The following is a 115,343-nucleotide window of genomic DNA, read 5'->3' as shown; positions in this document are numbered from 1 at the left end:
GGTATGGTAATAGCAGGGGGATGTGGTTCTGGAATTCTTATGAGAATAGGAGAAGGATTTACCCTGCAAATAGTAGTGTTGATAGGATTTATAATAGGAGCTATGAGTGCGGCAAGGAATTTTGAGTTTTGGGACAAGTTAATTATTTCGAAATCTCCTACTATATACCTTGCTAGATATCTAGGATTTCCTATGACTACAATTTTACAAATAATAGTATTAATCATTTTATATATATTAGTTAGCATATACGACAAGAAAAATAACATGATGAGGATGTAGTACTAGGAGGTATAAAATGGCTGAAGTTAGACTAGATTGCATGTATGAAGCATGTCCAATTCCACTAATTAAAGCTCATAAGGCACTAGAAAAGATGAAAAAAGGGGATATACTTATCCTAGAAACAGATCATTCTTGCTCTATAGTGAATGTAGTAGAATGGGCGAAAAAACAAGATTTAAATGTAGATTATATAGAGATAAATCAAGGAGAATGGGAAATATATATTGAAAAAACAAAATAATAGGGGTGGTAGGTTGAATCTATATAATAAGATTTTAAAAAAACCATGGCCTTACTGGGTAGGTGGTATATTGCTAGGAGTATTAAATATAATATTGCTAGCAAGTACAGGTAAAGCATGGAAAATAACCACTGGTTTTGTGTATTGGGGAGCACATATATTAGAGAAATTAGGATTTGAGCCTGCAAGTTGGTATTATTTTACGGTATATACAAATGAATTAGATGCAGGAAGAAATTTTATAAATAATTACTATACAGTTATAAATGTAGCCATAATATTAGGCTCTCTTATAGCAGCGTTATTAGCATCGGAGTTTAAACTAAAAAAAATAAAAAATAAAAAGCAGTTATTTTGGGGACTACTCGGTGGGTTCATCATGGGATATGGCAGTAGGTTAAGCTTTGGATGTAATATTGGTGCATATTTTAGTGCTATACCGTCTTTTTCTGTGCATGGATGGGTATATGCAATTTTTATGTTTGTAGGAGCTTACATAGGCTCTAAGATTTTATATAAATATATTTTATAGGAGGATTTGGTATGAAAAGATTTATTGCAATGCTGCTGATTGTATTGCTAGCCATTAGCTTTATAGGATGCAGCAAAAGCGAACAAAATGTATCTGAAAATCTAGAACAAAAAGATTGGGAAAGTATATTAGAAAGTAGTAAAGGAAGTACTGTTAACTTTTATGGTTGGGGTGGATCAGACAGAATAAATACTTGGATTGATACTTATTTAGCCCCAAGATTGAAAGAGGAATATGATATAACTCTTAATAGAGTTCCGATGAATATTGATGATATATTAAATAAGCTTTTAGGTGAAAAGCAGCTTGATGTTAAAGATGGAACTATAGATGTTGTATGGATAAATGGAGAAAACTTTTATACAGCAAAAACTAATGACCTTTTATATGGTCCATTTACTCATAAGCTTCCTAACTTTAGTAAGTATGTAGATGCAGATTCTGTAGAAGTAAAATATGATTTTGGATTTGAAGTAGAAGGATATGAAGCTCCTTATGGAAAAGCTCAGTTTGTAATGATTTATGACAAAGATAGAGTGCAGACTGTACCAAGAAATCATCAAGAATTATTAGAACTTGTAAAAGCTAATCCAGGAAAGTTCACGTATCCAGCACCACCTGATTTCACTGGAAGTGCATTTGTTAGAAATATAATATACGATATTGTGGGATATGAGCAATTTATAAATATGGAAGCTGATAAAGAAAAGATAAGAAAAGAAATCGAACCAGCAATAGAGTTCTTAAAAGAATTAAAGCCATATCTTTGGAGAGAAGGGAAAACTTACCCTGCTACAATAGCACAGCTTGACAATATGTATAGTGATAAAGAAATTTTCATGACTATGAGCTACAACCCAAATTCAGTTTCTGCTGGAATAATTTCGGGACAATTCCCAGAAACAACAGATTCATTTGTATTTGATAAAGGAACAATAGGAAATACTCACTTTTTAGCTATACCATTTAACTCTACTAATAAAGAAGGAGCACTTGCTGTTATAAACTTTATATTAACTCCAGAAGTTCAGGCTTCTAAGTATAATCCAGAAAACTGGGGAGATTTATCTGTATTAGATAATAGTAAATTAAGCCAAGAAGAAAAAAGTATATTTGAAGCTATAAAAGTAGGTAAAGGAGTAGTTTCTTTAGATGAATTATTAAGTCATAGATTACCTGAAATGCCTGCTAACCTAGTTCCTATAATTGAAGAAATATGGCTTGAGAGCATACCAGAGGGTGAGTAAAAATTGAATGAAAAACTAAAACCATACTTATTAATTATGCCAGCTACAATTATCCCTTTAGGGATATTTGTAGCTGCTGTGTTTATTGTATTAATTCAAAGTTTCGGATATTTTCCCGCAGTTGGACTTAATGAATTTACGCTTAAGTATTATATAGATGTTTTAACTGATAAATCATTCTTATCATCTCTTAGGTTTAGTTTTTATGTATCATTAGTATCATCAATAGTTTCAACTTTAGTTGGTGTAATGCTTGCATACTTAATATTAGAAAGTAATCATACAAATTTTATCAAAGATACAATATATAAACTTCCTATAATAGTTCCTCATTCAGTAGGGGTTATACTTGTTTATACTATATTTGCACAAAGTGGGATGTTGGCTAGAGTTTTACATTTTTTAGGAATGGTTAATCAAAGCTCTGATTTTCCTGCACTTATATATGATAGAAATGGAATAGGAATAATAATAGTTTATCTATGGAAAAGTATACCTTTTATAGCGTTTTCTGTATACACAATACTAGGTAATATAAATGATAAGTTATCTCAAGTTGCTTTAAACTTAGGGGCAACAAAAAAAGATATATTTTGGAATATACTTTTACCTCTTTCTATGCCTTCTATAATTTCTTCATTCGTAATTATATTTACATTCTCATTTGGTGCTTTCGAAGTTCCATACTTACTAGGGGCTACAACTCCTAGAGCACTACCTGTTAGAGCATATATAGAATATATAAATCCTGATTTAACAAATAGGCCTTATTCTATGGTAATTAATATGGTGCTTACAATAATATGTGTGTTCCTAGTTTTGATATATGAAAAGATACTGAAATCAATTTACAAAAGGTGACAAAATATGAAGAATAAACGATCCTTTATTATAAATTTGGCAATGTATTTGATGATTTTTTTATTAATATTTCCACTTACAGTTTTGCTAGTTTGGAGCTTTGCTAGCAACTGGCCTTGGCCATATATATTTCCTAGAGATTTCAGCTTAAGGGGTATAGATTACTTTTTAAGTCCAAGTAGCAATTCTATAAACATTCTTATATTTAGTGTTTGTATGTCATTAGGGGTTACTATACTAGCACTATTAGTTAGTATACCAGCTGCAAAGGCTTTAGCACTTTACAACTTCAAAGGCAAAAGACTATTCGGCTTGATGGTGCTAGCACCTTTAATAGTACCTCAAATATCTGTTGCTATGGGTATACACTTAGTGTTTATTAGATTAAGGCTTGCAAATACATGTTTAGGGGTTATGTTAGTTCATTTAATTCCATGTGTTCCATATGCTATTAGAATACTTACAAATGTATTTGAAATAATAGGAGAAACAATGGAACTTCAAGCTAAAGTACTTGGAGCAAATCCTATTCAGATATTTTTTAATATAACTTTGCCATTAATTGCTCCTGGAATCATATCTGCTGGGAGTTTGGTATTTATAGTATCACTTAGTCAATATTTCATTACCTTTTTAATAGGTGGAGGTAGAATAATAACATTTTCGATGGTTATGTTTCCGTTTATACAAAGTGGAGATAGAATGATGGCATCTGTATATAGTCTTGTATTTATAATTACTACTTTGCTGTTGTTATTTGTTATTGAAAAAACTGTAAAGGCTTATTATAAACAAGGAAATAACTTTTATATGTAAGGAGTAGATCTATGTCTAGAATAGATTTAATTAATATATCCAAGTCTTTTGATGAAAAGACAATTCTTGATAATATAAATTTATCCGTATGCGAAGGTGAAATGGTTTCGCTCTTAGGTCCTTCAGGGTGTGGAAAAAGTACAACACTTAAAATAATTTCAGGAATTATAAAGCCAGAATATGGCGACATTTTATTTAATGATGTTTCAGTTATGAATATACCTGTAGAAAAAAGGGGGGCAATAATAGTATTTCAAGATTATTTATTATTCCCTCATATGACAGTTGAAGATAATATAGGATTTGGGCTTAAGATGGCGAAAGTTAAAAAAAGCATAAGGAAAGAAAAAGTTAAAGAATTACTACATTTAGTTCACTTAAATGGTTATGAAAAGAAATATCCAAATGAACTTTCAGGTGGCCAAAAACAAAGAGTAGCTATAGCAAGAGCTTTAGCAGTTGATCCTAAGGTATTACTTTTAGATGAACCATTTTCTAATTTAGATATAAAGTTAAGAGATAGCATGAGAGAGTTTGTAATGGATATACAAAAAAGATTAAAGATAACGACAATACTCGTTACTCATGATAAAGAAGAAGCATTAATGATGTCTGACAAAATAGCAGTTATGTTAGATGGAAGAATAAAGCAGTTTGGAACACCTTATGAAGTTTATAACTATCCAGTATCTAGAGAAGTTGCTGATTTTTTTGGAGAAAAAAACTATATAAGTGGAGATATAAAAGATGGATTATTTGTAAGTGATTTTGGAAGTTATGAGCTTCATAATCAAAATGCTTTAAATATGTGTGCTATGGTTAGGCCTGAAGATATAAAAGTATTTCCTAGGGAATATAGATCAGAGTTAAAAGGAATAATCACAAAGAAGAAATTCGCAGGAGATAAAGTATATTATGATATTTTATGTAATAATAAATCTATAAAGTGTTCAGTAAATTCAGATATTCAATTTGAGATTAATGATGAGGTTTCTATTAATATAGATTTTGGTAAAGCTATCTTCTATGAAGAAGTGGAGGAATAATATGATATCTATAGTAGTTCCAGTTTTAAATGAAGAGAAATCTATAGAAAGTCTTCTTATAAATCTAATTAACCTTGATTTTGATAAAGAAATAATAGTTGTAGATGGTGGAAGTACTGATAACACTAAAGTTATAGCTAGTAAATATGCTAAAGTTGTAGATAGTAAAAAGGGTAGGGCTATACAAATGAACACTGGAGCTAAAGAATGTAGTGGAGATATAATTTGGTTTGTTCATTCAGACTCAAAAGTAGATAAAGATTCCTTAAAGCATATTAAAGAAACTATAGATCAAGGTTATATAGGTGGTGGATTTAAATTATACTTTGCAGATAATGGTTCTAAATTTATGAAATATATAGAGATTACCTCTAATTTAAGAGCTAAGTTTTTGGGACTTTACTTTGGAGATCAAGGTATATTTATAAAAAGAGACATTTTTTTAAATGCAGGAGGCTATCCTGAAATTGAAATAATGGAAGATTTTCAGTTTTCTATAGATATAAAAAAACATGGAAAGATGAAAATGGTAAATAAATATATAGGAACATCAGCTAGGAGATTTGAAAAAGGTGGATACCTAAAGACATTTGTGCTTATGCAAAAGATGAAGCTACTTTATGTTCTGGGGGTATCACCATCAAAACTTAGCAAAATGTATAGGGAGGCTAGATGATGAATGCACTGATATTAATGACAAGAGTGCCTATCCCAGGAAAAACAAAAACTCGCTTGATGGAAATTTTGACAGGTGAAGAATGTGCTAGTATACACACATGCTTTTTATTTGACATATTCAATGTTCTTAGTAAGATAAAAGATAATGTAGATGTATATTTAACTTATACTCCAGAAGATGAATTTAAATTAATGGAAAGTATTATTCCAAGTTATATAAGTGTATTTGCACAACAAGGTGAAACTCTTGGAGAAAGAATGTCAAACAGTATTGAATATTTATTAAACAATGGATACTCAAAAGTTATATTGATAGGTTCTGATATTCCAGATATTCAAAGTGATGATATTATTAAAGGATTTGATATTTTAAATAAAAATGATTTGGTACTAGGCCCAACTTTTGACGGTGGATATTACCTAGTAGGAATGAAAAACATATATAAAAGTATATTTAGTGACAATATAAAGTGGGGATACAAATCTGTACTTGAAGGAACTTTAGATATATCAAATAAACTAGGAATAAGTGTAGGACTTGCGAAAAAATATAAAGATATAGATACGAAAGAGGATTTAGTGGATTTTTGGAATAGAGTAAAAAGTGGTTATTTTGAAGATAAGATTTCTCCACAAAATACAATAAACTTTCTAAGGAAATATTGGGGTGATAATTGCTATGCTGAAAGATACATTAAAGGATAAAATAAAAAGCTATATAAAAGATAATAATATAAATAAATATATAAACATTGATGGGAATTTTGATGTTGATTTTCTAGCGCAAGGTGAATATAATGTTAACTTTATTGTGTATGATCAAAAAAATAAATATGTATTTAGAGTAAACACAAATAGTCAGCTTCAACTTGACAATCAAATAAAGTATGAATACGATGCACTCAAAAAACTTGAGATAAGTGGCGTAACACCTAAAGTATATTTTCTTGATGATAGTAAGAACTATATAAATTATGGAATCTTGATAATGGAATATTTAAATGGCAGACCTTTAGAATACAACAAAGATTTACGAAAATCTGCAAAAATCTTTTCGAATATACATTCTATAGATACAACTAAAGGAGATTTTTCAAATTTTATAATTGAAGAAAATATACTAAGTGATAGGATAAATGAAGGTGAAAGACTTTTAAATACATATATGAAAAGTGATATTGTAGATAAAAGTCAAAAAGAGTTTTTTTATAGTTTTCTAAACTGGTGTAAAGAAAACAAAGATAAAGAAAAATATTTTAGACAAGACAAGTGGCATGTTATAAATAATACAGAAGTGAATTCACATAATTTTATTATAGGAGAAAAAGAGAGCTTTTTGATAGATTGGGAAAAGCCAGTAATAAGTGATCCGTGTCAAGATATAACTCAATTTTTAGCACCTACAACTACTCTTTGGAAGGCTGACTATGTTTTAAGCAAAGAAGAAAAAGAAATATTCTTCAAAGAATATATAGCTAGGCTAGATGAAGACAAAAATATAAAAGAGAGAGTGCACTTATATACCCCGTATTTATATCTAAGAGCATTATCTTGGTGTGCATATGCGTTTATAGAATATCAAGATCCTAATAAAGATATAAAAAATATGGATACATTCAAAAAAATAAAACAATATCTAGATATAGACTTTATGAGAAACTTACTGAAAGACTATATCTAGATTATACAGAGATTGTAAAATTTAAAGTTACATTAGGAGTGATAGTAATTTCAAGTAATATACTTGCTGAAGCACTCCTTGTAGCTTGAGAGAAAGTTAAGGTAAATGGTATGTTAGCCTTAATAAGAAGACAGGTTATCACATTTAGCTGAGAAAACTTTATACCATCACAGTTAAACAAAAGTTTGAAAAGTTCCGATCCTAAAATTACTTCAAAGTCTTTATTTAAGTGTTTTAAAGTAGACATAGGGCTACCTCTCTTTAAAGAAATTTACACTATATAATATGAACTTTTTTGTATTTTGATATATGTTAATTAAAAAATGCTGCGGTAATTATCGCAGCATTTTTAACAAAAACCTCTCTTTGAAGATTTAATAAATTTTATAAATTCATTTTCGAAAGGACTTAAAGAATAGTCTTTTCTATAAGCAACATAAAATTCACAAGTTAGATCTATATTCTCTATATCTATCTTTTTAAGTGTACCATCCTTAAGTTCACGTTTTATACTAAGTTCTGGTATAAAAGATATTCCCTTTCCTGCTATAACAGAAGACTTTATAGCTTCCATAGAATTAAGTTCATATATTATGTTAAGATTGTCAATAGACAAACTATCACTTAGTCCTTTTATTATTGTGTCTCTAACTCCTGATCCTTGCTCCCTAAATATTAAAGGAAGTTTAACAAGTTCATCTAATGTTATAGTATCTTTCATAAGTGGCAAAGATGTAACTAAAAGCAATCTATCTTGAGTTATCTTAACTGTTTGTATGTTTTTTTCTTTTATATCACCATGAATAATACCGATATTTATATTTCTATTGATAAGGTTTTCTATAACTTCGCTTGTATTAGAAATCTCCATATTAATCTCAACATCTTTGTGGTCTTGCTTAAATACATATATACTACAAGGAAGTGCATATTCACCTATAGCTTTACATGATCCAATCAATAGATTCTTTCTATTTACCTTTAGGTTCTCTAAATCTCTATCTATATTTTCTTGCAAAGATAATATGGTATTAGCATAATCAAATACTATTTTACCTCCTTCTGTAAGTTCAACACCTCTATTGCTCCTATTTAATAGACTTATTCCAAGGTCCTTTTCAAGAGATTGTATTTGCATACTAAGCCCAGGTTGTGTAAGATGTAAGACTTTAGCCGCCTTAGAAATACTATTTAGCTTTACAGTTACGAAAAAAGATCTTAAATATTGCAAGTTCATATCATCACCTATAATGAGTTATTTTTGTTATTGAATATAATTATATCATAATTAATCGAAAATTAATAAATAAGTTTTTAAAATAGATGACAAGAATTGACTATGTGTAATTTTTAACGTTAATAATTTATTATTATATACTATAACTATTACTTATTATATTTTTAACATTATCTATAATATAATAAATAACAGATAAGGCACTTGACAGAATTATCATTTTGATAGATAATATGAAGTGCGTTAAGGACAAATTTCATTACATATGTCTATTATCGGGATACATATCCGTTCCGATAAAAGATAAATAATTAACCAACGAATTTAAGGAGGGTAAAAGATGAAAAAGGTTTTAGCACTAGCTTTATCTCTAATGCTTACAGTTGGAGCAGTGGGATGTAGCAAAGTAGACGTAAAGTCTGAAGAAGAATTAAAAGAACAAAAAGGAAAGTATGCTGACTACTACAATCAAGACATACTTATAAGCGCTATTGAAGCTAACGAAATACTTGAAAGTGACGAAAAAGTTGTTCTTGTTGACATAAGACCAACAGCTGAGTATGTTTTAGGACATATTCCAGGAGCTATAGATATATGGAGACCAGCATACGAAAATAAAGATCACCAATTTGGTGGAATGGCAGCAACAAGAGAGCAAATGGAAGAATTCTTAGGAAGTATAGGTGTAGATAACGAAACTTTAATACTTGCATACGATGCAAAAGGTGATTATGACGCTGCAAGACTTTGGTGGATATTAGATATGTATGGATATGACAACATAAAATTAATAGATGGTGGATTAAATGGATGGAGAGCAGCAGGACTTCCAACTAGAACAGGAGCAAGACCAGCTGTAACACCAACAGAATTCAAATTCCCTAATCCAGAAAACAAAAGTAAGTTAGCTACTATAGAAGATGTAAAAGCAGCTATTAACGATCCAAATGTAATAATACTTGATACTCGTTCATTAGAAGAAGCTACAGGTGAAAAACGTTTAGGAGATGTGCCAAGAGCAGGAAGAATACCAACGTCTGTATGGCTTGAATATGTAAATACATTAAATACAGGCGATGGAGCAGATGATACATTCAAAACTGCAGAAGAATTAAAAGCTTTATTTGAAGAACATGGAATAACTAAAGATAAAACTATAATAGCATACTGTCAATCAGCAGTTAGATCTGCTCATACTACATTTGTTTTAACTCAACTTTTAGGATATGAAAATGTTAAGAACTACGATGGTTCTTGGATTGAGTGGAGTGCAACTCAAGATGTAGAAGTAGAAACAGGAGCTTTAAAATAATAAAATAGGGGGCATGCCCCCTATTTTCATAACAAATAAGGAGGTACAATCATGAAAGGCGAAGAAAAAAAAGCTGGAAAAGGTAAGTTAATTGGAATAGTTGCAGTCTTTGCTATAGTTATAATTTTAATGAGGCAGTTTGGGTTATTCCAATATATAAGTATAGAAAATCTTCAAAACCTAAAGAATTGGATCAATGGATTTGGAATTATGGGACCTATCATATATATATTACTTTATAGTGTTGCCGCACTATTCTTTTTACCAGGATTACCTATTGCTCTTTTAGCAGGATTTGCATTTGGACCTATAATGGGTGCTTTATGGGCTGCAACAGGAGCAACTATTGGTGGTACTTTAGCTTTCTTAGTTGCTAGATATGCTGCAAGAAGCATGGTAGAAGGATGGGTTGAAGGAAACGAGCAATTCAAGAAAATAGATGAAGGTGTTGAAAAACAAGGTTGGAGAATGCTTATGATAACTAGATTAGTTCCAGTATTCCCATACAATCTTCAAAACTTTGCGTACGGATTAACTAAAATCAATTTAGTAACATATATTATAGTTTCTTTCATATGCATGCTTCCAGGAGCTGCAGCATTTACTTTCATGGCAGGATCTATTGCTAGTGGCGAAGGAGATATGAAAAAGACATTTATGTACCTAGGAATAGGAGCTATATTCTTTGTTATCGTTTCTTTAATTCCAGGATGGTTACAAAAGAAAAAGGGTGTAAATCTATAATAAAAACAGATAGGGTAATCTCTATCTGTTTTTTCTATTCAAAACATTTTTCATTTTTGCTATAATACTAACTATGATAAAAGCTAAAAAATAAAAGAGGTGAAATATTGATTATTAATATATTAGAGCAAATACCTGGTATTTTAATTGCTATTTCTGTACATGAGTTTGGACATGCACTTACAGCATATATGCTAGGAGATGATACTGCTAAAAGATACGGTAGATTAACATTAGATCCTTTCAAACATATAGATGCACTTGGTATGCTGGTTATGTTTATAGCTAGGTTTGGGTGGGCAAAACCTGTTCCAATAGATGATAGGAATTTCAAAAATAGGAGACTTGGGATATTCTTAGTTAGCATTGCAGGACCGATATTTAATATAATTACATCGATACTAATTATATATATAATTAAGATTCAGTATACTGTTTTAAATATGTATGCATTAAATAGGATATTATCTTATGCATTTAGATTTAATATTATGTTTGCATCGTTTAATCTACTTCCAATCCCACCTTTAGATGGTTCTAAAATACTATTATCAATTATTCCAAGTAATTTCAAAAGATATTACTTTAAATATGAAGAAATGGGATCTATAATATTACTACTTTTAGTTTTTACAAATAAAATAGGACTACTAATTACGCCTATATATACTGTTATAAGTGGTATAGTAGCTTTATTTATATAGGAGGAGGAAGATGGGATATAATATATCTTTAAAAGCATACGAAGGCCCACTAGATCTTTTATATGATCTAATAGTAAAAAATAAGATAGATATATATGATATATCTATCTCGCAGATAACAGACCAATATATAAGTTATATGAAAGAAATGGAGAAAATGGATCTTGAGATAGCTAGTGAATTTGTAATAATGGCATCAAAACTTCTAGAAATGAAGTCTAAATATCTATTATTTAAGAAAACTGAAGAAGATGAAATAGATCCAAGAGAAGAACTTATAGAAAGATTAATTGTATATAAGAAATTTAAAAATGCATCACAGTTTCTAAGAAATAGACAAGATGAAGGAAGTGGAGTGTTCTTTAGAAAAAGAGAAGAATTCTTTCAAGAAGAGAAAATAGATTTAACAAACCTTAGTGTAGATATGTTAATTAATTTCTTGCCGAGTCTTCTTAAAGAAAAACAAGTTAAAGATGACACATTCCCTAGGATATATAAGGTTCAAACAATATCTCTTGAGGACCAAATAAATTATGTTAGATTTAGGATAAATAAAGAAGGAAAATTATCTTTTAAAGAATTAATAAAGAGTGAAGATAAAGAGGAGATAATAGTTACATTCTTATCTCTTTTAGAACTAATAAAGACTAAAGAAATAGTAATAAATCAAGATACATTTTTTTCAGATATACTGATAAAGAGGGCAGAGTGATTGTATGGAGAATATAAAAATAAAACATGTTATAGAGTCGATATTATTTGCATTTGCAGATCCTATAAGTGCTAAGGATATAAGAAGTGTTATAGGAGAAGAAATAAATGTAAAAGATGTTGTAGAAGCTATTGAAGAGTTAAGAAGTGAATACAATGAGAATAAAAGAGGTATTCAGATACTTAAAATAGAAGAAAAATATCAAATGTGCACTAACAAAGACTATGAAGAATATGTAAAGAAAATGTTAGAGCCAAAGAAAAAGAAAAGCTTAACTCAAGCTACGCTTGAAACTTTAACAATAATAGCATATAAGCAGCCTATAACAAAGGTAGAGATAGAAGAAATAAGAGGAGTAAAGTGTGATAAAGCCATATCAACGCTTGTAGAAAATGATCTTATAAAAGAAGCGGGTAGGCTAAATAAGATAGGAAAACCTATACTATACAAAACTACTGATGAGTTTCTTAAAGTATTTGGACTTGACACAATAAAAGCTCTTCCAGATATAGAAACTTTTGAAGAAAAAATAGAGGCTTAAATTAAGCCTCTATTTTTATAAGCAAAGCAACATCTCTCTTATTATTTTGCAAGCTACAGCAGTAGACACTCCTGTAGGGTCATAATCGGGAGCAAGCTCAACAACATCTGCTCCAACTATATTTAAATTAGACATAAGCTTTATAGCGTCCATCATTTCCTTGAAAGTAATTCCGCCAGGTTCAGGAGTTCCTGTTCCAGGGAATATAGAAGGGTCTAATATATCAAGGTCTATAGTAACATAAACAGGTTTATCCTTTATTTTCTCAACAACATCTTTCAAAGTAGATGTATCAAATTTATTTAAATGAGTATGACCTTCATTAGCCCAATTAAATTCATCTTTAAGACCAGATCTAATTCCAAATTGATATATCTTGTTATCTCCAAGTAAATCCCAAGCTCTTTTTATAACTGTAGCATGAGATAAAGGCTCTCCCATATAATCATCTCTAAGATCTGTATGAGCATCAAAGTGAAGTATCACAAGGTCTTTATGTTTTTCATAAAGAGCTTTTATTGTAGATATAGAAACTAAATGCTCTCCACCTATCATTAAAGGCTTCTTATTAGCTTCTACTATCTGCTTAGAGTAATCATATATCATATCCAAAACTCTATGTTTATTTCCAAATGGAAGCTCTAAATCTCCTGAGTCACATACTTTCTTATCTAAAAGATCTTTATCTAAATAAGGGCTGTAAGTTTCAAGACCGAAAGATTCAACTCTTATTCTGTAACCTGCAAATCTTGATCCAGGTCTAAAAGAGCAAGTTCCATCAAATGGAGCACCAAACATTACTATATCAGAATCTTCAAAAGAATGTTCACATCCAATAAAACTATAGCTATTAAATAGTTCCATTTTCAAAAAACTCCTTTACAAAGTTTGGTAAAGCAAATGATCCAACATGTAGATCAGTATTGTAGTATTTAGTCTTAATACCTAATTCATTCCATTTAGCAGCATCTAAGTCTTTTATAGGATCATACTTTTTAGAAGCAAATCCAAATAACCAGTATCCAGATGGATAAGTAGGTATGCATGCTTGATATACCTTAACTAAAGGAAATATCTTCTTAAGCTTAGAATTAGCTTTCATAGCTGCATCTTGATTTGGCTCATAGAATACAGACTCATTTTGGTTTACAAGTATTCCATCTTCTTTTAATATTCTATGACAATTTGTATAGAACGAAGTAGTGAATAATCCTTCTCCAGGTCCTATAGGATCAGTAGAATCTATTATTATAAGGTCGTATTTTCCATCTTCAGATTCTTCAACAAATTTAACTCCATCTTCATATAAAAGATTTACTCTTGGATTTTCAAGGTCACAAGAAATAGTAGGGAAGAACTCTTTAGCAGCATCGCAAACTAACTTATCGATTTCAACCATATCAACATGCTCGATAGAGTTGTATCTCATAAGCTCTCTTACAGTTCCGCCATCTCCACCGCCTATAACTAATACGTTTTTGATGTTAGGATTAACTGCCATTGGAACATGTACTATCATATCGTGATAAACAAACTCATCTTTTTCTGTAACCATAACAAGTCCGTCTAATGTCATTAGTTTTCCGTACTCATATGTATCTAAAACATCTAACTTTTGGAATTCACTTTGTCCACTAAATAAATGATTCTTAACTTTAAGTGAAAAATTAACATTATCTGTATGTTGTTCTGTGTACCATAGCTCCATAGTATAACCTCCTAAAAATTGTTAATTATATTTTGCGACACAAAACCTGTACCACAGGGTACAGGTTTAATTTTCTCAAAACTATGAAATAATATCCTAAAAAACTGAAAATATATTATACAGTAGCTTTAAAGCTAGTTGGATTTATTTCTTCTTTAGAATGAAGTTTAATCTTGTCAACAATACCTCTTGGAACTTCTGTAGTTTCAGATATTTCAGCTTTTAATTTATCTTTCATATATTGGAACGCAGTCCAAGGATTAACCTCATCACCACAAGTGAAGAAGTCAACAGCAGCATATCCGTACTCTGGCCAAGTATGAATAGTTAAGTGAGATTCCTGAATTACAACAACACCACTAACTCCCCAAGGATTAAATAAGTGGAAATTGCTAGTAACAACAGTAGCCTTAGATTCTTCTGCAGCTTCTACCATAAATTTTTCGATCAGTTTATGATCATTTAATAATTCCTTATCACAGTTATAAAACTCAGCTAAAATGTGTCTTCCTAATTGTTCGATTTTCATATTAAAATTCTCCTTTCTTAATTTGCTAAAAAGACGGCGGGCTTGAAACCCACAATACAGTAGCAATCTTGTTTGAATTATTTATTATATAATGCTCCTTATGAGGAGTGAAATAAAAGCTTTCGCCTTTTTTTACCTTGAACTTTTTCTTGCCTATACAAAGGGTAATTACACCTCTTGTTACATATCCAAATTCTTCACCATTATGAGGTCTATCAATATTTGTTGTACCGTTAGGCTCAATATCTATCAATATAGGTTCCATAATGTGTTTTTGAGAGTTTGGAATTAACCAATGTATAGTATGTTTTAAATCTTCATTTGAAGATTCGTATATATCATCTTTTGTATATACTATCTTTTCTTCTGCTGATTCATTAAAAAACGATTTAAGATCAGTTCCAAGTGCCTCTAAGATATCCATAAGCGTTGCAATAGAAGGAGAAGTTATATCTCTTTCAATTTTTGATATAAATCCTTTAGTTAAGTCACACCTTTGTGCAAGCTCTTCTTGAGTTAATTCATTAAGTATTCTAAGTTCTTTGATCTTTTCTCCTATTCTCAAAATAACCACTCCTAATAAAAGGCAAAAAAATATACTTAGTAAACTCTAAGTTTATTATAAGTGCTATTTCCTAAAAGTAAACTTTTTGTTTACCATATATAATATAAACTAAATTTAAAAAAAGTCAATACTTTAAGTAAAAAATATTTTTCGTACTGATTATTTTTATATTTTTTGTAAATAATAGCTAGTATGAATACATATATAATAGTTTTTGTAGCAATTTTAATTATTGTATTTTTGATAGTAAATTCGAAAGTTAAAATGAGTATAAAATTACTAAAAAACGGAGAAAATGACGAAGTAGTAATAAACATAAGTGCTCTTTATGGTCTTGTAAGATACAAAAAAGAAATTCCATTTGTAGACTTAAATGCAAACAAGGAGGGAGTAAAGTTTAAAGTATCAAAAAGGACATCTTTAGAAGGCAACTTAGTTAATGAACAAAAAGACAGAATAGATATAAAAACCATACTAAGTAATTATGACAAGTATAAGGAAATATTTAGTTATCTATATAAGAAAATAAAAATAAAAGAAGTGATAAGCGAAATAGATATTCGTGATAATAATGTTTTTTCAACTATTATCATATTCAATATAATTCACTTTATATATAGCTTGATACATATACATATAGATGCTAAATATATGTCATTAAGAGTACATCCAGGATTTGAAAAAAAAGAATTCAAAATTTATTTCAAAGGTTCATTTGATATTAGGATTAGAAATTTTTTATATTTAATAAAACACTACAAATTATTTATTAATAATGGAAAGGTTGGTGCATAAGGCATGAATAGCAATAGTCCTATAGAAGATTTAATGAAAACAACCATGGAAAATATGAAAAATATGATTGATGTGAATACAGTAATAGGAGATCCTATAGAAACATCTAATGGTACAGTAATAATACCTATATCTAAAGTATCATTTGGGTTTGCTTCAGGTGGTGGAGAATATAGCAAAGGAAGAAGAGAAAGTGGAAGAGTAGAAGAAGTTACAAAAGAAGGATATCCTTTTGCTGGAGGTACAGGAGCTGGAGTATCAGTTCAGCCTGTAGGATTTATGATAGTAGGAAATAATGAAACTAAATTAATTCCTGTAGACCAGAATATAACAATGGTAGATACAGTCTTAAACACTATTCCAAAAGTTATGGAAAAAATTCAAAATATGATAGATAAAAATAAAGATCATAACACACCTAATCAAGACAGCATGCACTAATAAAAAGCTGCTATTAACTAAATGTTAATAGCAGCTTTTCATTTGTAACCAAAACCTTGATATCTAAATAAAATATACTAATGATATATTTTCCAAGAAGGAAGTGATTAGTATGAAGCCTAATGTATGCGTCGATGCAGGTAGTGAGTACTGTCCTTGTTACTTAGCAGAAACTAAAGACTGCATATTATGTTCTCATCTAAAAGGGGATAAGGTGTGCGACTGTTTATGGCAGGGGGTTTGTATATACAACAAATTCATAAAAAACAATGAAAAAGCTATGGAATTTAAAAAAGACATATTAGTAGATATTAAAGACTGCTATGAAATATTAGACAATGTATACCTTCTAGAACTTAATATTCCCAAAGAATTAGGAGAAGAACTGATAAATCCAGGTTCTTATGTTTTTTTAAGGGGAGGAGAAAAAGTAGAAGAAAAGTTCAATATACCTATTTCAGTTACTGATGTAGATTTAAAACAAAACATCTTAAAAGTAGTAGTAGCAATAAGAGGGCCAAAGACGAAAGAAATTTTAAGAAGTAAGAAGATATATATAAGAGCACCATACAAAAATGGAATATTTGGTCTTAAATATCTTAAAATGCTACAAGACTCAAAAGCACTACTATTATCTGCAGGGATAGCACAAGTAACTCTAATAAAGATAATAAAACAGCTTCTTAAAAACAATAATGAGGTTGTAGTGATAATAGACAAAAATAAAAGACGAGTAGAGTATATAGAAAACTATATATTATCAAATAAACATATAAAATTTATGCATCTAGACTTTAATACAGATATAGAAACTATAAAAAATGAGATAAATGATAATGTAAAGTTAGTCTATTCAGGTGGATCTAATACCTTTAATAAAAAAGTTATGGATATTGTAGACTCAATTGATGAAAGTATAAGTTTAGTAATTAGTAATAATAACTTAATGTGTTGTGGAGAAGGAATTTGTGGAGCGTGTGCAGTTAAGATAAATGATCAAGTAGTAAAAGCATGCAAAACTCAAATTGAGCCTAGATTATATCTAAAGGGGGCTTTAAAATGAAAAAAGTAGTAGTTATAGGTGGTGGATGGGCAGGATGTGCAGCAGCAATATCTGCTAAAAAAGCTGGAGCAGATGTTACATTAATAGAAAGAACAGATATGGTTTTAGGACTTGGAAATGTTGGAGGAATAATGAGAAATAACGGAAGGTATACAGCTGCTGAAGAGAGCATCTTATTAGGAGGAAGAGAATTGTTCGAAATAACTGATGCATGCTCAAGACACAAAGATATAGACTTTCCAGGACATAAACATGCAAGTTTGTATGATGTAAATATAATAGAAGGCGTTGTAAGAAGAAAACTTTTAGAAATGAAAATAAATCTTCTTTTAAAGTCTAGAGTTGTAGATGCTACACTAGAAGGAAATACAATAAAATCTGTGACACTTGAAAATGGGAAAGTAATAAACGGAGATAGTTTTGTGGAAACTACAGGAACAACAGGCCCTATGGGTAACTGTCTAAGATATGGAAATGGGTGTGCAATGTGCGTATTAAGATGCCCATCCTTTGGACCAAGAGTTAGTATAACTCAAAAATGTGGAGTTAAAGACATGATCGGAAAAAGAAATGATGGGAATTATGGAGCTTTCAGTGGATCTGTAAAATTAAATAAAGAATCATTGAGTGAGGAGATAAGAAATGAGTTAAACAAAAATGGACTAGTTGTAATTCCACTTCCAGAGGAAGAAATAAATCAAGGCAAATTAAATATAAAGGTATGTCAGCAATATGCACTTGAAGCATTTGCTAAAAACTTAATATTATTAGATACAGGTCACGCTAAGTTAATGGTGCCATATTATCCACTTGATAAGTTAAGAAAAATAGAAGGATTTGAGAATGCTAAGTACGAAGATCCGTATTCAGGAGGAATAGGTAACTCTATAAGATATTTATCAGTTGCTAAAAGAAATAACAACTTGAAGGTAATAGGAGTTGACAATCTATTTGTAGCAGGAGAAAAAAGCGGATTTTATGTAGGGCATACAGAGGCTATAGTTACAGGATATCTAGCAGGTCATAACAGTGTTAAAAATGCACTTGGAATACCACTTTTAGAGCTTCCAAGAACTATAGCTATAGGAGATTTAGTAGCATATGGAAATGAAATACTAGATAGTGAGGATGGAGATAAGTTAAAAGTAACATTTGCAGGATCTGTATACTTTGAGAGAATGAAAAAGCTTGGACTATATACAATAGATAAGAATTATCTAAAAGATAAGATATTTAAGTTAGGACTGATGAATGTGTATGATGAAAAGATAATTTAGGTTTGAAAAGGAGTAGAAGTATAATATCTACTCCTTAAACTTTTTTGGCTAAGACATAGATTTGAAGAGTAGATGAGTTAATTAGGACTTTATATATAGAGTAAATACAAAGAAAGTGATGAAAAATTTCTTAGCATGCCTAAAAGTACAGTGGTATAATAGTTAATAAATCAGAAAGGGGTAACTTTCTATTACTAAAAAATAACTAAGAAAATATATTGAAATTAGTAAAGGAACTTATATGAATAATAAAAATTGGAAAGATATATCTTATTTGAAATACGGGAGTTTAAAACAAAGAAAATCTTATGAAATACTTATAAATACAAGAATTTTAGATATATTAGGAGATTACACTCCTATATTAGTAGGAACAATACCTATAGAGATTGATATAGAAAATAGTGATTTAGACATTGTATGTAAGGTTGATGATTTTAATATATTTAAAAAAGCATTAGAAGATAATTTCAAAAACTACAAAGAGTTCAGAATTACACATAAAGAAAATGTTTTAGTGTGTAATTTTATAGTAAATAACATTGAAATAGAAATTTACGGTTCAAGTGATGATGTAGATAAATCAAACGGATATAGGCACATGCTTATAGAATATAGATTGTTGAATTTATATGGAGATAATTTTAAAGAAGAGATTATTAATTTGAAAAAACAAGGTCTTAAAACAGAGCCAGCTTTTGCAAAAATATTAAACTTAGAAGGTAACCCCTATGAACAATTGTTAGAACTTGAAATGTATAGTGATGAGAAACTATATGAAATATATAATAAATAGCTATAAATAATGAACTGAATAAGTTATGAAAGCCTAAGGGGGAAATTATGATGAAAAAGGCTTATGAAACAGAAAGGCTTATCCTAAAGTGTATAGATAAAACTTATGCAGAAAAGGATAATCAAAGCAAGATAATAGGTTCAATAGGGTTTAGCAATATTATTAGAGGCTCATTTTTATCTTGCCATCTATAGGCTACAGCTTAGATAAAGATGAAATTAATAAGGGGTATATCACAGAGGCAATTAAAAAGGGGATAGATATTATGTTTAACGAGTTTGGTATTCATAGAATAGAAGCTAATATTATGCCTAAGAACAAAAGATCATTGAGAGTTGTTGAAAAACTAGGATTTTACAATGAGGGATTGGCGTATAAATATTTAAATATGAACGGAAAATGGGAAGATCACATACATATGGTCTTGTTAAATGATAACATGCACTAAAAAGTTCTCTTGTTGAGAACTTTTAATATAGGTGCGTTTTATTTGTATTTATCGTAGCAAACAATTTCATCTAATGCTTTTCTTGGTCTTGGATTTGGATTTTCTGCAGGATAACCAAGAGGTGTTATTGCCACTACTCTAACATTTTCAGGTATTTCAAGAATATCTTTAACTTGATCTTCAAAAAAACCTCCAATCCAGCAGGTACCAAGTCCAAGTTCTTGAGCTTGTAAAATCATATAAGACATAGCAATAGACAAGTCAACAGTGTAGGCAGGCTGACCGCAAGGCATTACAAAGGATTGTTCAGTGGCACACGCAACTATTATCACAGGTGCATCTACAATGAAATTTCTTCCGTTTACTGCAGGCAAAAGTCTTTGCTTTATTTTTTTATTCCTAACAACAATGAACTTCCACTCTTGTCTATTTTTTGCAGATGGAGAAATTCTAGCTGCTTCTAGAATCCTACTTAGCTTTTCATCTTCTATAGGGGTATTTAAATACGATCTGATACTTCTTCTTTCATTTAAAGCTGTTAATACCTTCATTTTATTACCTCCATTAATAAGTTGGATATTATTTATATTATGATAAGAAAGCTAAAATGTTGATTTTTGTATTAGAATAACTTGGTCTATTGATAAAGGCTTTAAAAAAAATATATAAAACAATTCATAGTAAAGTATGCATATATAATATGTGATAAACTTATTGCATATCATATATTTAAAGGAATTATATTTTGGGGGAAGAAATGGAAACTAAATATATTGTAATTATTCAATGTGACATAGCCAAAAGAAGATGTAGCGGATCGGCATGTACAAATTCTTTTTACCAAAGAGAAGGTGAATTTCAAAGGTATCAAGATAAAGACCTAAGGTATATAGCTTTTACTTGTGGAGGATGCTGTGGAAAGGCTGTATCATCACATCTATCACATTTAAATAAAAAACTCTTATCAAAGAACAATATCAAGAAGGAAGAGGTTGTAATACACCTATCTTCATGCATGACAACAGATAATTATCACTATGACAGATGTCCAAATATAGAATATATAAAGGATATAATAAGAAAAAGAGGTTATGAAAATGTAATAGAGGGTACATATATAAGTGCTAGAGCAGAAGCTAAAAGAGAAGAAGGGATATACAATAAAAATAAACCTGAGTAATTTACCTTAGCTTAAACTTATTATCAGGATGCTCCCTATCACAGCTACAAAAGAGATTGTAGAAACTAAAGCATGATTTCTAATTTAGAAATCATGCTTTTTTATTTTAGGAGGTATTAACAAATAAATTGCATAATTCATATATTAATATATAACGATATTGACATATTTATATTCAAATAATACAATAATAAATATAGATAATAAAAAATAGGAGGAGTGTATATGGTAAAAGTTATAACTGGTAATGAATTTAAAAGTGAAGTGGAAGATTACAGTGGAGTGGCTGTAGTAGACTTTTTTGCTGAGTGGTGCGGACCTTGTAAGATGTTAGCACCTGTTCTTGACAACTTGAATGAGGAAATGAAAGATGAGGTTAAGTTCTTAAAGGTAGATATAGATAGAGAAATGGCACTTGCTCAAAGATTTAATATAACTAGTGTTCCAACTATGTTAGTATTCAAGAATGGAAAAGTTGTAGATACTATAATGGGATTCAGACCTAAAGAAATGATACAATCTCAAATAAAATCTAACTTATAAAATGGTGATTAGATGAGATATGATATAGCTATAATAGGAAGTGGACCAGCAGGATTATCCGCAGCTATAAATGCTAAGGTAAGAAATAAAAATATAATAGTTTTTGGAAGTTCAAATTTAAGTGAAAAGATAACTAAAGCACCTTCAGTTGATAATTACTTAGGTCTTTACAATCTGACTGGTGAAGAATTAAAAAATGTATTTAAACATCACATAGAAGAAATGGATATAAAAATAACAGAAGAAAGAATAAACAATGTTTATGCAATGGGAGATTATTTTGCTATAATGGCTAATGAAAAGATGTATGAGGCAAGTGCTGTTATAATTGCTACAGGAATCGAGTATACAAAGCCTATAAAGGGTGAAGAAGAATTTGTAGGGAAAGGTGTAGGTTATTGTGCTACTTGTGATGCTTCCTTATATAGAGGAAAGAAAGTTGCTATAGTATCTTATAATAGTGAAGGTGAGGAAGAAGCTAACTTCTTAGTAGAGATAGCATCTAAAGTATACTATATACCTATGTATAAGAGTGAGTATAATATAAACGAGAATATAGAAATTATAAAAGATGTTCCTTTAGAAGTAAGAGGGGATATATCTATAGATAGTCTTGTCTTGAAAAAATCTGAATTAGATGTTGATGGGATATTTTTTATAAAAAATAGTATATCACCTAAGTATTTAGTTCCAGGACTTGAATTAGAGTATGGGCATATAAAGGTAGATAGAAATATGCAAACTAACATAAAAGGATGTTTTGCAGCAGGAGATTGTATAGGCAAGCCATATCAATATATTAAGGCTGCAGGAGAAGGTCAAGTTGCTGCACTTAATGCAGTTTCTTATCTAGATAATAAAAAGCATAGCTAGGCAAAATTGCCTAGCTATTTTTAATAATGAATAGGAAATTATAGACCTCTTGAATTGTGGATAATTTATAATTTCCGTTATGAATTTCAAAAAAGTCTACCTTCAAAATCTTTCAAAGAAAGACTTTTTTATTGTTGTAATTATAAACTTAGGTTATGAATAGTATTTTAGAGGAAATCTATTTTAATAGGGTGATATATATGACTTCTTTTTTACATAATCTTGTTTATAACTGTTTGATATCATTTGGTGTAATAATAGGGGCTTCTTTGTTTGCTGGATTAGGAGCTTTGATTAATAATCATCCACCATTTAAAACTATGTTTGATGTAGCTAGTTCTATTAAAATTTGGGCGGTAGTAGTAGCATTAGGGGGAACATTCTCGTCGTTTGAGATAATAGAACAAGGTATATTCAAGGGAGAAATAAGATCTGTTATAAAGCAAATAGGATATATTTTGATAGCACTTATCGGTGCGAATTTAGGATGTGGGCTTATTAAATTAATAAGATGGTGTTCAAAATTATGGTTATCGTAAGAGGTTCTAAGTTAAAGTATATTATATTTTTACTTACGGGTACTGTGCTTGGATATATATTAGGGGTTATAAGTATAAATACTCTTATAAGTTATAGAATAGATAAATATCATGAAGAAATTACTTATCTTAATACCGTTATCGAAGATAAAGATACTAAACTTAATAAATTAGAAGAAGCTATAAATAATAGAAAATTCATACTGAAAGATATTGAAATAGTATTACTCTATGACGGAGATGATATAGAGAAACTAAAGCTAAAAAAATATATAAGGGAAAAATATAATATATTGTTAGGAAAAGAGGTAAAAAATATAGATATAGATTTGACTTGTGAGTTAATAGATAAGAGGATAATGAAAGTAGACGACAAAGAATACAAATTGACAGTAAATAAAATGGTGCTAAGTGAAATTTTGAAGCTAGTAGTAAAAATTGAAGTGCTTAATTAATGTAAAATACATACAGAATCTACCAAGTCTTATTTGATAGATTCTGTATACTTATAACCTTTTGGTTTTGCTATAATCCATTGCTGTATAGATTGATTTTTAGGCATGATATATTTGTCAAACCACATATAAAAAAATCTATGTGCAGAGAAAATATAATATCCATCTTGCATGTGATCTGATGTATCGTAAGAATCTGCAAATATTATAACATCATCTTTAATTGAGTCAGTTCCCATGGTATCATATCCTATAATAACCTGCCAGTGCCCACCCCAGTCTATCCATTCAACTATGATAGGAATATTGTTCCTCAAATTACTTATAACCCAATCTCTAAATTTCAAAGGATCATCAAAAGTATATCCATTATCTAGCTTTCCTTCTGTCAAACTAGAAGTTACATCCCAATCAATCATTTCAAAAAAATCTACGATTTTATCAGTAGATGTTCCATTTTTGCAGTTGTTAATATTATTAGATTTATACAGATCAACACTTCTAAAACATCCCATCATTGTTGCTATTTTAAATTCATCATAATCAGTTTCTCCAAAGTGATGTAGTACCATAAGAATACAACATGGACCACATGTATATTCTGTAGTTTGTTGATAAGTTTTGAATTTAGGTAATATTGTAAGTGTATCATTTGATTTTAGATTATATACGTCAAGTTGAGTAAAATAAGGAGATATCTTTTTCATTATGTCATCCTCCAAACTAAATGGATATAATATTACTTTATGATATTAGCTTGAAAGAATTTTGTTTCAAGATTTTATTATTTAAGTTCATCTATCTCATGATATTTTTTTAGATACTTAAAAAATATATATTCCATCAGCATAGAAGCGGTATGCCTAGATACGAAAGAAAAATTGTTCATATTGTATCTTATAGAATAAATAAATAAAGACATATCAGAAAGATTAGAAAGAGTATTGCATCCAACGTTAGTTAAAGAAATTACTTTAGCATTATTAGCTTTTGCGATGTTACTAGCCTTAATGATCTGCTGAGTTTCTCCAGACATAGAAATGGCAAACACAATTGAATTTTCGCTAAGTTGACTAGCGGAGGCATACATTATACTCGTATCGTCAAAATAGTGACAATTTTTTCCCAGTAATTGAAAGTGACGAGATGACTCCCTACATAAATTCCTAGAAGAACCTTCTCCATAAAAGTGAATTACATCAGCGTTATGCATGATATCTATTATTTGATCTATCACATTATCATTGATTAAGTTAATACTTTTATTTATAGCATCTATGAGAGAAATATTATCTAATTGCAAATTAGCCCTATCATTATCTTTTGATTTTAGTGACATAGCCAAGTTAGCCTTAAACTCAGAATATCCGTTAAACCCTAGTTTTTTACAAAACCTAATTATTGAAGCAGTAGATATAAAAGCTTTACTTGAAAGATCGTGAATTTTCATGTTTAAGACTTCATTGGAATTTTCAAGGATATATTTTAAAAGATGACTTTCATTTCTATTAAGAGATTGAGTCTTTGAGGAAATTTTATTAAAAAAGTCCAAACTTTTCACCACCTGATGTTTAAATATTTATAAATAATTCTCATTATACAACAAAGTGAAAAATTTTACAAAAATGAAAAAGTTCGTTTATGAAAACATTTTTTCTAAAGGTGTGAAAATGCTTTCATAAATTTCAATGCTGTTTTATAATTGAGTCATCTTAGATAAATATTTGTTAACAAGGTGCCTATAACAAATAAAATCAAGTTATTATTAAAAAAATAAATTTTGAGAGAGAGGGATTATTGTGCTTAAGAAAATAAACAGCTATTTTCAGAAGTTAGGAAAAGCATTCATGCTTCCTATAGCATTAATTTCTGTAGCAGGTATATTTTTAGGTGTTAGTGCAGCGTTTTCAAATCCTAATATAATTGCAAGATTACCTTTATTAGGAAATGAAACCTTACAATTAATATTTAGATTTACAAGGGCTATAACAGGAACAATATTTGGAAATCTACCAGTGTTGTTTGCAATATCATTAGCTATTGGTCTTAGTGATGATGAACAAGCTGTTGCAGGATTTTCAGGGTTTGTTGGATATATATTAATGAATGTAAGTATAAATTTCGTTTTAAATACAAATGGAAGGTTAGCTAGCCCTGAAATTATGAGAGAATTAGGGCAAGGGATGACGTTAGGAATTCAAACTCTAGAACTTGGAGTATTTGGTGGTATAGTTGTAGGTATGATAGTAGGATCATTACATAACAAATATTACAATATCAAACTTCCGGATTATCTAGGTTTCTTTGGTGGAACAAGGTTTGTTCCTATAGTAACAACTGTAGTTTTATCAATAGTTGGCTTAGTGTTCCCAGTAATATGGCCTCCTATAAGTAGTGTTATACATAGTGTAGGATATGGAATAGCAAGCTTAGGATATTTAGGGACATTCTTGTTTGGTGCATTAGAAAGGTTATTAATACCATTTGGATTACACCATATATTAAATGCAATGGTTAGATTTACTCCAGTAGGAGGAGAAATGATTATAGATGGGCAACAAGTTGTTGGAGCATTAAATATATACTATGCACAACTTGCATCAAAAGAAACTGTATCATTTGCAACAGATGCTACAAGATTTTTAGCACAAGGAAAAATACCTGTAATGGTATTTGGCTTACCAGCAGCTGCATTTGCTATATATAAAACTGCAAAGCCTGAGAATAGAAGCAGAATAAAAGGTATATTATTTGCAGGTGCTATAGCATCGCTTGTTACGGGTATAACTGAACCATTAGAATTCTCATTTTTATTTGTAGCACCAATATTATTCATTATACACTCTATATTATCAGGGTTATCGTTTATGTTAAATCATTTATTAGGAGTTGCAATAGGAAATACTCAAGGTGGAATTATAGATCTTGTTGTATTTGGAATGATGCAGCCGCATACTAAATGGTTGGTTACTATAGCGATAGGTGCTATATACGCACTTATATACTACTATACTTTCAAAATATTAATATTAAAATTTGATTTTGAAACTCCGGGTAGAGAAAAAATAAAAATTGAAGATAAAGTAAGTGAAGTTTTAAATTTTGATGAAGAAGCTAAGGCTATTGAGATAATAAAATGTCTAGGTGGAAAAGAAAACATAGATACTGTGAACAACTGCTTTACAAGACTTAGGGTTACAGTTAAGGATATGAGTAAGGTGAATGAAGAAGGGTTTGCTAAAACAGGTTCTATGGGTGTTGTAAAAGCAGGAGATAATAACATTCAAATAATATATGGACCTTCTGTATCAAGTATAAAAGTATCTGTAAAGAATGCTCTGAAAAAAGCTACAACATAAGTTAAAGACAATTATTATATACTGACATTAAAAATAAAGAGGTGATTTGATATGAAGAAATTTAATATAACTGTAGTTGGTGGAGGAAGTACTTGGACTCCAGGATTATTGAAAAGTTTGTGTACATTGAAGGATAGATTTCCACTCAAGAAGCTTGTAATGTTTGACATAAATGAGGAACGTCAAAATATAATAGGAGAATATGGAAAAATCCTATTCAAAGAAGAATATCCAGAATTAGAGTTTAGTTATACAACTAATCCGGATGAAGCATATTTAGACACAGATTTTGTATTTATGCAAATGAGATCTGGTGGATATGAGATGAGGGAAAAGGATGAGAAGATACCTCTAAGTATGGGTATAATAGGTCAAGAAACATGTGGACCAGGTGGATTTGCATACGGTATAAGATCTATAACAGATATGATAAAAACTATAAATGATATAAGAAAATATTCTCCAGATGCGTGGATACTAAATTACACTAATCCAGCTGCAATAGTAGCAGAAGCATTAAGAAGGGAATTTCCAAATGATAATAAAATACTAAATATATGTGATCAGCCAGTTAACCTATTAAGATCATATGGTAGACTGTTAAATGTAGATCCTAATCAATTTGAACCAGTTTACTTTGGACTAAATCACTTTGGGTGGTTCACAAATCTATATGATAAAGAAGGAAATGATTTGTTGCCTAAACTAAGAAAGATGATATTAGAAGAAGGATTTATACCAGTAGATGCTGAGCAAAGAGATCAATCATGGCTAGACACTTATTCTATGGTTAGAGATATGGTCACTGACTTTCCAGATTATTTACCAAACACATACCTTCAGTACTACTATTATCCAGAATATAAGGCTAAGAAACTAGATCCGGAATATACTAGAGCTAACGAGGTTATGGATGGTAGAGAAAAGAGAGTATTTGAGGAATGTAGAAAAGTAGTAGAAGCAGGAACTTCTAAAGGTTCTCATGTAACTCATAATGATGCACATAGTGAATTTATAATTGAGGTTGCAGAATCTATAGCATACAATCTAGGGAGAATATATATAGTTATAGTTGAAAATAATGGAATAATATCTAATATACAAGACGATGCCATGGTTGAGGTTGCTGCAGTATTAACATCTAATGGACCAAGACCAATGTCAGTAGGCAAGATAGGTACATTTTACAAAGGAATGATTGAATCTCAACTTGCATATGAAAAGCTAACAGTAGATGCGTATTTTGAACAATCATATGAGAAAGCATTAATGGCACTTACACTTAATAGAACAGTAGGATGTGGTAAGAAGGCCCGCCAAGTTCTAGATAAGTTAATAGAAGCTAATAAAGATTATTGGCCAGAATTCAAATAGAGCAAAAGGATATGAATAATTTTATTCATATCCTTTTTTAAAATAAGTGGAGGTAGATATAATGAAGTTTGTTTTAGCACCAGATTCATTTAAAGAGAGTATGACTGCAAAAGAAGCAGCGGATGCTATGGAAAGAGGAATAAGAAAAGTTATTCCTGATGCTATATGTATAAAGGTTCCAATGGCAGATGGTGGTGAGGGAACAGTACAATCACTCGTAGATGCAACAAATGGACAAGTACACTATGTAGATGTCATGGGGCCGTTAGGAAATAGCGTACGTGCACACTTTGGAATATTAGGAAATAATGAAAGTGCAGTTATAGAAATGGCAAGTGCAAGTGGGCTAGAATTACTGCAAAAGGAAGCTAGAAATCCACTATACACAACAACCTATGGAACAGGCCAGCTTATAAGGGCAGCTCTTGATAAAAATGTGAAAAATATATTAATAGGAATAGGTGGAAGTGCTACTAATGATGGTGGAGCTGGAATGATTCAAGCATTAGGTGGAAAACTGCTTGATAAAGATGGAAATGAGCTTGGTTTAGGGGCAAGGGCATTGAATAAATTGCACAAAATAGATTTATCTAATTTAGATAATAGAATAAAGAGTGTAAATATAGATGTCGCTTGTGATGTTGATAATATTCTTACAGGAAAAAAAGGAGCTTCCTATGTGTTTGGACCTCAAAAAGGTGCAACACCTGAGATGGTTAAGATAATGGATGAAAACTTAATTCATTATGCTAACATAATAAGAAAAGAATTAGATATAGATATTGAACATGTACCAGGTGCAGGAGCAGCAGGAGGCCTTGGGGCAGGGCTTATGGCGTTTTTAGGTGCAAACCTTAGGAAAGGTGTAGAGTTGGTTATTAGATATACTGGTTTGGAAGAAAAGATTAAAGGGGCTAATTATGTATTTACTGGAGAGGGAAGTATAGATAGTCAAACAATTCATGGAAAAACACCATATGGAGTTTCGATTACTGCTAGAAAGTTTGGAATACCAACTATCGCATTCGCTGGTAGAATAGGTGATGGAGTAGAATCACTATATAATCATGGAATAACTTCTATAATATGCATATTAAATGGTGTAGAAACTTTAGACGAAGCATTAAAAAATGGAAAAAAGAATATGGAACACACATGTGAAAGAATAGTAAGACTACTAATATAAATGAAACTAAAAAGGCATAAGGATAAAGTCTTATGCCTTATAAAATGATTATTTTTACATATATCTATTTAAAGAAAATACTGGCTTTAATTTTCCTATAACCTCTTTGCGATGATTTTTTAGTAGAGGGATATGTCTATAATTAAGTTCATTAAGTTCTCTATAAGATAATAGATCTAACTGTTTTAAAGTTTCTATAATAACAGGGTCAATGGCCCTCACGTTTCCATCATCTATTTTAAGACATATACCAATACCTTCATTTACTATCCCTACATTATATACAGCTTCTGCTCCTAATTTAGCAACAAGTCTACCCTTTGTTACTTTCATTAAAGCTGTATCTAGCCTATCTGTTCCTGCTACATAAAAAGGGTAACTTGTCATAGCTGTAACGATTTTTTTCATAGCTTGAGTTCTATGATGAGAAAATAACCCATCAGGCATAGAAAGTTTCGCATAGGCTAAAGCCATTTTATCTATACCCATTCCAAATACAGGCACACCACAGCCATCAATAGCCACAGCTATATCATTTTCATCTATATCACAAATTTCTGAAACGATATTAAGCATAGCCTTTTGAACAGGGTGATTTATATTTATATAATTTTGTGGACATATATCTTTTATAATAGCTAGACCTATCATTGCTGAATGTTTGCCAGAGCATGCATTATGAAGTGAGTTACATTCTTTACCTGATTTGAGAAGTTGTGCAGATGCTTTTGAATACATAGGAGGGGCAATCCCGCAATCTAAACTTTCAATAGGTACGTTTAGCTTGTTTAATATACGGTTAACTGCATTTATATGTTTGTTCTCTCCTCCGTGAGATGATGTCATTACGGATAGTTCTTCCATAGTAATATTGAATTTTTCAACTCCTCCACTTTCAACGAAAGGAATTACTTGAAAAGGCTTTGCAGCAGATCTCCATAAAGTAAATCTATTATGATCACCAACGGAATAAAGTATTTTACCATTTCTATTTACAATAACTAGATCTCCATAATGTCTACTTTCTACATAATCACCTCTCATAGCATGTACTAGCAGCTGAGACATTGAATCACTCCTTTTAATTAAAATATATAGTATAAGTATATGAGGTGTAATAAGGATATAGTATTTATAAATGTAATTCTAGAAAAATTATTAGTTATATATGGTAGAATATAATATATGCAGCATAGGTTATTTTGTAGAAAAAGGAGGAAATATGAATTATATAATTGTAACAGGAACCTCAAGAGGTATAGGAGAAGCTATAATAAGAGAATTGATACAAAAGGACAATCATTTATTTTGCATATCTAGAAAGAAGAATATGAGTTTGATATCAGAAGCTAATAGTAAGGGGGTTAATTTAGACTACTTTGAATATGATCTGAACAATCTATGCGATATTGATAAACTAATGAATGGTATTTTCGAAAAGGTGGATATGATAAGGGCTAGAGGTATATATCTAATTAATAATGCTGGCATTATATCACCCATTAAAATTATAGATAAGTGCGATAAATATGATATTATAAAGAATATAAATGTAAATCTTACAGCACCTATGTTGATGGTATCAAACTTTATAAGGTTGGCAAAGGACATAGATGCTGAGAAAAGGATAATCAATATTTCTTCAGGAGCAGCAAGTAATCCTATAGAGGGGTGGAGTTGTTATTGCAGTTCAAAATCAGGGTTAGATATGTTTACACAGTGTGTAGGGCAAGAAGAAATGAACAAGGAATATCCAACAAAAATAATATCATTTGCACCTGGAATAGTAGATACGAATATGCAAAAAGAAATAAGGTCTTCTAGTGAGGAAGATTTTCCTAATTTAGAAACTTTCATAGATTTTAAAGATAAAGGGAAGTTAAAGGCTGCAAAAGATGTAGCTAAAGTTATTAAGAAAGTATTATTTGATAAAGAATTTGAACAAGGAAAAGCTGTAGACATAAGTGACTATATATAGTTGATTAGCATAAATAATATGATAAAATTACAATCAGTACAAGGGTAAAGAATATGGAGGATATAAGATGAAGTTAATATCTTGGAATGTAAATGGTCTTAGGGCATGTGTAAATAAAGGGTTTCTAGAATACTTTAAAGATATGGATGCAGATATGTTTTGTGTTCAAGAAACTAAACTACAAGAAGGTCAAATAGACCTACAACTTGAAGGTTATGAACAATACTGGAATTATGCAGTGAAGAAAGGATATTCAGGAACAGCTATATTTACTAAGAAAAGACCTTTATCCGTTAAGTATGGATTAGGAGATGATGAACACGATCAAGAAGGAAGAGTTATAACTCTTGAATTTGAAAAATTCTATTTAGTTAATGTATATACACCAAACTCTCAAAGAGAACTTGCAAGATTAGACTATAGGATGGTATGGGAAGATGTGTTCAGAGAATATATAAAGAAACTTGATTCGAAAAAACCTGTTATTTTGTGCGGGGATCTTAATGTTGCACACAAGGAAATTGATCTAAAAAACCCTAAGTCTAATAAAAGAAATGCAGGATTTACAGATGAAGAAAGAGGAAAAATTACAGATTTATTAGATGTTGGGTTTATAGATACATTTAGACACTTTTATCCTGACAAAGAAGGTGCTTACACATGGTGGTCTTATATGGGAAAGGCTAGAGAAAGAAATGCAGGTTGGAGAATAGATTATTTTATAGTATCTAAAAGAATAAAAGAAAGTCTTATAGGAGCAGATATACATCCACATGTATATGGTAGTGATCATTGTCCTGTAGTTTTGGAAGTAGATGAAAAAAGAATATAGATAAAAAAGCACCGTACTGTCAAGACGGTGCTTTTTCTGTAGCTTACTTTTTATCTTCAAAAGTATTTTTAGCAGTAGATGTCCATTGATTATCTGTAGCTGTTTTTTCCTTTTTATTTGAAAGGTTCTTGCATTTAGAAGATTCTTGAGATACTGATATCCACTGATTATCTGTACTCGATTTTAATTTTTTGTTCACTTATAAAAACCTCCCTTAATTTTGTAGCACTGAGTAATAATAGAGTTATATTACATATATAGTATTTCACGATAAATAAATTTCTATTATACATTTATATACGTTTTTCTTTTAAGTAGTAAATCAGATATAGTATTTAAACAATCAATGAAGTTACATTTAGAGTATAATTTGAATATATTTCCTAGGTAATATAGTATTATATAATTAAAGAATAATGAAAGGAGATAAATCTATGAAATTTGGAATGAGAACTCCAAGTCTAAAAAAAAGAGTATCAGCTAGAACTAGTATAAAAAGACAAATCGTCCATAGGGCAGGATTTAAAATGCCCAGAGGATATGGGTGGATAAGAAATCCTAAAAAATATGCGTATAATAAAATATATAATAAAACTACATTCGATATATTTAAGTTGATTAAAAAATTACTCAAGTAGAAGATACTTCCTAGTAGAAATAAAACTAAAAAATAAGGAGAGAAAAATGAGAAAAACATTACAATTCAATAAAAACGACAAAGAAAGTATTTATATATCATCTATAGACGAAAAAATGAGTAAATTGATAGAAAGAGTAAACGAATGCAAGGTAGTACTTGCAGATGATTACTATCTATCCTTGATAAAAAGTATTATAGGACAACAATTATCATTAAAAGCAGCAGATACAATATATAATAGGTTTATTGAATTGTGTGAATATGTCACACCAGAAAAAATAACTAGTTTAAAAGATGAAGAGCTAAGAAGTATAGGATTATCTAGATCAAAGATTATATATATGAAAGACTTATCAAATAATGTGATAAATAAATGCATAGACTTAAATGAGATAGATAATTATGAAGATGAAGAAATAATAAAAATATTAACAAAAGTTAAAGGGATAGGAAAGTGGACTGCTCAAATGTTTCTAATATTCTCATTAGGGAGGTTAGATATTTTTTCTCCTCAAGATTTGGGGTTGAAAAAAGGGATAAAGTGGTTGTATGATTTAAATGAAATTCCAAGTGAGAAAGAAACCATGCATATGAGTGAAAAGTTTAGTCCTTATAGAACTGTACTTTCTTTATACCTTTGGGAAGCGAGTAATAAAGGATTATTAGGGGGATAATGTTATGAAGATAGTAGATTTGACTCATTTGATTCATCCGCAAATGCCTGTTTTTCCAGGAACAGAAAAGCCTATATTTGAAGATGGAAACACACTAGAAAAAGATGGATTTCTTGAAAAGAAAATAGCGATGTATTCTCATACGGGTACTCATATAGATGCCCCAGCTCATATGCTTAAAGATGGAATGTTTCTTGATGAATATGAAGTGGAGTACTTTAGCGGAAATGGATATATCATTGATTTAACAAATTCAAAATCTAAATATATTGAAATTGAAGATTTAAAGAAATACGAAGGAAAAATAAAATATGCAGATTATTTAATATTAAGAACTGGATGGAGCAAACTTTGGGGTAATGATGATTATTTCAAAGGGTTTCCTACATTAAGTTTAGATTGTGCTAATTGGATATGTAAATTCAAATTAAAAGGAATAGGAATTGATGCTATTTCTATAGATAATATAGAGTCATCTACATTTTCTGTACATCATATTTTCTTTAAAGAAGGAATGATAATCATAGAGAATTTGACGAACTTAGATCATATCGAAAAAGATACATTTTTATTTATGTGTATGCCGTTAAAAACTAAAGAGGCAGATGGCTCTCCAACGAGAGCAATTGCTATACTGTAAAGAAACACATACTAAACTTAGTATGTGTTTTATATATTCTCAATTTGCCAATCTATAGGTTTTTTGTTTATGGATAGAAGGAAGTTGTTAGTTTGGGAAAATGGCTTACTGCCAAAAAATCCTCTACTAGCAGATAGTGGGCTTGGATGTACTGATTTAATTATTTTATGTACAGGATTAGTGATAAGCTTAGTTTTGCTTTGTGCATTGTTGCCCCACAGTATAAAAACCATAGGGTCATTTCTTTTATTGAGTTCGATAATTATTTTATCAGTGAAGTGTTCCCATCCTATATTCCTGTGCGAATTAGGCTTTCCAGCTACCACAGTTAACACTGTATTAAGAAGCAAAACACCTTGGTCTGCCCATTTTTTAAGATAGCCATTGTTAGGTATAAAGCAATTACAGTCAGAATTTAATTCTTTAAATATGTTCAAAAGGGAAGGTGGAATTTTTACTGATGGTTTAACAGAAAAACTTAGACCGTGTGCTTGATTAGGTCCATGATATGGATCTTGACCTAGAATAACAACTTTAACATCACTAAATGGCGTATAATGTAATGCATTAAATATATCATTTGCATCAGGATATATAGTTTTAGTTTCGTATTCATTTATTAAGTATTGTCTTAAATTTAAATAGTATTCTTTTTCTAACTCTTCTTTCAGGTATGTATTCCAATCATTTTTGAATATATTCATAATATCACCCGCAAAAAATTATATCATAGTTTTTTAATAATAAGTATAGTATGCACATTAAATCTTAAATTATAAAATATATATTGACAAATTAAGATTAGTTATATAAAATGTATAATACAAACAGGAAAACGATATATAGTAGGATTGTGACTGGTGATGCAGGCAAGACCTAAATTGTAAAGTGTAATACTATTTACATTTTGCGATTTTAGGTCTTTTTTTGTATCAAAATTAAGTTAAAAAATACATTGGGCCTAATGTATAGTTTGTTTGAAAAAGTTCATTTACTATATACAAATATGGAAAGGATAGATGAATATGGATATAAAAACATTATCTTCACGTATTTTAGAATTTATAGGTGGAAGAGAAAATATAGAGAGTGCTGCCCATTGTGCAACAAGACTTAGGATTGTTTTAAAAAATGAAAGTATAGTAAAAAAAGATGAAATAGAAAATCTGCCTGATGTTAAGGGTTGTTTTTCAACGGGTGGACAGTTCCAAATTATCTTAGGTCAGGGACTTGTAAATAAGGTTTATACGGAAATGATAAAACAAGGAGATATAGAAAATAGTTCTACAGACGATGCGAAAAAAGCTGCTATGAAAAATATGAATCCTCTTCAAAGATTTGCAAGAATGCTATCTAATATATTTGTACCTATAATACCAGCTATTGTAGCAAGTGGTCTTTTGATGGGAGTACTTGGAATGTCTACAAGGTTTGGATGGGTTGAAGGGGATACAGGTTTATTTACACTTTTAGATATGTTCTCTAACTCTGCATTTGTATTTTTACCAATTCTAATAGCATTTAGTGCAGCTAAAGAGTTTGGAGCTAATCCATATCTAGCTGCTACATTAGGGGGTATTTTGATACATCCTGCCCTACAAAACGCATGGACTGTAGGTGGAGGGATCGAAAAAACTATAGATGTATTTGGATTAAGAATAGGAATGGTTGGATATCAAGGGACAGTATTACCTATATTAATAGCTGTATATGTTATGGGAATTGTTGAAAGAAACTTAAGGAAAGTCGTACCAAATTCGTTAGATATAATACTTACTCCATTTTTAACATTAATGGTAAGTGGATTTATATCATTGATAGCTATAGGACCTTTAGGAAGATTACTTGGAGATGGAATTTCAACGCTGCTTACAGTAGTATATGAAAATGCAGGTATATTGGCAGGACTATTATTTGGTGGAACTTATTCTTCCATAGTAATTACAGGAGTACATCATAGTTTCCATGCTATAGAAGCTGGATTGATTGGAAGTGTAGGGGTAAATTTCCTGTTACCTATCTGGTCTATGGCTAATGTAGCCCAAGGTGGCGCTGCTACTGCTGTATACTTTAAAACTAAGGATCAAAAAATTAAATCTATAGCTCTTCCTGCTGCTACATCATGTTTATTAGGTATTACAGAAGCTGCAATCTTTGGAGTTAATCTAAGGTTAGTTAAGCCATTTATAGCAGCTGCAATAGGTGGTGCGATAGGTGGAATGTATGTTGTTGCAACTAAGGTAGGAATGACTGCATTAGGAGCAACTGGTATTCCTGGTATAGCTATAACAGATATAAACTCAATGTTTAACTATATAATTGGTATGGTTATAGCATTTGCAGGAGCATTTATAGCTACTTATGTATTAGGATTTAAAGATTCAAATTAATATGAAAATAGCTTGCAATATTAATGTTGCAAGCTATTTTTGTGCACAAATATAAAAAAGATGAATATCATAGTAGCAAAATATTAAAAATCAAAGAAGGTGCTATTATGAGTTATAATTATTTAAGTAGAAAAGATAGTTTGAAAATTATACTTAGAGGTGTTGTTGCTTTAGTTATGTTGATTATATTTGATAACCTAGGAGCAAGTTCTAGCTCACAAGGAATAGTAGGACTAATTTATAAGTTAGGATTTTTAATATCATTTATATTAATGCTTCAGCTTCCTTGTGGAATATATGAACTTATTGCAGGATTTTTTAGGGAAAAATGAAAAGAAACTGAGTGTTTACTTAAATAAAATTATGTAACCATAAAAAAGAAGTTCATTTCTATGAACTTCTTTTTTATGCTTCCATGTGGTTAACTCTTACTCCATCTAGGGAAGTAAGATCATTTAGCATGTTGTTTATTCTGCCTTTCGTTGCTCTAACATTCAGAGTGATTAATCCTGTGTTTATCTCTTGTGGATCATGCATTCCGAACCTAGATAGAATCATATCTCCATTTCTTGTTAATATTTCCTGAACTTTAGGAGCAGAGTCTGTTCTTTGATCTACTCTAATGCTTACAACACTTAGATTATCCATAATTCACCTCCTGATGTATATTTTAGACACATTAAAAATTTATATGCAAAACAGATATAGATTATTTATAAGATATTCCTTGCATAAAAGAACTACTAACTCTATAACCAAATTCTTCAAAATCATAATATCTGTTTTGACCTGTACTATCTTGAGCTATAATTCCTGATTCTAAAGAGTATTCAACAAGAACTAAATCTTTGTCCATTAACATATCTTCTATCTCGTATATAGCTTCAACACACTCATCATTGTTTGAAATTATTTTAAAATCTCTCATGATATAAATCCTCCTTTATTTTGAATATATTTTTGCCAAACTTTATAAAATAATTCTTAATAGGAAGTAAGTTAGTTGTTCTATAAAATCTATAAAAGCATATATTTTTATTGTAAAAATCAAAATCACGAAGGAGGCACTAAAGTGGGGGATGTATATCTACTTAATAAAATTGATACGTTCTTAAAAGAAATTTGTACAGATAGAAATATAAAAAAGATAAACCAAATGTCTATAGTCGTAAGTAAACAAAGTCATATTCATGAAGCTAATTTACACGAACATCTTAAGAAACATAATGTTAGCGTAATAGGAGATTGGACATCTATAGATGTTAAGAAAGATGAGATACCTCCTGAAACTGCTATAGTAACAAATATTGAAGTGGATTATGAATAAAACCTCTTTCTATGGAAAATATATTTGAAAGAGGAGAGTGATTGTATGAAGGAAAGAAAGTTTTTGAAAGGTGAGTATGAAGATGCAGTTGACCATGCTAAACAAATGCTAGATAAGGGTATAGGAATGGCTGAAATACTAGAAACTACAAATCTTACAGAAAAAGACGTAGTAAAGATACAAAATAAAATAAAAGCAGAATTTAATGATGAGTAAAAGTAGGATAAAAAACTAAAAATAGGAGCAATATAAGAATACCCCAAATATCAAAGGAGGTATCCTTGTATGCGTGAAGGTTTAATACCAACGGCTTTAGGCACCGTCGTAACAGCAACAGGTACAGCTCTAAGGCTAAGAAATATGAAAAAAAGAGACTTAAAAAGAAGAAATCTAATGCCGATGATTGAAGCAGGAGTAATAGGTCTTGGACTTGCACATATAATACTTGGATCTATTGACCTTGCTCAAAAGAAAAAACACTAGTTCAAAATAGAAGAAGAACCGAAATGGTTCTTCTTTTTAATTACTTTTCCTTGTTATTTTGAATTAAAAGTTTTTCTCCCATTTCTACAAGTTTTCTAGTCATATGTCCACCGACATATCCTGCCACAAGTCCATTTTCTCTAGATGTTAAGTTAGACTTATCGACTGATGAATCATGTGAAATACCAAGTTCATTAGCTATTTCATATTTCATTTTATTTAAGGCTTCTACAGCGTTAGGATTTATAGGTTTTTTAGACATACTATTCACCACCTTTTGTATATTGATTAATATTATCTTGCACAATTTTTAAATTGTGATACACATAATTGATTTACATCCATAAAGTTAGATATCATAAAATTTTTTGTATTCAGATATATTATATAGATTAGAATTATAGGGGGGGTTAAATGTTAACACAAGTTATTAGTCTACTTTCTAACATTATTTTAACTGATAATAATAGGCATAGCATATTGATAATAATTATAGGAATTATTGTAATATGCCTTAAGCTTCTAACAAAATATATACAAAAGATTAAAATAAATAAAAAAAGTAAAGAATTAATTAAACAAAATAACAAATATATAAATCAAATGATAAGTGAATATATAGATGAGGTTAAATACATAGCTTCTCGATATGAAATAGACAAAAATAATATACTAAAATATGAATATATAAAAGAAGAAATAAATAAAGATTATTATGCTAATATAGAAGAATTTTTAAGATCAAATGAATCTATATACAAAGATAAAAGAGATATAGAGATGAAGATTAATAAATTAATGATCTATATACAGAAATATGGAAATAATATTAAAGCAATAAAGAATATAAGTTTAGATAAAATACTTCAAAAAATCTTAGATGATTATTCTGAGTTTTTTAATAAAAGACAGGAACTTGAAAATAAGATTAAAATAAAAAATAAAAGAATGGAGTATGAAAATACCTTAATTGAAATTGTAAGACAAAATTCAGAACAAAAAAATATAAAGTATATGGGGGATATAACTATAAATATTGATGAAAAGTACTTAGATTTAGGATACATAATATTATCTAATTCAAAGTTGTATTCTATACATATAAAATATAAACAAGGTATAGATGATGGAGAAACACTTATGATAGATAACTATGGACACACTACACTAGAAAAAATAGATGGTTCCAAAGTGCATATTGACAATCCTATACATGAAGTTAGTTATATAAATAAGGTAAAATTTAATATTAACAAGGAACTTCATGCTAAGTATGGTAGTAAAGCACCATATATACACATAGAACCTATAATTATATTTGCTAATAATATAAAAATTCACAATAAATCTAAGTTTTGTGTATTGAGTGTTCGAGAGATAGATAATATATTGAGATACATAAATCATGGAATGAAGATACAACCTCATTATTATGATGATATTGAAAGAATACTAAGAAATATTAGTACTCAACCTAGATATGAAGAAAACTGCATGGTTAGTATGAAAGAAAATTATGAAGTGCTTCAATGTTATAGAAACTTTGTGTATGCTATAGATGCTATAAGTGAAAATATGATTGACTTTATTAAAGGAACACAATATGAAAAAAAGAGCAATATAAAATACAAATTGTAAGGATTCATAAGGATTATTCACAGATAAAATATATTAAATAAGAAAAGTATATTCTGTGTTTGATTTTTTATAACACATAGGAAATTATGTATTTAAAATAAATTGTGGGAAAGTTATAATTTACGTAATGTGTTTTAATAAAGTATTCTTTAATTAAATCTTTCAAAGAAAGAGTTTGTTCTATATAATATAAATTAATTACTAATGACAAATGGAGTGAAAAAACTATGGAAAAAGCTTTAGACATAATAAAAGATAGAATTTTAACGTATGAACAAAAGGTAATTGCTCTTGCTAGATGTTGTGAAAACGATATTAATGTATTAAATATAAACGATAGGATTCAACAATATAGAGATGAAGGAATAATTTGCGACCTATTCGAAGGAAATGCACCTTATAGACCAAGATATGTTGTTCCCGATTATGAAAAATTTATGAAAGAAGGAAGTGAGTTTCTAAAACTTAATCCTCCGAAAAATATATGGGAGGCAACTAATAATCTTTTAATATTATATAAACATGTACCTTCTATAACATCATTTCCTGTGTACATAGGGAACATAGACACTTTATTAGAGCCTTTCATAGATGATGAAGATGAAGCATTTAATGCTATAAAGTTATTTTTAACACATATAGATAGAACTTTAACAGATTCATTTTGTCATGCAAATATAGGTCCTTACGATACTAGAGCAGGAAGATTAATATTAAAAGCCGAGAGAGAGCTTCAAAATGCTGTTCCGAATATAACGTTAAAATATGGGGAGATGACACCTGAAAGCGTATGTATTGAAGCTATAAGTACTGCTCTAGTAACTGCAAAGCCTAGTTTTGCAAACCATGGCATATTTAAGAAAGACTTAGGAGAAAATTATGCAATAGCAAGTTGCTATAATGGATTAAATATAGGTGGGGGGAGTCATACACTTGTTAGATTGAATTTAGCTAAGTTATCAAGCAAAGGGTCGAGTGTAGAAGATTTTATTGATAATATATTACCTGATGCAGTAAATAGAATGATAGAGTATATGGATGAAAGAGTCAGATTCTTAGTTGAGGAAAGTAACTTCTTTGAGTCTAGTTTTTTGGTAAAGGAAAAGTTAATTTACAAAGATAAATTTACAAGTATGTTTGGAATATTTGGTTTAGCAGATTGTGTAAATAATTTTATGGGGAACAAAAATTTAAAAGGTAGGTTCGGTCATAGTCATGAAGCTGATGAATTAGGTATAAAAATTATAGAGAAAATTCAACAAGAGGTTAATAAATATAACAATCCTCATTGCAAGATTACAAAGGGCAAGTATCTGTTACATGCACAGGTTGGTATTGACTTAGACAATGGAATTAGCCCTGGATGTAGAATACCTATAGGTGAAGAGCCTGAACTTCATCAGCACTTAATACAATCTGCTAAATTTCATAAATATTTCCCTTCAGGCATAGGGGATATTTTTACATTTGATAGTACATCAAAACAAAATCCTAAGTATATACTAGATATAATTAAAGGTGCATTTAATATAGGAATGAGGTATTTTTCACTATATTCTACAGATTGTGATGTTGTCAGAATTACAGGGTATCTGGTTAAAAAATCAGATATGGAAAAATTAGAAAAAGGAAATCAAGTTCTTCATGATACAGTTGTTCTGGGACTTGGATCTGTTAAAAATCAGAATATATTAGGTCGAAAGGTAAGAAAAAATGTGTAGTGCTTTGGTTAATAAAATCATTCATTTTAGCTCAGTCGATGGTCCGGGAAACAGAATGGCAATATTTTTGCAAGGATGTAATTTTGACTGCCTCTACTGCCATAATCCTGAAACCATAAACACGTGTAGTCATTGTAAAGTATGCTCAAGAGAGTGTGAAAGCAACGCTATAAGTATAATTAAGGACAAAATAGTGTGGAATAAAACTCTTTGTAAAGATTGTGATAAGTGTGTAGTTACTTGTACGAAAAATAGTTCTCCTAAAACTATTCAGATGAGTGTTGAAGATATATTAAAAGAAATAAAGAGAATAAAGCCTTTTATATCAGGAATAACCGTTTCTGGTGGAGAATGTACATTACAATCAAATTTTGTAACCAAACTCTTTAAAGAAGTTAAAAACATAGGATTATCTACATTTTTAGATACTAATGGATATTTGCCATTAGATGAGATGTGTGAATTAGTTAGTGTTATGGATATGGCTATGATTGATGTTAAATCATATGATTCTAAAGAGCATATGATGTTAACCGGTAAAGATAATAAAACAGTAATAGAAAATGTAAAATACATTTCAAATATAAACAAGCTTTACGAAGTAAGAACTGTTATAGTTCCTGACATCTTAAATAATTATTACAATGTTGACATGATAAGTAAACTAATTGCATCATTAAATTCAAATATAAGATATAAACTGATAAAATATAGGCCTATAGGTGTAAGAACTGAGATTATAAAAAGTTATACACCTGATGAGAAAACTATGAATGGATTGTCAGAATTAGCAAGAAGAAACGGGTGTGAAAATGTAATTGTAGTCTAACGATTAAAAATAAGGACCGAACGGTCCTTATTTCTAATCGTTAAAGTCTTGAGCAGTATAGTGAGAGTTTTTTCTGTTATGTTTTAGTTTAGAGTCCAAATCATTAAAATTTACACTAAGTTCTTTCCCAGCTTCTAAATGAGCTTTTTGAAAAGGTATTCTAGGGTTAGTAGCTCTAGATTTTGTTGGAGTTTTATTTTTCTTAGTCACATTAATTCCTCCTTTAATTCTTTAATTATTTACTAGTTTAACCTAGATGATAAGTACATATTAGGAATTAGATGAAAAACAATACAAAATCTAGAAGTTACGTAATGTTTTTAGTTGTCTATTTTTCTTATTGTATCTATATAAAGTATTGGAACTGCATGAGTGTGATCACCGTGTACTTCATCTACTACTCCAACTTTGCCAGTTACCTCGATCCAGTCTAATACATCAAATTCATTTATTTGAGGGTTGTTAGGATCAAGAATGATGTTAAATGCAAGGTCCTCACCAGTAGCTAAGGTCTGTATAACGCCTATAGAGTATTCATCATATGTTTTGAACAACTGTCCTTGTAGAGTTGCCATTTTCCCTTCGTAATTATCTAAATTTATATACATATCCATTATTTTAAGTGCAGTTTCATTGTCAACTTTATTGTTCACGCTATTGTATAAATTCTCATCACTATGATTACAACTCTCAGTACATGTATGATTATCGTTATTATAGTCATTAAAAACATAAAGTGAAGTTGTAAATAACATTCCCACTAATAAAATAATTGAAATAATCATCTTATTTTTCTTTATAATTTCCAAAATTATCACCCCATATAAATATTTCATGTATTTATTATACATTGTTTATAGTTATAATCAAATTATTTTATAAAAGTGTGGAATTTTTTTTAAACATAGTATATACTGGTAAGGGGTATAAGGAATATTTGTTTTATTTCAGAGAAAGGGTGAATGAGTTATGAAAAAACATGTGTTAAATATCGAGGGAATGACGTGTGTATCCTGTGCTAAAGGGATTGAAAGAGAAATAAAAAAATTTAAAGAAGTATCAAGTGTTAATATTAACTTTGCTACAGAAAAGTTAAGTATTGAGTATGATGAATCTAAAATAGATATCAAAGATATAAAGGACACAATAATAAAATTAGGATATAAAGTAAATGAATATGAAAAAAAGGAAGTTAGCATACCAATACAGGGAATGACGTGTGCATCTTGTGCAAGAGGTATAGAAGCAGAGATTAAAAAAATGGATGGGGTAGACAGTGTTAATGTAAATTTTGCGACAGAGAAAGCTACTGTAACTTACGATGTAAATAAAGTGAGGGCTTCTCAGATAAAACAGGCGATATTAAAGTTAGGATATAAACCTTTAGATATTGAAAAATCTAGCGACTTTGATAGAGATAAACAAATAAAAGAAAAAGAGATAAAGATGTTCTGGTATAAATTTATTGTATCGATAATATTTACAGCTCCATTATTTTATATAGCTATGGGACCAATGATACCAGGCATAAACATACCAATACCTTATTTGCTAGATCCTATGAATTATCCACTAAATAATGCTATTGCTCAAATTATTCTTACTACACCAGTTGTAATAGCTGGATATAAATTTTATACAGTTGGATTTAAAGCTATAATAAGGAAAAGTCCTAATATGGATTCGTTAATTGCAATTGGAACATTGGCAGCTATTATTTATAGTTCGTATTCGACATATAGAATTTCAACCGGAGATTTTATGTATGTTCATTATTTATACTTTGAAACAGCTGCTATGATTGTAACTCTTGTACTTTTAGGTAAGGCGCTTGAGGCAGTTTCTAAAGGAAAAACATCAGAAGCTATGAAAAAACTTATGGGATTGGCACCTAAGACTGCTATAATTATACAAAATGGTCAAGAAATTGAGATGTCAATAGAAGAAGTAGAAGTAGGAGATATAATTTTAGTTAAACCAGGTGAAAAAATACCAGTAGATGGAGAAGTGGTAGAGGGAAGTACGACTATAGATGAATCTATGCTTACAGGAGAAAGTATACCTGTTGAAAAAAATGTTGGAGATAAAGTAATCGGAGCAAGTATAAACAAACATGGATCAATTAAGTTTAGAGCAACAAAGGTTGGAGCAGATACTGCATTATCTCAAATTATTAAATTAGTTGAAGATGCTCAAGGATCTAAGGCTCCTATAGCACAGTTAGGAGATATAGTGTCGAGTTACTTTGTTCCTGTTGTATTTGCTATTGCAGTTATAGCAGGAATAGGTTGGTATTTAAGTGGTGAAAGTTTAGTATTTTCTCTTAAAATATTTATATCGGTGCTGGTGATAGCATGCCCTTGTGCATTGGGTCTTGCCACTCCAACAGCGATAATGGTAGGAACAGGCAAAGGGGCAGAGTATGGAGTTTTAATTAAAGGTGGAGAGGCTCTTGAAATCGCACATAAAATACAAACAATAGTATTTGATAAGACGGGAACAATAACAGAGGGTAGACCACAGGTTACAGATATAATAACGATAGACCCTACTGAGAGTAAAAAAGTATTGCAAATTGCAGCGTCTGCAGAAAAAGGTTCAGAACATCCATTAGGAGAAGCAATAGTAAGATTTGCTAATGAAAATAATATAGAGCTTTTGAGTGTGAGTAATTTCATAGCTATACCAGGACATGGTATAGAAGCATATATAAATGAAAAAAATGTTCTCTTAGGTAATCGTAAACTTATGCTAGATAAAAAAATAGATCTTGCTGTGATGGAAAGTGAATCTGATAGATTAGCTTCTGAAGGAAAAACACCGATGTATATTGCAATAGATGGCAATTTATTAGGTATCATAGCAGTAGCTGATGTAGTAAAGGAAAGTAGTAAAAAAGCCATACAAAGGCTTAAAGATATGGGTATTGAGATTGCTATGATAACAGGTGATAATAAAAGAACTGCTCAAGCTATAGCAAAGCAAGTTGGAATAGATAGAGTTTTAGCAGAAGTTCTACCTGAAGATAAGGCAAATGAAGTTAAGAAACTTCAAGAAGAAGGGAAGAAGGTAGCTATGGTTGGAGATGGAATTAACGATGCGCCAGCTTTAGCACAAGCTCAAGTAGGGATTGCTATAGGATCAGGAACTGATGTTGCAATGGAATCCGCAGATATCGTTCTTATGAGAAGTGACCTTATGGATGTTGCTACTGCTATACAATTAAGTAAGAGTACGATAACTAATATTAAGCAAAATTTATTCTGGGCATTTGCGTATAATGTTGCTGGCATACCATTAGCTGCAGGAGTATTATATGCTTTTGGGGGACCGCAGTTAAATCCTATGTTTGCTGCAGCTGCTATGTCTTTAAGTTCAGTATCGGTACTAGCTAATGCGTTAAGATTGAAGAAGTTCAAGCCTTATAAATAGAAAAAAGGAAGGGTTATATATGAAAATAAAGAGGATGATATCATTTATTTTGGTAAGCACAGTTGTATTAGTATTATCAGCATGCCAAGACACAGATGTAATAGGGAATTTTGCTATAAAGTCATTTGAAGAACTAATCAATTTCAGTGATCAGAATGTGTATTTTGATGAGCAAAGAAATCAATGGGTATTACAATCACCAGGTAAGGAAAAATTTATTTGGAGCAAAGATTTTAGTAAGAATACATTTGATATAGGATTTGAGATTGATGCTACCCCTTTTATTAATGCAGGTCTTGATACATTAAAGCTTCCAAGAGAAAAGTATATATATAATAAGGATAAGGGGACTATAATAATAGTATCTGATTTAGGAGATAATAAATTTGAATATAGTGAAGATTCTACAGCTAAAAATTCATTTAAACAGATTATTCGTTCTCACAGGAAATTAATAGGATACCATGAAGAAATGGATCATTTTGGAATAAACTTGGGTGATGGAAATAAATTTGAATGGGCTAAAGATATAAGTAATAATGACAAAGATATAGTATTTATACTTAATCCGCATGATTTTATAAGTGCTGGGGTTGATTCAGAAAGATTAGATGGATGGAAATTAGTACAACGTGCTGATATACATGGTGGAGAAGAAAAAGATAAATTTGTAAAACCATTTGATTTAAACTAACAAACTAAAAGCCTTAGAATTCTAAGGCTTTTAGTTGTAATATAAGGAGGACTATTTTGAGAAACATTAAATATGTATCTACAGTTATAAATACTATAGCTTCCATCATACTGAGCTTAATAATAATCATTATGTCTGTTAAGCTCACTTTAGCGTTCAAACCATTGTATTATTTTGATATTGATTATTTGAATATCGAAGAAGATTCAGGAATGACTAAAGAAGAAATTAAAGTTAATTATGATTATACAATAAATTATTTAATGGGTAGGGAAAATGAAGAATTTAACCTTCCAACACTTCCTTCTTCGAAATATGGAAAAATACACTTCAAGGAAGTTAGGGATATATTTAAAACTTTAGATGTAGTACTTATAGTAACATCTATTGCAGCTGGACTAATTATTTATATAAGTACTAAAAATAATCAGTATATATACATATTGTATGCAGCTAGAATCTTGTTTACGGCACCGCTAATATTAATGAGCGCATTTATTTTAGATTTTGATACGAGTTTTACTGTGTTTCATGAAATATTTTTTGATAATACTTATTGGCAATTCGATCCTAATACTGATCCTATAATAAATATGTTACCTCAAGAATTCTTTTACCATTCAGCTCTGTTGATTCTAACAATAATATTATTATTTAGTTTTGTATTAAAGCTTTTATATATCAAGGTAACTAAAGTTATCAAATCATTATCTTAAGGCTATGAATATGATTTCTAGAATTGGCAAACAATAATTGTAACAATTCAAGGAGGTATTAAAATTTATGATGCAACTAAGTCAAAAAGAAAGAATGATGCTAGAAGATCAAAAAAGTCATGAAGAAATGTGTATACAAAAGTATACTGAGTATGCAAATAAAGCTCAAGACCCACAATTAAAGCAACTATTTACTTATCATGCAGATCAAGAAAGACAACATTTAAATACTATAAATCAAATTCTATCTGGACAAATTCCTAATATGCAACAACAAAGTGCTCAAAGTAATGCACCAATTGTATTTGATCAATCTCCAAGTTATAATCCAGAAGATATTAAATTCTGCAAAGACTTGTTAATGACTGAGAAATATGTTTCGTCTGGGTATAACACTACTATTTTTGAATGTACTGATACAAACATCAGAAAAGCTTTAAATCATATACAAAAAGAAGAACAAGAGCATGGAGAGCATATATTTAATTATATGAAGAGTAAAAATGCATATCCCGTACAATAGAGCCTCATGGCTCTTGCTTTACGAATTACAATTCCTAGTAGAAAATACTACTAATAAAATATGGCTGCTTTAATGCAACCATATTAATAAAATTACTTTTGATTTTTATTCTTATTTCTTTTAGAAACAGGTCTACTTGTATTTTGACTTACAGATCCTGTTTGACTTGGATGTTCATTAGGATGCAAATTTAACTCTTCTGCAAATTCAAGTTTAGTATTCGGAGTCGATCTACCATTTTTATTATGTCTATTGTTCTTATTATTTTTGTTAGGCATTTGAAATCCTCCTTAATGTGAGATTCAATATTAATTTAACCAAATTAATAAAATATTATTTAAATAAGTTGTAAATATATATAAAGTGGTATAAATTATTATATATAACAATCATCAAGGAGAGATTTAATGAGATTAAATAAATATATTGCACTATGTGGAATAACCTCTAGAAGAAAAGCTGATGAGTTGATAGTAAATGCAAAGGTTAAAGTAAATGGAAAAATAGTCAACGAAGTAGGTACAAATATAGATGAAAACAATGATATAGTTGAAGTTGAAGGAAAAAAAATAAATCTAGAGCAAAAGAAAATATATATATTATTAAATAAACCTGAAGGTTACGTTACTACTGTTAAAGATCAGTTTAACAGAAAAAATGTAGTAGATTTAATAGGTTCAGTACGCGAGAGAATATACCCTGTAGGAAGGTTAGATTATGATACCTCTGGTCTTCTGATTCTTACTAATGATGGAGAGCTTACATTTAAATTGACACATCCAAAACATGAGATTCCTAAAACATACATAGCTAAAATAAAGGGGCACCCTGACAAATTAAGTATAGATAGATTTCAAAAAGGTATAAAAATAGATAACTATATTACATCACCTGCTAAGTTTAAAGTGTTAGAGTATGGAAAAGACTTTTCTAAAGTTGAAATAACAATACACGAGGGAAAGAATAGACAAGTAAGAAAAATGTGTCAGGCAATAGGCCACCCTGTCTTGACTTTAAAAAGAATCTCAATGGGAAATATTACTCTTTCAAATCTTAAAAAAGGAGAATGGAGATATTTATCTAGCAAGGAGATAAGCTATCTAAAATCTTTATAGGGAGTTGAAAAAATGCTGAAAATAACAAGAATTAATAAAGAAGATAAGAGTGTAGTGGAAAGTATATTAAATAGAGAGTTAGATACACAATCACTACATAATTTGCTAGCTATATATGATGATAAAAATATACTAGGATGCGCAAGTTACAAAACGGAAGATGGAATTGCATATCTTAAGGATTTTATTGTATTAGACAAAACTAGTGAAGGTATTCTAAAGGATGGATTAATAAAATCTTTACTAAATTTAGCTGACTTAAATGGGATAAAACTATTTTTAATTAAGAAAGACATTAATGAGAAATTCTTTAAAAAAATAGGCTTTATGGATTTATCCGAGAGAGAATTCATAGTAAGTGAGAATCTTAAAGATGAAGAATATATATACGCTATTTTACCAGATTTTTTCAATACTGCCTGCCATAGTAAGAAAAGAAGTTGATAGTTTATTGATATATGTAGTATAATCAAATAGAATATTCTTAGGACAACGTTTTACAAAACAAAGGAGGTATTCCTATGGGTAAAGTTAAAATAACAGAAACTATATTGAGAGATGCACATCAATCATTAATAGCAACTAGACTAAAGACTGATGAAATGTTACCTATAGCACAAAAACTTGATTCTGTTGGATATAATGCACTTGAAGTTTGGGGTGGAGCTACATTTGATGCTTGCTTAAGATTTTTAAATGAAAATCCTTGGGAAAGGCTTAGAAAGTTAAGAAAAGAAATAAAAAATACTAAACTTCAGATGCTTCTAAGAGGCCAGAATCTATTAGGGTACAAACACTATCCAGATGATATAGTTGAAGAATTCATCAAAAAGTCTATACATAATGGAATAGATATAATTAGAGTATTTGATGCTTTAAATGATATAAGAAATCTCGAAACATCTATAAATACTATCAAAAAAGAAAAAGCTCATTGCCAAGCTACTATTTCATATACAACAAGTCCTGTACATAACATACCTTATTACATAAAGTTAGCAAAAGATATGGAAAGTTTAGGGGTAGACTCTATATGCATAAAAGATATGGCAGGAGTTATAACTCCGTTTGATGCTTATGAACTTGTATCAAGCTTAAAGAAAGAAATAAAAGTTCCTCTTGAATTACACACTCACTATACAAGTGGTGTAGCTTCAATGACATTGCTAAAAGCTATAGAAGCAGGTGTAGATATAGTAGATACCGCTATATCACCGTTTGCTCTTGGCACATCTCAACCACCAACTGAGCCTATTGTTGCTAGTTTAAAAGGAACACAGTACGATACTGGATTAGACTTGACTTTATTAAGTGAGATAGCTGAATATTTTAAAGATATAAAGGAAAAATACATAAAAGAAGGTATTTTAGATTATAAAGTTATGGCAATAGATCCAAAAGCTCTAATTTATCAGGTTCCTGGAGGTATGCTATCTAACTTGTTGTCTCAACTTAGAGCTCAAAATGCAGAAGATAAATATGAAGAAGTATTAAGAGAGGTTCCGAAAGTAAGAGAAGATTTAGGATATCCTCCTTTAGTAACTCCTCTTAGTCAGATGGTAGGAACTCAAGCTGTGTTTAATGTAATACTAGGAGAAAGATATAAAATGGTTCCTAAAGAAATAAAAGATTACGTTAAGGGTCTGTATGGTAAGCCTCCTGTACCTATAAAGGAAGAAATTAAAAATAAAATAATAGGTGATGAGGAAGTTATAACTCAAAGACCTGCGGATTTATTACAGCCTCAATTTGAAATGTTTAAAAAAGAGATAAATGAGTTTTATGAATCTGACGAAGATGTATTGTCTTATGCTTTATTCCCTCAGGTAGCAAAGAAGTATTTCGAAGATAGATGGGCTAGCCAATTTAGAATAGAATCATCTGTTTATGATGAAGCTCAGAAAACTCATCCAGTATAAAAAGTCTCCCGTTTTATCTCAAAAATAATATTCTTAACTTAATGAAAGTATATGGTTATGAACAACTAGCCATATACTTTCCTATTAATTACAAAAAGGTGATGATATATGAACATACTAATAACTAATGACGATGGAGTGTATGCTGACGGAATCTTTGAACTAGCTAATAAAGTTAAAGCTATAGCTAACGTATATGTAGTTGCACCGGATTCAGAAAAAAGTGCAATAGGTCATGCTATAACTATACACAATCCTTTAATGGTAAAGAAAGTGAATTTCAGAAATACAGATATAGATGCTTATGCTGTAAGTGGAACTCCAGCTGATTGTGTAAAACTAGGAATCGAAGCTATATTGGAAGATATCCATATAGATTTAGTTTTAAGTGGAATAAACAACGGACCAAATTTAGGTACAGATGTTATATATTCTGGAACAGTCTCTGGTGCAATGGAAGGATTAGTTCAAAACAAGCCTTCTATAGCTATATCTTATGATGGTAAAAATATATCTTCAAAAGAGTATGAAAAAGGTGCTGAGTATGTAGTACAGTTTATAGACAAAATTAAGGATAATTTAACAATGCTAGATGATACTATGATTAATATTAATATACCAGATATTAGAGATACTAAAATAAATGGATTTAAAGTAACACAGTTAGGCATAAGAAGGTATGAGAATACTTTCGAGAAAAGAATTGACCCGAGAGGAAATATATACTATTGGCTTGGGGGAAAAACTGTAGAATTAGAACAAGATGAAAATAGCGATGTTACAGCTATAAAGAATGGTTTTATAGCTATTACTCCTCTAAAATATGACTTAACTCATTATGACAGAATAGGCAGAATAATGAAGGAAATACAACCTCTAGACATCTAGAGGTTGTATTTTTTGAAGTGAAAATTTCAAATGAAATTTATGCCAGAATTTGTGAAACTTTAATTGCAAAAACCTTTTCCTTCTGATATTATATATTTGAAAGTACTATTTGTTTATAAAGGAAGGGAGAGGGTTTTTTTTGAAGAAAAATCTTATAATCAAACCTGAATGGTGTAAAGGATGTAAAATATGTGTAGAGTTTTGTCCTAAAAACGTTCTCGATATAAAGGAAGATAAGATATACATAGCAGATATCGAAAAGTGTATAGCATGTGGACTGTGTGAGCTTAGATGCCCAGATTTTGCTATATACGTAGAAAATGAAGAAAAGTAATTAAGGGGGTAAATATATGGCTAATACTATCAAGTTATTACAAGGGAATGAGGCTTGTGTTGAAGGAGCTATTTATGCTGGGATGAGATTTTATGCAGGTTATCCTATAACCCCTTCAACTGAAATTGCTGAGGTTTCAGCTGTTTTGCTGCCTAGAGTTGGCGGAAAATTCATACAAATGGAAGATGAAATAGCTGGTATGGCTACTGCTATAGGTGGATCTTTAGCAGGATTAAAATCTATGACTGCTACAAGCGGGCCAGGATTTTCATTAAAATTAGAGAACTTAGGTTATGCATGTATGACAGAAATACCGGTTGTTGTGGTTAATGTTCAAAGAAGTGGCCCAAGTACAGGACTTCCAACAGCTCCTGCTCAAGGTGATGTTATGCAAGCTAAATGGGGTACTCAAGGAGATCATCCTGTTATAGCTTTATCACCAATTTCTGTTAGAGATACTTTTGACATGACAGTTAAGGCTTTCAATTTTGCAGAGAAGTACAGAATGCCAGTTATTATATTATTAGATGAAGTAATAGGTCATATGAGAGAAAAGATAGAAATACCTCAAGAAGGAGAACTTGAAGTAATAGATAGAAAAAAACCAACCTGCCCTCCAGAAGAATATAAAGCTTATGAGTATACTGAAGATTTAGTCCCACCTATGGCTAACTTTGGTGAAGGGTATAGATATAACGTTACAGGACTTTTCCATGATGAAACAGGGTTCCCTACTAACAGTACTAAAGAAGCTGAAAGACAGTTAGATAGACTTATGAAGAAAATTTCTAACAATATAGATGATATAGTAATTTATGAAGAATACCTTTTAGAAGATGCAGATGTTATGTTTGTTACTTATGGTTGTATGGCTAGATCAACTAAAGAAGCTGTTAACTTATTAAGGGAGCAAGGAATAAAAGCAGGTATGTTTATAGCTAAGACTATTTGGCCGTTCCCTGAGAAACAGATAAAACAATTAAGTGAAAAAATTAACAATATATTCGTAACAGAAATGAATCTTGGACAAATCGTTCTAGAAGTTGAGAGGGTTGCAGTTAAAGACGCAAAAGTACATGGTATAAATAAGGCAAATGGAGAATACATTACTCCAGAAGAAATAATAGAGAAAGTTAAGGGGGTATTATAGTGTCTAGTAGAGTTATACAAAAAACTTTTAGAACTGAGAGATTACCTCATATATGGTGTCCGGGATGTGGACATGGGGTATTAATGAGATCAATTTCTGTTGCTATAGATGAATTAGGTTTAGATAAAGATAAGGTTTGTATAGTTTCTGGAATAGGATGCTCATCAAGAGCTGCTGGATATATGGACTTTAATACTTTACATACTACTCACGGAAGAGCACTTGCTTTCGCAACTGGATTAAAACTTGCAAACCCTGAACTACACGTAATTGTAATATCTGGGGATGGAGATGCTACTGCAATTGGGGGAAATCATCTAATACATGCAGCAAGAAGAAATATAGATATAACTACAATAATATTTAACAACAACATATATGGAATGACTGGAGGACAGTATTCTCCAGCAACTCCAACAGGTGATAAAGCTACAACTGCACCTTATGGAAACATAGATAAGCCATTTGATATTTGTAACCTAGGAGCAGCTTCTGGAGCTACATATGTTGCTAGATCAACTGCTTATCATGCTAAACAAATGATAGACTATGTTAAAAAAGGTATAAGCCATAAAGGGTTCTCTTTGATTGAGGGAGTTAGTATATGTCCTACTTACTATGGAAGAAAAAATAAAAAAGGAAACGCAGTAAACATAATGAACGAATTAAAGGATAGCTTCATAGATATTAAACTTAAAGATAAGCTCCCAGAAGAAAAAATAAAGGGAAAACTATTCATTGGGGAGTTTAAAAACGTAATAGAACCTGAATATACAGAAGAATATCAAAAAATTATCGATAGATTTAAAAAGGGGAGATAGTTATGAAAAAGGAGTTAAGGCTAAGTGGTTCGGGTGGACAAGGGTTAATACTTGCAGGAATAATATTAGCTGAAGCTGCTATTAGGTCGAATATGAATGCAGTGCAAACTCAATCTTATGGACCTGAAGCAAGAGGTGGGGCTAGTAAAGCTGAAGTTATAATAAGTGAAAACGAAATTAACTATCCAAAAGTTAGAAAGCCAGATATACTATTATGTCTTACTCAGAAGTCTTTCCAGGAATATTCGAAAGATTTAAGAGAAGATGGTATATTAATAGTTGACTCATCTGTAAAAATAGATTACAATACTGTAACAGGAAAAATTTATAACATTCCGATAATTGAAACTGCAGTTAACAAAGTAGGCAAAGCTATGGTTGCAAATATAGTGGCACTTGGTGCTATAGGCGAGGTTATGGGGATAGTTTCTCAAGAGCAACTTACTGCTGCAGTACTCGAAAGGGTTCCTGAAGGAACAGAAGACCTTAATACATTAGCTTTAAAAGAAGGAGCTCTTCTAATTAAAGAGTATGCTAGATAATATGTAGGTTAGGTCTATCCAAGTAAGAAGGAGTTTTATTTGATGATAGAAAAGAAAAGTGATTTGATAGTGACTATACAGCAAAAATTCTCCCAACTGAGTAAAGGACAAAAGCTTATTGCTCAGTTCATACTAGACAATTATGATAAAGCTGCTTTTATGACAGCATGTAAATTAGGTGAAACAGTTGGAGTTAGCGAATCTACAGTAGTTAGATTCGCTAATGCGTTAGGATTTGATGGATATCCTAAGCTTCAAAGGGCACTTCAAGAACTTATCAAAACAAAATTAACAACTGTCCAAAGGGTTGAAATGGCAAAAGAATACTCTAGTGATTGGGCAATTCTCAAAAAAGTTTTGAAATCTGATATTGACAATATCAGAGGCACATTAGACGAAGTGAATGTTGAATCTTTTGAAAATCTTATCAATAAGACTCTTAACGCTAAAAAAATATATATTGTAGGACTTAGAAGTTCTACTGCAATAGCTGAATATCTTGGCTTTTATCTTAACTTAATACTAGATAATGTTCAAGTGGTTAGCTATGGAATAAGTGATGTATTCGAGCAAATACTTAATGTTAATAAAGACGATTTAGTTATTGGAATAAGTTTTCCTAGATATTCTAAGAGAACATTAGAACTTTTTAAATATGCTAAAGAACAAGGAGCTACATTAGTCTCTTTAACTGATAGTGTATTATCCCCTATCGCTGCGTTATGTGATGATAGCATTATAATTAAGAGCAATATGGCTTCATTTGTAGATTCTTTAGTAGCACCTTTAAGTTTTGCTAATGCACTAATAGTAGCTGTAGGTATGAGAAGGAAAGATGAGATCAAAAAATATTTTGATAAGCTAGAATACATATGGAAAGAATATAACATCTACGATGAGAAATAGGAAAATTCCTATTTCTTTTTTCTTTATAATAATTAAATAGGAGGGTATATATGAACACTTTTTTTATAGTAAGACATGGAGAAACACAGTGGAATATAGAAGGAAAAACTCAAGGGCATGGAGATTCAAAACTAACAGAAGAAGGAAAAAGACAGGCGGAAAATATCGCAAAAAGATTATCAAAATACGATATAGATTTTATTTATAGCAGTGATTTAGGGAGAACAAAAGAAACATCTGCGATAATATCTAACATTCTTAGTAAGGATGTTAACTATTTAGAATCTCTAAGAGAAATAAATTTTGGTAAATGGGAAGGTTTGACTATTGATGAGATAAAAAAAACTTATACTGATGTTTATAGAATTTGGAGAAATGAACCTCACAAGGCTATTATACCTGATGGTGAAAATTTAGTTGCTTTAAAAGAAAGAATCTATAAACAAGTTATAAACCTTAACAAAAATCATACAAATTCGAATATATTGCTGATATCTCACGGTATGACAATAAAAGTATTACTTTTAAGCTTATTAGGTTCTGATTTAAGTAATCTTTATAGAATAAAACAAGATAATACTGCATTGAATATTGTTCAATTCAAAGAATATGGACCTGTAATCGTAAAACTTAATGATACTAATCATCTAAATTACTAATAATATTACTAGAATAAATATTTTAAATCTGATATAATACTGCGAGATGGTGATAATATGATAACATTAGCTATAAGAGGAGCTACTACAGTTAAAGAAAATACTAAGGAAGAGATCTTAGCGGAAACGGAAATATTACTTAAGGAAATACTAGATTTAAATCAAATTGACGAAAGAGATATAATAAGTATAATTTTCACAATGACAAGTGATTTAGATGCTGTATACCCTTCAGAAGTTGCTAGGAGAAATATGGGAATGGTAAATACTCCAATGTTAAATTTTGAAGAGAAATACGTTAAAGAAAGTATGGAAAAATGCATAAGGATATTAATGTACATTAACTCAAACAAGAGAAAAGATGATATTGTACATGTATATTTAAATGAAGCTAAAATATTGAGACCAGATTTACTATCAAGGAGTGGAAAAATATGAAAAAAGTAGTTATAGCAATAGATGGACCAGCTGGTGCAGGAAAAAGTACTGTAGCTAAAATTATATCTCAGAAGCTCAATATCAATTATATAGATAGTGGTGCTATGTATAGAGCAATAACTTACAAAGTGTTACAGAAAAAAATAGATATTACTGACGAAAATAAAATAATCGAAATCTCAAGAAATTCAGATATAGATTTCGAAGATAACAATATATACCTAGATGGAAAAATTGTTAATGAAGAAATCAGAGACTTATCAGTTTCAAGCCTTGTTTCGAATATAGCCCAGATAAAAGAGGTAAGAGAAGTTATGGTATCTCTTCAAAGAAAAATGGGAGAAAAGTATTCAGTAATAATGGATGGTAGGGATATAGGATCATACGTTTTTCCTAATGCAGATTATAAATTCTTTTTAACTGCAAGTGTAAAGGAAAGGGCGTACAGAAGATATATAGAACTCAAAAGCAAAGGATATGAAGTAACTATAGATGAGATAATCAAGGACATAGAAAATAGAGATAAGATAGATTCGCAAAGAGAATTTGCACCACTTATCAAAGCTGATGATGCAATTGAAATAAACACTAGTGGTAAATCTATAGATGATGTAGTTTCTAAAATACTTGAGTATATAAAGTAAGGGGGAGTTTATTTGACTTTTTATGAAATTACAAGAGGAATACTAAGTCCTATACTTAAAATACTATACAGAATAGAAGTTAGAGGAGTTGAAAAAGTTCCTTTAGATGAACCATTAATATTTGCATCAAATCATAAAAGCTTACTTGACCCTGTATTCATAGGAATTTATATGCCAAGAAAAGTTTCGTACATGGCAAAGAAAGAACTGTTTAGTAATAAAATTTTTGGATATATATTGAAGAAGCTAGGTGTATTTCCAGTAGATAGATCTAAAACTGATGTGTCTACTATTAAAATAGCTCTAAAGATATTGAGAAGTAATGGTACTTTAGGTATTTTCCCAGAAGGCACTAGGAGTAAACAAAAAGAATTAGGAAAAGCTAAAGCAGGAACTGCTATGCTTGCAATTAAAGGAAAATCTAAAATAGTACCTGTATCAATAATTTCTAACTATAAATTATTTAACAAAACTATAATTAATATAAATGATCCATTAAGTTTAGAAGAGTATTATGAAAATAAACTTAGTTCTTCAGATTATGAAAGATTGAGTCAGAAAGTATTAGATATAATAGCTGATGATATAAATAAATTCTAAAATGGAGGAATAATGTTGGAAATTAAAATAGCTAAATATGCAGGATTTTGCTTTGGTGTTGAAAGAGCCATGGATAGAGCCTGGAAAGCCCTTGAAAATAATTCAAAAATATATTCACTTGGTCCACTTATTCATAATTCACAGGCTGTAAAGAAGTATGAGGAGAAGGGCCTTCAGATAATTGATGATTTAGGCACAGTAGGTAAAGGGGATACAGTTATAATACGATCTCACGGGGTGCCTTTAGATGTATACATAGAAGCAGAGAAAAAAGAAGTAAATATTATAGATCTTACCTGTCCATACGTAAAAAAAATACAAAATATAGCAAGTAAATATTACAATGAAGGATACAAAATAATAATAATAGGCGATCCTAATCATCCAGAAGTTATAGGAATTAATGGTTGGTGCAATAATGACGGTATAATTGTAAAGAAAATAGAGGATTTAGACAAAGTTTCTAGAAATAATAAGTATTGTGTTGTAGCACAAACTACTATGAATTTACAGGTTTATGATCAAATATGTAACAAACTAAAAGATATTATTGCAGATACTGTCTTTTTTAATACTATATGTTCTGCAACGAAAGAAAGGCAAGAAGCTGCTATGGAAATATCTAAAACAGTTGATGCTATGATAGTAATAGGAGGGGTTCATAGTTCTAACACTCAAAAACTAGTTCAAATATGTAGTCAGTTCTGCAAAACATACGCTATTGAAACTATTGAAGATTTAGACTTGCAAGAAATTGCGAAATGCTCAAATGTGGGAATAACTGCTGGTGCATCAACTCCAGATTGGGTAATTGATAATGTAATTGACAAAATCAAAAGCTTGTAACTGAATATTAAGGGGTTCAAACATCATTTAAAACAGGGGAGTAGTTGTTAATGCTTGGATACGAATATTTCAAAGAGAAAATATATAAAAAGACAGGTATCAATTTGTCTTTATATAAAGAAAAGCAAATGAAAAGAAGGCTTGAATCTTTAGCTGCTAGAAATGGATTCAATAATTTTGAAGACTACTTTAAGCACATTGACGTAAACAAGGACTTATTTAATGAATTTATAAACTATATGACTATAAACGTATCAGAGTTTTATAGAAATCCAGAACAATGGAAAGTATTGGAAGATCATATAATTCCAAATTTGATTAAAAACAATACAAACTTAAAAGTTTGGAGTGCGGCCTGTTCTACAGGAGAAGAACCATATTCATTAGCTATGCTTTTAAGTAAGTTTATGCCTTTAAATAAAATAAATATTTTAGCAACTGATATAGATAAAGAAGTTATGAATAAAGCTAGAAGTGGCATATACACCCAGAAAAGTTTAAAAAATTTACCAAATGAATTTATCATTAAGTTCTTTGATAAGCTTAATGATAGTACTTACGCTATTAAAGATGATATAAAAAATAGAGTTACCTTCAAACACCAAAATCTACTAGAAGACCCGTTTACAGACAATTGCGACTTGATTGTATGTAGGAATGTGATGATATATTTTACAGAAGAAGCTAAGGCAGTAATTTATGAGAAATTTAGCAAATCTCTAAAAAAAGAAGGAGTTTTATTTGTAGGAAGTACAGAACAAATAATAATGCCTCACAAATATAATTTGAAGCCTGTAAAAACTTTTTTTTATGGGCGAGTGCAATGACAAAAAAGGTTGTGGAATTATCAGTTCCATAACCTTTTTTTGTTGTAAGCATTAATCATAATATGATATAATCATATTATATGATATTAGTACCAGGTATAAAGAGGAGGAATAAATTATGAATTCAAAGGATATAAAAGATTTAATTTTGACACTAGATAAGACTAATATAAACAAACTTGAGATACAAAATGACAACTTTAAAATCTACATAGAAAAAGGTGTATATTCATCACAAAACAATCCTTATGAAAATATTACTACTGAAGTGATTAAAAATGAAGAAACAGCACAGGTTATTGAAGAAACTGTAAGATCTACAGATGAAAACATTTATATTATAAAAGCACCTTTAATGGGAACTTTTTATAAAGCACCTTCACCAGATTCACAGCCTTATGTTAGTGTAGGATCGAAGGTAAGTAAAGGAGATACTTTATGTATTTTAGAGGCTATGAAGCTTATGAATGAAATAGAAAGCGATGTAGATGGAGAGATAATAAGTATACTTGTGGAGAATGAAGATTTAGTTGAATATAATCAACCTTTATTTGAAATACGTTTAAACAAGTAATCAAAGGAGATGTTTATATGATTAAAAAAATACTTATTGCAAATAGAGGAGAAATAGCAGTAAGAATTATAAGAACGTGTAAAGAAATGGGTATAAAAACCGTAGCAATATATTCTGAAATAGATAAAGAGTCCCTTCATACATATATGGCAGATGAATCTATATGCATTGGGCCTAATAATATAGGGAAAAGTTATAATAACATAGACAATATTATATATCTAGCACTAAAGACTAAGTGTGATGCAATACATCCGGGTTTTGGATTTTTATCAGAGAATTCAACTTTTGCTAAAAAGTGTAAAGAAAATAACATAATATTTATAGGACCAGATTATGAACATATAGAAAAAATGGGAGACAAGTCAAGAGCAAGAGAAAGTATGATAAAAGCAGGTGTACCTGTTGTACCTGGTTCTGAAGGAGTTGTTAAGAATATAGATAATGCTATAGAAATAGCACAAGAAATAGGATATCCTGTGCTTATAAAAGCATCTAGTGGTGGCGGCGGAAAGGGTATGAGAATAGCTCATACAAAAGAAGAACTCATATCAAATTTTGATATAGCTAAATCAGAAGCTTTATCAGCATTTGGAAATGGTGATATGTATTTAGAGAAATATATCGAAAACCCAAGACATATAGAAGTTCAAGTTTTTGGAGATAACTTTGGAAATGTAATTCATTTAGGTGGAAGAGACTGCTCTATGCAAAGAAGAAATCAGAAAGTTATAGAAGAGAGCCTGACTGATTATCTTGACTGCGAAACTAAAAATAAATTATATAATGCTGCAGTAAAAGGTGCAAAATCAGTAGGGTACATCGGTGCAGGAACTGTTGAATTTATAGTTGATAAGGATAAAAATTTTTATTTTATAGAAATGAATACAAGAATACAAGTTGAGCACCCTGTAACTGAAATGATAACAGGAATTGACTTAATAGGTCTTCAAATATCAATAGCTTCTGGTGAGAAGATAAACTATACACAAGATGATATCAAATTTAGTGGCCATTCAATCGAATGTAGAATCAATGCAGAAGATGCATATAACAATTTTAAACCTTCTCCTGGAAAAATAACTTATATTCATACACCTGGAGGAATGGGAGTTAGATGGGATAGCTTTGTATATAGTGGATATACAATTCCTCCAATATATGATTCTATGATAGGAAAGCTTATAGTATGGGGCAAAAATAGAAATGATGCTATAAATAGAATGAATAGAGCTTTAGATGAATTGACTGTGGAAGGGGTAATAACAAACAAGGAATTCCAAAAATCTCTCATTGAGAGTGATGCCTTTATTAACGATACCCATTATACAAAATTTATAGAGAATGAATATATTCAAACTCATACAACTTAAAATCATATTTACTATTTAAATTACCTAGAGGTGATATATTTTGATAAAAAAGCTGCTTAATAAAAATAAAGAATATGCAAGTGTAAGTGTTAGCACTAATTTTTCAAGCAAAAATCTAGATGAAAAGTTCTGGATAGTATGCCCTGATTGCAATAAAGACATATTCAAGAAGGATGTAGAGGAAAACTTAAATGTATGCCCAAAATGTAACTATCACTTCAAAATGCCAGCTAGAGAAAGAATAAGTCTTTTAATAGATGAAGCTACATTTGTTGAGTTAGATGCAAAACTAAGTGCAAGAAATATATTAGATTTTCCTCAATATGATGAAAAATTGAACTCGTACATTGATAAAACAAAAGAAAACGAAGCTGTAATAACAGGTACAGGTAAGCTTAATGGTATAGACGTGGTTATTTGTGTTATGAATTCAGATTTTATGATGGGTAGTATGGGTGCGACTGTAGGTGAAAAAATAACTAGAGCTATTGAGTATTCATTAGAAAACAAATTCCCTCTAATAATTATTTCTTCATCTGGCGGTGCAAGAATGCAAGAAGGAATAGTTTCTCTTATGCAAATGGCTAAAACTTCTCAAGAATTGAGTAGATTAGCTAAAAATAGTATACCATATATCTCAATACTTACAGATCCAACTACAGGTGGAGTAACAGCTAGCTTTGCAATGCTTGGAGATATAATAATAGCAGAACCTAAGGCTCTCATTGGCTTTGCTGGTCCAAGAGTCATACAGCAAACTATAAAACAAAATCTTCCAGAAGGGTTCCAAAGGTCAGAGTTCTTACTAGAGCAAGGATTTGTAGATATTATCGTTAGTAGACAAGATATGAAGAATACATTGTATAGAATATTTAAAATGCATAATTATTAAAAGGGGGGCTCGAAAATGAATACGAATTTACAAATAGATAAGCCCATTTTAGAGCTAGAAAATAAAATTGAAGAATTTAAGAAGTTATCAAAAGAAAGCAATATAGATTTATCTGCGGAAATTAAAATCCTAAGCATGAAATTAGAAAATCTTAAAACGGATATATATGAAAACCTCACTCCATGGCAAAAAGTTAGTTTAAGTAGGAGCAACGATAGACCTACAACTCAGGATTATATTGAACATATTTGCTCTGATTTTATAGAGCTGCATGGTGATAGATTATTTAAAGATGATAAGTCTATAATAGGTGGAATAGGATTAATAGATGGTATTCCTGTTACTATTATAGGGCATCAAAAAGGAAAAACAGTCAAAGAAAATATAAAGAGGAATTTTGGAATGCCCCATCCTGAAGGATACAGAAAAGCTTTGAGACTTATGAAAGAAGCTGATAAATTTGATAGACCTATAATAACATTCATAGATACACCTGGAGCATATTGTGGAATAGGAGCAGAGGAAAGAGGTCAAGGAGAAGCTATAGCTAGAAATCTTTTAGAAATGAGTTCCTTAAAGGTACCTGTAATATCTATAGTCATAGGAGAAGGTGGAAGTGGTGGAGCCTTAGCTTTAGGGGTATGTAATAAACTTGCTATGTTAGAGCACTCTATCTACTCTGTTATATCTCCTGAGGGATTATCTAGTATTTTGTGGAAAGATGCTTCTAAATCTAGTGAAGCCGCTAATATAATGAAGCTTACTAGTAAAGATTTATATGAACTTAATATAGTGGATAAGATTATAAAGGAACCTTTAGGTGGAGCACAAAAAGATATTGGGCTTGTATCAAAAAATATAAAGGAATATGTTATAAGCGAAATCACTAACTATAAAAAGCTAAGTAACGATGAAATCATCTTAGATAGGTACGAAAAATTTAGAAAAATTGGATATTAACATAAAATAAAAAAGGATTTTAATTAAAGATGTAGAATATATAGTTTAAATCCATTATTTAGTTGTAGAAAAAAATATTAAAGGGGGCTTATTTAAGATGGAGGTACTAAAAGTTTCAACAAAATCTAATCCAAACTCTGTTGCTGGTGCTTTAGCAGGGGTTTTAAGAGAAAAAGGATCAGCTGAAATACAGGCAATAGGTGCAGGTGCTCTTAATCAAGCTGTTAAGGCAGTTGCAATCGCTAGAGGATTTGTTGCACCAAGTGGAATGGATTTGATATGCATTCCAGCTTTCACAGATGTAGAAATTGATGGTGAAGAAAGAACTGCTATCAAACTTATTGTTGAGCCAAGATAAACTAATATTAAATACAAATATAAACACTTGTTGAATACGAAAAAAGCAGCCATATATGGCTGCTTTTTATTGTTTATTATAATATAATATCTTATAGTATATGTATTGAAAGGTGGTTGATTATGGATAATAAGGTGAAAGGTATAATTTTAATTATCTTTTCTGCTTTATGCTTTGCACTGATGGCTGCTATGGTAAAACTTTCAGGCGACATACCTTTATTTGAGAAAGTTTTCTTTAGGAACCTAATAAGTCTTTTTATAGCATTTTGGATAGCTAAAAAAGAGAATGTAAGCTTATTTGGAAGTAAAAAAAATCAATTATTTCTTATGGGTAGATCTATATTTGGCCTTTTAGGAGTAGTGCTTCATTTTTATGCAATAAACAACTTGCTATTGGCAGATGCATCTATTTTAAATAAGCTATCCCCATTTTTCGTAACTATATTCGCTTTTGTGTTCTTGAAGGAAAAGCTTAGTTTTGTACAAATACCTGCATTTGTAATGGTTATAATAGGTGCAATGTTGATAATAAAACCTAAGTTTGAACTTACAATTATACCAGCAACTGCAGGTTTTTTATCTGCTATATTCGCAGCAGCGGCATATATATTACTTAGAGTATTAAGAGATAAAGAGGAATATTCTACTATTGTTTTTTATTTTTCTTTAGTGTCTGTTTTAGCTATGCTTCCATTAACTGTTATTAATTATAAACACCCAACACCTATGCAATTTGTGTATTTAATGGGAACGGGAATATTTGCAGCTCTCGCTCAGTTTAGTATAACTTTAGCATATAAATATGCTGAAGCATCTGAAATAGCCATATATGATTATACCAATATTATTTTTGCATCTGTAGTTGGATTTATTATTTGGAAAGAGGTTCCAGATGTTTTTAGCTTATTTGGGGGAGCCTTAATTATTATTGCAGGATGTATGGTTTTCATATATAATAAAGTCAAAAAAAGTAATAATAGGGAGGTTCCTCTAAAATGAATGAACTTGTTAAACAATATAATTCTCTGAATAACAAAGAAAAAATTGAATTTATTAAAGAAATAATTCCTTCTGTAGAAACTCTAATGAAAGAAAATAAAGAGGAATTAATGAAAGAATTTTACCCAGTAATTAATGCATTATTAGAAGGATATGGAATAACTATGCAAGAAGTTATGCTAATGCTTCAGATGTTTAGTAATAAATAATAAAAACGAGCATATGCTCGTTTTTATTATTTATTAAGATTGATGTAAGTTTCAAGTCCTTTTTTGAGAACTTCCATAGCTTTAGTTAAATCATCTTCATTTAGTATATATGCAAGTCTAACTTCATCTTTGCCAAGACCTGGAGTAGAGTAGAACCCTTCAGCTGGAGCCATCATTACAGTTTCTCCATTTAAATCGAAATCTCTAAGCATCCATATAACGAAATCTTCAGCATTTTCAACTGGTAATTTAGCAACTACATAAAATGCACCTTTAGGCTCTTTACATACAACTCCATCTATTTCAGAAAGCTTTTTATATACTATATCTCTTCTTTTTTTGTATTCTTGGTTAACTTCTTCAAAATAAGATTCATCAGTTTTATAAAGTTCTACAGCTCCCACTTGCTCTAATGTAGGAACACATAATCTTCCTTGACATAATTTTAATATTTGATTCATAAGCTCTTTATTTTTAGATGCTATAGATCCTATTCTAGCACCACAAGCACTATAACGCTTTGATACACTATCAACTATAATAACTCTATCTTCTACATCTTTTACATTTCCAAAGCTTGTATACTCTAATCCATCATATACGAATTCTCTATACACTTCGTCTGCAATTATAAACAGATTATGTTCCTTAGCTATAGAAGCAACCATTTCTATTTCTTCTTTTGTATAAACTACTCCTGTTGGATTTCCAGGGTTTGATAACATAATTCCTCTTGTTCTAGGAGTGATAACGTTTTCAATTTCGCTCTTAGAAGGTAAGTGGAATCCATCTTCAGCTTTTGTCGTTATAGGAAGTATGTTTACATCAACAGCTGATGCAAATCCATTGTAGTTTGTATAAAATGGTTCTGGAGCTATAATTTCATCACCAGCATCAGCGATAGCTATTATAGCAAACATTAAAGCCTCACTACCACCATTTGTTATAAGAATTTCATCTTTATCAAAGTCCATATTATAGTTTTTGTAGTAATCACGGATTGCATCTATAAGTTCTGGCATTCCTTGAGAGAATGAATATTCTAATACTTCCTCATTGAAATTCTTTACAGCATCAAAAAACGATTGAGGAGTTTTTATATCTGGCTGACCTATGTTTAGATGGTAAACCTTTTTTCCTTCTGATTTCGCTTTAGTTGCATAAGGAACAAGCTTTCTAATAGGAGAAGCTTGCATAGTTGTTATTCTTCTTGAGAATTTCATATAACAGACCCCCTTGAGTATGTAATTATTTACCTTTCCATTAAATAATAACATAAAAGTTTAAAAAAATCACCTAATAAACCAAACAAAATTTAATAAAAAAACTTACATTTGTGCTACTAGAATTGATATTTAAAAATTGGTAAAATATTTGTATAGTAACTAAGTAAAATATATCTATTGACGGGAGATGATATCTTGAAAAATCTAGTTAATACAGATTGGCTTTACGAAAATATTGATAATGAGGACCTAATACTAGTAGACTGTAGATTTGATCTTCAACTAGCAGAGTATGGAAAAGAAAGCTATGAAAAAGGACATATAAAAGGTGCGTTCTTTATGGATGTAAACACTGACTTATCATCAGAAAAAAAAGAACATGGTGGAAGACATCCTCTTCCTGATATTAATGTATTCAAAGAAACAGTAGAATCTATAGGAATAAATAACAATAGCATTGTAGTAGCGTATGATGATGGGGATTTAGCAGGAGCTTCTAGATTATGGTGGTTACTTAAATATATAGGGCATGAAAAAGTATACGTATTAAATGGTGGAATAAACAAATGGATAAATGATGGTTATGATCTTGTAAAAGATCTACCTGGTAAAAGTAAATCAACTTATACAATAAATCTACAAAATAACATACTTTGTGATGCCAATGAGGTTAAATTAAATATAAATAAACCTACTTCAATCATAATTGATTCTAGATCACCTGAAAGGTATACGGGAGAATTTGAACCTGTTGATAAAGTAGGAGGACATATTCCGTCAGCTAAAAACTTCTTTTGGCAAGATGTTCTTGATAAAAATAGTCAAATTAAAGATAAATCAACATTAGAGAACATATTTGCACCTGTAAAAAATTATAAGGAAGTTATAGTATATTGTGGATCAGGAATTACTGGATGTGTAAACTTTTTAGCTCTTGAAGAAATAAACATACATCCAAAACTTTATGCTGGTAGTTGGAGCGACTGGATTAGTTACGAAGAAAACGAAATAGCTAAAGGGAATTAAGCTCTAAAATATTATGCATATAGCTATAATCTTTTGGTTAATACTAACTAAAAGGGGTGGTTATATGAAAAAATATAAAAGACAAGAAAGTTATCAACCAATAGAAAATCATGAAACTGCAGCTTGGGCAGATATTGATAAAACTATGCCTGAGTCAAAAGTACCAATTCCAAGTCAAAGAGCAGTTGTCGAGGCTAAAGAATGGGTAGAAGACGAAAATCAAAAATAATAAAACAAAAGAGAAAGTTATGTAACTTTCTCTTTTGTTTTATTCAAATATAATTGCTACTTTCTCAGTAGGATTGAAATATAATCTTACAAATTCATTTTTTCTTACTTTGCTCTCATCAAAACCGCTTTTTATAGTTAACTTAATTGGTAATTTACCGTTTTTCAAAAGAAGTTCATACAAGTTTCCTTTTTGTTGAACGTGTATAACTTTTCCTTCATAATATTTCAGTTCCTGAAGCTTGTCTCTATATTTTTTTAGGTAAATAAATCCAAACCCTACAACTCCAAGTGCTAACACAGTAGTTAATATACCATTAAGTTTCAGTGCTGCCCCTAATACAAAAACAATTATTAATAAAGCAAAAGGTAAGATGGCTTTTTTAAGTATAAGCATTCCAAATATCTTAGCAGCTTTTTTCTGCGTTTCATCCATGTTTTTTATATCTACTTTTTTGATTTGTTCTTTTATTTCTTTTTTCATAATCAACATCTCCTAATATAATTATTTAAGTTATATTTATATTATTAACAGTATTGCTATTAATATAATATCACATTTGCTACCCTCCTTTGAAACTTTAATTGTTCTATTTATAAAACACGATATAACTATACTATGATACATATCAGTATAATTATAACAATATAATTAAGCTTTATTAAACATTTTACCATCTATTTACTAGAAAATAAACTATAATTATGTATGCTGTAAGAAATAATATTTTTCAATATGAATATTTAAGGAAAATTTGAGTAAATTATATATAAAATGTTTGACATGAATCTTATGAAGATATTATAATATCTATTATAAAAATTCAATATTAAAAATACTATGAAGAGAAGAGTAGGTATAGTATGAAGTCATAGCGAGTCGGCGATGGTGGAAGGTCGATACGAATTCTATATTGAAGAACATCTCGGAGTTTCTAACCGAAATCCTAATAGGAGAGTAGACTTAGACGGAGTTACACCGTTATATCAAGTAAACAGTATAGATTTTCTGTACTGATGATGAGTTGGTCAGTTTTTGACAACTAGGGTGGTACCGCGAAATTTTAGCCTTTCGTCCCTTGAATTAGGGATGATGGGCTTTTTTTATTAATAAAAAATATATTTTAGGAGGTTAAAAAAATGAAAACTGTATTAGTAAAAGAGCTTTTCAGAAACTCGGATTCCCATACTAACAAAAGTATAAAAGTTTCTGGTTGGATAAGAACATCAAGGGTATCAAAAACGTTTGGTTTTATAGAGCTTAACGATGGAAGCTTTTTCAAAAACGTACAAATAGTATTTGATGAGAGTTTAGATAATTTTAAGGAAATATCTAAACTACCTATAAGTTCAGCTATAGTTGTTGAAGGTAAATTAGAAGAAACTCCTAATTCAAAACAACCATTTGAGATTAAAGCTGAAAATATAAGTATAGAGGCTCTTTCAAGTTCAGAGTATCCTTTACAAAAGAAAAGACACTCTTTAGAATTCTTGAGAAGTATAGCACATTTAAGACCTAGAAGTAACACTTTTTCAGCAGTATTTAGAGTACGTTCTTTAGTTGCATACGCTATACATAAGTTTTTTCAAGAAAGAGGATTTGTGTACACTCATACTCCGATAATAACTGGAAGTGACTGTGAAGGTGCAGGTCAAATGTTTAGAGTAACTACACTAGATATGAAAAATATTCCACTTAACAATGATAAAGATATAGATTTTTCTAGAGACTTTTTTGGAAAAGAAACAAATCTAACTGTTAGTGGGCAACTAGAGGCTGAAGCATATGCGTTAGCTTTTAGAAATGTTTATACATTCGGACCTACTTTTAGAGCTGAAAATTCTAACACTGCAAGACATGCTTCAGAGTTTTGGATGATTGAGCCTGAAATAGCTTTTGCTGATCTTAGTGACAACATGGAGCTTGCAGAAGACATGCTAAAGTATATAATACAATATGTTTTAGATAACGCACCGGAAGAAATGGAATTCTTTAATAATTTCATAGATAATACACTTTTAGATAGACTGCACAATATTTTAAACTCAGAATTTGCTAAAGTTTCTTATACAGAAGCAGTACAAATGCTAATCGATTCAAACGAAAATTTTGAATACCCTGTTGAATGGGGATGTGATCTTCAAACTGAACACGAAAGATATCTAACAGAGAAAATATTTAAAAAACCTGTATTTGTTACTAATTATCCAAAGGATATTAAAGCCTTCTATATGAGATTAAATGACGATAATAAAACTGTTGCAGCTATGGATTTATTAGTTCCTGGAGTAGGAGAGATAATTGGCGGAAGTCAAAGGGAAGAAAGACTTGATATCTTAGAAAAGAGAATGGAAGAAATGAATTTAAATAAAGATGACTATTGGTGGTATCTTGAGTTAAGAAAATATGGTGGTGTAAAACATGCTGGTTATGGACTTGGATTTGAAAGAGCTATAATGTACATTACCGGAATAAGTAATATAAGAGATGTAATACCTTTCCCAAGAACTCCAAAGTCAGCAGAATTCTAAGACTCTAAAATCCTCTATGTTATAGTAGAGGATTTTTTTATATTACAAATATCAACATAAAAATTTTTTATACTTTTTATAAGCTTTTTGAATAGTTGCAACTTCAAAATAAGTGCTATAATCTTATTAATATCTTCGGAATTATAAGAATGGGGGAGTGTATCTTGAAAAAAACTAATCATGAACTTATACTTGAAGCAAAGTCACTAGCTGAAAATTACTATAGAAGTGGAAAATATCTATGTTCTGAAGCTATTCTTGCTGCTATAAATGAAGTATTAGAATGTGGTCTTCCAAAAGACTATATAAGTCTTGTGTCTGGTTTCCCAGTTGGAATGGGTGGGTCTGGATGTAGTTGTGGAGCATTGACGGGTGCTCAAGCTGCTATAGGACTTGTTCACGGAAGAAAAAAAGCTGGAGCTAGCAACTCTAAAGTGATGAAGTTATCACAAGAACTTCATGACGAATTTAAGAAAAAATATAAAAGTGCGTGTTGTAGAGTTCTTATAAAAGATTATAAATTTGGATCTAAAGAACATAAAGAAAGGTGTACTAATGTTACAGCCGATACATGTGAAATAGCTATGACAATAATACTAAATAACCAAGGGATAGTATCGAAAATGCTAAATTTAGCAAAGAAATAGATTAAGTCTGACGACTTAATCTACTTCTTTTATATTATCTTTATTATTTAAGTATGGATGTTTTCCTCTAGCTAAAAAGGTTGTATGAAGATATTTATGTGAAACATCTGATAGTGGTTTTCCTAAGAATTCTTCATATATTTGATGTATTCTTGGGTTCTCATGAGAACGCCTTATAGACTTACCTTTATCGATATTATAAAGTGCATCAGCACGGTTATGTCTATAGTCAAGTGAAATATGCTTATGATCTCTTCCTCCTAATATAGGTTGACCTCCACCACCAACACAACCACCTGGACAGGCCATAACTTCCATATAATCAAATTTTTTCTCTCCACTTTTAAACATATCTAGAGCCTTTTTGGCATTTCCAGTACCGTGAGCTATTGCTATAGTTATAGTTTTATCTCCTAAACTTACTTCTCCATATTTTAGTCCACTTTGACCTCTTGCTTGTTCGTAATCTGGAACAGCCATTTCTTCATCTGTTACTAGTTTATGTGCTGTACGAACTGCTGCTTCAAGCACCCCACCTGTAGCTCCAAATATCATACCTGCTCCACTAAATTGGTCAAATGGCTCATCATAATTTTCATCAGGTAAATTCTTGAAATCTAATCCTACTTGTCTAATCATTCTACCAAGTTCTCTTGTTGTTAGTACATAATCAACATTTCTATATCCATCAGAAGTCATTTCAGGTCTAGCAGCTTCATATTTTTTAGCTGTACATGGCATTATAGCTACATTTATTATCTTCGACGGGTCGATATTGTATTTTTTAGCATACCATGTTTTAGTTAATGCACCACACATTTCGTGAGGAGATTTTGTAGTAGATAGATTTGGAAGAAACTCTGGATAAAAATGCTCAGCAAACTTAACCCAACCTGGACAACAAGAAGATAGCAAAGGAAGCTTTTCTGGAGTATGGAATAGTCTTTCAATAAGTTCACTACCTTCTTCCATTATTGTTAAATCAGCTGTTACATCTGTAGCAAAAACTTTATCAAATCCTATTCTCTTAAGAGCAGAAACTAATTTCCCAGAAACAAAAGAACCCTTAGGCATATCGAAAATTTCACCTATTGTAACTTGGATAGAAGGAGCTGTTTGAGCTACTACAACCTTATCTGGGTCAGACAAAACCTTCCAAACATTATCGATATCTTCTTTTTCACTTAAAGAAGCTGTTGGGCAGGCTAATATACATTGACCACACATTATACATGTTACATCATTCATATCTTTTTGGAATGCAGGTGCTATGACTGTATCAAGTCCTCTATTTATACCAGAGTATACATTACACTCTTGGATCTTACTACATATAGCCATACAACGACGACAGTTTATACATTTATTATAGTCTCTTTGAATTGCTGGATTATTATCATGGAAACCATAATCTTTCATTTCTCCGGTGTAAGGTATATTTCTAATTCCCAGATTGTCTGCTAAATTTTGTAGTTCACAATTTAAATTTCTCACACATGTTAAACATTCTCTATGGTGGTTTGATAAAAGCAATGTTACAGCAGTTTTTCTTGAGTTTAGAACTCTCTTGGTGTTGGTTCTAATTTTTAAACCTTCTCTGACAGGATACACACATGAAGCCTGGAGGTTTCTCATGCCTTCTACTTCAACCATACAAACCCTACAAGCTCCAATTTCATTTATATCTTTTAAATAACATAGACTTGGAATGTCTATGTTAACTCTTCTAGCAGCCTCTAGTATAGTAAGTCCTTTGGGTACTTGATAATCTCTATCATCAATATTTATGCTAACTAATTCTTCACATACCTTTTCCTCTGTATTTTCTCTAATATTTTCCACTTTTATCACCACCTTTATCTTTTATATATTGCGTCAACAGGACATTTAGGGATACAAGCACCACACTTAATACAAACATCTTGTTTTATGTGGAAAGGAGGCTTTCTATTTTCGCCTTCAATAGCATTTACAGGGCATACTCTTGCACAAATACCACATGCTACACATTTTTCATCGCAAATAACTATCCTTAAAAGGTCATTACAAACTCCTGCAGGACATGTTTTATCCTTGATATGAGAAATGTATTCATCTTTAAAGTATTTTATAGTACTTAAAATAGGATTAGGAGCAGTCTGACCAAGTCCACATAAAGAAGAGTCTTTTATATTGTAAGATAAATCTTCAAGGATATCGAGATCTTCCATCTCTCCATTTCCTTTACTTATCTTTTCTAAAATCTCTAGAAGTCTTTTTGTACCAACTCTGCATGGAACACACTTTCCACACGATTCTTCTTGAGCGAACTCAAGGTAAAAACGTGCTATGTCAACCATACAGTCACTTTCGTCCATAACAATAAGACCACCAGATCCCATCATAGATCCTATATCAGTTAGAGATTTAAAGTCTATTTTTGTACTTAATAATTCAGAAGGTATGCATCCACCTGAAGGACCACCACTTTGAACCGCCTTAAATTTCTTATTGTCGTGAATTCCTCCACCAATGTCATAAATGATAGTGTCTAAAGTTGTACCCATAGGTACCTCTATTAAACCTGTATTATTTATTTGACCCGCTAGAGCAAATACTTTAGTTCCCTTACTATCTTCTGTTCCTATACTCGAATACCAATTTGCTCCCTTTAATAATATTATTGGAATATTTGCATATGTTTCAACATTGTTATTTAATGTAGGTTTTTCCCACAGTCCTACTTCAGCAGGGAATGGCGGCCTTGGTCTTGGTTCTCCTCTTAGTCCCATTACAGATTGAATAAGAGCTGTTTCCTCACCACATACAAATGCACCTGCACCAAGTCTTATATCTAAATCAAAATCAAATGATGAACCTAATATGTTTTTTCCTAGTAATCCTACTTTTCTAGCTTGCTCTATAGCTATTTCTAATCTTTCTACAGCGATAGGATACTCAGCTCTTACATATACATATCCTGTATTTGCACCAATACAATATCCAGCTATAGCCATAGCTTCAATAACACTATGAGGATCTCCTTCTAAAATAGAACGATCCATGAAAGCTCCTGGATCTCCTTCATCAGCATTACACAAAACATATTTTTGATTATTTTTGTACTTTGTAGCATATTCCCATTTTAACCCTGTTGGAAAACCACCGCCACCACGCCCACGAAGTCCCGATTCCTTAATCTGCTCTATAATATCTATAGGAGATGTATTATTTTCTAAAATATTAGCTAAGGCCATATATCCATCCATAGCTATGTATTCACTTATATCCTCTGGATTTATAACACCACAATTTCTAAGTGCTATACGCATTTGATTGTTGAAAAAATCCAACTCATCTATTGTCTTTTGAATTTCATCCTTTATTGGAGATTTATAAAGCAATCTTTCAACAACTATTCCTTTTTCTAAATGACTTTCAATAATCTCATCAATATCATTAACATCTACTTTTGTATAAAAAGTCCTATCTGGGTGGACCACTATAATTGGACCTAGTTTACAAAATCCAAAGCAACCAGTTTTGAAAATTTTCACTTTATCAGATAATTGTCGCTTTGTGATTTCACTTTCAAGTTTATCTCTGACTAAATTACTCTTTGATGAATGACATCCAGTTCCAGCACAGACAAGAATATGATATTTATCAATTTCACTTTCCACGCCATTTTCTTTCAGACGTAATTTTATATTATTGTATGAACTTTCTCTAACTTTTTTTAAGTCAGATAAAGATTTGATAGGGATTAAATCCAATAGCTTCACCTCCTAATTATTCAATTGAGATTCCTTGTTTGTTTTTATATATTGATATAAGATACCTGGTACATCAGCTGGAGAGAGTCTACCATGTACATCCTCATTTATAGTTATTACTGGTGCAAGTCCACAGGCACCAATGCACCTTGTCGCTTTTAATGTGAATAGCTGATCCATGGTGGTTTGACCTACATCTATTTGGAGTTCCTCTTTTATTGTGTCTAGAACATCCTGAGCACCCTTGACATAACAAGCTGTTCCCATACAAACTCCAATAGTGTATTTCCCTTGAGGTTCTTGAGAAAATAAGGAATAGAAACTTACAACCCCATTTATGGTTGAAATTGGTATGTTCAAACTTTCAGATATATATGCTTGTACTTTCATAGGCAAGTACCCAAAAATTTCTTGTGATTTTTGCAAAATACGAATAAGCATACCTTCTTCATCTTTATATTTATTGATAATCTCATCTAGCTTTTTTAGTTGCTCTGCTTCCTTTTCTTCAAAACGAATATCCATAAATAAAATTCACCTCACTTTTCTTTGACTAATATACTTCTTATCATGAGTATTATTTACCAGTATAAATATCATTATTCACTATAAATCGTGTCATTGATACTTTTCAAAAAAACAATGAGCAATAGCTATTAATAGCTATTGCTCATTGTTTTAACTAGGATGATTTATTCTTTATCAAAGACACTTAAAAATTCTTCTTTTATGTATTCTTCCTCATACTCTAAACACTCTTCATTAGCTTGTGCTTCTTCACATCTACAAGGATTATCGTCTTCAAATTTAATATCTAAACATCTAATATTTACATCATTAAACCATACTTTTATAATATAATGGTTATCTGGGCAAAGTGGACCAAATAAAAATTGACCATGTTCATCTGTAAATGCATGTGTAATTGGAATCAATTTTTTATTACACCCAACTTCAAACAACTTTACAACTGCATCTTCTACAACTTTCCCTTTATAATCTTTAACTATTCCATGAATAACACTTCTACGTTCTTTAGGTACTTTCACAACTACTTCTAACTGCTCATTTTCTCTTGGTTTAAAATCGAATTTAACTAATTTAGCTCCCATACATAATACCCCCTTATATTCTAAACTTAAAATAATTTTATTAATTGAATACCTATAATATGTTTAGTTTTTCATGATGAATTAGATAGATTTATAAAAGAATTTGATAAAAGAGAGTACACGTGGAGAAAATATAAAAACATACATCAAAGGAGTAGATAACATATTATAGACATGTTACAAACTTAAAGGTATAATCAAAATACTTAACAAAGACATAATAAATTAGTAGGTGATAATTATGAAAGCAAATAAGTATATGCCTATATCTAAGGATGATATGAAGGATAGAGGATGGAATGAGTTAGATTTTATAATAGTAACAGGTGATGCATATGTTGACCATCCGAGTTTCGGAGCCGCTATTATATCTAGAGTTCTAGAGCATGAAGGTTATAAAGTTGGGATAATAGCACAACCAAACTGGAGAAATATAGACGATTTTACTAAGCTAGGACGTCCTAGATTAGCATTTTTAGTAACATCAGGAAACATGGATTCGATGGTAAATCATTATACTGTTAGCAAAAAACTTAGAGAAAAAGACTACTACTCCCCTGGCGGTAAAATGGGACTAAGACCCGATAGAGCTACTATAGTATATTGCAACATGCTAAGACAAGCATACAAAAATATCCCTATAATAATAGGTGGTATAGAAGCTAGTCTTAGAAGATTTGCTCACTATGACTATTGGAGTAATAAAGTAAGAAAATCTATTCTAATAGATAGCAGTGCTGATTTATTGGTATATGGAATGGGCGAGAAACAGATAGTAGATATAGCTAATAATTTAAATGATGGATTAGAGGTGCAGTATATAAGACATATACCTGGTACATGTTATATTGTCGATACGCTTGAGAATGTATATGACTACGTAGAAGTTCCTAGTTACAAGGAAGTAAGTGAGAATAAGAATAAGTACGCTGATGCTTTCAAAGTTCAATACGAGGAGCAAGATCCTATTAGAGGAAGAACTATTGTTCAAAGACATAGTGATAAGTATTTAGTTCAGAACAAGCCTATGATGCCTTTGAACAGAGAAGAGCTAGACGCTATTTACTCTCTGCCTTATCAAAGAAACTACCACCCTATATACAAAGAGTTTGGTGGAATACCTGCAATTGAAGAAGTTAAATTTAGTATTATAAGTTCAAGAGGATGCTTTGGAAACTGTTCTTTTTGTGCTTTATCTTTTCATCAGGGTAGAATAGTTCAAAGTAGAAGTCATAACTCTATATTAAACGAGGCTATAACTATTACTAAAGATGAAGATTTTAAAGGATATATACACGATGTAGGAGGACCTACAGCTAATTTTAGGGATGCAGCATGTGAAAAACAACTTAAAAAAGGTGCATGTAGAGAAAGACAGTGCTTATTTCCTAATCCATGTAAAAAAATGAATGTAGATCACAAAGAATATATATCATTACTTAGAAAACTAAGAAATATTCCAAATGTAAAAAAAGTATTTATAAGATCTGGAATAAGATATGACTACGTAGTAGCTGATAAAAATTATGAATTTCTTGAAGAGCTATCTAAACACCATGTGAGTGGGCAGTTAAAAGTTGCTCCAGAGCACGTATCCTCAGAAGTACTAGCATTAATGGGCAAACCAGGGCGAGAAGTTTTCGATAGATTTACGCAAAAATTCTATCAGATAAATGAGAAATTAGGTAAAAAACAATATATTATACCATATCTTATGTCTAGCCATCCTGGAAGTACTTTAGAGTCTGCAATTGAACTTGCAGAATACTTAAGAGACATACGATATCAACCTGAGCAAGTTCAAGATTTTTATCCAACTCCAGGCACGCTATCAACAACTATGTTTTATACTAATTTAGACCCACGAACAATGAAGAAAGTATATGTGCCTAGAGATAAAACTGAAAAAGCTATGCAAAGAGCCTTGCTTCAATATAGAAATCCTAAGAATTATGATTTAGTATATGCTGCACTAGTGAAAGCTAATAGAGAAGATTTGATAGGTTTTGGACCAAAATGTCTTATAAAACCTAGAAGGTCTAAAAACGATAAGAACTATCAAGGTAATGTTGAGCATCAAATTAAGATGAGGAAAACTGACAAGAAGAAAAATAATACAAGAGAAAAATCTAAGAAAACAAGAATGAAATCTAAGAAAAAATAAAAGATATGCACACTAAAATCTCTACAAGAACTTGTAGAGATTTTTAAATTCCAAGTTAAATATACATTAAATATTGTATCCCACTTTTACACATAAAAGCATATACTTTTTATATATAAAATTTCAAAGGAGGTAGAGTAAATGACAAGTATTTTACACGAATATGGATGGTTTTTTCTTTTGATAATAGTTATAGTTGGATATATGGTATATATATATAAGAGATTCGGTGAGAAAGTTGCTATAAAAGAAGCTAGAGAACTGGCTTATAAACTTATGCTAATTGCAGAAAAAAACTTTGTAAATGGAGATGAAAAATTTGCCTGGGTTGTTAGAAAATTTTATAATATGATTCCAGAATATACAAAGTCATTATTTACAGAAAAGGAAATTGAAAGCTTTGTACAAAACTCCTATGATGAAATTAAAGATATATTAGATGACGGAAAAAAGAATAATTCAGTATGATTTTAGTTTTTAAGAGAAAATTCGAGAAAATAATGGTAAAATAAAAGGGAAACTTTCTAAAGTTTCTCTTTTATTTTATGTAATCTCAAAAGGGGTATAAAAATGAAGAACGGAACAGAAGTTATTTTAAAACAGGTATCAAAACTATATACAGATATATTTAATATTATAAATAAAGAATTTGAACGTAATTATAATGCAAATATTCAGTTTAAAAATTTGATGCATAGTTATTCTCTAAAGCATGAATTAAATTTACCAATAGATAAATTCAAAGAAGAATTCTGTAAAAAATCTTCATTTGTTCTTATAAGTAAATTGATATTTCTAAATATATGTACTAGAAAATTATTAATTAAGTCAATAAATGAATGGCCTAATTTAATAAATGAGTTTAGATTTGATGAGTTATTTGATTTTATATTCTCAAATAAAAATAGTCTACAATCTAGACTCTTTAATGATATAAGGATATATGAAAGTTTACATTTAGATAATAGACAACTTAATGTTATAATAGATAAATTTCATTCTCTTAATTATGATATAGATCCAGGTTTGCTTGGAAAGCTATATGAACAGTTAATAGATATAGATACAAAAAAATCTTTAGGATCTTTTTACACTCCTATTTTTATAGTTGATTATATGCTTGAAAATACCGTAGATGAAGTAAATATCCTAAAAAGCCCATTTGTAAAAGTACTAGACCCATCTTGTGGGTGTGGATACTTTTTAGATAAAGCGTACGATTTATTAATGCAGAAATTTAAACGCAACATTGTTAGTTTAAACTCTATGTATTATAACCATGAATATACTATATCATCAAATGGAATAACTCAAATAGTTAAAGGAAAAGATTACTGGGTAACTAAAAATATTCATTTTCATATATTAAAGCATTGCATATACGGTGCAGATATAGACAGTTTTTCTACATATATAACTAAGTTTGTATTATTACTTAAAGATATAGAAAGCTTCTCATATGAATTAAATGTTATTAATTGTGATAGTTTAATTAGATATGAGAATTTATCTAATTTAGATAAAGAAAAGATAAATTTTTGGAGCAGAAAATTCGATTATATAATAGGTAATCCACCATACATAGGAACTAAGAATCTAAATAAAGATTATAAGAAATATTTATTGAATAACTATTCTGATGTTTTTAAGGACAAGTCTGATTTATCCTACTGCTTTCATCAAAGGGCGTTAGAAAAGGTCAAAGATACAGGTAAGATTTCATTTATTGTTCCTAGATATTTTTTCGAAGGTCCAACAGGTATGAATTTGAGATGTTACCTTAAAAATAATACAGATATAAAACGAATTATAGATTTCTTTGGTATTAAAATATTTAAGAACTTAGGAATATCTACATCTATATTAACTTACACTAGAAAAAAACTTTATGATAACAAAATAGAGGTTTTTAAGGTTAATAACAAAGATATATTTAATAATTATTCACTAGTAAGCAAACTTTCATATAATACATTTTATATAAATCAAAATGACTTAAAGGATGATAGATGGATACTAGCTCACCCATCTAATTTTAAAATATTAAAAAAAATATCTGATTCTTCAAATCTTTCATTAAAGGATATTGCATATAGTTTTCAAGGTATAATCACTGGATATGACAAGGCATTTGTCCTAAGTTCTGAGGATATACATGTTAACAATATTGAAGACACGGTAGTAAAGCCTTGGATAAAAAATAGTAATATAGAAAAATACATACTAAAAAAAAGTGATCTTAAATTGATATATGCAGATTCTATAGACGATCCTAATATGTTTGAAAATAGTATGAGATATATACATAAATACAAGAATAAATTAGAAAACAGAAGAGAATGTAAATTAGGGTCTAGAAAATGGTATCATCTTCAATGGGGAAGAGAAGAAGGCAAGTTTAATAAATATAAGATGGTTTATCCATATAAATCTAAACAAAATAGGTTTGCAATAGATCCAGATGGACACTATTTTAGTGCAGATGTATATTCATTTTATATTAAAGAAGAATATGCCCAGAATATATCTTTAGAATACTTGGTAAGTATCCTAAATTCTTCACTTTACGAGTTTTATTTTAAACAATATGGAAAATATCTTGGGAATGGTTTATATGATTATTATCCTAATTCTGTTATGGATTTAAAAATTATAGTTATAAAAGATAAGGAGGTTGTAGAAAAGAAGGGAAAGGAAATTATAAATCTATGCAGAATACTTGATTCTTCAGATGAGCAGAAAGAGTCGTTATTATATTCTATAACTAAGTTAAGGTCTGAAATTGATGATATTTTATATAATCACATATCCTTAACAAGCAGTGAAATTGAGTTGATAAATGAATTTATTTGTAATTAGTTTTGCTGTGTAACTATCGCGTCTGCGATAATTGCACAGCACTTTATTTTTATTTTCTAGATTCTATACTTCTAGAATAAGCCTCTTTGCTTATCTTGCCCGTAAATTTTCCATCTTTGTAATCAAGTCCTAGCTCATTTGCTGTTTCTATTTTTATTTGATTTAAATTGCTATGTCTGTCTTTTCTTGTATTTCTAGTAGTTTTTTTTCCCATATACAATCCTCCATTTGTTTAATATTTACTTAGTTAATTTTTACTTTTTCTTATGAGAAAGCTTTGATCTTTTAGTTAGCTTTCTTCCATTTTGTCCTAATTTTTCTCCGTGAGCTATACCTATTTCACTGCCATGTTCTGAATACATTTTCCTTAACTCGGCATTTGTCTTTTCTGTGGTTTTTCTTAAATTTTTATTATTATTCAATATAATCACTCCTTTCATTAATTAATTTAACCAATAATGCAAAATATAATATATAAATCTAAATTTTTAAGGTATATACTACTTAACTATTGAAGTTATATTAATAATGATTTATATTAAACTATGTGAAATTACCAATACGTCAAGTCTTTAGGAGGATTATATGTCTAGAATTAAGTTAGTAGCACCATGTTTATTTGGAATTGAGAAGATTTTAGCTAGAGAAATTAAAGAGTTGGGATATGAAATAGAAAAAACAGAAGATGGTAGAGTAAGTTTTATAACTGATGAATATGGAGTTTGCAAGTCAAATATATGGCTTAGGACTGCAGAAAGAGTCATGGTAAAATTAGGAGAATTTGAAGCGAGAACTTTTGAAGAACTATTTCAAAATACTAAAAAGTTAGATTGGGATAAATGGATACCAAAGGATGCAAATTTTCCAGTTGCCAAGGCTTCTTCAGTAAATTCTAAACTTTTTAGTACATCTGATATACAATCTATTGTTAAAAAGGCAGCTGTAGAAAACTTAAAGTCGACTTATAACTTAGATGTATTTCCAGAAACAGGAGATAAATACCCTATAAGTGTATTTATCAATAAGGATAAAGTTACTATTTGCTTAGATACTACTGGAGAAAGTCTTCACAAAAGAGGATATAGAGAAATCTCAAGTAAAGCTCCTATAAGAGAAACAATAGCAGCTGCTTTAGTTTCTTTAACTCCTTGGAAACACGATAGAATATTAATTGATCCTTTCTGTGGATCAGGTACCATATTAATAGAAGCAGCTATGATTGGTATTAATATGGCCCCTGGGCTTAATAGAGAATTTATTAGTGAGAAATGGGAAAGGATTCCTAAAAAGCTTTGGTGGGATGCTAGAAAAGAAGCATATTCATTAATGAGAAATGATGCTCAATTCACTATATATGGATATGATATTGACGAAAGTGTATTAGAAGTGGCAAGACAAAATGCTGAAATAGCAGGAGTTGATGAATATATAAAATTTGAAAAAAAAGACATGAGACAGATACAAAGTAATGATAACTATGGATTTATTATTACAAACCCACCTTATGGAGAAAGACTTGAAGATAAAAAATCAGTAGAAAAGTTATACAGCGATATGGGAAAATCTTTCTCTAAATTGGATACTTGGTCATTTTACATAATAACTTCCCATCCTGAATTTGAAAACTTCTTTGGAAGAAAAGCTGATAGAAAAAGAAAGCTTTATAACGGAATGTTAAGAACAGACTACTATCAATATTTAGGACCTAAACCAAACTCAAGATAAAAAAGTCTTTCACCTGCTTTTATAGAATTTTTTTAGTTTTTCTGGGAAAAATTCTACTATACAAAATAGAAAAGTAGGTGAAATTATGAATGAGGTTCACATAGATAACTCTTTGTCTCATATATATACAGGAGATGTATTCTATAAAGTTCTTAAATCTCAATACACGCAAGAATATAAAGATATAGTAATAGTATGCATAGGAACTGATAGATGTACAGGTGATTCACTAGGTCCTCTTACAGGTTATAAACTCGAAAATAAACTCAAAACCTTTAGAAATACTTATCTTTATGGAACTTTAAATCATCCAGTGCATGCAAAAAACCTAAAAGAAACTTTAGATTTAATACGTAAGACTCACAAGTATCCGTTTATTATTGCTATAGACGCTTGTCTTGGCAATAAAAATAAGATAGGCAATATAAAAATATCTGATGGTCCATTAAAGCCAGGAGCAGGAGTCCATAAAGACCTACCACCTGTAGGAAATATTAATATTTTGGGTATTGTGAATTTATGTGGATTTATGGAACTTATGGTACTTCAAAGCACGAGATTGAGCTTAGTTATGAAAATGTCTGATGTTATAGCAAAGGGAATAGAATTTGGATTATGGAAATTTAATAAAGATATAAATAGTAATCAATTGAAAGAACCTATGCTTATGTAGGTTCTTTTTTAATTTTTAAAATTATATTCAATATTATGTAACACAATTTACTTTACTTACATAAAATACATTGTACAGAAACATTTTGGCGTTATTATTAACCTTAAATTAGATTGGGAGGATGAAAAATGGGTCTACTAAAACTTAGAACAGGATTATTTAGAAAGCGTAAGTCTAAATCTAAAAATCAAGCTGAAGTTAAAAATGATTCTAAAACTACTTCACAAGTATCAAAGAAGAAAAAAAATAAACCTAGTGACAATATAAGAGATATAGAAGAAAACTTAGAATGTGATGACTTACTAGTAGAGGATCATCAACCTGAAGATAAAAAAGATGTAGAAAAAACCTCTAAATCTATGAAAAAGAAAAAATACAGAGATTCTAAGGAAGATTCAACAAATTCTACAGAAGAAAGCTCAGAATCTATAGAAGAATAAAATATATCAATAAAATAAAGCTAAAGATTCTTTAGCTTTATTTTATTGTTTAAACATTTTTATTTTAAGTTATATCTACACTTTTAGATAACAATTTGATATAATATAGGATAAACTGCTTAAACTATATACTAATATATACATTGCATTATGGAAGGAGTTCAATCATGGGCGAAAGAAAAAATGTATCTGTATCTCAAGAAGATATTCAGAAACAAGAAAATTTAGTTAACCATATATATAAATTAAATCGAGGTAAAACTTTAAAATATATTATAAAAACATACGGCTGTCAAATGAATGAACATGATTCGGAAAAACTATCTGGAATGTTACTAAGAATGGGATATAATGAAGCACAAACACTAGAAGAAAGTGATATCATAATATATAATACCTGTGCAGTAAGAGAAAATGCTGAACTTAAGGTATACGGAAATCTTGGACATCTTAAACATTTAAAGCAGATAAATCCAGATCTTAAGATAGCTGTATGTGGATGCATGATGCAGCAACCTCACATAGTAGAAGAAATAAAAAACAAATATAAACATGTAGATATGGTATTTGGTACTCATAATCTTCATACATTTCCGCAGCTTCTTTTAGAATCATTTGATTCAGATGTAACGCTAATTGATGTTTGGGATATAGATGGCGAAATTTTAGAAGGTGTGCCTAGCAAAAGAAAATATGAATTAAAAGGTTTTGTAAACGTAATGCAAGGTTGCAACAATTTCTGTACGTACTGTATAGTACCTTATACTCGTGGCAGGGAAAGAAGTAGAGATCCTAAAAATATAATAGAAGAAGTTACAGACTTAGCTAATAATGGTACTAAGGAAATAACATTACTAGGACAGAATGTAAATTCGTATGGAAAAACCTTAGAAAATAATTTTTCATTTGCAGATCTTCTTAGAGAACTTAATAAAATAGAAGGGATAGAAAGAATAAGATTTATGACATCTCACCCTAAAGACTTATCAGACGATCTTATCTATGCAATAAGAGATTGTGAAAAAGTATGTGAGCATGTTCATCTTCCATTACAATCGGGAAGTTCTAGAATTTTAGATATAATGAATAGAAAATATGATAAAGAATATTATTTATCTTTGGTTGATAAAATCAAAAAGGAAATTCCTGATGTAGTATTTACTACAGATATAATAGTTGGTTTTCCTGGTGAAACTGAAGAAGACTTCCTTGATACATTAGATGTTGTTCAAAAAGTGGAGTATGATTCTGCATTTACATTTATATACTCCGTAAGACAAGGAACTCCAGCTGCACAGATGGACAACCAAGTACCAGATGAGGTTAAACAAGAAAGATTCAATAGACTTTTAGACGTATTAAATCCAATAAGTAATAAGATTAATTCAGGGTACAAGGATAAAGTTGTTGAAGTATTAGTCGAAGGAGAAAGTAAAACTAATAAAGATAAGTTAATGGGTAGAACTAGACAAAATAAACTCGTGAACTTTGAGGGAAGCAAAGACCTTATAGGAAAATTAGTTAATGTAAAAATAACAGATCCAAAAACTTTCTCATTAAATGGAATAATTATAGAACAATAAAAAGCACTCACAATTGAGTGCTTTTCTTCTGAAGATTGGGGGAATTAAGTTGAAAAAATTAACACCAATGATGAAACAGTATTTTGAGATAAAAGAAAAGTATAAAGACTGTATTTTGTTCTTCAGGTTAGGAGATTTTTATGAAATGTTTTTCGATGATGCTATTATAGCATCTAGAGTTTTGGAAATCACTTTAACAGGTAGAGAATGTGGATTTGATGAAAAAGCTCCTATGTGTGGTGTTCCATATCATTCATCAAATGCATACATCTCTACACTTATAAGAAATGGATATAAAGTTGCAATTTGTGAGCAAACTGAAGATGCTTCAAAGTCTAAAGGTATAGTCAAAAGAGAAGTAGTTAAAATAATAAGTCCAGGAACTATTATGGATGATAGTATCCTTAACAATAAAGAAAATAACTATTTAATGTCTATTACATTTAACGATACTTCAGCATCCATTTCTTATGTAGATATATCAACTGGAGATCTTTCATGTACTTTCATTGATAGATCTATGTTGTATGAGGAAATAATTAAGGTTAAACCCACTGAAATAATATATAGTTCCCAAACCACAGAAGATAGATTAAAACTAATATGTGATCAGAATAATATTTTCTTGAATGAAAACTCTACTAAATACTACTCTACTGATAGTAGTATACTCTCTAAATATTTTGATGAAAGCTACTTATTAAATGTAGGGATTTTAGACAAAATTGAGATTAAATATAGCTTGATAGGACTTTTAAACTATATTTACAATACTCAAAGACAAGTTGCTTCAAATATCAATAAAATAAATTACTATAATTCATTAGATTATATGTGTTTAGACGTTTTCACGAGAAGAAATTTAGAACTTACAGAAACGCTTAGAAGCAAAGAAAAAAAGGGATCTTTAATTCATGTTCTAGATAAAACAAGTACTGGAATGGGTTCAAGACTTCTCAAAAAATATGTAGACGAGCCATTGATAAATAAAGCTTCTATTCAAGAGAGACTAGACTTAGTAGATGAGTTGGTAAAAGACTATAATTTAAGAGAAGACATTTCATCAGAGCTTAAGAATATCTATGACATAGAAAGATTATGCGGAAAAATTGCATTTGAAAATATAAATCCTAAAGAGATTATAAACTTAAAGAAATCTATAAGCAGGATACCTAAGATTAAACATATAATATCTAACTCTGAGTGTATACATCTAAAAAAACTAAGTGAAAAAATGGATGAACTTAGTGATATTTATAACTTCATAAATGATGCTATCTTAGATGAACCCTCAGTTACCTTAAAGGATGGAAATATAATAAGATCATCTTTTAGTGATGAAGTGAGAGAATTAAGAGATTTATCTAAAAATGGAACTCATTTAATCAAGGAAATTGAATCAAGAGAAAGATTAAAAACAGGCATAAAATCTCTGAAAGTAGGGTTTAATAGGGTATTTGGATATTATATAGAAATAACAAATTCAAACTTAAAGCAATTTGAACTCCCTAGTGAGTATATAAGAAAACAAACACTTAGTAATGCTGAAAGATTTATAACACTAGAGCTTAAAGAAATAGAAGAAAAAATATTAAATGCTGAAGAAAAGATAAAAGAACTAGAATATCAACTTTTCTTAGATATAAGGTCAAGAATATATAAAAACATAAATAGAATTCAACTAGTAGCGAAGGTTATAGCTAAAATAGATGTTTTAATTTCTCTATCACAAGTAGCGTATGAAAATAATTACTGCAAACCTACCTTGAATACAGATGGAAATTTAACTATCATAGATGGTAGACATCCTGTAATAGAAAAATTAATAAACGAAGAAAACTTTGTACCTAATACTACAAATCTAAATACTAGTGATTGCAGTATATGTATAATAACAGGACCAAATATGGCTGGTAAATCAACTTATATGCGACAAGTAGCCCTAATTACACTTTTAGCACATATAGGATCTTTTGTACCAGCAAAAGAAGCCAATATATCAATAGTAGATAGAATATTTACACGTGTTGGGGCTAGTGATGACTTGTCTCAAGGTCAAAGTACATTCATGGTTGAAATGACTGAAGTATCTCATATACTAAAAACAGCTACTAAAAATAGTTTAGTTATTTTAGATGAGGTAGGCAGGGGTACTAGCACGTACGATGGACTTAGTTTAGCATGGTCTATAGTAGAATATATATCCAACAATATCGGATGTAAGACCTTATTTGCTACCCATTACCATGAACTTACAGTTCTTGAGAAGAACTTAAGTGGAGTTAAGAATTATTCTGTAGCAGTAGAAGAAAATGGGGAAGATATAATTTTTCTAAGGAAAATAGTAGAGGGTGGAGCTGATAAAAGCTATGGAATACATGTGGCTAAACTTGCAGATTTACCTGATGAAATAATCAAAAGAGCTAGCGAAATTCTTAATAAACTTGAACAAAGTAATATAAACCATGCTCCACATGATTTTTCAAGTGCAACTATAGAAGCTGCTTTTACTAAAGAATCTGTGGTGAATGAACAAATTAGCTTCTACGATACAAACCCTCTGTTAAAAGAAATAGTATCACTAGATATAGTAAATATGACTCCTATTGAAGCGTTAAATACTCTTTATAAGATTCAAGGTAAAGCTAAATCAATGGAGATGATATAATTTGAATACTACTATAAATTTACTCGATGAATATACAATAAATAAGATAGCTGCTGGAGAAGTTGTTGAAAGGCCATCATCCGTAGTAAAAGAACTTATAGAAAACTCTATAGATGCACATTCTTCAAAAATAACAGTAGAAATAGAAGATGGTGGAAAAAAATTAATACGCATAACAGACAATGGTACAGGTATTAAACCGGATGAGGTGGAAAAAGCATTTTTGAGACATGCTACAAGTAAAATACTTAATGTAGAAGACCTTTATAATTTGAATTCACTGGGTTTTAGAGGAGAAGCTTTGGCTAGTATAGCATCTGTTTCAGAAGTCGAGCTTATAACTAGAACTAAAGAAAATGATTTTGGAATTAAAATATGCCTATCTGGTGGTAAGATTATAAAGAAAGAATCTATAGGCACAAGCATAGGAACTACAATAATTATCAGAAATCTGTTTTTCAATACTCCAGCACGAAAAAAGTTTCTTAAATCCTCTAATGCAGAAACACTAAGTATCACTGATACTGTTAATAAACTTTCTATAGGAAATCCTTCTATACAGTTTAAATATATAAACAATAACAAAGTTATGTTAACTTCTCCTGGAGATGGTAACCTCAAAAGTGCTATCAGAAGTATATATGGTAAACAAGTTTTTGATAATCTAATACAAGTTTCATCTGATATGGGATTTATAAAGATAGACGGGTTTATAGGAAACACATCTATTTATAGGGGTAATAGGTCTATGCAACATGTTTATGTAAATGGAAGATATGTAAAAAGTACTATACTGCTCAACTCTATAAATGATGGATATAAATCTATACTTCCCATAAATAAATATGGAATTTGTTTTTTGAATCTTTACCTAAATCCTGATGTTATAGATGTTAATATTCATCCTACTAAGTTGGAAATAAAATTTGAAAATGAGTTGCAAATATATAATGTCATTAAAAATACAATTAATGATACACTCTTAGGTCAAACACTAATTCCTAAATACGAAAAAACACTTACAGCATCTTATAAAGAAAACTATATAAAAGTAAATGATATAATAAACACTTCCTGCACACACTTAGAAAAAGGAGTTAAACCACTTACTATAGTTTGCGAAGAACAAATTATGGTAAGTGAGGATTTTGCAAAAAATTGTGAAGATAAAAATACTTTTTCAGTTGATTCATCTAATATATACGCCTCAAATAAGAACACTTTTATAGATGCACCTATAGTTAATGAGGATAAAATTATACTACCTGATATATCTATTGTTGGGACAATTTTTAACACATACATTATTGGTCAACATAAGGATTCTATATTTCTAATAGATCAACATGCTGCTCATGAAAGAGTATTGTATGAAACTTATTTAGCTGAATTAACTAATAAATCTCTAACTACTCAAATATTAATAGATCCTATAATACTTGATTTTTGTATTAAAGATATAATTAAAATAAAAGATATATTTTCTATATTTGAAGAGTTTGGTTTTGAAATAGAACTATTCGGGAATAATTCTATTATTATAAGAGGAGTTCCTTATTTATTTGAAGCCCCTGAGTCTGAGAAATTCATTTTAGAAATTCTAGATAATATAGACTATGTAACTAATAACTATGAACTTAAGAAAGATAAGATTGCATCTATGGCTTGTAAATCTGCTATAAAGGCCAAGGATAAAATACACCAAATTGAAATAGATGTTCTAATTAGGAAATTAAGTCAGTGCGAAAACCCTTATACATGTCCACATGGTAGACCAATATTAGTTGAAATGACAAAGTATGAGATTGAAAAAATGTTCAAAAGAATTATTTAGAAAGGAACATGTTTAATGAAGACAACGCCTTTAATCATAATTTGCGGTCCTACAGCTGTTGGTAAGACAAGTATATCCATAAAAATTGCTGAGAAGTTAAGGACAAGCATTGTATCTGCTGATTCTATGCAGATATATAAATATATGGATATAGGCACAGCTAAAATATCCAATGAAGAAATGAATGGAATAAAGCACTACTTGATAGATGAGATTGACCCTATCACCCCGTTTTCTGTATCTGAGTTTCAGTCACTAGCAAAAGAATATATACATCATATATTTACTAGAGGGCATGTACCTTTAGTTGTTGGTGGAACAGGTTTATATATAAATTCACTTATTTATGATATGGATTTTAGTAATACTATTTCTAACGATAATATAAGAAAGCAACTTGAGGAGGAAGCTGTTAAGTATGGACCTAATTTCATTCACGATAAACTCAGAGAAATAGATAATGAATCAGCTGAGAGAATACATCCTAATAACATAAAAAGAGTGATTAGAGCCTTAGAAATTTACACGGAAACTGGAGGAAAAATTGGAGATTTCAGTAATGATATTAAGCCCAATGATGAATACTATCCTATAATAATTGTTTTAAATAGAAACAGAGATGTACTATATGAACGAATCAATAAAAGAGTAGATATAATGATAAATCAAGGCTTAGTTAAAGAGGTTCAAAAGCTTTTATCTATGGGCTATAATGAATCTATGACATCTATGAAAGGCATAGGTTACAAAGAAATAATTAAATATTTAAAGGGTGAGTATTCTCTCGAAGAAGCAATCTATACCATTAAAAGAGACAGTAGAAGATACGCTAAAAGACAATTAACTTGGTTTAAAAGATACGATGACGCTAAATGGTTTAATTTAGATGATTTTGTCAGCGAAGACGATGCAGTCCCACTTATTTTAGAGCATATAGAAGGAAAACTGCAACTGTTGTAGAATAAATATAAGATTAAAGTATATAGGAGGGGTATTTTTTATGAAGAGCAATTCGATAAATTTGCAAGATTTATTTTTAAACCAATCTAGAAAAGAAAAGATAAGTATAACAATCTTCCTAATGAATGGAGTTCAATTAAAGGGTATTGTAAAAGGATTTGATAGTTATATAATAGTGCTTGAAAATGAAGGAAAACAACAAATGATATATAAACATGCTATATCTACTATAATTCCATCTAAGAATATAAATTTAACATCAAATAATAACTCTAAATAGAAAGGATGCTAAACGCATCCTCTTTTAATTTATATATGTATTTTATAATCTTTTATAGTGTTTTTTAAATCTTCCATTTTTATATGAGTATATATTTGAGTTGTGGATATAGATGAATGCCCTAACAACTCTTGAACTTTCCTAATATCAGCCCCATTTTTTATTAGATGAGTAGCAAATGTGTGCCTAAGTTTGTGTGGTGTTAGATTTTTAGTAAGCTCTATTTTCTTTGAATAATTTTTTATTAATATCTGTATAGTTCTAGATGTTATTCTCGTGTTTCTATTAGATATGAACATCGCCTTTGTATTAACATCTTTTTTTACTCTCTCATCGTAATATTCTTTTAGGCACATCAAATTTCCACTAGTTACAAACTCTCTTAATACAGGAACCTTCCTTTCTTTATTTCCTTTCCCTAAAACCTTAAGTATTTCATAATTCATTGCATATTCTATATCTTCTAAATCTATATTTACTATTTCAGAAACTCTAAGGCCAGTGTATAGCATTAAGCTAAGTATAGTTAAATTTCTGAGTTTATAGAATAAATTTGTTTCACTTTCTTCAATATAATTAAATAAAGACTTTATCTCATCTTTTTCTAAATACACTGGTAAACTCTTAATATTCTTTGTTTTATTCTTTATTATTTCATCTTTTAATATAGGATTATGCCTTTCTAATATTACTCCTTGCTCTATCAAGTACATAAAAAAAATCTTAAGTACCATCTTTTTTCTAACAATAGATTTAGGTGAATTTTTCTTTTCTGTTTGAAGATATGTATAATATTTAGCTATATTTAATGGCCTGATATCGCAAATATATTCTATGTTTGGATATACTAAAGTTATAAAGTCAAAGAATGTCTTGATATCGAAATAATAAGAAGCTACTGTATTTACTGATTTTTCTGCTGAGATTAGTGCATCAACGAAAATTTCTAATGAATCAGAAAATTCAATAGGATAGTTATCAAATTTACACTGAAACATCTGTCTTCTTAATTTTAAATTTCCTATTAAATCTTGTGATGAATATTTCATTTAAAATCTCTCCTTATATGTTATTACAACAATATAATTCAACATAGTTATATATAATTCCTGTATAAATTCAAAATAATTTCGCATAAGATACCTTATGCGAAATTATTTTGATGTTTTTATTACATATGCCGACAAAAAATTGAATAAGTAAATTCTTTGTGGTAAAATTCTAATATTGTTATAATTAGGTAAAGGGTGATTCAATTGATTAAAGAAACTAAAGATATGCTTTTAAATTTTTATGGAATTAGCGAACATATACTACATCTTTCTGAATGTGTACAAAGGGAAATAGAAGGTAAATTCGAAGAAATAGACTACATAAAAGAATATAATCAATATAAAGTTTTAAAAGCTATGCAAAAATCAAAATTAAGCGATATTCACTTTAATTGGACAACTGGTTATGGATACAACGACATAGGAAGGGAAAAAATCGAAGAAATTTACTCTTACGTATTTAATACAGAGGATGCTCTAGTTAGACCTATTATAGTATCGGGTACTCATGCGTTATCTCTTTGCTTAACAGGACTACTAAGACCTGGAGATGAAATTTTATCCGCAACAGGAAAACCGTACGATACTCTGGAAGAAGTTATCGGAATAAGAGAGTCTAAAGGATCATTAAAAGAATTTGGAATTACATATAAACAAGTAGACTTTTTGGAAAATGGAGATCCTGATTACATAAATATAAAACAGTGTATCACAGACAAAACTAAATTAGTCTTAATCCAAAGATCTAAAGGGTATAGTTGGAGAAAATCTTTAACTATAGAAGATATAGAAAAGATTATAAAAATAGTAAAATCTACTAGAGAAGACATAATAGTGATGGTAGATAACTGCTATGGAGAATTTTTAGAAACTAAAGAACCTACTGATGTAGGTGCAGATGTTATGGCAGGATCATTAATTAAAAATCCTGGAGGAGGGTTAGCACTAACAGGTGGATATATAGTAGGTAAGAGACATCTTATAGATCTTATTTCTTACAGACTTACATCTGCTGGAGTAGGAAAAGAATGTGGTCTGACATTCGGAACAACAAGAACTGTCCTTCAAGGGTTATTCCTAGCCCCTAATACAGTATCGGAAGCTGTTAAAGGTGCTATATTTTGTTCAAGAATATTTGAAAAATTAGGGTATGATGTTCTTCCATCGTATGATGACCCTAGGAGTGATATTATACAATGTATAAATTTAGGTAGTCCTGAGAGTGTAATATCGTTCTGTAAAGGTATACAAGCTGCAGCCCCTGTAGATTCATTTGTTTCTCCAGAACCATGGGATATGCCAGGTTATGACTGCGATGTAATAATGGCTGCTGGAGCTTTTGTGCAAGGATCTTCTATAGAATTAAGTGCAGATGCACCAATTAAGCCTCCTTACAACGTATATTTCCAAGGTGGACTAACATTTACCCATTCTAAATTTGGCGTATTAAAGGCTATATCTCAAATGATATACGACAAAAATATAAATATCACATAGGAATTCCTATGTGATATTTATATTTTATATTTAACTATTTACAATGAATAGAAAATATAATATAATAGTTCCATATTTTTAACCGGGCTATTTTGAATTATATTCGTAATTATACGAATTATTTTTATTTATCCCGTATAAAAGTAAGTATATTTAACAAATAGACAGGAGGGGTTTTAATTGACCAATCATTTCAAAGAACACAATGTTTTATCTAACCTTGTCTACAGCATACCAAAGGAATATCATGATATGGAATATTTGAAACAAATTCTATCATCACATCCTGAAATACAATTTGTGTCTTTTATGGGAGTAGATTTGAGAGGCAACGACACAGATGAAAAAATACCGATTAGTGTATTTATAGATGATATGAATGAATTATTAAAGTTTGGAATTCAGACAGATGGTTCTAGTGTTGTTTTACATAATATAGCTACTTTAAATAATGCTAAGGTAGAAATTATACCTGACTTAGATGCCACATGGTTTGTTGATTATAATTTCGATTATATGAATGATGAAAATAATATGCCAGTAGGAACACTTAGAATACCATCATTTTTAATGCATGATGGTAAATATGTTTGTTCAAGGTCTATATTAAAAAAATCAGTACAACACTTTAAAACCACATTAATGGAATTAATGAAAGAAAATAAAAATATTCTTGAACAAATAGGTGTAGATAACTTGAGCGATATTCAGGAAATACTTCTAACGTCAGCTACAGAACTAGAATTTTGGGTTAAAACACCTGAAGATAAAGCAGATGAAGAAAAGTTATCAACTTCTCAAAACTTAAAAGAGCAGTATTGGAAAAGAACAGAAGGTGTTGTAAGAACAGCTTTAGAAAAAACTATATGGATTATGGAAAAATATGGCCTAAACCCTGAAATGGGACATAAAGAAGTAGGCGGTATAAGATCTACAATAGGGGTTACTGGAAAACAAACTCATATAATGGAACAGCTAGAAATAGATTGGAAGTATAGTGATGCACTTAGCGCTGCTGATAACGAGCTTATAGTAAGAAATATCGTAACTGACATTTTCAACAGTTACGGGTTAGAAGTCACATTTGCTGCAAAGCCGATAGAAGGAGTTGCTGGTAGCGGAAAACATACTCACCTAGGAGTTTCTCTTAAACTTAAAAGCGGTAAAACAGTAAATCTATTTTCTCCTTTAGACCCTAAGCAAGATTATTTGAGTTCGATAGGCTTCGGAGCATTGATGGGATTGCTTAAAAATTATGAAGTAGTAGGTCCGTTTGCATCTTCTTCTAACGATTCATTCAATAGGCTAAAACCTGGTTTCGAAGCTCCTATATGCATAGTGTCATCTTTAGGGAAAAGTGTAGATGTACCTTCTAGAAATAGATCTATTCTTGTAGGTTTAATAAGAGATTTATCCAACCCTCTATCAACTCGCTTCGAATTACGTTCGCCAAATCCACTTTCAAATACATATTTAGTAATTGCCGCTTCATACCAAACTATGCTAGATGGAATAAAATATGCAGTTAATAGTGCAAAAACTTCCACTGAACTTGAAAGAGAATTCTCAAAATCATCTTTAGATGATGCTGAATACCTAGAGAGTTCAAGACAATACAGAAGTGAGGAAGATGTATTTGAGCACTATACAAATGAGGAAAGAAATAATTTATTCGGAATACCACCTGCAACAGTTTGGGAAAGCATAAAATTATTTGAACAATTCCCAGACAAAACAAATGTTCTGTTGTCAGGAGATGTTTTCTCTGATGAAATTATAGATTCGTATAAAGCAGCTGCTATTGATCAATGGATAACAGAACTAGAAAGTAGAATAATCTCTGACTTTACTGAACTGGTAAGATCTTGTTTTAAGCTACATACATCTGAGGATGTATCTGATTTAGATGTAGTTATGTGGGAAAAAATCCACAAACTAAGATGGTATCTTATGAAAGATAAAATCGACGAAAAATCACTGTTTACAGAAATAAGAGATGCTATAAAAGATAAAAACTACGACTTAGTATCTCAGCTTCAACTCAAAGCCTATGAAAAGGTAAGGGAACTAAAAGATTTATATCATACTTATAAAAGGAATTTATTCTAAAAATACATGGCTATGTAGCCATGTATTTTTAGATTACAGATTTAATCTAAATAGTCCGTATACAACACCTAAGATTTTTACTTCTTTCACATAGATGGGATCCATAAATGAGTTTTCTGGCTGAAGTCTAATAACATCATCTTCCTTGTAAAATCTTTTCACAGTAGATTCATCATCATTTAGTAAAGCTACCACTATATCTCCATTATTGGCAGTTGATTGTTGCTTGACAATTATATAATCTCCATCTAATATTCCAGCATCTATCATACTATCTCCCTTAACCTTGAGAATAAAATTTTCTGTTCCTTTTACAAACGTAGTAGGTAAAGGAATAATATCCTCTATATTCTCAACAGCAAGTATAGGTGATCCTGCCGTTACACTTCCCACAATTGGTATATTACATATTTCTTTTTTATGAAAGAAGTTATCATCATCAGAACCCAATACTTCTATAGCACGTGGTTTTGTTGGGTCTTTTCTAATATATCCTTTTTCCTCTAACTTATTAAGATGTGAGTGAACAGTAGATGTCGACTTTAAATCTACAGCAGCACATATTTCTCTAACAGAAGGGGGGTAACCAACTCTAGCTAATTCATTTCTTATGAAATTTAAAATCTCTATCTGCTTTTTATTTAACCCAGCATACATTTTATATACTCCTCTCAATTATAATATAACACTCTAATTATATCACTGAGGAATAAAAAACTCAAACATTTGTTCTGAAATATATTGACTAAGAACAAATGTTCTGATATTATACTTTTAACAAACAAATGTTCGCGAAAGGAGATGTATTACCTTGAAAAGAAATTATGTATGCATAATATTATTAATGTTATTATTTATTGTAAATCCATTTAACTTACGAAAAGAAGATATTGAATTAGAATTTGTAGAAATACAGATTCAATCTGGAGATACCTTATGGAATATAGCTAGGGAATACATAAACGAAAAAGAAGATATAAGAAATTATATTTATGAAATACAAAAATTAAATAATCTCAATGAACCTTATATATACCCAGGAAAAGTAATACTAATTCCTATAAAGAAACAGAATAGACTGTAGCTTAAGCTACAGTCTATTCTGTTTCTTCTTCTAACCATTCGAAATTTTTAACGATTTCTCTTTTTACATTCTTTTTGTGTGCTGCATAAAGCTGTGTAGTGGTCACATTATCATGATCTAATAAGTTTTGAACATCATATATTGAGAATCCATACTGTATTAATGACGTTGCAGCAGTTGCTCTTAATTTGTGAGGGCTATACCCATTATCTTTAGTGGTACCCATAGCTATAGAAGTATATTTTTTTACAAGTTCTCTTATAGCTCTAGTTGTCATTCTTTTATTTTGCATAGATAGAAATAGAGGATCTTCTTCATCACTTGTATACGATGTATTAGCTCTTTCATTATTGATATAATCTAATATAGCAGTTTCACAAGTTTTATTAAGTGGCATAAGAACTTCCTTGTTTCTTTTTCTATATATTTTAAATTCACCTCTTGAAAAATTAAAAGAAGATATATTTAATTGTTGTAATTCACTCAATCTTAGACCATACGTTACAAACATCAGTAATACAGCCTTATCTCTAAGTTTTGTTTTACTCCAGTATACTTTTTCTTTTTCAGTTAATCCTTCTCCTTTTTCTACCGCATCTATCATTTTAGCAACTTCATCAATTTCTAGTCTCTTAATGGCATCTGGCTGAGGTTTTGGTAATTTTATAGGATTAAATCCATCCGTAATATTATTTTTTAGTTGTTCGCTTCTGTATAAGTATTTAAACATAGATACTATAGAAGCCTTTTTTCTAGCTAGAGCTCTATTATGATTTTCAAATACTAATACTGTTTTCTTTGTCTGTTTATAGTACCTAGAGCAGTATTCTCCTAAAAATATATTTACATCTCTAGATTTAATCTTATTAAATTCTTCTAATGTTATGTCTTTAATATTATCACTACATATTATGTCTGTTTCATTAACTAGGTAGTTGCAAAAAAACAGAATATCTTCTAGATAGGCAAGTCTGGTAGATGTTGCAACTGCATTTTTAAGGTATATAAAATAATCCTTCATAAAACCCGGTAGGGAGTTTTGTATATGGATACATTTTTCTATTAACTCATTTTCTTTTAGTACTATGTTGTATGGCTTATCTGATTTGTTATGTATTTTTAAAGTCTTATTCATAAAAACAACTCCTTTAAATATAGGGAATTACATAATTATAATACCAGTGTTTTATTACCAATACAATAAAGAAAAGATATTGTTAATATTAGCACATGAAAGATACCTTAACGAATACCTTCGTAACTATTCCCTAAATATACATTTAAAGAATAGTTATTTTTGTTCGTATACCTCTTTTTATCTTTGTCTATAATGCTATTTTTTTATAAATCATAATATGTAATTGATTATTTTTTCATTTAGTTATAGAATCTTTTTGTAAAAATATTTTAAACTTTGGAGGCCTTTTATGTATACAAAAAATATCAGAAACTATTTAATTAGCAGCTCCTTAATTTTTTTGACGTTTGGTTGTTTTTCAAACTTTTTATCTATTCATCTAAAATTAAATAATTTTACAGATTCTTTTATTGGAACTATTCTTTCTATGCAAACTTTTGGGACTGCAATAGGTTCTATCGTTGCTGGTATTTTATTAAAAAAGTACAGTTTTAAAGCAAATATGCTTTTTTCTACACTCTTAATTACAATTAGTTGTATATTAACAGCCAGCAGTCTACATAAATATATACTATTACCTGCATCATTAACACTAGGATTAGGTATGGCCTTTCAATTTGTTATAGAATCCCCTTATTTAATGAAAATAACATCGCGTGAAAATAGAGTTAATATGTTTAGCTTAAGTTTTTGCATTAAGAATTTCTCAATGATGTTAGGAACCTTATCAGCTGGTTTTATCTCTGATATCAATGTAAATACACAGCATACACTACTCTTTTTTGGAATAATGTCAATTTTATCTGTATTGCCAATAATAAAGATTGACAATATTAAAACAAATTCAGAAAATTCTTCGTCTAAACAATCTCCAAATATATTTAGAAATACACACCTTGTAAAAATAGTTGTTTTCAATGCACTCATAGGTATAGGTGCTGGCTTAGTTGTTCCTTTTTTTAGTGTATATATAAAACATACTTTAAGTGCAAATAATAAGATAGTGGGGATTCTTTTATCTATGTCTCAACTAGGTATAGTTTTAGGTGGACTTTCCATTCCCTATTTAAGTAAGTCACTCGGCAAAATAAAAACAGTTATATTTTGTCAGGCTTTATCAATACCATTCTTACTTTCTATCTCTATTTCTAAAAATATAACTATAATAGCAATATCATTTTTCATGAGGACAGCTCTCATGAATATGGCTCAGCCTCTAGTGCAAAGTGTATCTATGGAAGTAGTTGATGAGAAAGATATGAGCATGTTTTCAAGCTTTATAGTGTTGATTTCAAACGTTTTTAGAGCTGTAGGCACATTCATAGGAGGTCAGATTATACATATAACAAACTATGACTTCCCATACTACATCACTAGTATATTATATATATTTGCGATAATATTATTTTACAATACATTTAAAAATTATTATTATCAACCAAATAATGCTCTTCAGTAATGCATAAAATCCTTTATTTTAAAATACATTATAAAATAAAGGAGGTCTTTACATATGGCAAAAATTATAAACTATGCAGAAGCTAAGAAAAAGATATATAAAATGAAAAAGAAAAATACTAAAAAAGCATACAAGTATTCATATATTATTTTAATACTAACACTAATAATTATTAGCACCGTAGTATTTACATCTATAGTTAATAATAAGTCTATAAATTCAGATAAAACATATAAAAAGATTTTTCTAGAAACTAACAACACAAGAGGCATAACTAAAAGTTATGCCTCTTGTTGTTGGTTTAAACATTTAATTCTACCTTAATTCCTAAATAATCTTTATATTGACTAACTACTTTATTTACTTCATATTCTATAAACTCTACTACCTGCTCTGAAGCTCTACCTATAAAATTTTTAGGATCCATTATAGCGTCTATATCTTCTTTACTCAACATAAAGGCCTCATCTTTTTCTATATACTCCATAAGATTGTTATTTTTACCTTCTTGCTTAACTTCTCTAGCAGCCTCCATAGAATACTGTCTTATCTTTTCATGTAGTTCTTGTCTATCCCCTCCCCTTTTTACAGCTTCCATAAGTATAGTTTCTGTTGCCATAAAAGGAAGTTCTTCTTCTATATGTTTATTTATTATTTTTTCATATACAACAAGGCCATCAGTTACATTTATACCTATCTCTAATATAGCATCAACAGCTAGGAAGGCTTGTGGTATACTAATTCTTCTATTAGCCGAATCATCTAATGTTCTTTCTAACCATTGCGTTGAAAAAACTAGTGCAGGATTTAGAGTGTTAGATATTAAATATTTAGATAAAGATGAAATTCTTTCGCATCTCATAGGGTTTCTTTTATAAGCCATAGCAGAGGAACCTATTTGATTACTTTCAAATGGCTCTTCTATCTCTTTCAAACTCTGTAAGAGTCTTATATCATTAGTAATTTTATTCATACTTTGTGCTATAGATGATAAAGTCGAAAGCACTTGGTAATCTACTTTCCTGCTGTACGTTTGTCCTGTCACAAAATAACTCTCTTTGAATCCCATTTTTTCACAAACTTTCGCTTCTAGTTTCTTAACTTTTTCATGATCTCCATCAAATAAACTTAAGAAACTTGCTTGCGTTCCAGTTGTGCCTTTAACTCCTCTTAACTTCAAATTATTCATTCTATATTCTAAATCATAAAAATCTAATAACAGATCCTGAATCCATAGGCAAGCCCTTTTCCCAACAGTTGTTAACTGAGCTGCTTGAAAATGGGTAAATCCTAGTGTTGGAGTGTCTTTATATTTTATAGCAAATTCCTTAAGGTTATTTATTAGGTTAACAAGCTTCTTTATTATAATATCCATGCCTTTTTTCATTAAGATTATATCAGTATTATCCCCCACAAATGCACTTGTAGCTCCTAAATGTATTATCCCTTTAGCCTTTGGGCATAGAACACCATATGCTTTAACATGTGACATAACATCATGTCTAGTTTCTTTCTCAAACCTTTTTGCATCCTCAAAGTTTATAAAATCTATGTTATGTTTCATTTCATTTATTTGATCTTGTGTAATATTAAGACCTAGTTCCATCTGAGCTTCAGCTAAAGCTACCCATAACTTTCTCCATGTTCTAAATTTAGTTTCATCTGAAAATAAACTACTCATTTCCTTACTTGAATATCTTTCTATTAATGGATTCTGATACGAAGAAGTACTCATATTATCGCTCCTTTTTCTTTACATTGTTGTCTTTTTATATTATCATTATACAACATGTTTCGAACAATAACAATGTATTTTAGGTAAATAGTATGATGTTTATAAAAAATACCTGAGATAATCTCAGGTATTTTTCTTAAGATATTGCTTTTTCTATTCTATTTAAACCTTCTATAATGTTTTCTAGTGAAGTTGCATACGATAATCTTATAAAGTTATCATCTCCAAATGAAATTCCAGGAACTACTGCAACTGCAGCTTTTTCTAGTAAATAATCTGCACAATCCATAGAATTATTTATTTTGTATCCCTGATACTCTTTTCCTATAATCTTTGATATGTTTACCATTACATAAAATGCACCTTTAGGTTCTCTGCATGATAATCCATTAATTTTGTTAACTCTTTCTACCATTTCTTTTCTTCTCTTATCAAATTCTCTTCTCATAAATTCTATAGAAGACTGGTCCCCTTCTAGAGCTTCTATACTAGCATACTGTGCAATTGTATTAGGATTTGAAGTAGCATGACTTTGAATATTACCCATAATCTTAGCTATTTCACTATTAGATGCTGTATAACCTATTCTCCATCCTGTCATAGCATATCCCTTAGCTAAGCCATTTATAACTATAGTTAAGTTTTTTATTTCTTCATTTAAAGATGCTATACTTATATGTTTAGTTTCATCATATGTAAGCTTCTCATATATTTCATCAGACACAACTATTATATTATGTTTTATTGCTAAGTCTGCAATTCTTTCTAATTCTTCTATTGTGTAGACAGATCCAGTTGGATTTGATGGGCTATTTAGTATTATAGCTTTAGTCTTATCTGTTATATATTTTTCAAGTTCATCAATATCATATTTGAAATCGTTTTCTTCTTTACAGTTAACAAATACGGGAACTGCCCCTGCCATTTTAACAAGTTCAGGATAGCTTACCCAGTATGGCGATGCCATTATTACTTCGTCACCATCATTACATATAGCCTGAAAAGCATTATACAACGAGTGTTTAGCTCCATTAGAAACTATTATTTGATCTTGAGTATATTCTAAATTATTTTCTTTTTTTAACTTATTACATATACTCGCCTTTAAAGCAGGCATGCCTGAAGCTGCAGTATAACCTATGTTACCATTATTTATTGCATCGATAGCAGAATTTCTAATATTTTCAGGAGTATTAAAGTCTGGCTCTCCAACACTAAAGCTAATTATATCTATACCTTCTTCTTTCATTTTCTTAGCCTTAGCACTTATAGCTAGTGTTAAAGACGGAGAAAGATTCTTATGTTTTCTAGATAATTCCATTTTTTATACCTCCAAGTATGTATTTTTACAACCACATAATCATTATTCTACAAAAAATGTTGTTTTCCTTCATTTTTTATATATTTTTACTTTTCTAAGTTTTATTATTTTGTACAACTTCATTTATCGTAAGTTTGTCCGTTGACATAATTTTATCTATTGGTTGGTTATCTACAAAATTAATTACATATTTATATCTAATAGCATAGTATTTGTCACTCCAACCTAGATACTCTTTAACTTCCTCATCCGTCGCTCCTAACCTTAAGGAAAATGTAGCAACCGAATGTCTGAAATCCTTACAAGAATAGTTCTGCAGTCCAGCTAAATCTAAAGCTTTTTTCACTATTATTCTAACATTTCTATCGCTTATGTTTTTATCTTTATGTCCTTTAAATATAAAGTCGTCTATCGGCTCAAAATTTGTACTCATATTCAAACTTTCTCTGTAATCAATTATTAAACTCCATAAATATGGATGTAGTTTTACTATTCGTTCCTTCTTTCTTTGTCCTATCTTACAGTAATAATTGTTATTTTCATCTACTATAAAGTCTTTCCATTTTATATTTATCAACTCACTAAGCAAACATCCCGTAGTTATTAAAAAAACAATAATAACTCTATCTCTATGATTTAGTTTAGGCAATACCCCTATCAAAGTATTAATTTCTTCAAAACTTAAAACATCATCTTTAGTTTTAATCCTAGAAACAGATGGTTTTTTGATATATTTAAACGGATTATCTTCAATATACCCATCTTTATTTAAAAAATTATAAAAACTATGTAAGTACCCATATATCTTTTCACATGTAGATTTTGCATATTTACTTTGTATAAGTTCTATAAAGCTTTTGCAGTCACTTACTTGTACAGTAAATAAATCCTTATCTGTATCATCTATACTAGATTTAAATAGTTGTATCTTACTAATATAGTCATCCTTTGTATATTTTTGTAATCCTTTCAAAAATTCCCCTAACACTATCTCTTCATAATCTGAAAATTTATACATATAAATCACTCCTTCACTCACCATTACCGTTAAAAAGTTTGAATTGCTTAGGTTTTTTGTTATAATTATTTTAATATATTGGGCATATAAATAAAAGTATTGCCAATTATTCAATTGATATATTCACTGAGGAGGTAGAGAATTTGAGAAAAAAGTTACTTTGCATTTTAGCAATCTTATGCTTAATTTTAACTTCTTGTAAATCAACTGATATTTCTTATATATCAAAAACTGATTTAATCATGGGAACAATTGTAGATATACAGATATATGGACATACAGATAATTCTATTTTAGAAGCTGCTATGAAAAGGTTAAAGCATATAGAAGAAATTATGAGTATAAATATTAAAGATAGCGAATTATCTAAAATAAATATAAATTCAGGAATAAAAAAAGTTGCTGTTAGTGATGATACTTTTAATGTTTTAGAAACGTCTTTATATTATGCAAAACTATCAGATGGTAAATTCGATCCAACAATAGCCCCTTTGGTTAAATTGTGGGGTATAGGAAGTGATGAGGCAAAGGTACCTTCTGATAAACAACTTAGACAAGCCTTAAATTTAATAGATTATACAAAAGTAAAATTATATCCAGATGATAAAAGTGTGTTTTTAGAGCAAGAAGGTATGGGTTTAGACTTAGGAGCAATTGCCAAAGGATATTCTGCAGATCAAGTTCATAAGTTATTAAGGGATAAAGGTGTAAAAAGTGCCATAATTAATATTGGCGGAAATATAATCGCTCTAGGAAAACATCCCAAGGGAAGTCCATGGAATATAGGCATACAGGACCCAAATAAACCAACTGGAAACTATATGGGGATATTAAAATCTTATAATTCATCTATAGTTACATCGGGCATCTATGAAAGATATTTAGACGTAGATAATCAAAAACTTCACCATATATTAGATGTTTCAACAGGTTACCCTGCAAACAACGACATACTATCAGTAACAATAATTAATAAATCTTCTATAGATGGAGATGCTCTCTCTACAGTTGCATTCTTATTAGGGTCAACTGACGCTTTGAGCTTAATAGAATCTATTCCGAACACTGAATGTATAATCATAACAAAAAATAACGAAGTTTATCTCTCTTCAGGAGTAAAAGATAATTTTATACTTTCAAATAACTACTACACTATAAAGAACCACTAAAATTTTTATCATTATAATATATTTTCTCCTAAAATAGGGAACTATATTTAATAAAGCTAACTGATAAATTAATGAGGTGATATAGTGTTAAATGGTATAGTAGAAGTAAGAGAAAAAAGAAATGACGGGTTGTACAATCTTACACTAGAAATTCCTGATAAGAGATATTTCGAAGTATACGAAGACGTTGATGAAGAAAATGCTCTAGACATAATAAACAAATATCTCATAAGTCGCCAGGATGATGCTAGACCCAAAAATACAAAAGTCAAATACGATAAGAACTCTCATCTCATAAGATTAACGAGTGAGCTACATTATCTTGAAAATGATCATACTGATTATAATTAATATTAATATATAAAAATACTAGCTTTTGAAAGCTAGTATTTTTATATTACAACGAAATTTTGAATTTTCTCAGTAGATTTTGAATTGTTTCTAATATTCTAGCAACTATAGATTTAATTTCTTCGTTTTTCTCTACAACATTAGATAATTTATTAGTAATATCCTTTATTTGATTAGATATCTTATTTACATCTAATTCTAATCTACCTATTCTATTCATTACGTCTAATATTTTATCTATTTGACCTTCAGATAAATTAACATCATAATGATTAGCTACCTTTCTTATAATAGTTCTTATGTCGTCTGGATTAGTAACTCTTTTCTCAACAACCTCTTTCTTTATATCGTTTATAATTTGAACAGCTTTGTCTTTACCTATTATATCTCCTAATTCTCCGGTAGCAATCATTTCTCTATTTGCTGCATCTTTAGCTTTAGCATCAAGTTTTTTTCCTGTGGCTTTCTCAAACCCTTTCATAATCCCTGTTAAGGCTGCAGTTCCAGATACTTTAAACGGAGCAGCTGCAATTACTTTAGCGTCACTTATGCCTGCTGTCATAAGAGCATTTGCTATCATCTCTTCTGTAACCCAAGTTAAATTTAGAGTTTTAACATTTAAACCTGACCCCTCAGGCATAGGTTCAATATAAGATGATGATATCGATTTTGTACCTATTTGAGACATCGGAGCTATACCACCTAAATACTCCCTCTCTTCTTGATTGGTAATTACTATTATTTCTGCATCTCCTTCATCTACATTGAATATATCTAGTATCTTCTTTCTATGCTCTGTTTTTAAATCATTACCTAATGTTACGACTTTAAAGCTATCTGCATAAACCAAAGTATTTGCAGCAATTATTGTAAGCATTATAATTGATAATATAATTTTCTTCATAATGTTCACTCCTGTTAGTCATTTTCAATTTTATCTCTGTAAGTATCCATAATTCCACTTAGTATGTCTGATGTTAATGGAGGTGTATATGTTATTGCATTTGCTCCAGCTTCAACAGTTTTTAATATAGTATCGTCAGTAGGTCCTCCTGTTGCAATTATAGGAATGTACGGATAATCTTTCCTTATCATTTTGACTATATTAGCCGTATTAGCAGCTCCTGATACATTTAATATAGATACACCTGCTTTGATTCTTTCATCTATATTTTCGCTTTCAGACACAACTGTAACCACAATAGGAATATCTATTCTTTCTTTCATTTCTCTTATAACCTCATTCGGAGTTGGTGCATTTAATACTACTCCTAATGCACCTTGAAACTCAGCATGAAGTGCTATATTTATAGACCTTTGACCACTTGTTATGCCACCACCTACACCACAAAACACTGGGACTGACGCAACATCCATTATAGCTTGTGTTATTGCTGGCTGAGGAGTAAATGGATATACAGCAATTATTGCATCAGCATTTGTATTCCTTATTATAGCAACGTCTGTTGAAAATAAAAAAGACTTTACTCTTTTTCCCAAAATATTTATCCCACTAGCTTTATATATGGCCTTAGGAACTTGTATAATATTTTTTCTTAACCCTGTTCTTATTTCAGGTATAAACTTCTCTTTCTCCACATTATCACGCCTTTCTACATTATATTTAAAACACAATATGTGATGCACTAAATGTCAAACTCTCGATTTTAATATATAGTACCATAAATTTCTTCAAATAAAAACTCATATTTTTACATCCGATTATGTTTATTACATAAATATCCATATGTGTTATTTGCTTTGATATGATATAATATAGTTCGTTACTCTTAATTTTAAACTATCTTCATTATGGGGGAGTGATTATATTGAAAAGTAATATAGCAACTTTAGGTAAAATAACAACATCACTAGGGGTAGTGCTAAGTATAATTGTTGCATCTAGACATTCGTATTTAGGAAACTTTAATGAAATAGTTATTTGCGGTCTAATAGGATTAATAAATATATACTCATTTATAGTGTTTGATAAACATAGTCAAGCATAATTTTAAATATGGGTGATTATAGTCACCCATATTTATTTTAATATTCTCTACAGTTATTATTGTCAAGGGAGTTAATCAATAAACCCATTATATCACTTTCTTCTTTTTCTAGGGTTGTAACAATGGTTAGGTAATCAGTAGCTCTAGTTAATCCCGTATAAACTATGTTTAAATTAGAAATAAAATTGCCTATTTTAGAGTTGCTACATGCCGAATTTATCTTGTGATCATATAACATCTCTATCTCACAAAATACTACAGCTTTATATTCTAAATTATTTGCTAAATAAATATTTGAAATTGTTACACCTATTTTGTCATTTAAATTAGTAAGTTCGTCATTAGCATATACGTAAGGTATATTGTTCTCTTCTAATGATTTTCTCAAAATATATTGAAAGTATATCACATTTCCATTTTTTAGCTTTCTGTTACTAAAAGGGTATATAACAGCTATATCTGAATAACTAAGGCCCTTCTGGTTTACTAGGTATTTTATCTCCCATATTATAGCTTCTATTTTTTCCTCTATATGATCTACCTTTATAATTTGAACCTTATCCCCTTCATTTCTTAGTGAATGAGTCTTTGAATAATATCCCTGCGGAAGCACAAGATCACGTTTAGTTGTGTAATCTGTGATAGTATAACTAAAACTATTTAGAAAGTTAGAAATACTTCTAGTTTGTCTATAATTATAGTTCATTTCTGTATACTCATCTATATCTATATGCTCCCAAGGTGGCATAGACCAATCTGAGTTACTCGATGTTTTCTTTGATCTATCAATAGATATATTCAATATTTTCTTTTTATCATATAGTAACGATGAAATAAATTCTAACTGCTCATGGTCAAATTTTTCTCCTTCATCTATAAATATACCCTTGTATATGACTTTGTCTTTCAAGTAGTTTTTGACCTGCAAAAATATATTCTTAAAGTGTTTTTCGAAATTTTCTTTCAATTTAGCATAATCTATAACTAAATTAAACTGTTTAGCTAATCTTATTATAAATCCATGAAAATTATATATATCAATATTATTCGAATCCCTTCTTAGTATACTCATTTCATTTTTTACATTATTCATTAGTTGTTTGTTATATGTTATAAATAAAAACCTATCTTTATTGTATAACTTAGAAAGTTTTATAGCTCTTGATAGTAATATTGTAGTTTTGCCACTACCTGCCCCTCCTACAAATACAGTATTTCCATATTTTATTGAGTTTAGTTTACTCAACTGAAAAGAATCTAAAAATAAGCCAGTATACTCATAATTCTGATGCCAAAATGAAATTCTTTTGAAATCTTTATTTATTACCCTACTTTTACCTTCCTTCTTTATAGTATGGTATTCTGGACAGATATAAAATCTAAATAAATTAAGAACAGATTCTTCATTTCTTCCTTTAAAATAACCTTTTAAAACATCTAAATTTGCAATCATATTTTTATACGTATTTTTATCTATTATATGGTTTTTAATAAAATATTCAAAACCTAAGTATCTTTCTATAGAAACATAAGGCATTATGTATACAATATTATATTTGATATTTAGATTAAATTTCTTAATCCCCTGTACTAAGTTTTCATACTCTTCCTCCATAACTTCTAGCAAATCTTCTTCTAAGATAGAATATGTATCTTCGCTTGTATCCATAAATTTTATAAATAATATGTTGTTATCTTCCATATACATAAGGTCTAAACTTATGCCTTCTACAGGAACCACCTTGCTTATCGAAACTCCATCTAATTTATTTGAAAAGTGCTTGTAAAAATCCCTTTCGCTACTCTTTATTCTTAAAGAGTCTAAATCGGAAACTATATTAGTAGAATATATTTTCAATTTTATCCCCCTCTAAACTTTATTAGATACTTGAGATTTATTATTTTTCATTATACTATAACATTTTATATAAATAAACCATAGCTTGTTAATCAGCTATGGTTTATTTATATGTTAATGAAATTCTCTAACAACTTTATCAAAATTTTCATCCATCCATTTATTCATTTTTCTTCTAATTTTTGCTTCTTTAACTTCTTCAAATATACCATCAGTTATTTTTAGTCTTTCAAGTAGTCTTTGAACTTCTGTAGGATATGATAAAAACTCTCCGTTTTGATTTAGAAATCCCATGTATAAAATTTCGTACTCATTCTCATCGTGATTTGTCTTAGTAACTATTCCATATTCCACATAATCTTTGTGTGGTTTTGTTATTTTTACGAACTGATTTTGGGCTAACTTATTTAGCATTTTATTACTCCTTTCATTTTTTAACTTAACAATAGTATTTCTTTCTTTATTCTTATTTATGTGTGACTAGTTTTTATATTTTACTTCTGTTTTTCTACTGGGAAATCTAAACAAATAAAAGACTTGATATCTCGTATGAGACATCAAGTCTTTTATTATCTTGTTTATTTTGCGTATTCAACTGCCCTAGTTTCTCTTATTATACTTACTTTTATTTGACCTGGATATTCTAATTCATCTTCGATTTTCTTAGTTATATCTCTAGCTAATAAATGTATTTCATCATCTTTTATTTGATCTGGCTTTACAATAATTCTAATTTCTCTACCTGCTTGTATAGCATATGACTTTTCAACACCTTCGTACGAATTAGATATTTCTTCAAGTTTCTCTAGTCTTTTGATGTATGATTCTAAAGTTTCTCTTCTAGCTCCTGGTCTTGCAGCTGATATAGCATCAGCTGCAGTTACTAAGACTGCTTCACTAGTTTCAGGCTCATAATCACCGTGATGAGTAGACATAGCATGAATAACATCTTTAGATTCTTTGTATTTTTTCAAAAGGTCAATTCCTATTTCAACATGAGTTCCTTCCATATCATGATCTACAGCTTTTCCAATATCATGTAAAAGACCAGCTCTTTTAGCCAATCTTACGTCAGCACCAATTTCTGCAGCCATAATACCAGCTAGATGTGCCACTTCAATAGAGTGCTTAAGAACATTTTGACCATAACTTGTCCTATATTTTAATCTTCCTAACAACTTTATAATTTCAGGGTGTAGTCCATGTACACCTGTTTCAAAAGTAGCTTTTTCTCCTTCTTCTTTTATTATATTTTCAACTTCTTTCTGTGCTTTTTCCACCATTTCTTCAATTCTTGCAGGATGTATTCTACCATCTAATATTAATTTTTCTAAAGCGATTCTAGCTACTTCTCTTCTTATAGGATCAAATCCTGATAAGATTACAGCCTCTGGAGTATCATCAATTATCAGATCTATTCCTGTTAAAGTTTCTAACGTTCTTATATTTCTTCCTTCTCTACCTATTATTCTTCCTTTCATCTCGTCATTCGGAAGGTTGACAACTGTTACAGTAGTTTCAGCAACATGATCTGCAGAACACTTCTGTATTGAATACGCTATTATTTCTCTAGCTTTTTTTTCAGCTTCTTCTTTAGCCTGAAGTTCTAGTTGCTTTATCATAATAGACATTTCATGTTTTACTTCTTTCTTTGCATCTGATAAAAGTATTTCTTTTGCTTGTTCTGATGTAAATCCAGATAAATCTTCTAATTTTTCAATCTGTTGTTTTTTTATTGTTTCTATTTCCTGTTCTTTTTCTGCTATTTCTTTCAATTTTTCATTTAAATTCATTTCTTTAGCTTCTGATGCTTGTGCCTTCTTATCTAGAGTTTCTTCCTTTTGAATCAATCTTTTTTCATATCTTTGTAGTTCATTTCTTCTCTCTTTACTTTCTCTTTCTAGTTCACTTCTTAACTTGTGAACATCTTCTTTTGCTTCTAATAACTTTTCTTTTTTTATAGTTGCTGCATCTTTATGAGCATCTTCTATAATTTTCTTAGATAATTCCTCTGCTGAATTTATCTTTCCTTCTGCTATATTTTTTCTTATGAAGTATCCAATTAATGTACCTACTCCAGTACCTGCAATGACTATTAGTATTTGTGTGCCACTAATAATCTCCACCTCCCTTAATAAAATCAAAGCTTTCATTATGTAAATATTATAGTTTACAGGAAATGCATTACATAAAGCATATGCTTTCCTGTTCATTCTTTATAAATGTAAACTTTGTTTTAAATATCTCTATTTTTTTAATTGTATAATTTTTTTATTAAAGTGTCAAGTTATAGAAAATCGCTTCCATTTTAAAAGCTACTTTCTTTGAAGAAAGTAGCTTTTTGTCTAGGCATTTTCTGTGCTTGTATTATCACTTTGAGATGGATTTAGATTATAATGTGCTCTAACTAGGTCTTCTATTTCTTTAACTACATCTGGGTTGTCGTTCAACCAGTTTTTAACATTTTCTCTTCCTTGTCCTAGTTTCATATCGTTATAACTGTACCATGCTCCTGATTTTTTGATTATGTCTATTTCTGTTGCTATATCTAAAAGATCTCCTATTTTAGATATTCCCTCTCCATACATTATATCAAATTCACATTGCTTAAACGGCGGTGCTACTTTATTTTTTACTACCTTCACTCTCGTTCTACTTCCTAGTACTTGATCCCCTTGTTTTATTACATCTACTTTTCTAACATCAAGTCTTACTGAGGCGTAAAACTTTAGAGCCCTACCACCTGTAGTTGTTTCTGGATTTCCAAACATAACCCCTACTTTTTCTCTTAACTGATTTATAAATATAGAAATACATTTAGATTTGTTTATAGCACCAGCTAATTTACGAAGTGCTTGAGACATAAGTCTAGCTTGTAGTCCTACGTGTGATGCTCCCATTTCCCCTTCTATTTCTGCCTTTGGAACAAGGGCTGCTACAGAGTCCACAACTATTACATCTATAGCTCCACTTCTAACTAGAGCCTCTGCTATTTCAAGAGCTTGCTCTCCTGTATCAGGTTGTGATACTATTAGACTTTCTATATCAACTCCTAAAGCTTTTGCATAAACAGGGTCTAGTGCATGTTCTGCATCTATAAAAGCTGCTATTCCACCTTTTTTCTGTGCTTCTGCGATAACACTTAGTGCTACAGTAGTTTTACCAGAAGATTCTGGCCCATATATTTCTATTATTCTACCTTTAGGTAAGCCTCCTATACCTATAGCAATATCTAAGCCTATACAACCTGTAGATATCGTTTCTATAGTCGCTTTAGAAGCTTCTCCTAGTTTCATAATAGAACCTTTTCCAAAGTCTTTTTCTATCTCTGCCAACGCTCTTTCTAAAGCTTTCTTTTTATCATCCATACTTAATACCACCTTTCCTCGACAGAACAAATGTTCTAAAATCATTATATAATACATTCAAATTATAGTCAATTATATTTGGTAAAAAATTTATGACTATAAGATTATATAGAAGGATAGATAACGATCCTACCTTTATATTATTTTCCAAAAATTTAAAAAAATAACAATAACTCGCATATATTTTTCGAATTATTGTTATTCAATATTAGTTTAATTTTACTTCTTTTCAGTTATTAATGATCTATTTAAATAAATGTAATCGTACCCAGAGTATATAGTAAGTATTAAGGCTATCCACAATACTATATTATAAAAAGGTATTTGCAACAAAACCATAAGTATAGATACTATTTGTGATATTGTTTTATATTTTCCCCATTTACTAGCTGCTATAACTATACCTGATGATGATGCTATTGCCCTTAATATACTTACAGCGAACTCCCTACATATTATTATTATAACCATCCATGATGGAACTAGTTGAAGCTCTACCATACTTATAAGAGCAGCAGCAACCAAAATCTTATCTGCAAGTGGATCCATAAATTTCCCAAAATTAGTTATCATATTATATTTTCTAGCTATATAGCCATCTAAAAAATCTGTTACTGATGCTATAGAAAATATAATAGCACTAATAGGTAAAGAATTTTTAATACCTGACAATATAACTACAATAAATAATGGAACTAACAAAATTCTTCCAAGTGTTAATTTGTTAGCTAAGTTCATTAGTTATCTCCCCCACTAAATCATACTCTAAAGCCTCTATTATTTTCACATTTATAAAATTTCCTATTTTAAGTTCTTGTTTTGTTCTGATATATACAACTCCATCTATATCATAGGCATCTTCATAACTTCTACCCATATATAATCCATCTTCTATTTTTTCATCTATAAGTACAGAATATATTCTGCCTAATTTATTTTGATTTTTCTTAATAGATACACTCTGCTGCAAAAGCATAAGTTCGTCCTTTCTTCTATGTTTCGTTTCTTCATCTATTTGACCTTTTAGCTTAGCAGCTGCAGTCCCTTCCTCCATAGAGTAGGTAAATACACCTAGCTTATCAAATTGCACTTCTTTAACGAAATCTTTTAATTCGCAGAATTCTTCTTCTGTTTCACTTGGGAATCCAACTATTATAGATGTTCTAAGTATAGCATCTGGAATATGCTTTCTTATAAGTGAAATTTTATCAATTAAATCCTTCTTATTTGTTTTTCTATTCATTAACTTCAAAATCCTGTCATTACAATGCTGTATTGGAATATCAAAGTAATTACATATTTTTTTATTATCAGCAATGACTCTAACTATATTCTCATCTATAGCTTCAGGATATGAATACATTACTCTTATCCATTCAAGTTCATCAATTTTAGATAATTCTTCGAGTAAAACGTGTAACTTTGGCTTACTATATAAATCTTCACCATATCTGGTTGTATCTTGAGCTATAACTATTAGCTCCTTTACTCCTGATGCTGCTAATTCTCTAGCTTCATTTAGTATATCCTCAATTTTTCTGCTTCTATATTTACCTCTTAATGTTGGTATTATACAATATGTACAATGATTATCACACCCTTCTGCAATCTTCAGATATGCCATATATTTTGGTGTACTTATATATCTTGGTAAGTTCTCATCATATACAAAATCTATTTCATCTAAAAGTACTATATTCTTTTCTCTTGAAAGCTCCTCAACTATTTCACCTATTTTAGGATAGCTTGCAGTCCCTAATATAGCATCTACTTCAGGTAATTCATTCTTAAGATCTTGACTATATCTTTGAGCTAAACATCCAGTAACTATTAAAAGTTTCAAATTTCCTGTTTTTTTGTACTGTGCTAGTTCTAGTATGCTGTTTATAGATTCTTCCTTAGCTGACTCTATAAAGCCACAAGTGTTTACTATTATTATATCTGCTTCTTCAAATTTTCCTATAAGTCTATATCCTTTGTTTCTCAATATTCCTAACATTATCTCTGAATCAACTAAATTCTTAGAGCATCCTAGAGATTCTAATGCTACTTTTAAACTCATTTATATTACTCCTTTCATTTCGCGACTTGCTTTCAGTTATATTCTTATATATATTACCATGTAATACTTCCAATTGATATACTTTTAGTTCTCAGAATTTAAACTATGAGCTATTCACCTACTGAACTTGTATATTGTTCTTTAGAAAGCAATACTTTTCTTGGTTTGCTTCCTTCATTAGGTCCGACTATTCCTCTTTGTTCCATTTCATCTATAAGTCTTGCTGCTCTATTATATCCTACTCTGAATTTTCTTTGAAGCATAGACGTTGAAGCTTGTTGTAATGACACTACAAACTCTATTGCCTGTTCTAGAAGCTCATCATCAGATGAGTTATCTACAGTTATATTCTTGTTTATATTTTCTATTATATCTTCTTTATAATGTATTTCTTCATCTATCTGTCCTTTTATATACTCAACTACAGTTTCTACTTCTTTTTCAGATATAAAGGCTCCTTGAAGCCTTATTGGTTTTGATGCTCCAATAGGATAAAATAGCATATCTCCTTTACCTAATAATTTTTCTGCACCACCCATATCTAATATGGTTCTTGAATCTGTTTGAGATGATACAGAAAAAGCAATTCTCGACGGTATATTTGCTTTTATGACTCCTGTAATAACATCAACAGATGGTCTTTGAGTTGCTACAATCAAATGCATTCCTGCTGCTCTAGCCATTTGGGCTAATCTACATATTGCATCTTCTACTTCATTAGCACTTACCATCATCAAATCAGCAAGCTCATCTATAATAATCACAATACTAGGCAACTTATCTTCTGCCTTTTCATTATAACTATATATATCTCTAACTGAACTATCAGCAAATAACTTGTATCTCTTTGTCATTTCATTTACAGCCCAAGCCAATGCACATGCCGCTTTCTTAGGGTCAGTAACTACAGGTATTAAAAGATGTGGTATTCCATTATAGTTTCCAAGTTCTACAACTTTAGGATCTATCATTAAAAATTTAACTTCATCTGGCTTTGATTTATATAATATACTTGTTATTAATGTGTTAACGCAAACACTTTTTCCAGATCCTGTAGCAC

The 115,343-nt window shown here is 30.0% G+C and carries 133 protein-coding genes and 1 other annotated feature (2 of these 134 running past the window's edge); of the genes, 92 read left to right on the top strand and 41 right to left on the bottom strand.

The window, feature by feature from the left end; translation table 11 throughout:
• The 10 genes in view from CLOTH_RS02780 to CLOTH_RS02735 are tightly spaced (at most 51 nt apart) and all read left to right on the top strand, a layout consistent with a single transcriptional unit that may run on beyond the window.
• Positions 1-282, top strand: the 3' portion of a protein-coding gene (locus CLOTH_RS02780; RefSeq protein ID WP_079410986.1) for a YeeE/YedE thiosulfate transporter family protein. It extends 402 nt beyond the left edge of the window; 282 of the gene's 684 nt are visible here — the last part of the coding sequence; its start codon lies beyond the left edge, outside the window; the stop codon is at positions 280-282.
• Positions 283-298: 16 nt separating this feature from the next.
• A complete protein-coding gene (locus CLOTH_RS02775) occupies positions 299-526 on the top strand; it encodes a sulfurtransferase TusA family protein (RefSeq protein WP_079410984.1) in 228 nt (75 codons plus the stop codon).
• A gap of 13 nt (positions 527-539) precedes the next feature.
• Positions 540-1,058: a YeeE/YedE thiosulfate transporter family protein gene (locus CLOTH_RS02770; RefSeq protein ID WP_079411095.1), complete on the top strand. Its 519-nt coding sequence runs from the start codon at positions 540-542 to the stop codon at positions 1,056-1,058.
• Between the two features lie 11 nt (positions 1,059-1,069).
• Entirely contained in the window at positions 1,070-2,305 is a 1,236-nt protein-coding gene (locus CLOTH_RS02765; RefSeq protein ID WP_079410982.1) for an ABC transporter substrate-binding protein, read from the top strand.
• Between the two features lie 3 nt (positions 2,306-2,308).
• A complete protein-coding gene (locus CLOTH_RS02760; RefSeq protein WP_079410981.1) occupies positions 2,309-3,166 on the top strand; it encodes an ABC transporter permease in 858 nt (285 codons plus the stop codon).
• Positions 3,167-3,217: 51 nt separating this feature from the next.
• On the top strand, positions 3,218-3,982 hold the full coding sequence (locus CLOTH_RS02755) for an ABC transporter permease (RefSeq protein WP_331721972.1): 765 nt from the start codon (positions 3,218-3,220) through the stop codon (positions 3,980-3,982).
• An 11-nt stretch (positions 3,983-3,993) separates the two neighbouring features.
• A complete protein-coding gene (locus CLOTH_RS02750) occupies positions 3,994-5,028 on the top strand; it encodes an ABC transporter ATP-binding protein (protein ID WP_079410978.1) in 1,035 nt (344 codons plus the stop codon).
• Between the two features lies 1 nt (position 5,029).
• Positions 5,030-5,704: a TIGR04283 family arsenosugar biosynthesis glycosyltransferase gene (locus CLOTH_RS02745; RefSeq protein ID WP_079410976.1), complete on the top strand. Its 675-nt coding sequence runs from the start codon at positions 5,030-5,032 to the stop codon at positions 5,702-5,704.
• Complete coding sequence (locus CLOTH_RS02740; protein ID WP_079410975.1) at positions 5,704-6,411, top strand: TIGR04282 family arsenosugar biosynthesis glycosyltransferase; 708 nt, start codon at positions 5,704-5,706, stop codon at positions 6,409-6,411. Before CLOTH_RS02745 ends, CLOTH_RS02740 begins: the two co-directional genes overlap by 1 nt.
• Positions 6,386-7,387, top strand: a complete 1,002-nt coding sequence (locus CLOTH_RS02735; RefSeq protein WP_079410973.1) for a phosphotransferase — start codon at positions 6,386-6,388, stop codon at positions 7,385-7,387. Before CLOTH_RS02740 ends, CLOTH_RS02735 begins: the two co-directional genes overlap by 26 nt.
• 1 nt (position 7,388) lies before the next feature.
• On the opposite strand, the gene CLOTH_RS02730 is transcribed toward CLOTH_RS02735, so the two are convergent.
• Together CLOTH_RS02730 and CLOTH_RS02725 are read right to left on the bottom strand one after the other, a co-directional pair.
• Positions 7,389-7,634, bottom strand: coding sequence for a hypothetical protein (locus tag CLOTH_RS02730; protein WP_079410972.1), 246 nt, complete (start codon positions 7,632-7,634; stop codon positions 7,389-7,391).
• 102 nt (positions 7,635-7,736) lie between these two features.
• The gene (locus CLOTH_RS02725) at positions 7,737-8,624 is read right to left on the bottom strand and encodes a LysR family transcriptional regulator (RefSeq protein WP_079410969.1); all 888 of its coding nucleotides are present in this window, start codon (positions 8,622-8,624) and stop codon (positions 7,737-7,739) included.
• A gap of 340 nt (positions 8,625-8,964) precedes the next feature.
• Between CLOTH_RS02725 and CLOTH_RS02720 the strand changes: the two genes are divergently transcribed.
• From CLOTH_RS02720 to scpB, 5 genes are all read left to right on the top strand, one after another.
• Complete coding sequence (locus CLOTH_RS02720) at positions 8,965-9,936, top strand: sulfurtransferase (RefSeq protein WP_079410966.1); 972 nt, start codon at positions 8,965-8,967, stop codon at positions 9,934-9,936.
• 51 nt (positions 9,937-9,987) lie between these two features.
• Positions 9,988-10,680 carry a TVP38/TMEM64 family protein gene (locus CLOTH_RS02715; RefSeq protein WP_079410964.1) on the top strand — a complete coding sequence of 231 codons (693 nt, stop codon included), beginning with the start codon at positions 9,988-9,990 and terminating at the stop codon, positions 10,678-10,680.
• A 107-nt stretch (positions 10,681-10,787) separates the two neighbouring features.
• A complete protein-coding gene (locus CLOTH_RS02710; RefSeq protein ID WP_331721971.1) occupies positions 10,788-11,384 on the top strand; it encodes a site-2 protease family protein in 597 nt (198 codons plus the stop codon).
• 10 nt (positions 11,385-11,394) lie between these two features.
• Positions 11,395-12,096 carry a segregation and condensation protein A gene (locus CLOTH_RS02705; protein ID WP_079410960.1) on the top strand — a complete coding sequence of 234 codons (702 nt, stop codon included), beginning with the start codon at positions 11,395-11,397 and terminating at the stop codon, positions 12,094-12,096.
• A 4-nt stretch (positions 12,097-12,100) separates the two neighbouring features.
• On the top strand, positions 12,101-12,637 hold the full coding sequence (gene scpB, locus CLOTH_RS02700; RefSeq protein ID WP_079410958.1) for an SMC-Scp complex subunit ScpB: 537 nt from the start codon (positions 12,101-12,103) through the stop codon (positions 12,635-12,637).
• Between the two features lie 15 nt (positions 12,638-12,652).
• Here scpB and speB read toward each other — a convergent pair whose 3' ends face one another.
• From speB to CLOTH_RS02680, 4 genes are all read right to left on the bottom strand, one after another.
• On the bottom strand, positions 12,653-13,501 hold the full coding sequence (speB, locus tag CLOTH_RS02695) for an agmatinase (RefSeq protein ID WP_079410956.1): 849 nt from the start codon (positions 13,499-13,501) through the stop codon (positions 12,653-12,655).
• Positions 13,488-14,345: a polyamine aminopropyltransferase gene (gene speE / locus CLOTH_RS02690; RefSeq protein WP_079410954.1), complete on the bottom strand. Its 858-nt coding sequence runs from the start codon at positions 14,343-14,345 to the stop codon at positions 13,488-13,490. Before speE ends, speB begins: the two co-directional genes overlap by 14 nt.
• A 115-nt stretch (positions 14,346-14,460) precedes the next feature.
• Positions 14,461-14,874, bottom strand: a complete 414-nt coding sequence (speD, locus tag CLOTH_RS02685; RefSeq protein ID WP_079410952.1) for an adenosylmethionine decarboxylase — start codon at positions 14,872-14,874, stop codon at positions 14,461-14,463.
• Between the two features lie 25 nt (positions 14,875-14,899).
• Entirely contained in the window at positions 14,900-15,439 is a 540-nt protein-coding gene (locus CLOTH_RS02680; protein ID WP_079410950.1) for a helix-turn-helix domain-containing protein, read from the bottom strand.
• A 192-nt stretch (positions 15,440-15,631) separates the two neighbouring features.
• Here CLOTH_RS02680 and CLOTH_RS02675 point away from each other — a divergent pair, with 192 nt between their 5' ends.
• The 7 genes from CLOTH_RS02675 (at position 15,632) to CLOTH_RS02650 (ending at position 20,259) form a co-directional block, all read left to right on the top strand.
• Positions 15,632-16,234, top strand: coding sequence for a hypothetical protein (locus tag CLOTH_RS02675; RefSeq protein ID WP_079410948.1), 603 nt, complete (start codon positions 15,632-15,634; stop codon positions 16,232-16,234).
• A gap of 3 nt (positions 16,235-16,237) precedes the next feature.
• Positions 16,238-16,675: a GerW family sporulation protein gene (gene ytfJ / locus CLOTH_RS02670; protein WP_079410946.1), complete on the top strand. Its 438-nt coding sequence runs from the start codon at positions 16,238-16,240 to the stop codon at positions 16,673-16,675.
• 112 nt (positions 16,676-16,787) lie between these two features.
• Positions 16,788-17,738, top strand: coding sequence for a sulfide/dihydroorotate dehydrogenase-like FAD/NAD-binding protein (locus tag CLOTH_RS02665; protein WP_079410944.1), 951 nt, complete (start codon positions 16,788-16,790; stop codon positions 17,736-17,738).
• A complete protein-coding gene (locus CLOTH_RS02660; protein WP_079410942.1) occupies positions 17,735-19,015 on the top strand; it encodes an FAD-dependent oxidoreductase in 1,281 nt (426 codons plus the stop codon). Before CLOTH_RS02665 ends, CLOTH_RS02660 begins: the two co-directional genes overlap by 4 nt.
• A 241-nt stretch (positions 19,016-19,256) precedes the next feature.
• Entirely contained in the window at positions 19,257-19,811 is a 555-nt protein-coding gene (locus tag CLOTH_RS02655) for a DUF4269 domain-containing protein (RefSeq protein WP_079410940.1), read from the top strand.
• Between the two features lie 50 nt (positions 19,812-19,861).
• Entirely contained in the window at positions 19,862-20,005 is a 144-nt protein-coding gene (locus tag CLOTH_RS10765) for a hypothetical protein (protein WP_331721969.1), read from the top strand.
• Positions 19,993-20,259, top strand: a complete 267-nt coding sequence (locus CLOTH_RS02650) for a GNAT family N-acetyltransferase (protein WP_331721968.1) — start codon at positions 19,993-19,995, stop codon at positions 20,257-20,259. The genes CLOTH_RS10765 and CLOTH_RS02650 overlap by 13 nt, the downstream gene beginning before the upstream one ends.
• Positions 20,260-20,297: 38 nt before the next feature.
• On the opposite strand, the gene CLOTH_RS02645 is transcribed toward CLOTH_RS02650, so the two are convergent.
• Positions 20,298-20,810: a nitroreductase family protein gene (locus CLOTH_RS02645; protein WP_079410938.1), complete on the bottom strand. Its 513-nt coding sequence runs from the start codon at positions 20,808-20,810 to the stop codon at positions 20,298-20,300.
• A gap of 206 nt (positions 20,811-21,016) precedes the next feature.
• On the opposite strand from CLOTH_RS02645, the gene CLOTH_RS02640 reads away from it, so the two are divergent.
• The 5 genes from CLOTH_RS02640 (at position 21,017) to CLOTH_RS02620 (ending at position 23,849) form a co-directional block, all read left to right on the top strand.
• On the top strand, positions 21,017-21,439 hold the full coding sequence (locus CLOTH_RS02640) for a CGGC domain-containing protein (RefSeq protein ID WP_079410936.1): 423 nt from the start codon (positions 21,017-21,019) through the stop codon (positions 21,437-21,439).
• A 225-nt stretch (positions 21,440-21,664) separates the two neighbouring features.
• Positions 21,665-21,982, top strand: coding sequence for a thioredoxin (gene trxA / locus CLOTH_RS02635; protein ID WP_079410934.1), 318 nt, complete (start codon positions 21,665-21,667; stop codon positions 21,980-21,982).
• 12 nt (positions 21,983-21,994) lie between these two features.
• A complete protein-coding gene (locus tag CLOTH_RS02630) occupies positions 21,995-22,855 on the top strand; it encodes an NAD(P)/FAD-dependent oxidoreductase (protein WP_079410932.1) in 861 nt (286 codons plus the stop codon).
• Between the two features lie 200 nt (positions 22,856-23,055).
• Positions 23,056-23,394, top strand: a complete 339-nt coding sequence (locus CLOTH_RS02625; protein WP_079410930.1) for a YtrH family sporulation protein — start codon at positions 23,056-23,058, stop codon at positions 23,392-23,394.
• Positions 23,382-23,849, top strand: coding sequence for a hypothetical protein (locus tag CLOTH_RS02620; protein WP_079410928.1), 468 nt, complete (start codon positions 23,382-23,384; stop codon positions 23,847-23,849). Before CLOTH_RS02625 ends, CLOTH_RS02620 begins: the two co-directional genes overlap by 13 nt.
• A 29-nt stretch (positions 23,850-23,878) precedes the next feature.
• Here the strand turns inward: CLOTH_RS02620 and CLOTH_RS02615 are convergent, their stop codons facing one another.
• Both CLOTH_RS02615 and CLOTH_RS02610 read right to left on the bottom strand, forming a co-directional pair.
• A complete protein-coding gene (locus CLOTH_RS02615; protein WP_079410927.1) occupies positions 23,879-24,556 on the bottom strand; it encodes a C39 family peptidase in 678 nt (225 codons plus the stop codon).
• Positions 24,557-24,633: 77 nt separating this feature from the next.
• Positions 24,634-25,410, bottom strand: coding sequence for a MurR/RpiR family transcriptional regulator (locus tag CLOTH_RS02610; RefSeq protein ID WP_331721980.1), 777 nt, complete (start codon positions 25,408-25,410; stop codon positions 24,634-24,636).
• A gap of 238 nt (positions 25,411-25,648) precedes the next feature.
• Between CLOTH_RS02610 and CLOTH_RS02605 the strand changes: the two genes are divergently transcribed.
• The 3 genes from CLOTH_RS02605 (at position 25,649) to CLOTH_RS02595 (ending at position 29,768) form a co-directional block, all read left to right on the top strand.
• A complete protein-coding gene (locus CLOTH_RS02605; protein WP_143715404.1) occupies positions 25,649-27,208 on the top strand; it encodes a PTS transporter subunit EIIC in 1,560 nt (519 codons plus the stop codon).
• A gap of 51 nt (positions 27,209-27,259) precedes the next feature.
• Positions 27,260-28,582, top strand: a complete 1,323-nt coding sequence (locus tag CLOTH_RS02600) for a 6-phospho-alpha-glucosidase (RefSeq protein WP_079410923.1) — start codon at positions 27,260-27,262, stop codon at positions 28,580-28,582.
• A gap of 61 nt (positions 28,583-28,643) precedes the next feature.
• Positions 28,644-29,768, top strand: coding sequence for a glycerate kinase family protein (locus CLOTH_RS02595; protein WP_079410922.1), 1,125 nt, complete (start codon positions 28,644-28,646; stop codon positions 29,766-29,768).
• 54 nt (positions 29,769-29,822) lie between these two features.
• On the opposite strand, the gene CLOTH_RS02590 is transcribed toward CLOTH_RS02595, so the two are convergent.
• Positions 29,823-30,836, bottom strand: coding sequence for an asparaginase (locus CLOTH_RS02590; protein ID WP_079410920.1), 1,014 nt, complete (start codon positions 30,834-30,836; stop codon positions 29,823-29,825).
• A gap of 154 nt (positions 30,837-30,990) precedes the next feature.
• Here CLOTH_RS02590 and CLOTH_RS02585 point away from each other — a divergent pair, with 154 nt between their 5' ends.
• Together CLOTH_RS02585 and CLOTH_RS02580 are read left to right on the top strand one after the other, a co-directional pair.
• Positions 30,991-31,746, top strand: coding sequence for a (S)-benzoin forming benzil reductase (locus tag CLOTH_RS02585; RefSeq protein WP_079410918.1), 756 nt, complete (start codon positions 30,991-30,993; stop codon positions 31,744-31,746).
• A gap of 67 nt (positions 31,747-31,813) precedes the next feature.
• The gene (locus tag CLOTH_RS02580) at positions 31,814-32,578 is read left to right on the top strand and encodes an exodeoxyribonuclease III (protein WP_079410916.1); all 765 of its coding nucleotides are present in this window, start codon (positions 31,814-31,816) and stop codon (positions 32,576-32,578) included.
• 43 nt (positions 32,579-32,621) lie between these two features.
• On the opposite strand, the gene CLOTH_RS10695 is transcribed toward CLOTH_RS02580, so the two are convergent.
• Positions 32,622-32,777 carry a hypothetical protein gene (locus CLOTH_RS10695; protein ID WP_169835114.1) on the bottom strand — a complete coding sequence of 52 codons (156 nt, stop codon included), beginning with the start codon at positions 32,775-32,777 and terminating at the stop codon, positions 32,622-32,624.
• 235 nt (positions 32,778-33,012) lie between these two features.
• Between CLOTH_RS10695 and CLOTH_RS02575 the strand changes: the two genes are divergently transcribed.
• From CLOTH_RS02575 to CLOTH_RS02565, 3 genes are read left to right on the top strand one after another with little or no spacing between them, the layout of a single operon-like run.
• Positions 33,013-33,216, top strand: a complete 204-nt coding sequence (locus CLOTH_RS02575) for a hypothetical protein (RefSeq protein ID WP_079410915.1) — start codon at positions 33,013-33,015, stop codon at positions 33,214-33,216.
• A 46-nt stretch (positions 33,217-33,262) separates the two neighbouring features.
• Positions 33,263-33,892 carry a DNA-3-methyladenine glycosylase family protein gene (locus CLOTH_RS02570; RefSeq protein ID WP_079410913.1) on the top strand — a complete coding sequence of 210 codons (630 nt, stop codon included), beginning with the start codon at positions 33,263-33,265 and terminating at the stop codon, positions 33,890-33,892.
• 4 nt (positions 33,893-33,896) lie between these two features.
• Positions 33,897-34,532: a cyclase family protein gene (locus CLOTH_RS02565; RefSeq protein WP_079410911.1), complete on the top strand. Its 636-nt coding sequence runs from the start codon at positions 33,897-33,899 to the stop codon at positions 34,530-34,532.
• Between the two features lie 29 nt (positions 34,533-34,561).
• Here CLOTH_RS02565 and CLOTH_RS02560 read toward each other — a convergent pair whose 3' ends face one another.
• Positions 34,562-35,236: a uracil-DNA glycosylase gene (locus CLOTH_RS02560; RefSeq protein ID WP_079410910.1), complete on the bottom strand. Its 675-nt coding sequence runs from the start codon at positions 35,234-35,236 to the stop codon at positions 34,562-34,564.
• A gap of 321 nt (positions 35,237-35,557) precedes the next feature.
• On the opposite strand from CLOTH_RS02560, the gene CLOTH_RS02555 reads away from it, so the two are divergent.
• Entirely contained in the window at positions 35,558-36,922 is a 1,365-nt protein-coding gene (locus CLOTH_RS02555) for a sucrose-specific PTS transporter subunit IIBC (RefSeq protein ID WP_079410908.1), read from the top strand.
• Between the two features lie 41 nt (positions 36,923-36,963).
• Entirely contained in the window at positions 36,964-37,254 is a 291-nt protein-coding gene (locus tag CLOTH_RS02550) for a hypothetical protein (protein ID WP_143715402.1), read from the top strand.
• A 73-nt stretch (positions 37,255-37,327) separates the two neighbouring features.
• On the opposite strand, the gene CLOTH_RS02545 is transcribed toward CLOTH_RS02550, so the two are convergent.
• Positions 37,328-37,570 (bottom strand): hypothetical protein, encoded by a 243-nt coding sequence (locus CLOTH_RS02545; protein ID WP_079410904.1) that lies wholly within the window; start codon positions 37,568-37,570, stop codon positions 37,328-37,330.
• A 61-nt stretch (positions 37,571-37,631) separates the two neighbouring features.
• Positions 37,632-37,850, bottom strand: a complete 219-nt coding sequence (locus CLOTH_RS02540; RefSeq protein ID WP_079410903.1) for a hypothetical protein — start codon at positions 37,848-37,850, stop codon at positions 37,632-37,634.
• Positions 37,851-37,994: 144 nt separating this feature from the next.
• On the opposite strand from CLOTH_RS02540, the gene CLOTH_RS02535 reads away from it, so the two are divergent.
• The 3 genes from CLOTH_RS02535 (at position 37,995) to CLOTH_RS02530 (ending at position 38,732) form a co-directional block, all read left to right on the top strand.
• A complete protein-coding gene (locus CLOTH_RS02535; RefSeq protein WP_079410901.1) occupies positions 37,995-38,249 on the top strand; it encodes a hypothetical protein in 255 nt (84 codons plus the stop codon).
• 45 nt (positions 38,250-38,294) lie between these two features.
• On the top strand, positions 38,295-38,465 hold the full coding sequence (locus tag CLOTH_RS10690) for a hypothetical protein (RefSeq protein WP_169835113.1): 171 nt from the start codon (positions 38,295-38,297) through the stop codon (positions 38,463-38,465).
• 69 nt (positions 38,466-38,534) lie between these two features.
• Complete coding sequence (locus tag CLOTH_RS02530) at positions 38,535-38,732, top strand: asparagine synthase (RefSeq protein ID WP_079410899.1); 198 nt, start codon at positions 38,535-38,537, stop codon at positions 38,730-38,732.
• Between the two features lie 40 nt (positions 38,733-38,772).
• Here the strand turns inward: CLOTH_RS02530 and CLOTH_RS02525 are convergent, their stop codons facing one another.
• Positions 38,773-38,994, bottom strand: coding sequence for an alpha/beta-type small acid-soluble spore protein (locus CLOTH_RS02525; protein ID WP_079410898.1), 222 nt, complete (start codon positions 38,992-38,994; stop codon positions 38,773-38,775).
• Between the two features lie 152 nt (positions 38,995-39,146).
• Between CLOTH_RS02525 and CLOTH_RS02520 the strand changes: the two genes are divergently transcribed.
• From CLOTH_RS02520 to CLOTH_RS02510, 3 genes are all read left to right on the top strand, one after another.
• On the top strand, positions 39,147-40,370 hold the full coding sequence (locus tag CLOTH_RS02520) for a hypothetical protein (protein WP_079410896.1): 1,224 nt from the start codon (positions 39,147-39,149) through the stop codon (positions 40,368-40,370).
• Positions 40,371-40,597: 227 nt separating this feature from the next.
• A complete protein-coding gene (locus CLOTH_RS02515) occupies positions 40,598-42,091 on the top strand; it encodes a YjjI family glycine radical enzyme (protein WP_079410895.1) in 1,494 nt (497 codons plus the stop codon).
• Positions 42,084-42,920, top strand: coding sequence for a YjjW family glycine radical enzyme activase (locus CLOTH_RS02510; RefSeq protein WP_079410893.1), 837 nt, complete (start codon positions 42,084-42,086; stop codon positions 42,918-42,920). Before CLOTH_RS02515 ends, CLOTH_RS02510 begins: the two co-directional genes overlap by 8 nt.
• A gap of 33 nt (positions 42,921-42,953) precedes the next feature.
• Here the strand turns inward: CLOTH_RS02510 and CLOTH_RS10555 are convergent, their stop codons facing one another.
• Positions 42,954-43,130, bottom strand: a complete 177-nt coding sequence (locus tag CLOTH_RS10555; protein WP_158080446.1) for a hypothetical protein — start codon at positions 43,128-43,130, stop codon at positions 42,954-42,956.
• Positions 43,131-43,240: 110 nt separating this feature from the next.
• Positions 43,241-43,729: a hypothetical protein gene (locus tag CLOTH_RS02505; protein ID WP_079410891.1), complete on the bottom strand. Its 489-nt coding sequence runs from the start codon at positions 43,727-43,729 to the stop codon at positions 43,241-43,243.
• A gap of 160 nt (positions 43,730-43,889) precedes the next feature.
• Here CLOTH_RS02505 and CLOTH_RS02500 point away from each other — a divergent pair, with 160 nt between their 5' ends.
• From CLOTH_RS02500 to CLOTH_RS02485, 4 genes are all read left to right on the top strand, one after another.
• Entirely contained in the window at positions 43,890-46,352 is a 2,463-nt protein-coding gene (locus CLOTH_RS02500; RefSeq protein ID WP_079410889.1) for a heavy metal translocating P-type ATPase, read from the top strand.
• Between the two features lie 19 nt (positions 46,353-46,371).
• Positions 46,372-47,046 (top strand): hypothetical protein, encoded by a 675-nt coding sequence (locus CLOTH_RS02495; RefSeq protein ID WP_079410887.1) that lies wholly within the window; start codon positions 46,372-46,374, stop codon positions 47,044-47,046.
• Between the two features lie 56 nt (positions 47,047-47,102).
• Positions 47,103-47,762, top strand: coding sequence for a TIGR01906 family membrane protein (locus tag CLOTH_RS02490; protein ID WP_143715401.1), 660 nt, complete (start codon positions 47,103-47,105; stop codon positions 47,760-47,762).
• 67 nt (positions 47,763-47,829) lie between these two features.
• Positions 47,830-48,285, top strand: a complete 456-nt coding sequence (locus CLOTH_RS02485) for a ferritin-like domain-containing protein (RefSeq protein WP_331721967.1) — start codon at positions 47,830-47,832, stop codon at positions 48,283-48,285.
• A gap of 92 nt (positions 48,286-48,377) precedes the next feature.
• Here the strand turns inward: CLOTH_RS02485 and CLOTH_RS02480 are convergent, their stop codons facing one another.
• Positions 48,378-48,563: a hypothetical protein gene (locus CLOTH_RS02480; RefSeq protein WP_079410885.1), complete on the bottom strand. Its 186-nt coding sequence runs from the start codon at positions 48,561-48,563 to the stop codon at positions 48,378-48,380.
• A 129-nt stretch (positions 48,564-48,692) separates the two neighbouring features.
• Between CLOTH_RS02480 and CLOTH_RS02475 the strand changes: the two genes are divergently transcribed.
• The 22 genes from CLOTH_RS02475 (at position 48,693) to CLOTH_RS02370 (ending at position 65,341) form a co-directional block, all read left to right on the top strand.
• The gene (locus tag CLOTH_RS02475) at positions 48,693-49,400 is read left to right on the top strand and encodes a pseudouridine synthase (protein WP_079410883.1); all 708 of its coding nucleotides are present in this window, start codon (positions 48,693-48,695) and stop codon (positions 49,398-49,400) included.
• A 12-nt stretch (positions 49,401-49,412) separates the two neighbouring features.
• Entirely contained in the window at positions 49,413-49,844 is a 432-nt protein-coding gene (locus tag CLOTH_RS02470) for a GNAT family N-acetyltransferase (RefSeq protein ID WP_079410881.1), read from the top strand.
• Between the two features lie 77 nt (positions 49,845-49,921).
• The gene (locus CLOTH_RS02465) at positions 49,922-51,319 is read left to right on the top strand and encodes an oxaloacetate decarboxylase subunit alpha (RefSeq protein WP_079410879.1); all 1,398 of its coding nucleotides are present in this window, start codon (positions 49,922-49,924) and stop codon (positions 51,317-51,319) included.
• 108 nt (positions 51,320-51,427) lie between these two features.
• Positions 51,428-52,207, top strand: coding sequence for a 5'/3'-nucleotidase SurE (surE, locus tag CLOTH_RS02460; protein WP_079410877.1), 780 nt, complete (start codon positions 51,428-51,430; stop codon positions 52,205-52,207).
• 139 nt (positions 52,208-52,346) lie between these two features.
• Positions 52,347-52,541, top strand: a complete 195-nt coding sequence (locus CLOTH_RS02455) for a 4Fe-4S dicluster domain-containing protein (protein WP_079410876.1) — start codon at positions 52,347-52,349, stop codon at positions 52,539-52,541.
• Between the two features lie 16 nt (positions 52,542-52,557).
• On the top strand, positions 52,558-53,691 hold the full coding sequence (locus CLOTH_RS02450) for a 2-oxoacid:acceptor oxidoreductase subunit alpha (protein ID WP_079410874.1): 1,134 nt from the start codon (positions 52,558-52,560) through the stop codon (positions 53,689-53,691).
• On the top strand, positions 53,691-54,512 hold the full coding sequence (locus CLOTH_RS02445) for a 2-oxoacid:ferredoxin oxidoreductase subunit beta (RefSeq protein ID WP_079410873.1): 822 nt from the start codon (positions 53,691-53,693) through the stop codon (positions 54,510-54,512). Before CLOTH_RS02450 ends, CLOTH_RS02445 begins: the two co-directional genes overlap by 1 nt.
• 2 nt (positions 54,513-54,514) lie before the next feature.
• Positions 54,515-55,054 (top strand): 2-oxoacid:acceptor oxidoreductase family protein, encoded by a 540-nt coding sequence (locus CLOTH_RS02440; RefSeq protein ID WP_079410871.1) that lies wholly within the window; start codon positions 54,515-54,517, stop codon positions 55,052-55,054.
• A gap of 42 nt (positions 55,055-55,096) precedes the next feature.
• Positions 55,097-55,960, top strand: coding sequence for a MurR/RpiR family transcriptional regulator (locus tag CLOTH_RS02435; RefSeq protein WP_079410869.1), 864 nt, complete (start codon positions 55,097-55,099; stop codon positions 55,958-55,960).
• Between the two features lie 50 nt (positions 55,961-56,010).
• Entirely contained in the window at positions 56,011-56,619 is a 609-nt protein-coding gene (locus CLOTH_RS02430; protein ID WP_079410867.1) for a histidine phosphatase family protein, read from the top strand.
• 57 nt (positions 56,620-56,676) lie between these two features.
• Entirely contained in the window at positions 56,677-57,057 is a 381-nt protein-coding gene (gene aroH / locus CLOTH_RS02425) for a chorismate mutase (RefSeq protein ID WP_079410865.1), read from the top strand.
• Positions 57,054-57,701, top strand: coding sequence for a (d)CMP kinase (gene cmk / locus CLOTH_RS02420; RefSeq protein ID WP_079410863.1), 648 nt, complete (start codon positions 57,054-57,056; stop codon positions 57,699-57,701). The genes aroH and cmk overlap by 4 nt, the downstream gene beginning before the upstream one ends.
• A gap of 12 nt (positions 57,702-57,713) precedes the next feature.
• On the top strand, positions 57,714-58,301 hold the full coding sequence (locus tag CLOTH_RS02415) for a lysophospholipid acyltransferase family protein (protein ID WP_079410861.1): 588 nt from the start codon (positions 57,714-57,716) through the stop codon (positions 58,299-58,301).
• A 15-nt stretch (positions 58,302-58,316) separates the two neighbouring features.
• Complete coding sequence (locus CLOTH_RS02410; RefSeq protein WP_143715400.1) at positions 58,317-59,147, top strand: 4-hydroxy-3-methylbut-2-enyl diphosphate reductase; 831 nt, start codon at positions 58,317-58,319, stop codon at positions 59,145-59,147.
• Between the two features lie 50 nt (positions 59,148-59,197).
• Positions 59,198-59,974, top strand: coding sequence for a CheR family methyltransferase (locus CLOTH_RS02405; protein WP_079410856.1), 777 nt, complete (start codon positions 59,198-59,200; stop codon positions 59,972-59,974).
• A 118-nt stretch (positions 59,975-60,092) separates the two neighbouring features.
• Complete coding sequence (gene accB / locus CLOTH_RS02400; RefSeq protein WP_079410854.1) at positions 60,093-60,548, top strand: acetyl-CoA carboxylase biotin carboxyl carrier protein; 456 nt, start codon at positions 60,093-60,095, stop codon at positions 60,546-60,548.
• Positions 60,549-60,565: 17 nt separating this feature from the next.
• Entirely contained in the window at positions 60,566-61,921 is a 1,356-nt protein-coding gene (gene accC, locus CLOTH_RS02395) for an acetyl-CoA carboxylase biotin carboxylase subunit (protein ID WP_079410852.1), read from the top strand.
• A gap of 40 nt (positions 61,922-61,961) precedes the next feature.
• Positions 61,962-62,813, top strand: a complete 852-nt coding sequence (gene accD, locus CLOTH_RS02390; RefSeq protein ID WP_079410850.1) for an acetyl-CoA carboxylase, carboxyltransferase subunit beta — start codon at positions 61,962-61,964, stop codon at positions 62,811-62,813.
• Positions 62,814-62,828: 15 nt separating this feature from the next.
• Positions 62,829-63,773: an acetyl-CoA carboxylase carboxyltransferase subunit alpha gene (locus CLOTH_RS02385; RefSeq protein ID WP_079410848.1), complete on the top strand. Its 945-nt coding sequence runs from the start codon at positions 62,829-62,831 to the stop codon at positions 63,771-63,773.
• Between the two features lie 97 nt (positions 63,774-63,870).
• Entirely contained in the window at positions 63,871-64,131 is a 261-nt protein-coding gene (locus CLOTH_RS02380) for a stage V sporulation protein S (protein ID WP_066069777.1), read from the top strand.
• Between the two features lie 122 nt (positions 64,132-64,253).
• Complete coding sequence (locus tag CLOTH_RS02375) at positions 64,254-65,132, top strand: DMT family transporter (protein WP_079410846.1); 879 nt, start codon at positions 64,254-64,256, stop codon at positions 65,130-65,132.
• Positions 65,129-65,341: a hypothetical protein gene (locus CLOTH_RS02370; RefSeq protein WP_079410844.1), complete on the top strand. Its 213-nt coding sequence runs from the start codon at positions 65,129-65,131 to the stop codon at positions 65,339-65,341. Before CLOTH_RS02375 ends, CLOTH_RS02370 begins: the two co-directional genes overlap by 4 nt.
• Positions 65,342-65,367: 26 nt before the next feature.
• Here CLOTH_RS02370 and CLOTH_RS02365 read toward each other — a convergent pair whose 3' ends face one another.
• Positions 65,368-66,564 (bottom strand): pyridoxal phosphate-dependent aminotransferase, encoded by a 1,197-nt coding sequence (locus tag CLOTH_RS02365; protein WP_079410842.1) that lies wholly within the window; start codon positions 66,562-66,564, stop codon positions 65,368-65,370.
• Between the two features lie 198 nt (positions 66,565-66,762).
• Between CLOTH_RS02365 and CLOTH_RS02360 the strand changes: the two genes are divergently transcribed.
• The gene (locus CLOTH_RS02360; RefSeq protein WP_079410840.1) at positions 66,763-67,593 is read left to right on the top strand and encodes a sulfurtransferase; all 831 of its coding nucleotides are present in this window, start codon (positions 66,763-66,765) and stop codon (positions 67,591-67,593) included.
• A gap of 64 nt (positions 67,594-67,657) precedes the next feature.
• Positions 67,658-67,822, top strand: a complete 165-nt coding sequence (locus CLOTH_RS02355) for a CDIF630_02480 family spore surface protein (protein WP_079410838.1) — start codon at positions 67,658-67,660, stop codon at positions 67,820-67,822.
• A gap of 39 nt (positions 67,823-67,861) precedes the next feature.
• Here the strand turns inward: CLOTH_RS02355 and CLOTH_RS02350 are convergent, their stop codons facing one another.
• Positions 67,862-68,305, bottom strand: a complete 444-nt coding sequence (locus CLOTH_RS02350; protein ID WP_079410836.1) for a hypothetical protein — start codon at positions 68,303-68,305, stop codon at positions 67,862-67,864.
• A 348-nt stretch (positions 68,306-68,653) separates the two neighbouring features.
• Positions 68,654-68,904: a binding site (T-box leader), on the top strand.
• A gap of 57 nt (positions 68,905-68,961) precedes the next feature.
• Between CLOTH_RS02350 and asnS the strand changes: the two genes are divergently transcribed.
• Together asnS and CLOTH_RS02340 are read left to right on the top strand one after the other, a co-directional pair.
• Positions 68,962-70,353, top strand: a complete 1,392-nt coding sequence (gene asnS, locus CLOTH_RS02345) for an asparagine--tRNA ligase (RefSeq protein ID WP_079410834.1) — start codon at positions 68,962-68,964, stop codon at positions 70,351-70,353.
• Positions 70,354-70,517: 164 nt separating this feature from the next.
• Positions 70,518-71,000 (top strand): C-GCAxxG-C-C family protein, encoded by a 483-nt coding sequence (locus CLOTH_RS02340; RefSeq protein WP_331721966.1) that lies wholly within the window; start codon positions 70,518-70,520, stop codon positions 70,998-71,000.
• Between the two features lie 15 nt (positions 71,001-71,015).
• Here CLOTH_RS02340 and CLOTH_RS02335 read toward each other — a convergent pair whose 3' ends face one another.
• The 4 genes from CLOTH_RS02335 to CLOTH_RS02320 all read right to left on the bottom strand — a co-directional run bounded on the left by CLOTH_RS02335 (position 71,016) and on the right by CLOTH_RS02320 (position 75,867).
• Positions 71,016-72,842: an NADH-dependent [FeFe] hydrogenase, group A6 gene (locus CLOTH_RS02335; protein ID WP_079410830.1), complete on the bottom strand. Its 1,827-nt coding sequence runs from the start codon at positions 72,840-72,842 to the stop codon at positions 71,016-71,018.
• 14 nt (positions 72,843-72,856) lie between these two features.
• Positions 72,857-74,755 (bottom strand): NADH-quinone oxidoreductase subunit NuoF, encoded by a 1,899-nt coding sequence (locus CLOTH_RS02330; protein ID WP_331721965.1) that lies wholly within the window; start codon positions 74,753-74,755, stop codon positions 72,857-72,859.
• A 12-nt stretch (positions 74,756-74,767) separates the two neighbouring features.
• Positions 74,768-75,280, bottom strand: a complete 513-nt coding sequence (locus tag CLOTH_RS02325; protein WP_079410828.1) for an NADH-quinone oxidoreductase subunit NuoE family protein — start codon at positions 75,278-75,280, stop codon at positions 74,768-74,770.
• Positions 75,281-75,447: 167 nt separating this feature from the next.
• Positions 75,448-75,867, bottom strand: a complete 420-nt coding sequence (locus CLOTH_RS02320; protein WP_079410827.1) for a peptidase associated/transthyretin-like domain-containing protein — start codon at positions 75,865-75,867, stop codon at positions 75,448-75,450.
• Positions 75,868-76,108: 241 nt separating this feature from the next.
• Between CLOTH_RS02320 and CLOTH_RS02315 the strand changes: the two genes are divergently transcribed.
• From CLOTH_RS02315 to CLOTH_RS02305, 3 genes are all read left to right on the top strand, one after another.
• Positions 76,109-78,031, top strand: coding sequence for a YgiQ family radical SAM protein (locus CLOTH_RS02315; RefSeq protein ID WP_079410825.1), 1,923 nt, complete (start codon positions 76,109-76,111; stop codon positions 78,029-78,031).
• Between the two features lie 141 nt (positions 78,032-78,172).
• Positions 78,173-78,499 (top strand): hypothetical protein, encoded by a 327-nt coding sequence (locus tag CLOTH_RS02310; RefSeq protein ID WP_079410823.1) that lies wholly within the window; start codon positions 78,173-78,175, stop codon positions 78,497-78,499.
• Positions 78,500-78,601: 102 nt separating this feature from the next.
• A complete protein-coding gene (locus CLOTH_RS02305; RefSeq protein ID WP_079410822.1) occupies positions 78,602-80,890 on the top strand; it encodes an Eco57I restriction-modification methylase domain-containing protein in 2,289 nt (762 codons plus the stop codon).
• Between the two features lie 49 nt (positions 80,891-80,939).
• Here CLOTH_RS02305 and CLOTH_RS10550 read toward each other — a convergent pair whose 3' ends face one another.
• Both CLOTH_RS10550 and CLOTH_RS10685 read right to left on the bottom strand, forming a co-directional pair.
• Positions 80,940-81,104 (bottom strand): hypothetical protein, encoded by a 165-nt coding sequence (locus tag CLOTH_RS10550; protein ID WP_158080445.1) that lies wholly within the window; start codon positions 81,102-81,104, stop codon positions 80,940-80,942.
• Between the two features lie 40 nt (positions 81,105-81,144).
• The gene (locus CLOTH_RS10685; protein ID WP_169835112.1) at positions 81,145-81,312 is read right to left on the bottom strand and encodes a hypothetical protein; all 168 of its coding nucleotides are present in this window, start codon (positions 81,310-81,312) and stop codon (positions 81,145-81,147) included.
• Positions 81,313-81,475: 163 nt separating this feature from the next.
• Between CLOTH_RS10685 and CLOTH_RS02300 the strand changes: the two genes are divergently transcribed.
• The 8 genes from CLOTH_RS02300 to hfq all read left to right on the top strand — a co-directional run bounded on the left by CLOTH_RS02300 (position 81,476) and on the right by hfq (position 91,053).
• The gene (locus CLOTH_RS02300) at positions 81,476-82,615 is read left to right on the top strand and encodes a THUMP domain-containing class I SAM-dependent RNA methyltransferase (protein WP_079410820.1); all 1,140 of its coding nucleotides are present in this window, start codon (positions 81,476-81,478) and stop codon (positions 82,613-82,615) included.
• 85 nt (positions 82,616-82,700) lie between these two features.
• Positions 82,701-83,288 (top strand): spore protease YyaC, encoded by a 588-nt coding sequence (gene yyaC / locus CLOTH_RS02295; RefSeq protein ID WP_079410818.1) that lies wholly within the window; start codon positions 82,701-82,703, stop codon positions 83,286-83,288.
• 128 nt (positions 83,289-83,416) lie between these two features.
• The gene (locus CLOTH_RS02290; RefSeq protein WP_079410816.1) at positions 83,417-83,728 is read left to right on the top strand and encodes a hypothetical protein; all 312 of its coding nucleotides are present in this window, start codon (positions 83,417-83,419) and stop codon (positions 83,726-83,728) included.
• 167 nt (positions 83,729-83,895) lie between these two features.
• Positions 83,896-85,311: a tRNA (N6-isopentenyl adenosine(37)-C2)-methylthiotransferase MiaB gene (miaB, locus tag CLOTH_RS02285; protein WP_079410814.1), complete on the top strand. Its 1,416-nt coding sequence runs from the start codon at positions 83,896-83,898 to the stop codon at positions 85,309-85,311.
• Between the two features lie 67 nt (positions 85,312-85,378).
• Complete coding sequence (mutS, locus tag CLOTH_RS02280; RefSeq protein ID WP_079411086.1) at positions 85,379-87,979, top strand: DNA mismatch repair protein MutS; 2,601 nt, start codon at positions 85,379-85,381, stop codon at positions 87,977-87,979.
• A 1-nt stretch (position 87,980) separates the two neighbouring features.
• Positions 87,981-89,813, top strand: coding sequence for a DNA mismatch repair endonuclease MutL (gene mutL / locus CLOTH_RS02275; RefSeq protein ID WP_079410812.1), 1,833 nt, complete (start codon positions 87,981-87,983; stop codon positions 89,811-89,813).
• A 15-nt stretch (positions 89,814-89,828) separates the two neighbouring features.
• Entirely contained in the window at positions 89,829-90,773 is a 945-nt protein-coding gene (gene miaA, locus CLOTH_RS02270; protein ID WP_079410811.1) for a tRNA (adenosine(37)-N6)-dimethylallyltransferase MiaA, read from the top strand.
• A 40-nt stretch (positions 90,774-90,813) separates the two neighbouring features.
• Entirely contained in the window at positions 90,814-91,053 is a 240-nt protein-coding gene (gene hfq / locus CLOTH_RS02265; RefSeq protein WP_079410809.1) for an RNA chaperone Hfq, read from the top strand.
• Between the two features lie 29 nt (positions 91,054-91,082).
• Here the strand turns inward: hfq and CLOTH_RS02260 are convergent, their stop codons facing one another.
• Positions 91,083-92,102: a tyrosine-type recombinase/integrase gene (locus tag CLOTH_RS02260; RefSeq protein WP_079410807.1), complete on the bottom strand. Its 1,020-nt coding sequence runs from the start codon at positions 92,100-92,102 to the stop codon at positions 91,083-91,085.
• A 207-nt stretch (positions 92,103-92,309) separates the two neighbouring features.
• Here CLOTH_RS02260 and CLOTH_RS02255 point away from each other — a divergent pair, with 207 nt between their 5' ends.
• Together CLOTH_RS02255 and CLOTH_RS02250 are read left to right on the top strand one after the other, a co-directional pair.
• Positions 92,310-93,602: a methionine gamma-lyase family protein gene (locus CLOTH_RS02255; RefSeq protein ID WP_079410806.1), complete on the top strand. Its 1,293-nt coding sequence runs from the start codon at positions 92,310-92,312 to the stop codon at positions 93,600-93,602.
• A gap of 252 nt (positions 93,603-93,854) precedes the next feature.
• The gene (locus CLOTH_RS02250) at positions 93,855-95,711 is read left to right on the top strand and encodes a type I glutamate--ammonia ligase (RefSeq protein WP_079411084.1); all 1,857 of its coding nucleotides are present in this window, start codon (positions 93,855-93,857) and stop codon (positions 95,709-95,711) included.
• A 33-nt stretch (positions 95,712-95,744) separates the two neighbouring features.
• Here CLOTH_RS02250 and lexA read toward each other — a convergent pair whose 3' ends face one another.
• Positions 95,745-96,368: a transcriptional repressor LexA gene (gene lexA / locus CLOTH_RS02245; RefSeq protein WP_079410804.1), complete on the bottom strand. Its 624-nt coding sequence runs from the start codon at positions 96,366-96,368 to the stop codon at positions 95,745-95,747.
• Between the two features lie 154 nt (positions 96,369-96,522).
• Between lexA and yneA the strand changes: the two genes are divergently transcribed.
• The gene (gene yneA, locus CLOTH_RS02240; protein WP_079410803.1) at positions 96,523-96,795 is read left to right on the top strand and encodes a cell division suppressor protein YneA; all 273 of its coding nucleotides are present in this window, start codon (positions 96,523-96,525) and stop codon (positions 96,793-96,795) included.
• A gap of 13 nt (positions 96,796-96,808) precedes the next feature.
• On the opposite strand, the gene CLOTH_RS02235 is transcribed toward yneA, so the two are convergent.
• Positions 96,809-97,930, bottom strand: coding sequence for a tyrosine-type recombinase/integrase (locus tag CLOTH_RS02235; protein WP_079410801.1), 1,122 nt, complete (start codon positions 97,928-97,930; stop codon positions 96,809-96,811).
• Between the two features lie 292 nt (positions 97,931-98,222).
• Between CLOTH_RS02235 and CLOTH_RS02230 the strand changes: the two genes are divergently transcribed.
• Positions 98,223-99,392 carry an MFS transporter gene (locus CLOTH_RS02230; RefSeq protein WP_079410799.1) on the top strand — a complete coding sequence of 390 codons (1,170 nt, stop codon included), beginning with the start codon at positions 98,223-98,225 and terminating at the stop codon, positions 99,390-99,392.
• A gap of 54 nt (positions 99,393-99,446) precedes the next feature.
• Positions 99,447-99,716: a hypothetical protein gene (locus CLOTH_RS02225; protein ID WP_079410797.1), complete on the top strand. Its 270-nt coding sequence runs from the start codon at positions 99,447-99,449 to the stop codon at positions 99,714-99,716.
• Here the strand turns inward: CLOTH_RS02225 and purB are convergent.
• The 3 genes from purB to CLOTH_RS02210 all read right to left on the bottom strand — a co-directional run bounded on the left by purB (position 99,694) and on the right by CLOTH_RS02210 (position 103,466).
• Positions 99,694-101,127 carry an adenylosuccinate lyase gene (gene purB, locus CLOTH_RS02220; protein ID WP_079410795.1) on the bottom strand — a complete coding sequence of 478 codons (1,434 nt, stop codon included), beginning with the start codon at positions 101,125-101,127 and terminating at the stop codon, positions 99,694-99,696. The two genes, CLOTH_RS02225 and purB, sit on opposite strands and share 23 nt — an antisense overlap.
• A 136-nt stretch (positions 101,128-101,263) precedes the next feature.
• Positions 101,264-102,448, bottom strand: a complete 1,185-nt coding sequence (locus CLOTH_RS02215) for a pyridoxal phosphate-dependent aminotransferase (protein WP_079410793.1) — start codon at positions 102,446-102,448, stop codon at positions 101,264-101,266.
• 94 nt (positions 102,449-102,542) lie between these two features.
• A complete protein-coding gene (locus tag CLOTH_RS02210; protein ID WP_143715399.1) occupies positions 102,543-103,466 on the bottom strand; it encodes a tyrosine-type recombinase/integrase in 924 nt (307 codons plus the stop codon).
• A 143-nt stretch (positions 103,467-103,609) separates the two neighbouring features.
• Here CLOTH_RS02210 and CLOTH_RS02205 point away from each other — a divergent pair, with 143 nt between their 5' ends.
• Together CLOTH_RS02205 and CLOTH_RS02200 are read left to right on the top strand one after the other, a co-directional pair.
• Entirely contained in the window at positions 103,610-104,635 is a 1,026-nt protein-coding gene (locus CLOTH_RS02205) for an FAD:protein FMN transferase (RefSeq protein WP_079410791.1), read from the top strand.
• Positions 104,636-104,719: 84 nt separating this feature from the next.
• A complete protein-coding gene (locus CLOTH_RS02200; protein ID WP_079410789.1) occupies positions 104,720-104,986 on the top strand; it encodes a hypothetical protein in 267 nt (88 codons plus the stop codon).
• A gap of 46 nt (positions 104,987-105,032) precedes the next feature.
• Here the strand turns inward: CLOTH_RS02200 and CLOTH_RS02195 are convergent, their stop codons facing one another.
• Together CLOTH_RS02195 and CLOTH_RS02190 are read right to left on the bottom strand one after the other, a co-directional pair.
• Entirely contained in the window at positions 105,033-105,890 is an 858-nt protein-coding gene (locus tag CLOTH_RS02195) for a DUF1002 domain-containing protein (protein ID WP_079410788.1), read from the bottom strand.
• Positions 105,891-105,904: 14 nt separating this feature from the next.
• A complete protein-coding gene (locus tag CLOTH_RS02190) occupies positions 105,905-106,585 on the bottom strand; it encodes a beta/alpha barrel domain-containing protein (RefSeq protein ID WP_079410786.1) in 681 nt (226 codons plus the stop codon).
• A gap of 230 nt (positions 106,586-106,815) precedes the next feature.
• Here CLOTH_RS02190 and CLOTH_RS02185 point away from each other — a divergent pair, with 230 nt between their 5' ends.
• On the top strand, positions 106,816-106,995 hold the full coding sequence (locus tag CLOTH_RS02185) for a hypothetical protein (protein WP_079410784.1): 180 nt from the start codon (positions 106,816-106,818) through the stop codon (positions 106,993-106,995).
• Positions 106,996-107,032: 37 nt separating this feature from the next.
• Here CLOTH_RS02185 and CLOTH_RS02180 read toward each other — a convergent pair whose 3' ends face one another.
• The 7 genes from CLOTH_RS02180 to CLOTH_RS02150 form a co-directional block, all read right to left on the bottom strand.
• Positions 107,033-108,853, bottom strand: a complete 1,821-nt coding sequence (locus CLOTH_RS02180; protein WP_079410782.1) for a UvrD-helicase domain-containing protein — start codon at positions 108,851-108,853, stop codon at positions 107,033-107,035.
• 114 nt (positions 108,854-108,967) lie between these two features.
• Complete coding sequence (locus CLOTH_RS02175; protein WP_079410781.1) at positions 108,968-109,267, bottom strand: hypothetical protein; 300 nt, start codon at positions 109,265-109,267, stop codon at positions 108,968-108,970.
• A 164-nt stretch (positions 109,268-109,431) separates the two neighbouring features.
• Positions 109,432-111,006 (bottom strand): ribonuclease Y, encoded by a 1,575-nt coding sequence (gene rny / locus CLOTH_RS02170; protein WP_169835119.1) that lies wholly within the window; start codon positions 111,004-111,006, stop codon positions 109,432-109,434.
• A 192-nt stretch (positions 111,007-111,198) separates the two neighbouring features.
• On the bottom strand, positions 111,199-112,221 hold the full coding sequence (gene recA / locus CLOTH_RS02165; RefSeq protein ID WP_331721961.1) for a recombinase RecA: 1,023 nt from the start codon (positions 112,219-112,221) through the stop codon (positions 111,199-111,201).
• A 219-nt stretch (positions 112,222-112,440) separates the two neighbouring features.
• Positions 112,441-112,959 carry a CDP-diacylglycerol--glycerol-3-phosphate 3-phosphatidyltransferase gene (pgsA, locus tag CLOTH_RS02160; protein WP_079410778.1) on the bottom strand — a complete coding sequence of 173 codons (519 nt, stop codon included), beginning with the start codon at positions 112,957-112,959 and terminating at the stop codon, positions 112,441-112,443.
• On the bottom strand, positions 112,946-114,283 hold the full coding sequence (gene rimO / locus CLOTH_RS02155) for a 30S ribosomal protein S12 methylthiotransferase RimO (RefSeq protein WP_079410776.1): 1,338 nt from the start codon (positions 114,281-114,283) through the stop codon (positions 112,946-112,948). The genes pgsA and rimO overlap by 14 nt, the downstream gene beginning before the upstream one ends.
• A 110-nt stretch (positions 114,284-114,393) precedes the next feature.
• Positions 114,394-115,343 carry the final stretch of an FtsK/SpoIIIE family DNA translocase gene (locus CLOTH_RS02150; RefSeq protein ID WP_079410774.1) on the bottom strand. The gene runs 1,339 nt beyond the window's last position, so only the last 950 of its 2,289 coding nucleotides appear in the window; the start codon falls outside the window, past its right edge; the stop codon is at positions 114,394-114,396.

Origin of the sequence: Alkalithermobacter paradoxus, from assembly GCA_002029295.1 — a bacterium.
Classification (GTDB): Bacteria; Bacillota; Clostridia; order Peptostreptococcales; family Peptostreptococcaceae; genus Alkalithermobacter; species Alkalithermobacter paradoxus.
This window is presented reverse-complemented; position numbering and strand designations above follow the sequence as displayed.

Coding starts and splice junctions, on each gene's coding strand:
- CLOTH_RS02590 (WP_079410920.1), bottom strand. CDS start 30,836: ATGTCTCAGCTGCTAGTACATGCTATGAGAGGTGATTATGTAGAAAGT.
- miaB (WP_079410814.1), top strand. CDS start 83,896: ATGGGCGAAAGAAAAAATGTATCTGTATCTCAAGAAGATATTCAGAAA.
- CLOTH_RS02775 (WP_079410984.1), top strand. CDS start 299: ATGGCTGAAGTTAGACTAGATTGCATGTATGAAGCATGTCCAATTCCA.
- CLOTH_RS02380 (WP_066069777.1), top strand. CDS start 63,871: ATGGAGGTACTAAAAGTTTCAACAAAATCTAATCCAAACTCTGTTGCT.
- CLOTH_RS02765 (WP_079410982.1), top strand. CDS start 1,070: ATGAAAAGATTTATTGCAATGCTGCTGATTGTATTGCTAGCCATTAGC.
- CLOTH_RS02520 (WP_079410896.1), top strand. CDS start 39,147: ATGTTAACACAAGTTATTAGTCTACTTTCTAACATTATTTTAACTGAT.
- CLOTH_RS02290 (WP_079410816.1), top strand. CDS start 83,417: ATGGGTCTACTAAAACTTAGAACAGGATTATTTAGAAAGCGTAAGTCT.
- CLOTH_RS02595 (WP_079410922.1), top strand. CDS start 28,644: ATGAAGTTTGTTTTAGCACCAGATTCATTTAAAGAGAGTATGACTGCA.
- CLOTH_RS02495 (WP_079410887.1), top strand. CDS start 46,372: ATGAAAATAAAGAGGATGATATCATTTATTTTGGTAAGCACAGTTGTA.
- CLOTH_RS02315 (WP_079410825.1), top strand. CDS start 76,109: ATGAAAGCAAATAAGTATATGCCTATATCTAAGGATGATATGAAGGAT.
- CLOTH_RS02370 (WP_079410844.1), top strand. CDS start 65,129: ATGAATGAACTTGTTAAACAATATAATTCTCTGAATAACAAAGAAAAA.
- CLOTH_RS02585 (WP_079410918.1), top strand. CDS start 30,991: ATGAATTATATAATTGTAACAGGAACCTCAAGAGGTATAGGAGAAGCT.
- CLOTH_RS02475 (WP_079410883.1), top strand. CDS start 48,693: ATGAGATTAAATAAATATATTGCACTATGTGGAATAACCTCTAGAAGA.
- CLOTH_RS02560 (WP_079410910.1), bottom strand. CDS start 35,236: ATGAATATATTCAAAAATGATTGGAATACATACCTGAAAGAAGAGTTA.
- CLOTH_RS02230 (WP_079410799.1), top strand. CDS start 98,223: ATGTATACAAAAAATATCAGAAACTATTTAATTAGCAGCTCCTTAATT.
- CLOTH_RS02450 (WP_079410874.1), top strand. CDS start 52,558: ATGGCTAATACTATCAAGTTATTACAAGGGAATGAGGCTTGTGTTGAA.
- CLOTH_RS02720 (WP_079410966.1), top strand. CDS start 8,965: ATGAAAAAGGTTTTAGCACTAGCTTTATCTCTAATGCTTACAGTTGGA.
- speD (WP_079410952.1), bottom strand. CDS start 14,874: ATGAAAATCGAACAATTAGGAAGACACATTTTAGCTGAGTTTTATAAC.
- CLOTH_RS02540 (WP_079410903.1), bottom strand. CDS start 37,850: ATGAGAGATTTTAAAATAATTTCAAACAATGATGAGTGTGTTGAAGCT.
- aroH (WP_079410865.1), top strand. CDS start 56,677: ATGATAACATTAGCTATAAGAGGAGCTACTACAGTTAAAGAAAATACT.
- CLOTH_RS02465 (WP_079410879.1), top strand. CDS start 49,922: ATGGGTAAAGTTAAAATAACAGAAACTATATTGAGAGATGCACATCAA.
- accB (WP_079410854.1), top strand. CDS start 60,093: ATGAATTCAAAGGATATAAAAGATTTAATTTTGACACTAGATAAGACT.
- rimO (WP_079410776.1), bottom strand. CDS start 114,283: ATGAGTTTAAAAGTAGCATTAGAATCTCTAGGATGCTCTAAGAATTTA.
- CLOTH_RS02580 (WP_079410916.1), top strand. CDS start 31,814: ATGAAGTTAATATCTTGGAATGTAAATGGTCTTAGGGCATGTGTAAAT.
- CLOTH_RS02235 (WP_079410801.1), bottom strand. CDS start 97,930: ATGAATAAGACTTTAAAAATACATAACAAATCAGATAAGCCATACAAC.
- CLOTH_RS02530 (WP_079410899.1), top strand. CDS start 38,535: ATGCGTGAAGGTTTAATACCAACGGCTTTAGGCACCGTCGTAACAGCA.
- CLOTH_RS02260 (WP_079410807.1), bottom strand. CDS start 92,102: ATGAAATATTCATCACAAGATTTAATAGGAAATTTAAAATTAAGAAGA.
- CLOTH_RS02350 (WP_079410836.1), bottom strand. CDS start 68,305: ATGAAAAAAGAAATAAAAGAACAAATCAAAAAAGTAGATATAAAAAAC.
- CLOTH_RS02750 (WP_079410978.1), top strand. CDS start 3,994: ATGTCTAGAATAGATTTAATTAATATATCCAAGTCTTTTGATGAAAAG.
- CLOTH_RS02655 (WP_079410940.1), top strand. CDS start 19,257: ATGAATAATAAAAATTGGAAAGATATATCTTATTTGAAATACGGGAGT.
- CLOTH_RS02545 (WP_079410904.1), bottom strand. CDS start 37,570: ATGGATAATCTAAGTGTTGTAAGCATTAGAGTAGATCAAAGAACAGAC.
- CLOTH_RS02485 (WP_331721967.1), top strand. CDS start 47,830: ATGATGCAACTAAGTCAAAAAGAAAGAATGATGCTAGAAGATCAAAAA.
- CLOTH_RS02730 (WP_079410972.1), bottom strand. CDS start 7,634: ATGTCTACTTTAAAACACTTAAATAAAGACTTTGAAGTAATTTTAGGA.
- ytfJ (WP_079410946.1), top strand. CDS start 16,238: ATGAATAGCAATAGTCCTATAGAAGATTTAATGAAAACAACCATGGAA.
- surE (WP_079410877.1), top strand. CDS start 51,428: ATGAACATACTAATAACTAATGACGATGGAGTGTATGCTGACGGAATC.
- CLOTH_RS02215 (WP_079410793.1), bottom strand. CDS start 102,448: ATGGAATTATCTAGAAAACATAAGAATCTTTCTCCGTCTTTAACACTA.
- CLOTH_RS02480 (WP_079410885.1), bottom strand. CDS start 48,563: ATGCCTAACAAAAATAATAAGAACAATAGACATAATAAAAATGGTAGA.
- CLOTH_RS02525 (WP_079410898.1), bottom strand. CDS start 38,994: ATGTCTAAAAAACCTATAAATCCTAACGCTGTAGAAGCCTTAAATAAA.
- CLOTH_RS02320 (WP_079410827.1), bottom strand. CDS start 75,867: ATGGGAGCTAAATTAGTTAAATTCGATTTTAAACCAAGAGAAAATGAG.
- CLOTH_RS02195 (WP_079410788.1), bottom strand. CDS start 105,890: ATGAAGAAAATTATATTATCAATTATAATGCTTACAATAATTGCTGCA.
- CLOTH_RS02735 (WP_079410973.1), top strand. CDS start 6,386: ATGCTGAAAGATACATTAAAGGATAAAATAAAAAGCTATATAAAAGAT.
- CLOTH_RS02705 (WP_079410960.1), top strand. CDS start 11,395: ATGGGATATAATATATCTTTAAAAGCATACGAAGGCCCACTAGATCTT.
- trxA (WP_079410934.1), top strand. CDS start 21,665: ATGGTAAAAGTTATAACTGGTAATGAATTTAAAAGTGAAGTGGAAGAT.
- CLOTH_RS02675 (WP_079410948.1), top strand. CDS start 15,632: ATGAATACATATATAATAGTTTTTGTAGCAATTTTAATTATTGTATTT.
- CLOTH_RS02225 (WP_079410797.1), top strand. CDS start 99,447: ATGGCAAAAATTATAAACTATGCAGAAGCTAAGAAAAAGATATATAAA.
- CLOTH_RS02310 (WP_079410823.1), top strand. CDS start 78,173: ATGACAAGTATTTTACACGAATATGGATGGTTTTTTCTTTTGATAATA.
- CLOTH_RS02250 (WP_079411084.1), top strand. CDS start 93,855: ATGGAATATTTGAAACAAATTCTATCATCACATCCTGAAATACAATTT.
- CLOTH_RS02210 (WP_143715399.1), bottom strand. CDS start 103,466: ATGTATAAATTTTCAGATTATGAAGAGATAGTGTTAGGGGAATTTTTG.
- purB (WP_079410795.1), bottom strand. CDS start 101,127: ATGAGTACTTCTTCGTATCAGAATCCATTAATAGAAAGATATTCAAGT.
- CLOTH_RS02470 (WP_079410881.1), top strand. CDS start 49,413: ATGCTGAAAATAACAAGAATTAATAAAGAAGATAAGAGTGTAGTGGAA.
- CLOTH_RS10690 (WP_169835113.1), top strand. CDS start 38,295: ATGAAGGAAAGAAAGTTTTTGAAAGGTGAGTATGAAGATGCAGTTGAC.
- CLOTH_RS10765 (WP_331721969.1), top strand. CDS start 19,862: ATGAAAAAGGCTTATGAAACAGAAAGGCTTATCCTAAAGTGTATAGAT.
- CLOTH_RS02515 (WP_079410895.1), top strand. CDS start 40,598: ATGGAAAAAGCTTTAGACATAATAAAAGATAGAATTTTAACGTATGAA.
- scpB (WP_079410958.1), top strand. CDS start 12,101: ATGGAGAATATAAAAATAAAACATGTTATAGAGTCGATATTATTTGCA.
- accC (WP_079410852.1), top strand. CDS start 60,566: ATGATTAAAAAAATACTTATTGCAAATAGAGGAGAAATAGCAGTAAGA.
- CLOTH_RS02625 (WP_079410930.1), top strand. CDS start 23,056: ATGACTTCTTTTTTACATAATCTTGTTTATAACTGTTTGATATCATTT.
- CLOTH_RS02175 (WP_079410781.1), bottom strand. CDS start 109,267: ATGCTAAATAAGTTAGCCCAAAATCAGTTCGTAAAAATAACAAAACCA.
- CLOTH_RS02715 (WP_079410964.1), top strand. CDS start 9,988: ATGAAAGGCGAAGAAAAAAAAGCTGGAAAAGGTAAGTTAATTGGAATA.
- CLOTH_RS02640 (WP_079410936.1), top strand. CDS start 21,017: ATGGAAACTAAATATATTGTAATTATTCAATGTGACATAGCCAAAAGA.
- CLOTH_RS02745 (WP_079410976.1), top strand. CDS start 5,030: ATGATATCTATAGTAGTTCCAGTTTTAAATGAAGAGAAATCTATAGAA.
- asnS (WP_079410834.1), top strand. CDS start 68,962: ATGAAAACTGTATTAGTAAAAGAGCTTTTCAGAAACTCGGATTCCCAT.
- CLOTH_RS02300 (WP_079410820.1), top strand. CDS start 81,476: ATGTCTAGAATTAAGTTAGTAGCACCATGTTTATTTGGAATTGAGAAG.
- CLOTH_RS02500 (WP_079410889.1), top strand. CDS start 43,890: ATGAAAAAACATGTGTTAAATATCGAGGGAATGACGTGTGTATCCTGT.
- CLOTH_RS02620 (WP_079410928.1), top strand. CDS start 23,382: ATGGTTATCGTAAGAGGTTCTAAGTTAAAGTATATTATATTTTTACTT.
- cmk (WP_079410863.1), top strand. CDS start 57,054: ATGAAAAAAGTAGTTATAGCAATAGATGGACCAGCTGGTGCAGGAAAA.
- CLOTH_RS02510 (WP_079410893.1), top strand. CDS start 42,084: ATGTGTAGTGCTTTGGTTAATAAAATCATTCATTTTAGCTCAGTCGAT.
- CLOTH_RS02615 (WP_079410927.1), bottom strand. CDS start 24,556: ATGAAAAAGATATCTCCTTATTTTACTCAACTTGACGTATATAATCTA.
- CLOTH_RS02365 (WP_079410842.1), bottom strand. CDS start 66,564: ATGAAATTCTCAAGAAGAATAACAACTATGCAAGCTTCTCCTATTAGA.
- CLOTH_RS02385 (WP_079410848.1), top strand. CDS start 62,829: ATGAATACGAATTTACAAATAGATAAGCCCATTTTAGAGCTAGAAAAT.
- rny (WP_169835119.1), bottom strand. CDS start 111,006: ATGAAAGCTTTGATTTTATTAAGGGAGGTGGAGATTATTAGTGGCACA.
- CLOTH_RS02665 (WP_079410944.1), top strand. CDS start 16,788: ATGAAGCCTAATGTATGCGTCGATGCAGGTAGTGAGTACTGTCCTTGT.
- CLOTH_RS02600 (WP_079410923.1), top strand. CDS start 27,260: ATGAAGAAATTTAATATAACTGTAGTTGGTGGAGGAAGTACTTGGACT.
- CLOTH_RS02440 (WP_079410871.1), top strand. CDS start 54,515: ATGAAAAAGGAGTTAAGGCTAAGTGGTTCGGGTGGACAAGGGTTAATA.
- CLOTH_RS02645 (WP_079410938.1), bottom strand. CDS start 20,810: ATGAAGGTATTAACAGCTTTAAATGAAAGAAGAAGTATCAGATCGTAT.
- CLOTH_RS02725 (WP_079410969.1), bottom strand. CDS start 8,624: ATGAACTTGCAATATTTAAGATCTTTTTTCGTAACTGTAAAGCTAAAT.
- CLOTH_RS02570 (WP_079410913.1), top strand. CDS start 33,263: ATGAGAAAAACATTACAATTCAATAAAAACGACAAAGAAAGTATTTAT.
- lexA (WP_079410804.1), bottom strand. CDS start 96,368: ATGTATGCTGGGTTAAATAAAAAGCAGATAGAGATTTTAAATTTCATA.
- CLOTH_RS02755 (WP_331721972.1), top strand. CDS start 3,218: ATGATTTTTTTATTAATATTTCCACTTACAGTTTTGCTAGTTTGGAGC.
- miaA (WP_079410811.1), top strand. CDS start 89,829: ATGAAGACAACGCCTTTAATCATAATTTGCGGTCCTACAGCTGTTGGT.
- CLOTH_RS10550 (WP_158080445.1), bottom strand. CDS start 81,104: ATGGGAAAAAAAACTACTAGAAATACAAGAAAAGACAGACATAGCAAT.
- CLOTH_RS02740 (WP_079410975.1), top strand. CDS start 5,704: ATGAATGCACTGATATTAATGACAAGAGTGCCTATCCCAGGAAAAACA.
- speB (WP_079410956.1), bottom strand. CDS start 13,501: ATGGAACTATTTAATAGCTATAGTTTTATTGGATGTGAACATTCTTTT.
- hfq (WP_079410809.1), top strand. CDS start 90,814: ATGAAGAGCAATTCGATAAATTTGCAAGATTTATTTTTAAACCAATCT.
- CLOTH_RS02305 (WP_079410822.1), top strand. CDS start 78,602: ATGAAGAACGGAACAGAAGTTATTTTAAAACAGGTATCAAAACTATAT.
- pgsA (WP_079410778.1), bottom strand. CDS start 112,959: ATGAACTTAGCTAACAAATTAACACTTGGAAGAATTTTGTTAGTTCCA.
- CLOTH_RS02575 (WP_079410915.1), top strand. CDS start 33,013: ATGAAATTTGGAATGAGAACTCCAAGTCTAAAAAAAAGAGTATCAGCT.
- CLOTH_RS02325 (WP_079410828.1), bottom strand. CDS start 75,280: ATGGATATTCGTTTTGAAGAAAAGGAAGCAGAGCAACTAAAAAAGCTA.
- CLOTH_RS02405 (WP_079410856.1), top strand. CDS start 59,198: ATGCTTGGATACGAATATTTCAAAGAGAAAATATATAAAAAGACAGGT.
- CLOTH_RS02375 (WP_079410846.1), top strand. CDS start 64,254: ATGGATAATAAGGTGAAAGGTATAATTTTAATTATCTTTTCTGCTTTA.
- CLOTH_RS02660 (WP_079410942.1), top strand. CDS start 17,735: ATGAAAAAAGTAGTAGTTATAGGTGGTGGATGGGCAGGATGTGCAGCA.
- speE (WP_079410954.1), bottom strand. CDS start 14,345: ATGGAGCTATGGTACACAGAACAACATACAGATAATGTTAATTTTTCA.
- mutS (WP_079411086.1), top strand. CDS start 85,379: ATGATGAAACAGTATTTTGAGATAAAAGAAAAGTATAAAGACTGTATT.
- yyaC (WP_079410818.1), top strand. CDS start 82,701: ATGAATGAGGTTCACATAGATAACTCTTTGTCTCATATATATACAGGA.
- CLOTH_RS02355 (WP_079410838.1), top strand. CDS start 67,658: ATGAAAAAATATAAAAGACAAGAAAGTTATCAACCAATAGAAAATCAT.
- CLOTH_RS02435 (WP_079410869.1), top strand. CDS start 55,097: ATGATAGAAAAGAAAAGTGATTTGATAGTGACTATACAGCAAAAATTC.
- CLOTH_RS02630 (WP_079410932.1), top strand. CDS start 21,995: ATGAGATATGATATAGCTATAATAGGAAGTGGACCAGCAGGATTATCC.
- CLOTH_RS02565 (WP_079410911.1), top strand. CDS start 33,897: ATGAAGATAGTAGATTTGACTCATTTGATTCATCCGCAAATGCCTGTT.
- recA (WP_331721961.1), bottom strand. CDS start 112,221: ATGGATGATAAAAAGAAAGCTTTAGAAAGAGCGTTGGCAGAGATAGAA.
- CLOTH_RS02555 (WP_079410908.1), top strand. CDS start 35,558: ATGGATATAAAAACATTATCTTCACGTATTTTAGAATTTATAGGTGGA.
- CLOTH_RS02430 (WP_079410867.1), top strand. CDS start 56,011: ATGAACACTTTTTTTATAGTAAGACATGGAGAAACACAGTGGAATATA.